Source organism: uncultured Microbulbifer sp. (assembly GCF_947504145.1).
In the GTDB taxonomy this organism is placed as follows: domain Bacteria; phylum Pseudomonadota; class Gammaproteobacteria; order Pseudomonadales; family Cellvibrionaceae; genus Microbulbifer.
The window spans coordinates 230,241-345,583 of the sequence record NZ_CANNGQ010000004.1 but is presented as its reverse complement, the minus strand read 5'-3'; the positions used below and the strand labels follow the sequence as shown (position 1 = coordinate 345,583).

Here is a 115,343-nt window from a genome sequence, read left to right as displayed (position 1 = left end):
GCTCGGCTATGGGTTGATCGGGGTCCGATTGTGGGCATGAGTTAGACGGGTATAAGGGTGGTGTCGGGAAGGCTGGAGGCTGGCCGTGGTACAGTTGTGGATATCCGGCCCAAGTGCTATGAAAGTACGGCCAAAACTTCACGGAGAGCTCCAGTATGCCCGGTACGGCCCTTCTACCACGCTTGAACGTACGAGCGTTTCTATTTCTCACTCTAATTTTTTTCGCGCAATTGGCCAGCGCGAACACTCCCACAGAGCAACTGCAGTCGGTAATTGACGATCACTGGGCGTTCAGCTTACGGGAGAACCCGATTACCGCCAGTCGTATGGGGGAAAAGGGCTACAGCAATCGGTTGCCTGGTGTGTCGGAAAAAGACCGGGCGCGGCGTCTCAAGGCGATGAAGACCTTTGTCGCGCGACTGGATAAAATCGATGTGTCAGCGCTGAGTGAATCCGATCAGGTCAACCGGGATCTGCTGATGTGGGTTTTGAAGAACGATATCGAGAGCAACGAACTGTTTCTCGACCGGATACCCGTAAATACCTTTTACAGTTTCTGGAATGCCGCCCTCAGCGCCAGCAAGGGGCTGAGTATGCCCAAGGTTTCCGATTACGAAGCCTATATCGCCCGCATCGAGGATATCGGTCGCTACTTTGACGAGAATATCGCCAATATGCGCGTCGGTATCAAAGACGGCTTTGTTTTGCCGAAAATCGTGGTTGAAGGCGTGGCGCCTACAGTGCGCGCGCAGGTGAAAACGGATCCGACCGAGAGCAGCCTGTACGAACCCTTTGAGAATTTCCCGGAAACTTTTTCAGCAGCGGAGCGCCTACGCCTGCAGGCGGCAGGCAAGGCGGCGATCCAGGACGATGCGATCCCCGCGTTCGACCGTGTTGCCACCTTCCTCGAAGAAGATTATCTGACTTCCGCGACCGATTCCCTGGCCGCGCAGGACCTGCCCGGTGGCGAGGCCTACTACCGTCACGGTATCCAGACCTATGTGACCATCGCAATGGACCCGGATGAGATCCACAAAATTGGCCTTGCCGAGGTGAAGCGCATTCGTGCGGAAATGGACGCGCTGATCGAAAAGACCGGATTCGACGGCAACTTTGAAGCGTTTACCGAATTCCTCCGCACCGATCCCCAGTTCTACGCAAAAACGCCAAAAGATCTGCTGAAAGAAGCCTCGTATATCGCCAAGCGTATCGATTATCGCCTGCCGGAATTCTTCGGCAAACTGCCGCGACTCCCCTACGGCGTGGTGCCTGTTCCGGATGAAATCGCCCCCAACTACACTACCGCGTCCTACAACCCCGCGGCCATCGGTGGTACCCGCGGCGGCGCCTACTGGCTGAACACCCACGCCTTGGATCAGCGCCCCCTGTACGAACTGGTGGCCCTGACCCTGCACGAAGCCGTGCCCGGGCATCACCTGCAGGGCGCCCTGTCTCTGGAGCTGGAAAACGTGCCCAAGTTTCGCCGCAACCTGTATCTCAGTGCCTACGGCGAAGGCTGGGCCCTGTACACCGAGCGTCTCGGTGAAGAAATGGGTGTGTATGAAACCGACTTCCAGCGCTTTGGTCGCCTGAGCTATGAAATGTGGCGTGCCGCTCGCCTGGTAATTGATACCGGCATCCACTCCCAGGGCTGGACGCGCCAGCAGGCACTGGATTTTCTCTCGGACAATACATCCCTGTCGGAAGGTAACGTCCGTGCCGAAGTGGACCGTTACATTTCCTGGCCCGGACAGGCACTGTCTTACAAAATGGGCGAAATCAAAATTCGTGAGCTGCGCAAAAAAGCCGAAGAAGAGCTGGGCGATCAGTTTGATCTGCGTGCATTCCACGATGCCGTGCTCGCAAACGGTGCGTTGCCGATGTTAATGCTGGAGCAGCAACTGAATCGTTTTATCCTCCAGTACAAAAAATAAAATGCTTTTCCCGGCGCCTTTTGAACTTAGCAGGCGCCGGGAAAATTCAGCCTATCGAACCCCGATCTCGCTTTACCGCACTCCCATCCACCATATTTGACGCCCGTCTGTCTTGTGGCATGCATGTTGCTTTTCTACTGATAGTCCCACTGCCGGGATCAATGCTGGTACAGATTGCCCCGCTTCCGGGATGCTGCGCATCGCCGCAGTCAACTGTTAAAAAAGGAAGGGCACATGGCGAGCAATACCAAATCAGTGGCATACCTGTTGGCAATTTCCGGGGCGTTTACCGCCTATCCTGCGATCGCAGCGGAAGAACAATCTCAGGCTGGCGAAATGGAAGAGGTGGTGGTGCAGGCCAAGCGCACTTCCCAGGCGGACCTCGCAATTGGCGAAGATCAGGTCAGTAATACCGTAGGCGTCACCAGGGATGAACTGTTGTCCGCACCAGCGGGCATCTCCGGATTGAAAATGCTCGAAAGTCTCCCGGGGTTTAATGTGCAGACCGATGGTGCCCTGGGTTTATATGAATTTGGCAACTCGGTACAGGTGCGGGCATTCAGCCTGGCGCAGGTTGGTTTTGTGCTGGATGGCGTGCCTATGGGGCGCTCAGATGCCTTCGGGGGCAGCCCGATTTTCCGCTATGTAGACAACGAAAATCTGGCTTCGGTACTGGCCTCGCCCGGTGCCGGCGACGTATCGATGCCCAGTTATTCTTCGCTCGGCCCCATCGTCGCATACAGCTCCATGGATCCGGCGGACGAGATGGGCGGTGCCATCTCGATGACCGCCGGCGATGACAATCTGCTGCGAAGTTTCGTGCGTTTGGAAACCGGAAAAATCGGCGGATTTTCTGCGTATGTCAGCCGCTCGAAAACCGACAGCGATCTCTGGCGGGGACCCGGTTCCATTGACCGCGAACATATCGAGGGGAAAGCAAAATACGATTTTGATGAAGACACCTATGTGAAGGCCAGCTTTATCAGCAACGATTTCTATGATTATGATTCCCCATCCGGCACTGAAAGCACCTTCGATGCCGACTACTACTACGCGTATCTGAATGCGACGCCGGAGGGGTGCGACAATCCCATGCCCGGAGTCTATGACTTCAACGGTGATGGCAATATTGATGATCAGGATTTTACGCCGGTGAACACCGGAAGTAACTGTACCCAGTACTACGAAGACCGTATCAATATTCGCGACGACAAACTCTACTCCGTCTCTTTCGGCTCTGACCTTGCGACAGATGTCTATCTGAACGCTACCTGGTATTACGAAGATAAAGCCGGGTATGGCGTGTCACCAGACAGCTACGGCAACTCGCTGTCCATCTACGAACGCCAGACCGCGGCTGGTTTGGATGTGGTGCATCCCCGCGGCGTTCAGTACGGCTATTCCGGGGTTGGTGGTGAGCGGCAGGGTCTGGTTAGCGGCATTGAGTGGCAACTGGGTCAGCACCTGCTGGAATTCGGCGGCTGGTTCGAGGATGAAACCTACAATCGAACTCAGCTGCGTTACAACAAAACCGGCGGCAGCGCCGATGGCTCAGTGATCAGGGATGAAGTGGCTTACTACCGCCGGGACTACACAAGTACCCGCGAAACCGTACAGCTCTATGTGAAAGACACCATTACCCTGATGGACGATCGACTGAACGTCGAGGTGGGCGCAAAAGCACTCACGATTGATTACACCCTGAAGGGGTATCGGGATTACGCCGACTATGAGATCGACAGCATGCCGGGGTTTGGCCCCCAAACGGTTGGTGCGAAATACTCGGACAACTTCATGCCCATGCTCGGGGCGGTATACAACCTGAATGATACCGATCAGCTGTTTGGCTCCGTATCGGAAAATTTTGCTCTGCCGAAAGGTGCCGATGATATTTTCTCTGTAGCCACCAGTTTCGATGCACCGGCTCCGGAAGGCGAGACCGCAGAAAATATTGAAATCGGTGTCCGCACCAGCCGCTCCCAGTACAATGGCGCCGTGTCCATGTATTACACCAGTTTCGACAATCGCCTGGTGGCGGGCAACGTGCTGAACCCGGCGACTGGTGAGCCGGAAGCCTTCTATGTCAATGCCGGTGAAACCACGGCCTGGGGTGTGGAGCTGTCCGGTGTTTATATGCCATCACTGTTTAACGATTCGCTCTACTTCAATGCTAATCTAAGTTACAACAATGCGGAGTTGAGCGATGGGTTTGGAAGCAACCCCGGGGGTAGCACGCTGGCGGATAGTCCGGAGTGGCTGGTGACCGGCGGTGTGACCTGGGAGCCTTCCGACTGGGTGGTTGCCAACTTTTCGGTCAAATACACTGGTAAGCGTTACGCGGATTACGCGGAAATGTTTGAGATGGAGGATTACACCACGGCGAGTGCCTATGTGGATATCAGCGGTGAATCCGTCGGTCTTGAAAATGCCAGTTTGCGCCTGAATCTCGACAATGTATTCAATACCGAAGTGATGTCATTTGTCTATGCGGGCTCGCCGTATTACCGCCCGCTGAGCCCGCGCACTTTCCAGGGCACCGTTTCGTACAATTTCTGACGAACGTCACAAACGGAAAAACAACGGAAACCTTATGTATAAAAAAATCAATCTTGCGTTGTGTATAGCCGGTGTATTGCTCGCCGGCTGTACGCCGGATAACGACACATCGAAAGCCAGTAAAGCCGTCGACCTTCAACCGGATCCGGTGGCAAGCGCGCCGTTGGATACCGCCGGGTCTGCCGAACCGTCGGTTGACGATCTACACGCACTACACCAGCGCCTGCTCACTATGGATACTCATGTGGACCTGGATGTGAGTAACTTTACTGCCGAGCGCAATTACACCCAGACACTGCAAACACAGGTAGACCTTGGAAAATTGGAAGAAGGTGGTCTCGATGCGATCTGGTTCAGTGTCTACACCGGACAGGGCGAACTGAACGAGGCCGGGTATGCCGCAGCGCTGGAAAATGCCATCGCCAAATTCGAGGCGGTCCATCGCCTCACGGAAGAAATTGCCCCGCAGCGTATCGGGTTTGCCACCACTCCGGAAGAGGTAAACACGCTGATTGATCAAGGCAAGCTGGTTGCATTAATCGGTGTTGAAAATGCTTACCCACTGGGTACCGACCTCAGCCTGGTGCAGGATTTCTATGATCGCGGCGCGCGCTACATGTCGCTGGCACACAATGGCCACAGCCAGTTTGCCGACTCCAATACCGGTGAACGTGATGGTGTCTGGCTGCACAACGGCCTCAGCGATCTCGGGCGGGAGCTGGTACAGGAAATGAACCGGGTCGGCATCATCATCGACCTGTCGCACCCGTCCAAAACCGCCAATATGCAGACCTTGGCTCTCACCAAGGCACCGGTCATTGCGTCGCACTCTTCCGCGCGTACCATCAGTGACCACAGCCGCAACCTTGACGACGAAGAGCTGATGGCGATCAAGAAGAATGGCGGCGTAGTGCAGACAGTTGCCTTTGGGGCCTACGTCAACGGCAAAAAATACGATGCCTGGAAAGACAAGGCCTTCGCGGTCATGGCCAGGGAAGCGCACAAGACCGGTTTCAACCTGCTGGAATGGAAGGAGGTCGCGCAGCTGGACCACGATGCCCGCCACGAATATATGCACGGTTTTATGAAGCTGCGCGCGCAGGTTGCGCCACTGGTCGAGGCGGAAGTAGATCCGATAACCCCGCCGGTGAATGTGCAGGACTTTGTCGACCATATTGATTATCTGGTGCAGAAGATCGGTATCGAACATGTGGGGATCAGTTCCGATTTCGACGGCGGCGGTGGTGTTGCCGGTTGGAACGATGCTTCCGAGACCGCGGCGGTGACAGAAGAGCTGATAAAGCGCGATTACAGCGAAGACGAAATCGGTCTGTTGTGGAGCGGAAACCTGATGCGGGTCATGGGCGAAGTTCAGACCGTGGCGGATGCTCTGAACTCTCTCCCACCGGGCTAAAAGTCCGGCCATGCAACTGGCGCGTGGGCACCGAAAAGTGCTGCTATTGGATGGCGGCCGGCGACGCAACCGCTTTGCTGCACATGCGAACCGTTCGCTTATGTTTGAAGGCCTTTGACGAAGCAGTTATTTTCACAGTGGAAAAAACTAGTGCCTTCTATACGGATTGGATAAGTGCGTGCCCCAGGGCGGAAAAATAGCGGTGAAAGGTCGCGTTGATCCGCTCCCGCTGTACGCCATTGGGGTAGAGCCCCATCTTAGCCTCTTCCGTTGCCTTGGTGCCGGCCACCAAAAAATTATTGGAAATCCCGGCGTCCTGTACAAAGGCTTCAAATGCTCGCGCGCACATTTCTGCCGGTTCTGCGTAGTAAACGCAGCCATTGGCTTTATCTGCGATTTTTGAAACCCGAAATAATTCGCTGGGATTTTCTCCGCTTTCATCCAGCATGACGGCACGGAAACAGGCGAACAGCAGATCGTTGATCGGGTGGGGAATCGGGGTGGCGTCACGCAGCCAGGCTTCGGAGGCGAACATTCGCTCCGGCGCATCACTGAAGGCTTTGTCGCCGAGGTAGTGATCCAGGGCGTGGAACCATTCGTGCGCAATGGAGCCCGGGCCGGCATTTTTGGCCAGGGCGAAGGTGCGGCTGCCCGGCTCGTAGTGGGCGGAGATACCCGGGCGACCGCCGGTGCCGTACTGGAAGGCCAGGGTGCCGCGCAGAGAGATCAGCAGCTCGGGGCCCTGCAGAATGGCCATCAGGTCTACCAGGGCATCGTAAAACAATCCCGCCGCACGGGCCTTTTCCGCCTCGGTCACCCAGCGCCCGATCTTGATACCGCGAAAGTCGAAACGTTTGCGCACATCATTAAAGCCCACGGCGCTCGGTGCGCGCTGGTGGGGGCTGCGGCGGTAGAATTTTCGGTCTAATACCACGGTGATCGGGGGTTCCTAGTTGCTATTCCAGAACTGGTCGAGGGCGCTACTCAGTGTGTCGCCATTGTCGCAGATCTGCGGCTGCCAGTGTTGTGGGTAGAGGTCGCGGTAAAACGGATCGGTAAAACGACAGTCCGCGAGAATCACCACACCACGGTCGGTCTCGGTGCGGATCACCCGTCCGGCGGTCTGCAACACCCGGGTCAGGCCCGGGTAGCGATAGGCCGTGTCGAAGCCATTTTCGCCCTGTCGCTCGCAGGCTTCGCGCAGCAGTTCCTGTTCCTGATTGACTTGCGGCAGGCCCACGCCTACCACAATGGTCCCCACCAGCTGCTCGCCTACATAATCCACGCCCTCACCGAAGATGCCGCCCATAATCGCAAAGCCCAGACTGCGCCGATTTTCGCGGAAATGTGCGAGGAATTCTGTCCGCTGCTGATCGCTACTGCCTGCCAGTTGCTGTACCAGCGCCAGCTCGGGAAACTGCGCGGCAAAGTGTTCCGCCACCTGCTGCAAAAAACGATAGGAGGGAAAGAACACCAGATAATTGCCCGGGCGGCTGTGAAAAGTGCGCGCGATCATGTCCACCAGCGTATCGGTTGCGCGGTGGCGGGCGTGGTAGCGGGTATCAACGTAGGGGCATAGAAATACGCCCTGTTGATCCCTGTGGAAAGGGGAGGGCAGAGCCACGTAGGGAGAGTCCAGCGGGAATCCCAGTTGCCGGTAGACGAAATTTTGCGGCCGCAGGGTGGCGGAAAAGGCGATCACCCCGTGGAACGATTGGTAGGCCTGTTGTAAGTATTCTGCCGCGTTCATGCATAGCAGCTCAACCTGCTGTTCCCGGATGCGGCCGTCGGGATCTGAGGCGGTGTGCGCGCGGGTAATGCAGCGGTGATGATCGGCGGCGAGCTGCTCAATAGCCTGGTAGCGAAACAGGGATCGGAGCCAGTCACTGATGGCCTCTGGTGGCGATTGCGATTGCTCCCACAATTGATTGACCACCGTCAGTACTTTTTGTACCGCGTTGCTGAGCGGCACGGGGGCAGTATTCTCGTGAGGTGCTATCCACAACTCGGTATTGCGCGTTTGCCCAAGATTCGGCTGCTCTGATGCGCGCTGTTGAGCCACCCATTTATCCAGGCCGCGCACCAGAGACTGGATTGCACGGCGCAGCGTTGGGTGGGCGCCCTTGCATGCCGCGGCGGCGCGCCGGGCGTCGCTGCGGGTGAGCTTCGCGCTGTGCATGGCGCGTGCGCGGTCGCTCAGGTTGTGAGCCTCGTCGATCAACAGGGCACGTTGCCGCGGTGCTTGCCGGAGACTGTGCATCTGCACCAGCGGATCGAATACGTAATTGAAGTCGCATACCACCAGGTCGGCCCAGGGCAGCATCTGTAGTGACAACTCGAACGGACACAGCTGCAACCGGTCTGCTTCCCTGGCAATGGTTTCTGGTGTCAGCAGCGGTTGACCGAGTAGTGCGCGGCGCGCTTCTGGCAGGCGGTCGAAAAAGCCCCGGGTGCGCGGGCAGATGCCCTCTTCATCGCGGCTGCACAGGCCGAGGCTACAGGCACAGGTTTTTTCCCGTGCCTGTAATTCCAGAAGTGAGAGGGTGAGCCCCTGTGACTGCAGCTTCGCAGTGGTCTCGCGTACCACCTGACGGCCGGAATTTTTTGCAGTGAGATATACCAGTTGATCGAGGGACGTTTCCCCCACTGCCTTGATCGCCGGGAACAGGGTACTGATGGTTTTGCCGATACCGGTGGGTGCCTCCACCACCAGCTCGCCACCATCGCGCAAGCAGCGATAGGCGGCAATGGCGAGATCGCGCTGCCCGGCACGGTATGTGGAAAATGGGAATGACAGCGCGCGGGCAGAATGGCGCACAGTATTCCGGTGTGCCTGCCAGTGGCGGTGCCATTGCAGGTATTCGCGGAGTGCGGTTCGGGCAAAAGTTTCCAGTTCCGCCCAGCGAAACTCCTGTAATTCCGGCGTGGTTTTCCGCTCTTTGATATTGTGCCAGAGCATCTGCAGAGCGAGAGAATCGTCCGCGTGATACTCGTGCTCGAGTCCATAGCAGAAGCCGTAGATTTTCAGTTGTGCCCAGTGCAACTCCCGTGTGGCCTCGGGCAGTTTTTGCGGTGATTGATAAGTGGTTTTGATCTCATCCAGCTGCACCGGGCTGTGCAGATCGGGTTGGGGGTGCAGGATATCAACGCGGCCGCGGAGGGTGACCAGATAACCCTCCTGCTCGATGATTACCTGCAGAGCGTATTCCGCTTCGCTGCCTTTGGGGCGCTTTTTTTGCAGTTTTTGATGCGCGCGAATACCTTCAAGCGCGGTGGGGCCACCGCCGCTGATGCCGGAAAGATCGCCACCGCGGCAGGCAAAATCCACCAGATCGCCGACGGAAACCTGTAGTGCCGGTCGCGAGGGCGTATCGCTCAAGGCTGGTTTTCCTCCGCTCAAGGCTGCCACTCCACATGCAGTACCCGGTGTGGGATCGTGTGCTCAGCGAAATAGGCCAGCCAGCGCTGTTGGTTTTGCTGCAGCCGATCGCCGGGACCTTTCACTTCCACCAGTTCAAAACCGCCGCCAGCCGGGAACAGAATCAGATCCGGTAGCCCGCTGCGGTGGTGGGCGATATCGCTCAACAGTCGGCGGAACAGGGCTCGCCAGTGATTCGTGGAAACGCGCTCCAGTGCCAGTGACAACAGCGGTTCCGGCAGGGCATCCCAATGGACCAGCGGATTGGCAATGCCCTGTTTATCCCGGTAGCACTGCCACACCCGGGTGTGGAACACGTCTGTGTCCATCGCTGCCAGCCGCCGCTCAAATGCCCCGCGGCGCTGGGAAAAGAAATCGGGTGTGCGGAAATCGCTCGGGGCCGTCTGAAACGGATTGAAGAAGGCGCCTGGAATCGGCGCAAACAAAATGTCCCAGACAAAAAGGCCGAGTACGCCATTGAACAGGCTGTTTTCCACATAAAAGCACTGATTACCCGGCGCCTGCTGGGCCAGATAGTGTGCCGCGATGGTTTCGACCCGCTCCGCAGCCTGGGTTAATGCCACCGTCTGGGTGGGTGGCTTGTGGCGGTCCGGTGCGGCCCAGCCCTCTGTAGTGCCGGCTTTTTTCGCGGTGCGGTAGCCAAAGCCCTCGGCGAACGAGCGTTCGGCCTCGTGGTGTGGCGCGGTGAGAATCTCTGAGCACAGTGCTAGCGCGGCTGTGGTATCCCCGTTTGCCACTGCAATCCGGGCTCGCCGTTCCCGCGCCGGCGGGCGGGTGCACCGAGCATAAAGCTGGTCGGCCTCCACCAGTGCGCCGAGCCGTTCCAGTTGTCGCGCCAGCGTCAGACGCAGGCGATCCAGGCGTCGGTGCAGGGTGTTGTCGCTGTCGATACCCGCGGGCAAGGCGCTGGCAAGGGCAACAATGTCGTCTGCGCTGGCCACCAGAGCGGACTCGGCCTCGCGCAAACATTCGTAGTAGCGCAGGTATTGCTCGATCTGCGCGCGGCTGTAGAAGGGCAGCTGATCCTGCTCCAGAGGGTATTGTTCATAGCGAAACAGCCCCAGATCCCGCAGGACAAAGTCGGTCAGATCCTGATTCAGGTTGCCAAAAAACAGTAGCTTGAAGGTCTCGAAGTGCTCCGCAGACTGCACCGCGAGCAGCGGTTCATCGCGTTCAAGGCTGCGGCGAATCTGGGTGCGGTCTTGCTCCAGCAGGGCCTGCTCCAGCGCGGGGCGATTCAGAGATCGGGGCTGTGGCTCGGGGCTGTTGGCGAAGAGTTCGCTTTTGGTAAACAGCGGCAGGATCTCTGGCAGTGGGAGGTCCGGGTTGCGCTGCAGCAAGCCGACCGTCACCAGCCGCTCCACCGCAAACGGCAGCTTTGCAATTTCTCCGTAGTCGAGTTTGTGCTGGCGAAACAGCGCACCACAAGACGATGGAACCCCCTTGCGGGATAGCAGTCGCACATACAGGCGCTGGCTGTCGGCATCGAGCCCGTGAAAGCGGTCGTAGAACAGCCGCTCCCCATCGGACAGCAGGTCAGCATAGCGGGCCACCACGAAGCCCAGCAGCGCGTGGAAGTTGCTGAGGTAGTAATCCGGAGCCAGTTCAATGGGGTCGGTCATGAAGGGATCAGGCGCTAGCGGGGAAGTTGCGATGGGCTGAAAAAATACTCGATGCTGTATGGTTATACAGCATCTGGCTCGCGCGAACAAACCGGTGTGCGACTGCAGAGCCACCGGAGCGGGTAAACGCTTGGACCTGTTGTGAAATGCCTGATAATGTCAAAACAACAATGTGAGAGAGGGATCTTCATGCCTATTCGGTTCACCAAGCCAATACTGGTTGCGAGCACCCTGGTGCTTGCGCTTGCCGCCTGTACCTCTACGGATACGGATGACTCTGCGAATCAGTCTGTGGTAGTCGCCAGCGGGTCAGTGGAAGAAGTGATGGTCACTAGCACGCGCATGCGACATGCTAAGTCGGCGGATTACGTGGTCCAACAGAGCCCTGTGCCGGCGATTGCTCCGGCCCCCCAAGAAGAAAAATACCAGAAACTGGAGCCGCGCCAGGTAAAGCTGGTCCGGGAAGAGCCAGTTTCCACGTTCGCGCTTGACGTGGACACCGGAGGTTACAGCAATGTACGGCGTTTCCTGACGGCCGGACAACTGCCGCCCAAAGATGCCGTTCGCCTGGAAGAGCTGATCAACTACTTCAACTACGATTTTGCCGGAAGCGATACGACACCGGCGAGCGACGACGATTTTGCTGTGCACTTCGATCTTTCTCGCGCTCCTTGGGATACCGGGCGCGCACTCTTCTCCATCGGTGTGAAAGCGCGTGAACTGCCGATGGAAGAAGTGCCGCCGGTCAACCTGGTTTTTCTGATCGACACCTCCGGCTCTATGGCCCAGCAGAATAAGTTGCCGCTGTTGCAGCAGGCCTACCGGCTCCTGGTGAAACAATTGCGTGCGGAGGACTCCGTTAGCATTGTCACTTATGCCGGCAGTGCCGGGCTGGTACTGGAGCCAACCTCTGGCGATCAGAAAACAAAAATTCTGCAGGCAATTGACCGTCTCCAGTCTGGCGGTTCCACCAACGGCGCTGGCGGGATTGAGTTAGCATATTCCGTGGCACAGCAGGCCCTCAAAAAAAATGGGGTTAACCGTATCCTCCTGGCTACCGACGGCGATTTCAATGTAGGGATCAGTGACGTGGATTTGCTCAAGCAGCGTATTGAACGTGGCCGCAAGAGCGGGGTGCAGTTCAGCGCGCTGGGCTTTGGTATGGGTAATTATCGGGAAGAGATGGTCGAGCAGCTCACTAATGTGGGCGACGGCAGTTACGCGTATATCGATACCATCTTTGAAGCCAACCGCGTACTGGTGGAGCAGCTATCCGGCACGCTTTTTACCGTCGCGAAAGATGCCAAAGTACAGGTTGAGTTTAACCCGGCGCGAGTAACCGAATATCGTCTGCTCGGTTATGAAAACCGTCGCCTCAATCGGGAAGACTTCAACAACGATGCCAAAGATTCCGGGGATATCGGAGCTGGTCACTCGGTAGTAGCCCTCTATGAACTAACCCTGGCAGGTGATACCCCGCAGGTGGATCCGCTGCGGTATGGGGCAGAGAACGAATCCAGTACATCAATCCTTAAAAGCAACGAGCTGGCCACGGTAAAAGTGCGCTATAAAAAACCGGGCGAAGTGGACAGCACCCTAAAACAATGGAATCTGGCCCCGCAGCTGAAGCCGCTGCAAGAGACCCAGAAAGATCTGCAGTTTGCCACCGCTGTTGCCGGGTTTGGTCTGTTACTACGCAGTGAGCCACTGAGTGAGTTTGACTACGACGATGTAGCCGCGTTGGCACAACTGGCCCGTGGCCAAGACCTGAGTGGCGATCGCGCCGAGTTTTTGCGCCTGGTAAAAACTGCCGGTGCGCTTGCCACTGCGCAACCCTCATCCACAACCGCACGGCCGGAATAGTCGATACTGGCCATCACCACTTCTTCCCGATAGGCTGCTCCTCTTTATCGACCGGATACCCTACGGTAGAGGGGAGCAGCATATGAAGGAAACCCGCAAAGTTTGGCGAACGGAAAAAGCCGGTTCGATCAGTAACCTGCAATTGCGGGAAGAACAACTGACGTCGCTCGCGGATGAACATATCCGTATCCAGGTCCGTTCCGTCGGCCTCAATTTTGCCGATATCTTCGCGCTCACGGGCCTCTACTCCGCAACGCCGCAGGGCAGCTTTATTCCCGGACTGGAATTTTCCGGTATTGTGACCCAGCTCGGCAAACGTATGCCGACGAACTTTCAGGTGGGGGATCGCGTCTATGGCTGCACCCGTTTTGGCGGTTATGCCACTACAGTGGATGTGCCACCGGCACATTGCCGAAAACTTCCTGAACAATGGCGTTTTGCCGAAGGCGCCGCCTTCCCCGCACAGAGCCTGACAGCGTACTACGCGCTCACCACCCTGGGTGCAATAAAGCCGGGGCAACTTGTACTGATTCAGAGCGCCGCAGGTGGTGTCGGTTTGCAGGCCATGCGGATGGCATCGCAAATGGGGGCAGTGCCGGTTGGTACCGTCAGCTCCGAGCGCAAGCGCCAGTTTCTTACCGACCAGGGGTTTGATGAAGTGATTGTCCGCGGAAAGAATTTTGCGGAACAGTTGCACGCCCAGTTAAACGACCGGCCACTACATCTGGTACTCGATGGCATTGGCGGCGAGATTCAAAAGCGCTCTTTTTCTGCGCTTGCTCCCACAGGTCGGCTGGTCGTTTTCGGTGCGGCGGAATTTACCCCCGGTGACAAACCGAACTGGCTCAAGGCGGCGTGGCTGTATTTAAAACGGCCGCGTTATGATGTGATGGATATGATCAGCAGCAATAAATCCCTGCTGGCATTCAACCTGATCTGGTTATGGCAGGAGCAGGCGTTGTTTGAAGAATTATTGGATGGCTGCGCTGCGTTGGCGTTACCCGCCCCCCATATCGACAGCGAATTTCCATTTGAGCAGGCGCATAAGGCCATTGAACTGCTGCGCAGTGGTCGCTCTATTGGCAAGGTGGTGCTCAACATCGAGGATTGAGTGTGCTGTCACCGTCGGCTGTTCTTGTTCTGTCATAAAACCACGATAGGCTGGCGGGCCAGATTCCAGAACAGGGCGCCGCCAGTATGACCAACCTCAATCGTCGCAACTTTTTAAAGGCGGCACTTGCCAGCACCGGCAGTATTGCCGTTTCTACTCCTCTGCAGGCCATGACCCGCCCGCAATTGCCGTCGGAGGTTGCGTTCGAATACGGCGTCGCCAGTGGCGATCCGCTGCAGGATGCCGTCATCCTGTGGACCCGTGCCACACCTGTGGACGCCAACCCCGCCGGGCCGGTGAATGTTACCTGGGAGCTGGCCGAAGACGGGAAGTTTGAAAAGATCGTGCGGCGCGGCAGTGTGGCAACCGATCTCGCACGGGACTACACCGCCAAAATTGATGTGCGTGGGCTGCAACCAGATACGCGCTATTACTACCGGTTTGCCGGCGCCAGTACGCTGAGCCCTGTCGGTCGTACTAAAACGCTGCCCGAAAAAGGCGTAGAACAAGTACAGCTCGCTATTTTCTCCTGCTCTAATTACCCGGCCGGATACTTCAATGCCTATCAGCTTGCGGCGCAAGCAGGGGATTGGGACGCGGTGCTGCATTTGGGCGATTACATCTACGAATACGGTGCCGGCGGATACGCCACGGAAACCTCTGCTCAGATCGGGCGCGCGCTGCCGGAAGATAACAGCGGCGAGATCCTGACACTCACCGACTACCGCAAACGCTACGCGCTCTATCGTACCGATGCTGGCTTGCAGGCGCTGCACGCCGCCGCCCCGTTTATTGCGGTGTGGGACGACCACGAAATTACCAACGACACCTGGACAGACGGTGCGGAAAATCACAGTGCCGATGAAGGGGATTTCTATTCTCGTCGGGCGGCTGCCGTGCAGGCGTATTACGAATGGCTGCCAATACGCCCACCTATGGGAGAGACCAATCCACAGATTTACCGCAGCTTCCAGTTTGGTGATCTGTTGGATCTGCATATGCTGGATACCCGGGTAATCGGCCGTGATCAGCAACTGCAGTTTGCCAATTATATGGACAAGGAAGGGAATTTCGATACGCGGGCATTCAGCCTGGACGTGGCGAGCCCGAGCCGTACTCTGCTGGGAGAAGACCAGCGCAAATGGTTGCGGAAGACGCTGGCCAAGTCCAAGGGGCATTGGCAGGTGCTCGGCCAGCAGGTATTGATGGGGCGTATGCATTTGCCGGTGGAGCTGATGACCAGTTTCTACCAGGGCGGTGACAACAAACTGACTGCGGAGCTTATTGGTCTGAAAGCGGCGAGCCTGCGCGGCGAACAACTCACCGAACAGCAGCAACAGCGGCTGCAGAACGCGGTACCTTACAATCTCGACGCCTGGGACGGTTACGCGGTGGAGCGGGAAACCCTGTATCAGCAAGTGCGCGAGCAGGGTAAAAATCTGGTGGTGGTAGCGGGTGATACCCACAACGCCTGGTTTAACCACCTGAAAGACAATGATGGCCGAATGGTGGGCCTCGAGTTCGGGACCCCCAGCGTGACCTCACCGGGGATGGAAAGCTACCTGAAACTGGATCACCAGTCTGCAATGGAGCTGGCGCGCGGCATGTCTGCACTGGTAGACGACCTGCAGTACTGTAACCTGCATCAGCGCGGGTTTATGGCGCTGACTTTCCGGCGCGATGGTATCGAGGCGGAGTGGAAATATATCGACAATATCGACAGCACGGAGTTTGCCGAAGTAGATAGTCACCGGGAGACACACCAACTGGTGTAGTTCCTCAATCGGCAATTTATTCTGTCGCAAACGAAAAAAGCCAGCACCGGGGTGCTGGCTTTTTTTGTGGTCTGGCGTTTGGACTCCGCCAGACAGGGAATCAGAATGCGCCGAAACGCTTGTTGAATTCCACACTGATCATACGCGGTGCACCCTCGATGTAGGTGGGGAAGCCGAAGGCGCCGCCGGTATTGCCCGCATCCATGATGTACTCCTCGTCCAGCAGATTGCTGGCCGCCAGGGTAAGCGCCCAGTTGTGATCACTGGCGGCAATGCCCGCGCGCAGGCTCAGCAGGTCCACCGCATCTTCTTCGTACTGATTGGCGATATCGAAGTACACGGAAGAGCGATAGCTCCAGTTGCCGCTGCTGGTAAAAATCAGTGCACCGTTGATCGGTGTTTCATACACGTAACCCAGTGCGGCTGTCAGCTCCGGCTGCAGGCGGAACTGGTTGCCGGCATAGCTGCCGTTGCCGGAATCGTCGTCAATGCCCGCATCAATCCAGGCGGCATTGGCCAGAACCTGCAGCTGGTCTGTGGGATACCAGCGCAGTTCCGCTTCCAGACCGGTGTTGGTCGCCGAGCCCGCATTTTCCGTGCGGCTCTGGCCGCTTTCCTGATCCACCACGTTGACCTGGAAGTTTTCGTAATTCTGGTAGAAAGCCGCCAGGGTGTAATCCAGTGGTGTATCGCCCAGGCGCCCCTTGATACCCAGCTCGTAGTTGTCGATTTCCTCTGAAGGCAGAATGCTTTCACTGCCGGAGGACATATCCACAATTTCAGAGCGCTCGCCGCGGGATACAGTAGCGTAAACATTCATGTTGTCGCTGACGCTGTAGAGCAGGTTGAAGCGCGGCAGCACGGCGGAGTTGTCGGTATCCCCCTGAATGAGGACGCCGCCGGTGTTGGGCAGCAGGCCGAAGAAAAGGTCGCTGTTGATACCCAGGGCTGCGAGCAGCATGGAATTGGGCAGGGTACTGACATAGCCGGACTCGCGTTCTTCCTGCACCAGGCGTACGCCGGCGGTGGCCTCGAGACGCGGGCTTATCTGATAGGCGACGTCCGCGAACAGGTTGAGGTTGCTGTTGTCGGCGGTATTGGTGAATTCGCTTTCATACAGCAGCTCAGACACTGCGCCACCAGTGAGCAGGGCGGTGGTATCGGCGTTACACCCGGCAATGCCCGCCGCGGCGAGACCGCCGGAGCAGCTCAGGAATGTACCTTCGTCGCTGGCGTAACCCACCGACTGCTGCGCGCTCTCTGCGAAATAGCTGGCGCCGACAAAACCATTGACCTTTTCACCGCTGAAATTCAGGCGCAGTTCGTGGCTGGCCTGGTCACCGCTGGCGTCTTCGGAGAAGTTCAGCATCTCAAACTCGGTGCCGTCAGCATCGAAGGCTTCCAGAGAGTCGTAGTCGCGCTGCGCGCCGATATAGGTGAGCGCGAGATGATCGTTCAGATCCCAGCTAACCGTCGCATTGAAATCACTTACGGTGCGGTCCACACCCACGTCGTTCATGCCCAGTACGTTATTGTCCGGAACACTGAGTGCCGCGTTGTCGGTGAACAGCAGCTCGCGGCTGACAAACGCCGTGCCGGGATCTGTGGCTTTATCTTGGTTGTACACCAGGTCAATGGTCAGATCATCGTTGGGGGTGATGCGCAGGCTCGGGCGAAATGCCTGGCGTTCGTACCCGTTCAGATCTGCCTCGTCGCTGGCATTTTCCACGTACCCGGCGCGTTCGCGGCTGGTAAAGGCTACGCGTCCCTGCACAGTGTCATTACCACCGGTCACCATACCCTCGACCTTTTGCATATCGAAGTTGCCCGCTGCCACCGTCAGGGACGAGGCAAATTCCTGTTGGGGTTTTGCGGTGATAAAGCTCATCGCGCCGATGGAGGCCGCGGTGCCAAACAGGGTAGCCTGGGGTCCCTTCACCACCTCGATACGCTCTAGGTCGTACACTTCGAAATAGGAGGCGCGGGAGCGCGAAACATCGGTGCCGTTCAGATAGACCGAAACCCGCGCGGCACCCGGCGCGCTGCCGTCGTCCGAGGTGAGACCGCGGATCACATAGCCGTTGTTGTTGACGCTCTGCTGCTGCACCACCAGGCCGGGCACCATATCCGACAGGGTGTCGAAACGATCAATACCCAGCGCTTCCAGGGTATCGCCATCCAGGCTGCTGATGGTTACCGGCACGTCCACAATGGACTGTGCACGTTTTTGCGCGGTAACGATCACTTCCTCGATGTCTTCCGGCGCGGTCTGCGCCACTGCAGGCGCGGCGGAGGCCGCGATCAGGGTAGCGAGGATGGAAACGGGAAATTTCCCCCGGAAAAGATGATTCATGGTAACTCCAGCGTTTATGGTCTGTGCAAAAAGCCGGATGTTAGAGAGCAAATGCGTCGAGGCTGTGACCGAACTATGACATTCGTTCGCAATAGTCTTGTGTCGGACGATAGTTGGCTGGCGTTATTTTGATCGCCGCGCCCATGGCGACGACCCCGTTGGGCTGGTGAGAGATATCCAGCAGATATTCACAGGTCTACCCCGGGAAACTGTGGGGAACTTCATTGTGGATAACCGTGTGCACAGACAGGGATATATTCACATCGCCTTTAAATAGCCTGTACCACCCAGCTGATTGACCTGGCGATTGATTGCGTGTGCCCGCCCCCGGACATACTCGGAAGGGTACCGCGCCGACATGCGCCTGGGGTTGGGCAGCACCGCCGCCAAAAGTCCCGATTGCCAGCGGTTTAACGACTGCGCCGGGACACCGAAATGATTGCGCGCGGCGGCCTCGGCACCATAAATACCCTCGCCAAACTCGGCGATATTAAGATATGCCTCCAGAATTCTTTCCTTGGGCCAAAGCAGCTCCATCAGTAGAGTGAACCAGGCCTCAAGCCCTTTGCGGACATAGCTGCGCCCATTCCACAAAAACAGGTTTTTCGCCGTCTGCTGGGTAATGGTGCTGGCTCCGCGAATGCGCTTGCGGTTTTCGTTGAGGGCTTTTTGCAGAGAGGAAAAATCAAAGCCGTGATGGTGTGAAAATTTCTGGTCTTCGGCGGCGATAACCGCCATCTGCAGGTTTGGCGAAATTCTGCTCAGGGGCTGCCAGGTCTGTACCGCTTTGCGATCGCTTTCGCGTTGCCACTGCTGGATTACCATGGAAGAGGGCGGATTTACCCAGCGGAGAGTGAGTACCAATACTGTGGTAATGGCAATGAAGCTCAGGCCGAGCCAGAGGCCCACCTTGGCGGTTCGCTGTAGTAGTTTGTTGGGGCGGGCCATGGGTTTTCGGGTTGGGGATTTGGTTGTTGAGAGGCAATATCTTGTGAAGAGTTCCCGTGCGGAGTTGCGCCCGGGAGGATCAGCCCCCTGCGGTCGCTGGTCTCAGACGCTTCGCGCCTGCAGCTCGAACCTGGGAATTGGGCAAATCCACTGGCGCGGGCCACATACAAAAAAGGCCACCCACATGGGTAGCCTTTTTATATATGGCCCGCCCCAGAGGATTCGAACCTCTGACCTTCGCCTCCGGAGGGCGACGCTCTATCCAGCTGAGCTAGGGGCGGAAAACGCGCCACTGGCGAGGCCAGTGGGACGCGGATTATACAGAAGCCCCCCTACGGGGCAAAGTGTGGATTCGGGTTTTGGGGGGTTACTGCCACTGGTACACCAACTTCAGCCAGACATATTCCCCTTCGGTGGTATTGCGGGTATCTGTCTGTGGCAGCCAGCTGAGTTCCAGCAGGAGATTATCTTTGCCCATGGGCAGCATATAACCGACCACTGGGCCAATGCCGGAAGAGCGCATCTTGAACTCGTCGACGAAGCGCCCGGGATTGCGGTCCGGGCTAAATTGCTGGCTCCAGAATCCATTCAGTCCCAGGGTGACGAAGCCCGCCCCAGCTTTGATCATCTGTTGGATGCTGGCGTCCAGGTGGAAGGTGCGGCCGCTGCGGTAATCGGTGTCCGAGTTCTCGTCATTGAACATCACACCGGTAAACACCGAGGCATTAAAGCCGGCCGGTTGATTGCTGTAGGCGAGGCCGACAACCGGGTTTACCGCCCAGTAGTTGAGCCCTTCATTGGCCAGGCGACCAACCTCGTAGTCACCGGTGGGGGCGTGTACGGCAAACATGAAGTTGTATTGCCAGCAGTCTTCCTGCCAGGCCATCAGGGCCGGGATCAGGGTGGTGTCACCGAGGCCGGACACCGAATCCCGCCGACTGATATTGGCGATATTGCTTTCAATGGTGCCTGTTACGGTCACGTCTACCCAGGAGGGGAAGGCCCCCACAGTGTATTTTGCGCCGAGGACGTCTTTCTCAAAGGTGTACAGCAGTCCTGGTGCCACCGCATCTATTTTCACATCGATCCCAGCGGCGACCAGGCCCGCTATCGGGGTGTCTGCGGAAGCACTGAAGTCGCCGCTATAGTGCATGTACTGGGGCTTGAACACCCAGCCGGTTTGAACTGGCGCGCGATCGATCAGTGTCGCCATCGTGCCGGGTACGTAGTATCCGATACCGCCCTCCGTGGCGCTTGAGCGGATCGGCAATAATAGCGAGCTGACCGCAAAGCACAGCGTAAACGCGATATAGAGCTGCGAGTTTTGAGAAGGGGGCCTGCGGATCATGGAAGGTACCTGTGCCGTTCCTTTGACTATTCCGTAATCGTTCGAAGTCAGTCTAGTTTCCCTTCACAATATGCGTTGAATATTACCCGCTGAGTCGTGGATTTGGGGCCTTGTGCACCACAAGTGGACCGCATTCGGTGTCGAGGCCTTCGCAGGGGGCGGCGCTATGCTTATAATGCGCCGCTGTTTGGTAGAGGTTTGTGGCGAATTCGCCGGAATCTACAGGCCGGCTTGGGCCTTTAGGGGGAATGGATGAAAGGTGTAGTAAGTTTTATCGCGGCGCTGGCCGTAGCGGCGGGTGCGGCGATGGCTGTGGCCCAGTCGGTGGACGAAGAGATTGCGGAGCGCATCGCGCCGGCGGGTCAGATCTGTATGAAGGGCGACGAGTGTGCGGCGGCAGCGCCGGCGGCCAGCGCCTCTTCCGGTGGTGCACGCAGCGGTAGCGATGTGTACGGTGCGCACTGCGCAGCCTGTCACGCGACTGGTGCGGCTGGCGCGCCGAAGATGGGTGATGCTGGTGCCTGGGGCCCGCGCGTAGCCAAGGGTATCGACACCCTCTACACCCACGCCATCAGCGGTTTCAACGCGATGCCGGCAAAAGGTCTGTGTATGACCTGTTCCGACGATGAAGTGAAGGCCGCCGTTGACCATATGGTGGAAGGCAGCAAGTAAGCGACTGCTTACGCGGTAATAAAAAAGCCGCTCATTGAGCGGCTTTTTTGTGTCTGGATGCGGGGCCGAATCTGGTATGGGTGGGCCCCGGAGTGGTTTGCCGTCGGGCCTTAATCAAACATGCTGAGCAACGACCCCAGTGTCTCCTCTCCCTTCGCCTGATTCTGTTCCGGCGAGGCCTTGCCGAATCCTTCAAAAATACAATCTTCCTCCGGCAGTTCTTCAAGAAAACGGCTGGGAGTGGTGTCCTGGTTTTCGCCGAACATCTTGCGCTTGCCGGCCAGGGTCATGGTTAGGGTGCGCTGGGCGCGGGTGATGCCTACATAGGTGAGGCGGCGCTCTTCCTGGATGTTGTCGTCTTCAATGCTGTTGCGGTGGGGCAGCAGGTTTTCTTCCATGCCGATCATGAATACGTGGGGGTACTCGAGACCCTTGGACGCGTGCAGGGTCATCAGGCTGACCTTGTCGGTGGCCTCTTCCTCTTCCTGGCGGTCGAGCATGTCGCGCAGGATCAGTTTGGAGATGGCCTGCTCCAGGCGCACATCCTGCTCCAGTTCGTCGTCGGTGCCTTCCATGGTTTTCATCAGGCTATCCAGCAGCCAGTAGACGTTCTCCATACGTTTCTCGGCGACCTTTTCGCTACTGGCGTTTTGCGACAGCCAGCCGGGGTAGTCGATATCGTCGAGCATTTCCCGCAGGGCGCTTTCCGGGCTGTTGTCCCGGCAGTTGCGGGCCACGCCTTCGAGCCAGTGGGCGAAACGGTTGAGGCGTTCGTAGCCGGCCTCGGTGATGTGCTCCTTGAAGCCGATCTCGGTACAGGCGCTGAGCATCGATACCTCGCGGCCCTTGGCGTAGTTGCCCAGGGCTTCCAGTGTGCTGGTGCCGATCTGGCGGCGCGGGGTGTTGATGATGCGCAGGAAGGCGTTGTCGTCGTCCGGGTTTACCAGCAGGCGCAGGTAGGCCATCACGTCCTTGATTTCCGCGCGCGCGAAGAAACTGGTGCCGCCTGACATCTGGTAGGGAATCTGGTTTTCCTGCAGCTTCATTTCGATAAGGCGCGCCTGGTGGTTGCCCCGGTAGAGCACGGCGAAGTCCATGAAATTGCATCCGCGGCGGGATTTCTGCAGGAAGATCTCGTTGGCGACCCGCTCGGCTTCCTCATTCTCGTTGGCCACCTTGAGAATACGGATCTCGTCGCCGAGGCCCTTGTCAGACCACAGGGCCTTGTCGAATTCGTGCGGGTTGTGGGCGATCAGGTGGTTGGCCACCTTGAGGATGCGGCTGGTGGAGCGGTAGTTCTGCTCCAGTTTGATCAGGCGCAGGTTGGGGTAGTCCTGCTTCAGCTGGCTCATGTTTTCCGGGCGCGCGCCGCGCCAGGCATAGATGGACTGGTCGTCGTCGCCCACCACGGTGAGGCCGCCGCGGCTGCCCACCAGCATTTTGACCATCAGGTACTGGGAGCTGTTGGTGTCCTGGTACTCGTCCACCAGCAGGTAGCGGATCTTGCGCTGCCAGCGGTGCAGCAGCTCCGGGTCGCTGTCGAACAGCTGCACCGGGATCATGATCAGGTCGTCGAAGTCGACGGAGTTGTAGGCTTTTAGGGCGTCGCAGTAGCGGCCGTAGGCCACCGCCATGGCCTGCTCGCCGGGGCTCTGGGCGCTTTCCAGCGCCTGCTTTGGCGCCAGCATGTCGTTTTTCCAGTTGGAAATCTGGTTCTGCACCCGGTCCAGCAGGTCGGTGTCCAGGTCGCCATCGCGCAGCATCAGTTCCTTGATCAGGCTGCGCGCGTCTTCCGAGTCGAAAATCGAGAAGCCGGGTTTGAAGCCGGCGGCGCGGTATTCCTTGCGCAGGATATTCAGCCCCAGGTTGTGAAACGTGGACACGGTGAGGCCGTGGGAGGCTTTGGATTTCTTGCCATCGGGGCCGGTAATCAGCTTGCCCACTCGCTCCTTCATCTCGCGCGCGGCCTTGTTGGTAAACGTCAGGGCGGCGATATTTCGCGCCTGATAGCCGCATTTCTCTACCAAATAGGCGATTTTACGTGTGATTACGCTGGTCTTGCCGGAGCCGGCGCCGGCCAGCACCAGGCAGGGGCCGTCGATGTATTTGACTGCTTCCGCCTGGCGCGGATTGAGTTTGGTCATGGGGTACAGCTGTAGTGGAGAAGTCGGAGACTGACACAAGGGGGGAGATTCTATCAGTCGCGTCGCGGGTTGGCTGCGTCTGTCGATTGGATTTATATTGACCAGCGCGACGACGAGAATCCTCCCGTACAGAGGAGGCAATATAAGAACAATCGATAACGCAGGTCCGCATCATGAAGACCAACACACCGCTCAGCCTGGTGGATCAATCCCGCAGTGAGAGTGCCTTCGGGCGCCTGATGCATTTCTGGCGCAAGACTCTCGGCCTTTCCCAGGAGCAGTTGTCGGAAGATCTCGGCGTCTCCACCCGCCATATCAGTTTCCTGGAGACCGGGCGCTCCCAGCCATCGCGGCTGGTGGCGGGGGCATTGGCGGATTGTTTTGGCCTCAGTGCCCGCGATCGTGCCTATCTGCTCACCGCAGCGGGCTTCTCTGCCGACCAGTCGGTGTTCGAGACACCGGAACTGGCGGTGTGGATGAACAAGTCCCTGCAGAATGCGATGGCCCGCGCGGAGCCGGAGCCCGCGTTTGCACTGGATAACTTCGGCCGCGTGGTCTCGGTGAATCGGGCCTGGCTGGCATTTTTCCTGCCTCGGGTGGACCCGGCGCTGCTGGAAGACCCGAATATGTACGAACTGGTGATGAACCCCACCGGCCTGCGCTCGCATTTACACAACGGTATGGCGCTGTCCTGCGGCCTGGCCCTGTACCTGACCATGGAGACCCTGCAGAGCGACAACCCCAACGGCTGGGCCATGCTGGAGCGACTGCAGGCCGCCGGCGCGCTGCCGGAGAATTGGCAGCAGCTGGGGCGGCGCCTGATTCACACCAGCGACTACCCGCTGGCACTGAATACGGACCAGGGTGTGGTCAATCTCACCGTGTACAACGATACCCTGTCGTCCACCTCGCAGCTGGTGCAGCCGCGCCTGCTGATCGGGCGCATTTACCGGGATGATGGTGAGCGGGTGGTGAGCGATGAGGAGCTGGCGGTGGTGCCGGAAGACCATCCGCTTCTGTATCGCCAACTGCTGAGTGCGCAGGGCGTGGGTCAGAGTATTACCTGACAAATAATGGTGGCCCAGTCTGGCCCCACCTAAGCTCGAAGGCGTCAAAACGATAACGAGCGCAAGGCGATGGACCAGACCAATTCCCCGGGCAGCCGCCTGGAATCTTCACCCCGCAAACCCAGCGGCTGGCGCTGGGGGCTCTTTACCTTGCGTGTGCCGTTCCTGCACCTGAAATTCGTGCCCTCCCAGTTTGTGCAGGGACTGGTGGTGGCCAGTGGCACCAGCCTGATCATGGCGCCGGTGATGATGGGGTTCTTCGGGTTGTCCTTCGAAGAGTCCCTGGCGCTGTTGTTGCTGGCAAACACCGTGCTGTGCGCCTCGTTTCTGTTGTTTGGCGAGCCGTTTGCGCCGGGTATGCTGACCCCCGCTTTCCCGCTGGTGCTCACGTTTATTGTCAGCGGTTATCCCGAAGGGCCTGAGCGCTTTCAGGTGATGACTGCACTGTCACTGACGTTCGCTGCCATCGCGCTATTTTTCAGCCTGTCAGGGCTGTCGCGGCGGATGATGGGCGCGCTGCCGCAGGCGTTGAAAGCGGGCATCATTTTCGGCGCCGCCATTTCGGCGCTGGACCGGGTGTTTGTCAAAGACATCGCCCTGTTCGAGAGCCACCCGTACAGCGCCATTTCCGCACTGCTGGTGGCTCTGCTGTTTACCTTCTCCGCGCCCATGCAGGCGCTGCGGGCCAAGTCCAAATGGCTCGACAGCCTTTCCAGCCTGGGGCTGTTGCCGGGTTTTGTGGCCGCCGCCGCGGTGGGAGTTGTGGTTGGGGAAATCCAGTTCGATATCCGCTGGGGGCTGTTCCTGCCGCCGGTGGTGGAAACCCTGGCCAAGGTCTCGCCATTCAGCATCGGCTGGCCGCCCCTGTCCATGTATCTGGAGGTGTTGCCGCTGGCATTCGTGGCGTACGTGATCCTGTTTGGCGATTTTGTCACGGGTTCGGAGATGATTCGCAGCGCGCAGGCGGCGCGGCAAGACGATCCGGTGAAGCCGGACTTCGAGCGCAGTCAGGTTGCCGTCGCTCTGCGCAATGGTGTGTCGGCACTGTTCGCGCCGCTGTTCCCTTATCAGGGCCTGCTGTGGACCGGGGTGCACGCGGTGATCATCCAGACCTGGAGTGCCGGTCGCAGCAAGATGGCAGATTTGCACAGCGGGATCGGTTCCTACTACGGTTTTGGCCTGCCACTGATTTACCTGTGCTGGCCGTGGATCAGCCTCATCAAACCGATCATGGCCATCGCCCTGATGCTTACCCTCGCACTCACCGCCTTTGCCTGCATCCTGGTGGCCGCACCGCTGGTTAAGAAGCCGCTGGAAATGGTTTGTGCCCTGGTGATCGGCTATATGCTGGCCATGTTTGATGTGTGGACCGCGCTTGCCGCTGCGGTGTTCCTGCTGATTTTCATCAATGGCAATCTGCCGCGCTGGCAGAAAAAGCCCGATGCTTCCGAGCAATCCTCACAGGTGGCCTCTGCGGGAGATTAGCTTTTACCTCCCGCGTTTATTTGTCTATAAAGGCACCTCTTTAAGGTGCCTTTTTTATGAGTGTTTCGCAGCCACCGCTTATGCTTCAACCGATCACCGGCTACCACCGCGACGAAGAAAACCACTATGTGGCGCAGCTGGCCTGCGGCCACAATCAGCATGTGCGCCACGATCCCCCCTGGCAGAATCGGCCCTGGGTGGTGACCCGCGAGGGGCGCCAGCAGATGCTCGGTCTGGAACTTCAGTGCAAGAAGTGCGATGAAGGCGCGCCGCCGGATAAACAACCGCGAGAAGCTGATTAATGCCGAAAATCTGGGTAGATGCCGACGCCTGTCCTACGGTCATCAAAGACATCCTGTTCCGCGCCGCCGAGCGCACGGAAACGGACATGACCCTGGTGGCCAACCAATATGTGCGGGTGCCACCATCAAAATTTATCCGCGCCGTGCAGGTTGCCTCCGGCTTCGATGTGGCGGATAACGAAATTGTCCGCCAGTGTGAGGCCGGCGACTTGGTAATTACCGCGGATATTCCCCTGGCATCAGAAGTGATCGACAAGGATGCCACCGCACTGAATCCGCGCGGCGAGAAATATTCCAAAGCGAATATCCGCGCGCGTCTGAATATGCGCGACTTTATGGAAACACTGCGCTCCAGCGGCGTGCACACCGGCGGTCCACCGCCGCTTGGGCAGCAGGAGCGCAAGGCGTTTGCGGATCAGTTGGATCGCTGGCTGGTGCAGGCGAGAAGAGGTGGCCGGTGAAACTCGTAGAGCCAAAAACGGAGCGGCTCCAGCTTCGCCAGTGGCAGGAGAAAGACCGTGTGCCTTTTGCGGCAATGAATGCCGATCCCGCGGTAATGGAATTTTTCCCTGCACTGTTGAGCCGTGCCGAAAGTGATGCGGGTATCGATCGCCAGATTGCCCATATCCATCAATATGGCTGGGGCTTCTGGGCGGTGGAGACGCTTGTCGATCAGCAATTTATCGGCTTCGTCGGCATCAAACAGGTTACCGACGATATGCCGTTCGCACCGGCGGTGGAAATTGGTTGGCGATTGGCTGCTCATGCCTGGGGAAAGGGATATGCCACTGAAGCGGCAAGAGCGAGCCTGCAGGTCGGGTTTGAGCAGGTGGGGCTGAAGGAAATCGTTTCATTTACCGTGCCCGGCAATTTTCGTTCGCGCGCGGTGATGGAAAAGCTGGGGATGAGCCGGGCTGAAAATTTTCTGCATCCCGGGCTGCCGCAGGGGCACCCGATGCAGGAGCACCTGCTCTATCGCCTGAAAAATCCTCAATAGCCTGTAGGTTTCAGCAACATTTTATGCGGGCGTGACCGTTTTTCGATCCAGATTGCGATACGCCAGAGCCTCCGCAATTTGCCCGGTGCCGATATTTTCCTGCCCGGATAAATCCGCCAGCGTGCGCGCGACTTTCAATACCCGGTGGTAACTGCGCGCCGACAATCCGAGTTTTTCCACCGAGGTGCGCAACAGGGCACTTTCCGCTTTGCCCAGCCGGCAGTGTTCATCCAGTTCGCCGCCCTGTAACTCGCCATTGATCTTGCCCTGTCTGTTCAACTGGATATCCCGCGCACGCCGGACGCGTTCGCGCACGGTTTCTGAACTTTCGCCGTGGGGCGCATCCTGCAGCTGGCTGGCGCTCATGCTGGCGACTTCTACCTGCATGTCGATACGGTCCAGCAGTGGGCCAGAGAGTTTGCTGCGGTAGCGGTCGATCTGGTCCGGGGTGCAGCGGCAGCGGGGTTCGCCCAGATAACCGCACGGGCATGGATTCATCGCGGCGACCAGCTGGAAATCCGCGGGGAAAGTGACCTGGGCGCGGGCGCGGGAGATGCGCACTTCGCCGTTCTCCAGAGGCTCGCGCAGTATCTCCAGTGCGGCGCGGGGGAATTCCGGCATTTCGTCCAGAAACAGTACACCGCGGTGGGCCAGGCTGATTTCACCGGGACGTGGGTTGCTGCCGCCACCCACCAGAGCCGTGGGAGAGGCGGAGTGGTGCGGAGCGCGGAAGGGTCGTTGGCGTACGCGGTCCAGGCCGGCACTCGAGTAGAGCGCGGCTACTTCGATCAGCTCATCCTCTGCCAGCGGCGGCAGTATGCCGGGCAGGCGGCTGGCCAGCATGGTCTTTCCCGTTCCGGGAGGCCCGTAAAAAAGCAAGTTGTGAGATCCCGCGGCTGCCACTTCCAGCGCGCGGCGCGCTTTCAGCTGCCCGCGCACATCCGCCAGGTCTGCACAGATCGCCGCTTTCTGTTCGGTGTCCTGCACTGCATCCGGCAGTGGTTCGCGGCCGTGCAGTTGCGCGCACACCTGCAACAGGGTGGACGCGGACTTGATGGGGGTGGCGATCAGTGCGGCTTCGCGGGCCGATTCGGTGTCGGTCACCAGGATGCGGCCGCTGTCCCGACAGGCCATAGCCGCGGGCAGGGCACCGGGGATGGTGCGCAGGCTGCCGGAGAGTGCCAGTTCGCCGATAAATTCAAACTGTTCCAGAGTCTCGCCAGGGACCTGGCCGGAGGCGGCGAGGATGCCGAGGGCGATGGCGAGGTCGTAGCGCCCGCCGGCTTTGGGCAGATCCGCCGGGGCCAGGTTGACGGTGATGCGCCGCTGAGGGAATTCAAAGTGGCTGTTGACGATGGCGCTGCGCACCCGGTCGCGGCTCTCGCGCACGGCCGCCTCAGGCAGGCCGACGATGTTGAATGCGGGCAGGCCATTGGCGAGGTGGGTTTCCACCGTCACCAGTGGCGCCTGTATGCCCAGCTGAGCGCGGGCGTAGGTTATGGATAGGCTCATTCTCTTCCTTGAAAAATGGTCTTCCGTGAACAAGGTTCGGCGGGTGTCTGTGCCGCAAAGACGGACTCGTTTCAGTCTTCGAGTCTGCTCTCCAGCGCGCGAACCTGTTCTTCCAGCTGCGCGAGCTTTTCCTCCGCTCGCGCCAATTTTGCCGCCTGAAGGTCAAACTCCCGCTGGCTCACCAGGGGGAGTTTTCCCATTGCGACCTCCAGTGCATCGCGCAGGTCACTGCTGATTACTGCCCCCTGTTGTTGCAGTTCATTTAACAACTGTTGCAATTTGTCCCGGGCCACGCGCAATTCTCCACTAAGAAACCGCTGTAAAACGAAGGGAAATAGTACCGCAGCGAGGTTTTACCACCAAGCTACGATTGCCGTGCGCTGCAATGGGTCGCGCTGCAGAATCTGCACAAAAGAAATGCCCGCTGGTGGTGCGGGTTCCATTTTGGTGCGCACTGTTTTTGCGCAAATTTTCTGACCGGCCCGTTCCCTGTGTCGGTATATCCCCCGCAAATCCACCTAAGCCGCTGATTTCAAAGCGGGTTCTCAAAGTTGGCACTAACTCTGCAAGTACCCCTGTGCGAATCGCCCTGGTAATGAAGGCAGGGGATAGGTCTTCAAGTGAAGTGCCTGGGCGAGTGCGGCGTGTGCTGTCTCCCCGGCGAAGTCAAAGTCGCAGATAAAAAAGCAGACATAAAAGCAAGACGAGCATTTCACACAGAGATCAAGGAGAACCAAACAGTGGGAATCAAATTCAATAACAAAGTTGCCGCCCTCGTATCCGGAAGCGTTTTGGCCATGGCCATCAGCAGTGCGGCAACCGCCGCCGACGGTCCGAGTTTCAGCGCAAATGTCGGCGTGGTGAGCGACTACCGTTTCCGTGGTATTTCCCAAAGCGATACTGGCCTCGCGGTACAGGGCGGTGTAGACCTGGACATGGGTAACGGCGTTTACCTGGGCACCTGGGCCTCCCAGGTGGACTTCAACTGGGGCGCTGACGAGACTAAATATGAGCAGGATTTCTATGGCGGCTACGCCGGTGAAACTGCCGGCGGTGTCAGCTACGACGTTGGTTACATCTACTACGCCTACCACGGCAGCGACTGGGACGAAGATTACCAGGAAGTGTACGGCAGCCTCGGCTTTGGCGATGCGTCGGTAGGCTTTGCCTATTCCGATGACTATTGGGCCTCAACCGGTGCCTTTTACTACCTGAGCGCCGGTTATTCCTTCAGCCTGGCCAATGATATTGCCCTGGACCTGGGCGCTGGCCTGAACCTGTTTGCAGAAGACGACATGTTTTTTGCGGATACCGATAGCTACATCGATTACACGGTGTCTGTGAGTAAGGAATTCGGTGGCCTGGGTCTCTCGGCTTCCCTGATCGGTACCGATCTGAGCGAGAGCGAGTGTTGGGCTACCGATTGGTGTGAGCCGACGGTTGTCGCCGGTGCATCTTACAGCTGGTAATAACCAAAACGACATGAGCCTGCTCTTTGAGCGGGCTCTCATCATAGGGGGAGACCATGAAACTGGTAACCGCAATCATTAAACCTTTCAAGCTCGACGCAGTGCGCGATGCATTGGCAGAGGCCGGTGTGAGTGGCATTACCGTGAGTGAAGTCAAAGGTTTTGGGCGGCAGAAAGGGCATACCGAACTCTATCGCGGAGCCGAGTATGTGGTGGATTTTCTGCCCAAAACCATGTTGCAGATCGCCGTGGAAGACAGCCAGGTAGACGCTGTGCTGGAAGCCATCGGTACTGCGGCGCAAAGCGGCAAGATCGGCGACGGCAAGATTTTTGTTGCAAACCTTGAGCAGGCAATCCGTATTCGCACCGGGGAAACCGGCGCGGAAGCGATCTAATTAGTAGAACAGATTGCCAGAACGATTCTTTGATCAATAGACAATAACTACCGGGGCAACTCGGGCAAGTTTGGGTTAAACGGAGCGAAAAATGGAAAATCAAATTTTTCAGTTGCAGTACGCAATTGATACATTTTATTTCCTCGTGTGTGGTGCACTGGTCATGTGGATGGCAGCGGGCTTTGCCATGCTGGAAGCAGGCCTGGTGCGTTCTAAAAACACCACCGAGATTCTTACTAAAAACGTGGCGCTGTTCGCGATTGCGAGCACCATGTACCTGGTTAGCGGCTACGCCATCATGTACGACGGCGGCTGGCTGTTGAACGGTATCGGAGACTTCGACCTCGGTGGCGTACTCGCGGCATCTGCCGAAAACGGTTTCGAAGGTGATTCCGTGTACTCCGGCGCTTCCGACTTCTTCTTCCAGGTTGTGTTCGTTGCTACCGCAATGTCCATCGTATCTGGTGCGGTTGCCGAGCGCATGAAGCTGTGGAGCTTCCTGGTATTCGCCGTGGCCCTGACCGGCTTCATCTACCCGCTGGAAGGTAACTGGACCTGGGGCGGTGGCGATGTGTTCGGCCTGTACAACCTGGGCGACCTGGGCTTCTCCGACTTCGCCGGTTCCGGCATCGTACACATGGCCGGTGCTGCTGCAGCCCTGGCTGGCGTACTGCTGCTGGGCGCGCGTAAAGGCAAATACGGCCCGAATGGCGAAATCTACGCCATCCCCGGTGCCAACCTGCCACTGGCGACTCTGGGTACCTTCATCCTGTGGATGGGCTGGTTCGGCTTCAACGGCGGTTCCGTGCTGAAACTGGGCGATGCTGCCAGTGCACACTCCGTGGCCCTGGTATTCCTGAACACCAACGCAGCCGCCGCTGGTGGTGCAGTAGCCGCGTTGATTACCGGCCGCATTCTGTTCGGCAAAGCCGACCTGACCATGCTGCTGAACGGCGCACTGGCCGGCCTGGTAGCGATCACCGCTGAGCCTTCTACCCCGACTCCGCTGCAGGCAACCCTGTTCGGCGCCCTGGGTGGCATCCTGGTGGTCTTCTCCATCATCACCCTGGACAAGCTGCGCATCGACGATCCTGTTGGCGCCATCTCTGTGCACGGTGTGGTTGGTCTGCTGGGTCTGCTGCTGGTACCGGTTACCAACGACGGTTCCTCCTTCAGCGGCCAGCTGATCGGCGCTGCAACCATCTTTGCTTGGGTATTCTCCGCCTCCTTCGCAGTCTGGTTCGCCCTCAAGCTCATCACCGGTATCCGTGTTACCGAAGAAGAAGAGCAACAGGGTGTTGACTTGGCCGAGTGCGGAATGGAAGCTTATCCGGAATTTATGAGCAAGTAAGCGCTCATAAGATGGCCGCCGGTGCCAGGGAACAGTCCCCGCCGGCGGCAACATAATCTTCCGGCACCGGTTTTCGGGCCGGTGCCCGCAAGAAACATAATCAGGGGATAAGCGAATGAAATTGATTACGGCTGTAGTTAAGCCATTCAAACTGGACGACGTGCGCACCGCGCTGTCAGAGGTTGGCGTTCAGGGTATGACCGTTACTGAAGTAAAAGGCTTCGGTCGCCAGAAAGGTCACACCGAGCTGTACCGCGGCGCCGAATACGTGGTGGACTTTCTGCCCAAGGTAAAACTGGAACTGGCGGTGGACGACAGCATGGTCGACGGCGCCGTTGAAGCCATCACCAAAGCCGCGCAGACCGGCAAAATCGGTGACGGCAAAATCTTTATCACTGCGCTCGAAGAAGTCATCCGTATCCGCACCGGGGAAACCGGCAGCGAAGCGGTCTGATCAAAGAATCCGACACAGTGTTTTATGAGCCTCGCATTGCGGGGCTTTTTTGTGGCTGAAATTTGTGCAAATCGAGCAAGCTTTTCGAGTGGCGCGGAAAGTGTCTCGATGTTGTTAACGCCATCACAACACCGCCCAGAGTGCGTCGCTAAAAATTGCATAACCAAGCGCAATATATCGAGCAAAAATCGAACAAAAAAACTCTACCGAATTGGGGAACCTTTGCTGGCAGGCTCGTCAGACACTGCCTATAAATATTTCGCCGCAGGAAAGTTTCCGGCCGGCGGATCCGGTTTGCCGTTTTGCTTTGGCGCTACTGCCAAAATGAGTCTGCGATACAGATCTGCACAGCCCGCGCGGAGTAATCCGGGAAAAACTTCGCGGCAGCAGGGGTATTCCCTCTGTAACAAGGGGTATCAAGTTACAGGGTAAATTGACATGAAAGACGACCAGTCCAGCGCTCGTACGAAAGACACTGAGGATTTCGCAGAAGAGCGTACACTCTCCTCCCGCCATCGGGCCCGCAGCCAACTGACCGCCGAAGTCGAGGCTTTCCTCGCACGCGGTGGTGCCATCGATGAGGTGGCACCGGATGTCAGTGCGGATCCGCCGCGTAAGCCGCAGCCGAAGTACGGCAGTCGGCCCATCTGAGCGATTCAGACGGCAGGAATCTCTGGATACCGGTCCTAGGCCGGTATGGCGACAGTTTCGACGTCACCCCGGCCCAGGCCGGGGTCCAGTTCTCCCTTCTCTCCTTTTTCTACCCACTATCCCCAACCTCTCCTCCGGTCCCTACCGGCAGAATCAATCGTCGTCGGTTTTGTTCGCCCGCGGGTGGGCCTTGTCGTAGACCCGCGCCAGGTGCTGGAAATCGAGATGGGTGTAAATCTGTGTGGTGCTGATATCTGCGTGCCCGAGTAACTCCTGCACAGCGCGCAGATCGCCACTGGATTCGAGCATATGGCTGGCGAAGGAGTGGCGCAGCATGTGCGGGTGCACCCGCTGATCGGCACCGCCAGCGCGCGCCCAGTGGGCCAGGCGCTGTTGTACCGCGCGGTTGCCGAGGCGTCGGCCTTTGGCGCTGGTAAAGACCGGGTCTGCTCCCTGATCATCGGCGATGGTGGCAGGCGCCTGGTGGCGCCAGTCCTCCAGTGCGCGGCGGGCCTGTCGGCCTACCGGCAGCAGGCGGGTTTTGTTGCCCTTGCCGGTTACCCGGACTTCGCCACCGCGCAGATCCAGGTCTTCCCAGTTCAGTCCGGTCAGCTCCGACAGGCGCAGACCGCTGCTGTAAAAAAGTTCGAGAATGGCGGCGTCGCGCAGGGTGAGCAGGTCATTGCTGTCGCCAGTGTCTGTTTCTGATGCGCGCGGGCTTTCCACATATTGTGCCGCGGCATCCACATCCAGCAGCCTGGGCAGGGTTTTGGCGGCTTTTGGGGCGCGCAGCCCCTCCGCCACATTGGCTTTCAGCCATCCCTCGCGCACGCAGAAGCGCAGCAGAGTGCGCACGGCGGAGAGCCAGCGTTGCAGGCTTTTGGGGGAGAGGCCGCCGCGGTGCAGCTGGGCTAGCCAGCTGCGCAGGCGCATTTCGTCGAGCCGCTGCAGATCTGTCAGCTGCTCCCCATCTGCCAGGAGCTGCAGCTTGTCGAGATCGCGACGATAGGCGGCGAGGGTGTGCGGAGAGAGGTGTTTCTGCTGCAGGTGCAGCAGGAAGGCATCCGTTGCTGCGGCAAGCTGCACGGGGCTCAGCTCCGCGCCAGCAGGTCGGGCAACAGCCGCTCGAGGATTTCACCGATATAGGACAGGAACAGGGTGCCGAGGCTGGAGCGGTAGTGGTTGGGATCGCTGGAGCCGACCGCAAGGATACCCAGCTGGCCGGCCAGTGGTACCACCGCGGCGGAGGCGACCTTGTCTGCGTCTTTGCCGAACAGGTATGCGGTTTCCGTGGGGCGCAGGGTGCCACAAACGGTGCGCCCATTGCGCAGGATGGAGCCGATGGCGGTCTCGGCGCTGGTGCGGGCGCTGCTGCGCACGTCGCCCAGGTGTTTGCCCGAGCCGGGCAGGGGACCGAACAGAGTCAGTGCGGTGACATCTACGTTGAAATCGTCTTTGAAGCTTTTCAGCAGCGCCGCGCCGGCTTCGGCAACGGTGCGCGCTTCCAGCAGCGCCAGCACCAGACGGCGGCTGTGCATAAACAGCTGGTCGTTTTCACGCGCATTCTGCAGCAGCTGGTCGAGCCGCTGACGCATCTCGATATTGCGCTCGCGTAGCAGGTTGGTCTGGTGTGTCATCAGCGACACGGTCTTGCCAGATTCGCGGGGCAGCTGGATGCTTTCCAGCAGCTCCATGTTGTCGGCAAAAAAATTGGGGTTCTGGACCAGGTAGCGGGCCACCTGTCGCGACAGTAGTTTCTTGTTGCGCTGGTTTTCGCTGTCGGCGGCTTCCTGTCGGTCCAGGTTGGCCTCGACGTTGCTATCGAGCAGGGGGGCGTCGCTGTGATCGGTCATTGTTCTTTTCGGCTGCTTCCAGAATTGGTGCTCAGAGTGCTATCTGTCCGTGATATACCGCGGTGGCGGATCCAGTCATGGTAACCGGCTCTCCGGGCCCCGGCCAGTGGATTGTCAGGGTGCCTCCGGGCAGGGTGATCTGCAGTTCCTCGTCCACCAGCCCGCGCAGGCGCGCGGAAACCATGGCGGCACAGGCGCCGGTACCGCAGGCGCGGGTCTCGCCCACGCCCCGTTCCCACACCCGCAAACGGGCTTTGCCGCGGTCTTCAATCTGCAAAAAGCCCACATTCACCTTGGCGGGGAAGCGCGGGTGGCATTCGATTGCCGGGCCGAGGCTGTCGACGGGCGCGTTGAAGACATCTTCCACCAGCAGGACTGCGTGGGGATTGCCCATGGATACGGCGCCAATGTTGTAGGTTTCCCCGTCGACCACCAGCGGATAAGTCTCCGCTTGAATATCTGCTTCAAACGGAATCTGTGCGGGCTCCAGCACCGGTGCGCCCATCTCCACGCTGACCTGGTCCGCGCCCTGGACATTCAGCGCCAGGGTGCCAGCGGCGGTTTCCACCAGGATTTTTTCCTTGCTGGTCAGGCGGCGCTCGCGCACGAAGCGGGCGAAACAGCGCGCGCCGTTACCGCAGTTTTCCACTTCGCTGCCGTCGGCATTGTAGATGCGGTAGCGGAAATCCAGGTCCGGGTTGCGCGGCGCTTCTACCAGCAACAGCTGGTCGCAGCCGATACCGGTGTGGCGATCGGCGATCTGGCGGACTTTTTCCGGCGACAGCTTCACCCGTTGGGTGATGCCATCGACCATGACAAAGTCGTTGCCGAGGCCGTGCATTTTGGTGAATTTAAGCCGCATGAGTCGGTTCCGTTAATCGTTCGCGGGCACGGTGGATTCGCCGCGCACCAGGTCTGCGAGGCTTTCCCGTTCGCGTACGAGATAGGTTTTGTCGCCGTCCACCAGCACTTCCGCCGCGCGGGTACGCGAGTTGTAGTTGGAGCTCATGGTAAAACCATACGCGCCGGCAGACAGCATCGCCAGCAATTGGCCCTGTTCGAGTACCAGTGGGCGGTGCTTGCCGAGGAAGTCACCGGTTTCGCAGACGGGGCCGACGATATCCCAGCTCTCGGTGGTGCCATTGGATGGAGTGACGGCAACGATATCCTGCCACGCCTGGTACAACGCCGGGCGCAGGTTGTCATTCATGGCTGCGTCAACGATGGCAAAGTTATGCTCTTCGGTGCGCTTCAGATATTCCACGCGGGTCAGCAGTGCGCCGCCGTTGGCGGAAATCGAGCGGCCCGGCTCCAGCACCAGCGCCAACTCGCGCCCGGCCAGCTTTTCCTTTACCGCACCCAAATAGTCACTCACCTCGGGGGGCTCTTCACCGCGGTAGCGCACGCCCAGGCCGCCGCCCAGATCTAGATGTTTCAACGTGGTGCCATCTTCGGCGAGCTGATCGATCAGCGCCAGCAGTCGGTCCAGTGCATCGAGGAACGGATTGATCTCGGTCAGCTGAGAGCCGATATGGCAGTCCACGCCTACCGCGTCGAGGTGATTGGACGCGGCAATTTTGTGATACACCTCGGGGGCGCGCTCGATGGCGATCCCAAATTTGTTTTCCTTGAGCCCGGTCGAAATATACGGATGGGTATTGGCGTCCACGTCCGGGTTTACCCGCAGGGAGACCGGGGCCACTGTGCCGATCTCCGCCGCGACGGCTTCCAGCCGATCCAGCTCGGACTCGGATTCGACGTTGAAGCAGTGCACTCCGACTTCCAGCGCACGCCGCATTTCCTCTGCGGTTTTACCCACGCCAGAGAAAACCACTTTGGCGGGATCGCCGCCCGCAAGTAACACCCGCTCCAGTTCACCGGCAGAGACAATATCAAAGCCCGCGCCCAGTTGTGCCAACACAGACAGAATGCCCAGATTGCTGTTGGCTTTAATGGCGTAACAGATCAGGCCGGGGTGATCCCCCAGTGCATCCGCATAGGCTTGGTACTGACGTTCAAAGTGTGCCCGGCTGTACACATAAGTGGGGGTGCCGAACTGTTTGGCAATCTGCTCGAGGTTCACGCCCTCGGCCCACAGGCTTCCCTGCTGGTAGTGGAAATCGTTCATTTGGAGACTGCTTCTGCTTCCGTGTGTTGCTGTGATGAATTCTTCTCGTCGCTGTTGCTGTGCGGCTCGGTGGTCGCACCCGGTTGCGGGGCGGTGGGCGTGCGGGGTGCAGAACTGCTGCTGGAGGGTGCCGGAGCGGCCGGATCCTGTGGCAGATACAGCGGACCTTTTTGACCGCAGCCGGCCAGAGCGCCGGTGAGGGCGATTGACAGGGCAGCGGACCAGGCCAGGGAAGTCGTTGGGTTGCGCATCGGTTTTCCTGCCGCAAAGTGCGGTACGAGAAGACTGGAAAAGCCTGCTAGTATAGCGACCCGAGCCTTTTAGCAACACAGTAACAGACGAAACCAGAATATGACCCAGGCCGCCTCTCAAACCGCCTACAACGCCGCCATCGAAGAAACGCTGATCGCCATCGAGGACGCCCTCGACAACTGCGAGGTGGATATGGATTACGAGCGCGCGGATGCAGTGTTGACGATTACTCTGGAAGACAAGGGTACCCAGGTGATTCTGTCGCGCCAGAGCGCTGTGCAGGAGCTGTGGGTGGCTGCCCGTTCTGGCGGCTATCACCTGAGCTTTGACGATTCCGGAAACAAAGTCGGCTGGAAATGCACCACCACTGGCGAAGATCTGCCGACCTTGCTGGACCGGGTACTGACCGAGCAGCAGGGCGCCCCGGTTACTCTCGACTTTTAATCCCGCTACCTCGGATTCCAGTACCTTTGTAGGAGCCTGCCTGCAGGCAGATTCCTACAGGGTTATCCCTCCCAGCTCTCCCTGCTTTTTCGCGCTGCAGATGGTCTCGTGACCAGCTGCGTAGCTCCGTGTCTCAAAAACCATTGGCAACCAGCGAGTATGGTGCTAATTTGATATCAAATTGATGTCATTATTGGTGTGGGAGGAGGAGTTCTGATGATCAAGGAAAAACGCGCCTTTACGGTGAGTGGATACGCCATGCTGGTTGTGCTGCTGGCACTGCAATTGCTGACCATCGCAATGCTGGTGTGGAGCCTGAAAGCGCAGCAATTTGGCGCCGCGGCGGGGTGCGGGGTAGCGATATTCATCGTCGCTTTCTGTTGGCACGGGCTGTTTATGGTGGCCCCGAATCAGGGAAAAATTCTGCAGCTGTTCGGCAAGTATGTAGGCACAGAACACACCACTGGCTTGCGCTGGACCAACCCGCTGATTTTCAAGCGCACGCCTATTTCCCTGCGGGTGCGCAATTTCGAGAGTGGCAAGCTGAAGGTGAATGACGCCAATGGCAACCCGGTCGAGATCGCCACGGTGGTGGTATGGAGAGTGGTGGATTCTGCGGAAGCCTATTTCGAAGTGGACGACTACGAGAGCTTTGTCACCATCCAGAGTGAGGCGGCACTGCGCAACGTGGCCAACGAATATCCCTACGACAACCACAGCGACGAGGCCATCTCCCTGCGCGGGGACCCGGTAAGCATCGCGGAAAAAATACGCGATCAAGTGCAGGAGCGCCTGGGGCGTGCGGGTATTCAGGTGATTGAAGCGCGCATCAGCCACCTGGCGTACGCACCGGAAATCGCTCAGGCGATGTTGCGCAAACAGCAGGCCGGTGCAGTACTCGCTGCACGCAAGCTGATTGTGCAGGGTGCGGTGGAAATGGTGACCGATGCCATTTCGACGCTGGCAGATTCTCACCAGCTGGAGTTGGATGAAGAGCGCAAGGCGAATATGGTGAACAACCTGATGGTTGTCATCTGCGGCGAGCAGCAGGCACAACCCGTCATCAACAGTGGCAGTCTTTACTGATTTGTTTTAATCAACATGGCAAAAAAGAAAGCGTTCCCCCTGCGTATCAACGAGCAGGTACTGGCCGCAATGCAACGCTGGGCGGACGACGACCTGCGCAGTGTGAACGCGCAGATCGAATATGTATTGCGGGATGCGCTGGTGCAGTCCGGGCGGGTGAAGCTGGTACAAAAGGTGGTGACTGAGGTTCAGGACAAGGATGCTGATTCCAAGGAAACCTGATGTGGCCGAAAAATGTCAGCGGGCTCTGCGGCCCGCTGACAGCAGCGTCTATCGGGCTTCGATCAACGTGCGCGCACGCGCACTGGCGGCGCGCACCTGATTCGGCGCGGTACCGCCAATATGATCGCGGGCGGCGACGGAGCCTTCCAGGGTGAGCACATCGAACACATCGTCGCCAATCACATCGGAAAATTTCTGTAATTCTTCCAGGCTCAGATCGGACAGGTCGCAATCCTTTTCAATCGCGAACGCCACGGACTGGCCGACAATTTCGTGGGCATCGCGGAAGGCCACGCCTTTGCGCACCAGGTAATCGGCGAGGTCGGTGGCGGTGGAGAATCCTTTGCCGGCAGCGGCGAGCATGTTTTCTTTCTTCGGCTTCAGCGCCGGGGCCATATCGGCGAAGGCGCGCAGGCAGTCGAGTACGGTGTCGGCGGCGTCGTAAAGCGGTTCTTTGTCTTCCTGGTTGTCCTTGTTGTAGGCCAGCGGCTGGCTCTTCATCAGGGTCAGCAGGGCGATCAGGTGGCCGTTGACGCGACCGGTCTTGCCGCGCACCAGCTCCGGCACGTCCGGGTTTTTCTTCTGTGGCATGATTGAGGAGCCGGTGCAGAAACGGTCTGGCAGGTCAATAAAGTCGAACTGGCTGGAGGTCCACAGTACCAGCTCCTCACTGGCGCGGCTGAGATGGGTCAGCAGCAGCGCGGAGAAGGCGCAGAATTCGATGGCGAAATCGCGGTCGCTCACGGAATCCAGGGAATTCTCGGTGGGGGCGTCAAAGCCCAGCAGCTCGGCGGTGCGCGCGCGATTGATCGGGTAGCTGGTGCCAGCCAGCGCCGCGGCACCCAGCGGGGAGCGGTTGACGCGTTTGCGGCAGTCCATCAGGCGCTCGTAATCCCGGGTCAGCATCTCGTTCCAGGCCAGCAGGTGATGGCCGAAGGTGACCGGCTGGGCGCTCTGCAGGTGGGTAAAGCCGGGCATGATCGTATCGGCTTGTTGCTCTGCCAGGTCCACCAGGCCGGTCTGCAGGCGAGTCAGCTCACCGGCAATCAGGTCGATACGGTTGCGCAGCCACAGGCGGATGTCGGTAGCGACCTGGTCGTTGCGCGAGCGGCCGGTGTGCAGCTTCTTGCCGGTGGCGCCGATGCGATCGGTCAGGCGCGCCTCGATATTCATGTGCACGTCTTCCAGCGCTACAGACCAGGGGAATTCCCCGGCTTGGATCTCTTCGGCGATATCCTTGAGTCCGCCCTCTATCTGGCTGAACTCGTCACCCGTCAGTACACCCACTTCCGACAGCATCTGTGCGTGGGCCAGTGAGCCCTGGATGTCCTCCAGCGCCATACGCTGGTCGAACATGACCGAGGCGGTAAAGCGCTCCACGAACGCATCGGTGGCTTCGCTGAAGCGGCCGCCCCAGAGTTTTGCGGCGGGATTTTGTGCATTATCGGTGGAGGAGTTGTCGTTGCTCATGCTGCCTCGGGTCTGAATGGGAAACGGGTCATGTTTGTCGCTGGAACTGGACCGGGGATGGCGGTATCTTTTGATGCCAAGCACTATCTCCGGACATCAAGGTATCCGGGCTATGTCTCGAGAATAAAGATAACGTGGTATGACATCTTCCCGGCCCGCGCAAGCGGCGGGCATTATAGCGCAGCAAATTCGCGAAATTGCCCCCGATGGCAAAGATTCTGCGCGCCTGCCCGATAGTGCCGGCGACATCACTCCCGCACCTTTCCTCCCCGACCTGTGTAGCGTGACTGGCGTGGCCGCCCTGGTTCTTATGGGGGAGCTGCTGGCGCTGGTGCTGGTACTCGCTACCGATGGTTTGAACCCCTTCAACTGGCAGCGCCTGGGACTGGTGTCGCTCACGGTGCAGTGGGTGATCCTGCCGTCCGCCGCTCTCCTGTGCCGCCTGCGCCCCTTTCTCGCGCGACTCTCCCACAAAATCGCGGCGGCGCTGAGTTTTGCCACGGTACTGGCGGTGCTGGCGACGGTACTGTCTGCCCAGCACTGGTGGGCGGCGGATATGGCGGGCACCGCCATCGACTACTGGGCGCTGTTGGCGAATCTGCTGGTAGGTGCCATCTGTGCAGGGGTAGTGCTGCGCTACGCCTATGTGCAGCAGCAGTTGCACAACCAGCAGCAGGCGGAGCTGGGTGCGCGGATCGAGGCATTACAATCGCGCATTCGCCCACATTTTCTTTTTAACAGCATGAACAGTCTCGCCAGCCTGATTGCGGTGGACGCCGAGCGTGCGGAAAAACTGGTAGAAGATCTGTCGGCTTTGTTTCGCGCATCACTGGCGGACTCGAAAATGGTGCCGCTGGAGCAGGAAGTTGCGCTGGCAAAACGTTATATGGAAATTGAATCTCTGCGTCTCGGGGATCGGTTGCAACAAGTGTGGCATCTGGACGAGTTTCCCGCGCAGGCGCAACTGCCTTCGATGCTACTGCAACCGCTGCTGGAAAATGCCGTACTGCACGGCGTAGCCCGGTTGCGTGCCGGTGGCAAAATTGAAATTTCGATTCGCGAAGTCCCAGCGCAAAATAAATTAAAACGTCGTCAAAATGTCATTGGCGGCAGCGCGCGTGAACTGCTATTGTCGATTCATAACCCTGTTAAAGATTCTGCAGCAAACCCTGAGACAGACGAGTACCGCAATGCCCATGTGGACCGTGTTCATACGGGCCATGGTATGGCGATGGAAAATATTCGCCAGCGTCTCAGCGCGTTCTACGGTGACCGCTTCCGTTTTACCGCGGAGCAACACGGTAACGAGTACCGTGTGGAATTGCGGCTACCCATGAGCGCCCATGCGCAAACCAGAACAACTGAGCCAGTAGCAACCCCAGTTGCCGCGGTAAAAAACGCCGTAAAAACAGAGGTGGCCCAATGAGTGCTGCCGAACGCCCACTGGGGGTGTTGATCGTCGATGACGAACCACTGGCGCGGGCCAGATTGGCCCGACAGTTGCAGTCTATTGATGGTTGCCAACTGCTGGGAGAAGCTGCCGATGGGGAAAGCGCGTTACAACAGCTGGATTCACTCGACCCGGACCTGCTGTTACTGGATATCGAAATGCCCGGAGAAAACGGGCTCCAACTCGCCACCCAAATCACCAACCGACCCAACCCGCCTGCGATCATATTCTGCACCGCCCACGACGAGTTTGCGCTCCCTGCCTTTGCGGTTGCTCCATCGGGTTACCTGCTCAAGCCCGTCAATGTGGAACAACTGGCACAGGCGATTGCCCAGGCGCGAAGACTGAGCAAACCGCAACTACTGCAAACCGAATCAAACAGTCCAACCGCCAGCAGCGGCCGCCGCCAGATCAAAGCGGTGAGCCGCCGCGGTGTACAGCTGATTGATGTGGATGATATCCGCTGCTTTATCGCCGAAGACAAATACGTCATCGCCCACCACAGTGGGGGTGAGACGGTGCTGGATGAATCCCTGAAAGAACTGGAGGCGGAGTTCGGTGAACGCTTTGTGCGGGTTCATCGCAGCGCGATTGTGGCCCGCGAATACATCACCGCGCTGGTGCGCAACGGTTCCGGCCGCCACTACATACATTTGCGCGGGGTGACGGCAGCACCAGAGGTGAGCCGCCGGCTGCTATCCCGGGTAAAATCCCTGTTACAGCAGGTGGAAACCGTTTAAGAATTCGCACATAAGCAATATAAGGATTTTGTTATAGCTTGACCCTGTTAAGTTATTTTTAGGCTATGCCTGAGGTGCTTACAATCGATGGTCATCAGGGGTCGGGAAGACCCTGAAACCAACGAATAAAGGCTGGTAGAAAAATAACGGGTACCGACTATGGCGAAATTCACGCGCAGTGCGCGCAACCTGAGCTGGCTGATTGTGGCTGGTGGCCTGGCGTTGTCTGGCATCGGTTGCGCGGAGTCTAAAGAAACCGGAAGTGATGACGGCCACAGTGGTCACGACGCACCGCTGGCCATCGATGATAAATGGGTGGCACGGCTTAACGGCCTGAACCCCGATCGCACCCCGCCGGATCCCTCCCCTGCAGACTACGGGTTGGACACCCAGACCGGTGTCTTCACCCATCCCGTCGCCACGCGCGATTCCCACGACCGCAAACCCTTCGATGGCATTCTCGATTACTGGGATACCAATCAGTACATCAAGAATATGAAGGTCGAGGCGTACTATCCCATCACCGTCGAGCCCTTCCACACCTGGCAGAACATCGTCGACTTCGATGGCCGCCGCTACCTGTATCAGTACGTGCGTCGGGATCTCAAAATCTTCGATATTACCAACCCCAAAGACGTACAGCTGCTGCTGACCCGCGGCCACACCTGGGGTGCCAATGGCCCGGATGAAAAAGCGCAGAACCCCATGGAAGAGGGGGAGATGTTCGGTGCTGCCAGCATCCAGTGGAACAGCGAGTTGGGCAAATACATCATGGTGCAGGGCTATGAGATCCGCCGTTTCGGCCTGCTGAAAGACAAGCGCCGCCAGCCGGACAAGGTCGCCGCCATTCGCAACGCCAATCACCTAAAAGGCTTTAAGGTCTACGAGATGAACGGCCCCATGCCGGAAGACTGGAAGCTGATTGCCGAGCGCACCACCGGTATCAACAATCCCGACGCCCCCATCGGCCAGCAGCAGGGTTCCGGCGTGCGCGACCTGCCGGCCTATTTTGGCGGTGACTTTATGTTTGTGGCGGCGGCGCCGGATGCCAGCTATGCGCTGACGGAATACCCCAACGACCTGTATTCCGCGGGCTACCAGTCCTGGGATATGTCCGATCCATCGAATCCGAAATTCCTGCAGCAGTTGACGGTGCCGGGGCAGATTGCGTTCGACCCGGAACACGAAGCGGCGTACAAGCAAAACCCCCGTGCCGGTAACCGCACTTCCTGGATGGGTGCGCGTATGTCCCTGTTTATCCCCACACCGCCGGAAGAGGGCGGCAAATACGGCTACGCCGCCATGGGCGGGTTGGGCTTTTACGTGGTGGATATTTCCGATCCCGCACAGATGAAAATCGTCAGCCACCTCAATTTCGAGCCCAGTGTGGCCGGCACCGAGGGCGACTTTATCGATGTCTCCCAGGTGGAGAAAACCGGCATTGTTTACTTCAGTGGCTATCCGCTGAATGAGGATTGCTGGGAACCCTACAAAGACGTGCACATGATTGACGTGAGTGATCCTACCGCACCGAAAAAAATCGGCGTGCTGCCGCGCCCGCCCGCGCCGGAAAACGCACCGTTTAGTGATTTCTGTCAGCGCCGCGGCAGTTTTGGGCCAAAGCGTACCGGCTATTACACCCAGCCCGGGGAGCCCCGCGACGGTATTCTGCCGTTCAACTTTTACAACGCCGGTCTGCAGATTTTTGACGTGAGTGATGTGGAAAATCCGGAAATCGTTGCCTACTTTGTGCCGCCGTTTAATACCGAGCGCGTGGCGAGCTATGCCCGCGGCAATCTCTCCCACAGCGTGTATGTGGAATACGATCGCAATATTTTCTGGCTGTTCACCAACCACGGTTTCTATGCGCTCTCGAGCCCGGTACTGGGCGAACCGAGCTTTGCCGCACCGGAAAAACCCTGGCCGCCACGGGATTAACGAGGTACATGAAATGACTGTTGCAACCGCACAGAACATCACTACAGAAATAACATTTGCCGATTGCGAGCAAATGGATGCGCGGGATCCCCTGCGCCACTTTCGCGCGGAATTTGAATTGCCGGAAGATACCATCTACCTGAATGGCAATTCCCTCGGCGCCATGCCGGCCCGCGCGCTGGCCCAGGCGCGCAACACCGTGATCGATCAATGGGGAAAGGATCTGATTCGCAGCTGGAATACCCACGGCTGGTTCCAGATGGCGGAGACCCTGGGAGACCGCCTGGCGCCCCTGATCGGCGCCGACGCCGGCGAAGTGGTGTTGACCGACTCCACCGGCATCAACCTGTTCAAGGTGCTGGCCGCGGCGCTGAAACTACAGGCTGAGCGCGCGCCGGAGAAAACGCGGATTGTGATGGAAGGCAGCAACTTTCCCACGGACAACTACACCGCCCAGGGGCTGGTGGAACTGCTCGGTAGCAAGCACGAAATAGTCTTTGCCGAAGAAGAGGAAATCGCCCGCGCTATCGACGAGCGGGTGGCCGTGGTGTGCCTGACCCAGGTGCATTACAAATCCGGCCGGGTACTGGATATGCAGGCAATTACCGAGAAGGCGCACAACTGTGGCGCGCTTGCCATCTGGGATCTGTGCCACAGTGCCGGTGCCATGCCGGTGGCGCTGAACGATTGCGCAGCGGATTTTGCGGTGGGCTGCACTTACAAATACCTGAACTGCGGCCCTGGTAGCCCCGGTTTTATTTTTGCTGCCAAGCGCCATCAGGGGCAAACGCAGCAGCCGCTTACCGGCTGGTGGGGTCACGCCGCACCCTTTGCGTTTGAGCGGGATTACCGCCCGGCTGCGGACATTCGCCAGATGCTGAGCGGCACCCAGCCGATTGTCAGCCTTGGCCTGTGTGAGGTCGGTCTGGATATTGCCACCCGCGCCGATCTGCAACAGGTGCAGCAAAAATCCCGCGCCCTCGGCGACCTGTTTATCCGCTTGCTGGACGAGCAGTGTGCAGAGTTTGGTTTTGAGGTCATCAGCCCGCGGGATGCCAGTCGCCGCGGCAGCCAGGTGGCGGTCGCGCACCCTGAAGGCTACGCCATCATGCAGGCGCTGATTGCGCGCAATATTGTTGGCGATTTTCGTGCGCCGGACGTGATGCGTTTTGGTTTCAGTGCGCTCTACGTCAGCTACCTCGACGTGTGGAATACCGTGCAGGCCCTGCGCCATATCATGCGCGACGAGCTCTGGCAGAACCCGGTGTATCAGCAGCGCCATGCGGTGACCTGATGCGCCCGGTAACCCGAACGTAACCCGATACGCAGAAAAATAAATACAACAATAACGCAAAGAGTACGAGCCCATGTCCATCACTTCGACGGCAAGTAACACCGCTGCGGTTTCCACCGGGCAAACGGCAGGCAGAGACCAGTGGGGCTCACGCATGGGCTTTCTGCTCGCCGCTGTGGGGTCCGCCGTAGGGTTGGCGAATATCTGGCGCTTCCCCTACGCGGCCGGTAGCGGCGGCGGTGGTGCCTTTGTGTTTGTGTATCTTGTGGCCACCTTTTCCATCGTACTGCCGGTTTTGATTGCCGAACTGTTGGTGGGCAGGCGCGGACAGTTGAGTCCACCCAATGCCATCGCTCGGGTCGCGAAAGAGGCGGGGGTTTCCAGTCGCTGGCGCTGGATGGGCCTTGCCGGTGTTGTCGCGGCGATTTTGATTTTTTCCTTCTATATCGTGGTGGGCGGTTGGACCCTGAGTTACGTCGCCAAGTCCGCCAGTGGCAGCCTGCATGGGCTGGATGCTACAGGCATTGCCGCCACCTTTGATGGGCTCAATGCCAATGCCTGGGAACTGTTTGCCTGGGCCAGTGCGTTTCTGTTGCTGACCGTGTCGGTATCCGCCCGGGGTGTTTCCGGCGGTATTGAAAAACTGGTGCGGCTGTTGATGCCGCTGTTGTTTCTGATGTTACTGGGTATGGTGATCTACGCCGGTGTTACCGGAGATTTCCGCAGTGCCTGGACATTTCTGTTTACCGTGGACTTTTCCAAGCTCAACAGCCAGGTGGTGATGGATGCGATCGGGCAGGCGTTTTTCTCTATCGGGGTTGGCATTACCAACCTGATGGCTTACGGCTCCTACCTGAATCGCAAGGCTTCCATTCCCCGCTCGTCGGTGGCCATCGTCAGTGCGGATACCGCTGTGGCACTGCTCGCCGGTATGGCGATATTCCCGATTATTTTTGCCAGTGGTATGAGCCCGAGCGGAGGCCCAGGGCTGGTATTTATGGCATTGCCTCAGGCGTTCGGGCAGATGCCGGCAGGCGCACTGGTCGGAGGCCTGTTTTTCCTGCTGCTGTTTTTTGCCGCACTGACCTCGGCGGTTTCGATGATGGAGTGCTCGGTGGCCTGGCTTGGGGAAAAGCTGAAGATCACCCGTGCCAAGGCCGCGCTGGTCTCAGGCGGATTGAGCTGGGGGCTGGGAGTCCTGTCGGTGCTTTCGTTCAATGGGCTGGCTGATTTCCATCCCCTCGGGTTTATTCCCGCTCTGGAAGGAAAAACTTTCTTCGATCTGTTCGATTATTTTGTTTCGAACCTGATCATGCCCCTGTGTGCCGTGCTCGTTGCGTTGTTTGTTGGCTGGCGTCTGCCGGTGTGGTTGACCCGGGATGAATTTTCCGGCGACGAAAAGCACAGTGAGGCCGGGTTCCGCTACTGGCACTTCCTATTGCGCTATGTGACACCGATCGGATTATTGGCAGTATTTGTGGTTGCCATCTCTTCCTGAATTGAAAAGCCGCTGTTGCCAGCGGCTTTCGTGTTTTTCTCAAGGCAAATTGTAGCTGGAAATGAATGCGTGAGATTTCGCAGAAAATTCAGCTATAACAATAAAACAATAATAAGACCGGAAAATATTATTTTTATCGGATAGAAGCCTGCCCTAAGGTGAAAACATCAGTTGCGACTCAACCGTTGCGACCGATAGTTTCGGGCCAGGAGTTAGGGCCCCAAGAGATAAAAATAAACCCGACGAGGGCAATCTCCATGAAGGAAGTTCTATCTATCCGACCGCTTGCACTGGCAATGGCTGCAGTCAGCGGCAGTCTGGCGCCGACAGTCTTTGCGCAGGCGGAAAATCCGCAGAGCTACGGCATTGAGGAAGTTACGGTAACCGCACGGAAACGGGAAGAATCCCTGCAGGACATCCCGGTGGCGGTCTCCGCCATGGGTGCGGACGATATGCGCGAAAAAGGTGTCCAGTCCATCGAGGATATGGCCGGCCGTGTACCCGGTTTCCAGATCAATATGTTCAGCAATTCCGAGCCGGATATTTTTATGCGCGGCATCGGTACCGATATTGAAAGTGCCGGCGCCGCCGGTGCCATCGGTGTGTTCGTAGACGAGGTGTATATTTCCCGCGGCGCCGGTGTGACCGCAGATTTGTTTGACCTGCAGCGGGTGGAAATCCTGCGCGGCCCTCAGGGCACGCTTTACGGCAAGAACGTAGTGGGTGGGGCCATCAGCTACGTCACCGCGCGTCCACAGCAGGAATTTTCCGCCCTGGCGGAAACCACCCTCGGCACCTACGGCCAGACCGAGCTGCGCGGGTACGTTACCGGCGGCCTGAGTGACAACCTAGCGGCGCGCGTCTCCGTCAGCGGCCGCAAGCGCGATGGCTACGCGGAAAATACCTATACCGGAAACGATATTGAAACCCTGGATAACAGCTCCATTCGCGCACAGCTGAGTTGGGATCTGAGCGATAGCGTCAACGCACTGCTGAGCCTCGACCAGTACCGCAGTGAATCCACCGCGCGCTGGCGCCATATGAGCATCGTCTCCGAGTGGAATGCGCCCTTCCAGAATGACGACCCGCGCAAGGGTCCCAACAACGAGGACGGTGTCGAGAAGGGCGATGGCAAGGGTGCTTCCCTGCGGGTGGAATGGCAGGGGGATAACCTGACGCTTACCTCGCTCACCGCCTACCGGGAAAACGATTCCTACTTCAAGGAAAACTCCGCGGGCACCTTCTACGATTTTTCCAAATCCGAATTTGAAAACCCGGACGATTACTACGTGCAAACCAAGCACGAGGTCAACGATCAGTTCTCCCAAGAGCTGCGCCTGTCCGGTAGCAGCGACAAGCTCAACTGGGTGGCCGGACTCTACTATTTACAGGAATCCATCGAGCGCAATGAACTGGCGGATTTCGTGTTCTATTTCCCCGAGTGGTACTGGGTGATGGAAGGGGAAGACGGCAACCGTTCCGCCAGCGACAATGTGAGCACCGCAGCCTTCTCACAGGTAACCTACGACTTCAATGACCAGTGGAGTCTCACCGGTGGCCTGCGCTGGAGCCAGGACGAAAAAGATTTTTCCGCTTCCCACTGGGGTATCCCACTAAATGGCGAACCCTTCCAGGACCCCTGGCAGAACCCGGGTAACGTGGAAACCAATGCGGGCAGCGCCGAGGATAGCTTCGGTGCGGTCACCAAAATGGCCACGGTGAATTACCGCCCGGCCGAAGACGTATTACTGTATGGCACCTATTCCGAGGGCTATAAGAGTGGTGGCTGGAACGGTGAAAATGCGCTGTCACCGGCGGACGTGGCCATTGGCTTTGATGAAGAGTTTGCCGATAACCACGAACTGGGCATCAAGTCCCGCTGGCTCGACAACCGCCTGCAGTTAAACGGCGCGCTGTTTGTTGCCCTGTACGACGATCAGCAGATCCAGCAGCTGGTGCGCGAGGGCAATGCGCCCCCCAGTTATCAGATCGCCAATGCCGACGCCCGTGCACGCGGCCTGGAGCTGGAATTCGTGTATATGCCGCTGGAGGCGCTGACCCTGTCCGGCAGCTACGGCTACCTGGATTCCGAGTTCACCTCCAATCTGGATATCGATGGTGAAAACCTCAAGGGCAACAAGACCGCGCGCTCACCGGAGCACAGCTATAACCTGAGCGCGGTTTACGCCTGGGATCTGGCGAATATCGGTGAACTGAATGCGCGACTGGATTACCGCTGGCAGGATGAGTTCTTCTTCGACAACGATAACAACCCGCTCACCCATGTCGATGCGCAATACACGCTGGATGGCAGTATTGCGCTGTTCAGTGCGGACGGGCGTTGGGACGCGAAGCTGTGGGGAAAGAATCTCACTGATGAACTGAATGTGGCCTCGGTGTCGGAAATTTTTGGCACCGTGTTTGCGGGCTATCAGGCGCCGCGCACCGTGGGCGTTACTGGGGCCTGGCACTTCTGATGGTAAAAATTATTGTTTGTCTGTTCTCTTAACTTGAAGAAAGTTTTAGGCGGTCACTGACCGCCTCTTTTCTTTCACCAATTCGATTTCAATCATGTTCAGCGGCCACCTCGCGCAGTTTGTCCAGCAGGTAATTTGCCGCCGGCGACAGGGTGCGCCCCTCGCACAGGCTGATGCCGATCGGCCCCGGGCTGATATTCAGGGTTACCGGCAGTCGCTGCAGCAGTCCGTCTTTTTCATAGAAACGCACCACCTGGTCCGGCATCACCGAAATCATGTCGGTTTCTTCCAGCAGGGTGCGGTTGGCGAGAATGGATACCGACTCCACCGCGCGCACCGGTGATTCGATGCCGGCCTCGCGCAGTGCCTCGTCCACTTCCTGACGCAGGTGGGTGGTTTGCGGTGGCAGTATCCACTCGTAGTCCAGCAGGTCCTGCAGGGTAATTTTCTTATTCTTCGACAGCGGATGGCCGTTGCGCGCGGCGAAGACCACCGGCTCGTGATACAGCACCTCACTGTTTAACCCGTCTCCCTGTGCTCCGCGGGGAAGCCGGCCGACGACAAAATCAATATCGCCGATACGCAAACCAGAAGACAGGCTGTCAAAGGTGCGCTCCAGAATATGGATGGAGACGTTCGGGCACTCTTTTTTCAGACGGGCGATGGCGATGGGCAGCAGAGTGGCGCTGGCGGCGAGCAGGGTGCCCACAGTTACGCGGCCCACGAGCCCGCCGTGCAGGGAGGCGAGCTCTTCGCTGGCACCTTTTACCTGGGCCAGAATCAATTTGGCGTGACGGATCAGGATGTCGCCATACAGGGTGGGGGTAACACCGCGGGAGGAGCGTTCAAATAGCTCTACTTCCAGATCTTTTTCCAGCTCGCGGATGGTTTTAGTGGCCGCGGGCTGGGCCATGTTCAGTGCCTGTGCGGCCTTGAAAATATTGCGCTGCTCGTTGACCGTCACCAGCAACTTCAGGTGTCTGAATTTGAGCCGCGCCATCAGTGTGCGTTCGAATTTTTCCGGCGTCATGGTGGGCTGGGCCTCTTTGTTTTCGGAGGACGACGGTGTCGCCAACGGTGAAGTCGGGTAAAAATTTACTATATCGTTTTTTATATATCCAGACACAAAAACATTATTTTTCTATTATGTCTGGCCCTCGTAAAGTGGTCCCATCGAATAACAAATTGCAGCCACCGGCAGACGCCCGGACCGGCAGCGGGATCAGTGTCAGAGGGGGTAGCGATGACCCAGGCCATACCACATGCCGGCGGACGGCTGCGCAATTTTATCGGCGGTGCCTTCCGCGATAGCGAGCACACCTTTGCCAACATCAACCCGGTGGATGGCAGCGAAATCAATCGCGTATGCCGCGCCAGCCGCAGTGACGTGGACGGCGCGGTCGACGCCGCGCGCCAGGCGCTGCAAGGCGATTGGGGCACTATGTCTGCTGCTCAGCGCGCGGTCGTCCTGCACCGGGTCGCCGATGGCATCGAGGCGCGTTTTGATGAGTTTGTCGCGGCGGAAATGGCCGATACCGGCAAATCCCTGCAGCAGGCGAGCAGCATCGATATCCCCCGCGGTGCAGCCAATTTCCGCATCTTTGCCGATTTGCAGAAGTCCCGCGCCACCGAGTGTTTTCACACCGCCACCGACGACGGGCGCGGTGCGCTCAACTACGCGGTAGACAAACCCCTGGGCGTGGTGGCGGTGATCGCCCCCTGGAACCTGCCACTGCTCCTGCTGACCTGGAAGCTGGCCCCGGCCATGGCCGCGGGTAACGCGGTGATTGCCAAGCCCTCGGAAGAAACGCCGGCCACTGCCACCTTGCTCGCGGAGGTGATGCGCGATGCCGGTGTGCCGGCGGGTGCCTTCAACCTGGTACACGGCTTCGGACCCGGCTGCACCGGCGAGTGGATTACCAGCCACAGCGGTGTGGATGCCATCACCTTTACCGGCGAATCCAAAACCGGCTCGGCGATCATGCGCGCCGCCGCCGACGGAGTGAAACCCATTTCCTTTGAACTGGGTGGCAAAAACGCGGCGCTGATCTTTGCCGACTGCGATTTTGACGCAGCGGTTGAGGGCACCGCGCGCTCGGTATTTACCAATGGCGGCCAGGTGTGCCTGTGTACCGAACGGGTGTACGTTGAGCGCAAAATATTTCCGCAGTTTGTGGCCGCACTGAAACAGAAAGCCGAGGCACTGAACATTGGCTGGCCGCAAGATGCGGACACGGACATGGGGCCGCTGATTTCCCACAAGCACCGCGACAAGGTGCTGTCGTTTTTTTCCAGTGCCCGCGCCGACGGCGCCGAGGTGATCACCGGTGGCGATATTCCAAAGTTTAACGATACCCGTGATAGCGGCGCGTTTGTGCAACCGACGATTTTCACCGGCTTGCCGGAAACGGCCGACATAGTGCGCAAGGAAGTCTTCGGCCCGGTGTGCCACATCGCACCGTTTGACAGCGAAGAAGAGGCAATTCAACTCGCGAATAATACTGACTACGGTCTCGCCGCCACCGTGTGGACCGACAACCTGCAGCGCGCGCACCGGGTGGCCGGCGTCATGGATGTGGGGATTGCCTGGGTCAACACCTGGTACCTGCGCGATCTGCGCACGCCGTTTGGCGGCGTAAAGCTGTCGGGCATCGGCCGCGAGGGCGGCGCCCACTCACTGAGCTTTTATTCAGAACCGATGAATATCTGTATCAAGTTGTAATTCAGAGGATCGGATTGGGAGATCGGACATGATGTTGAAGACCGACAAAATCGAAATCGTGGCAAAACAGCTGCGCCAAGCCGCTGCCAGCGGCAAACCCTGCGCACCGGTGCGCAGCCTGTTGCCAGACGGCGATATCGAAATGGCCTACAAGGTACAGGCGATCAACGCCCAGCACGGACGCGACAGTGGCCGCCGGGTATGCGGCTACAAGATCGGTCTGACGTCGCCAGTGGTGCAACAGCAACTGGGCGTGAATCAGCCGGATTTCGGCGTGTTGTTTGCGGATATGTGCGTAGCGGATTCCGGTGAGATTCCGCTAAATGCGGTACTGCAACCCAAAGTAGAAGTGGAAGTGGCGCTGGTACTGGAGCGCGATCTGGACATGGAAATGCCCACGGTGACCGATCTGATTCGCGCGACGGCCTTTGTGCTGCCGGCGATCGAAGTGGTGGGCAGCCGGGTACAGAACTGGGATATCAGCATCGTCGATACCATTGCGGATAACGCATCGTCGGGCCTGTATGTGCTGGGTAACTCGCCGAAAAAACTCGACGGCCTGGATCTTTCCCTGTGTGGCATGACCTTGCGCCGGGCCGGTGAGCCGGTGTCCACCGGTGTGGGTCGCGCGTGCCTCGGCCACCCGCTGAGTGCTGCCGCCTGGCTGGCGCGCACCCTGGTCAAACTGGGGGAACCGCTGCTGGCCGGCGACGTACTGTTAACCGGCGCACTGGGGCCCATGGTCAACGTCAACCCCGGCGACCGTTTCGAGGCGCGAGTATCCGGCCTCGGCAGCGTCAGTGTGGGCTTCGCCGCGGCCTGATGGCCCGCGGTAGTAAAAAGGGGAATAACATGAATGCCTCAGCAAATACCGACCGAGAAAACATCGAACCCGGCACGCGGATAGCCGTCGCCATTATCGGCTCCGGCAATATCGGCACCGATCTGATGATCAAGATATTGCGCACTTCACAGGTGCTGGAGATGGCCGCGTTGGTGGGTATCGACCCGGACTCCGATGGTCTCGCCCGCGCCCGCCGCCTCGGTGTTGCCACCACCAGTGACGGCATCGACGGGCTGGTAAACATGCCGGAATTTTCCCGTGTAAAAATCGTGTTCGATGCCACTTCCGCCGGCGCGCACAAAAAACACAACGAAATACTCACGGCCCACGGCAAACGGGTGGTCGACCTTACCCCCGCGGCCGTCGGCCCCTATACCGTGCCGGTGGTGAATATGCAGGAAAACCTGCAGGCCCCCAATGTGAATATGGTGACCTGCGGCGGCCAGGCGACCATTCCGGTGGTGGCGGCAATCGCCAGCCAGGTACCGGTGCACTATGCGGAAATCGTCGCGTCCATTTCCTCGCGTTCTGCGGGCCAGGGTACCCGCGCGAATATCGATGAATTTACCGAGACTACCTCGCGGGCCATTGAGCAACTGGGTGGCGCGCGCCGCGGCAAGGCGATCATCATTCTCAATCCGGCAGAGCCGCCCATGTTGATGCGCGATACGGTGCTGGTGCTGAGCGAATCCGGCGAGCGCGAAAAGATTGCTGCTGCGGTGGAAGATATGGTCGCGCGGGTGAGCACCTATGTACCCGGCTACCGCCTCAAGCAGGCGGTGCAGTTCGAAGAAATTCCTGCGGAGGCGCCGGTCAATATTCCCGGGCTGGGTGCCGTGAGTGGTCTGAAAACCACGGTGTTTTTGCAGGTGGAGGGCGCTGCCCACTATCTGCCGGCCTACGCGGGCAATCTCGACATCATGACATCCGCGGCGCTGGCCACGGCGGAACAGATGGCACTGCACGGGGTGGCGACACAATCCCTGCAGCCGCAACCGGTGTGAGGCGAATATGACAAGCACAGTGAACAGCAATCAGAACGATCGGGACCTGCAGCCTCAGCTGTATATTCAGGACGTCACCCTGCGCGACGGCATGCATGCGATCCGCCACCAGTACAGCACTGCACAGGTACAGCAGATCGCCCGCGCCCTCGACCGCGCCGGTGTCGATGCCATCGAGGTGGCCCACGGTGATGGCCTCAACGGCTCCAGTTTCAATTACGGGTTTGGTGCCCACAGCGATCGCGAGTGGATCGCCGCGGCCGCAGAAGTGATTGAAAACGCGGTGCTCACCACACTGATTCTGCCCGGCATCGCCACCAAGGAAGACCTGCACTGGGCCTGGGACGCGGGCGTGCGCTCCGTGCGTGTGGCCACCCATTGCACCGAGGCGGATATCTCCCGCCAGCATATCGAATACGCCCGCGCACTGGGCATGGACACCATCGGCTTTCTGATGATGTCGCATATGAACAGCCCGCAGGGTCTCGCCGAGCAGGCGCGGCTGATGGAGTCCTACGGCGCCGGCTGTGTGTACGTAGTGGACTCCGGCGGCGCAATGAATATGCGCGATGTCAGTGCGCGGGTGCGCGCCCTGCGTGAACAACTGCGACCGGAAACCGAAATCGGTATTCACGCCCATCACAACCTGTCCCTGGGTGTGGCGAACTCCGTCGCCGCGGTGGAGCAGGGGGTGCGCCGGGTGGATGCATCCCTCGCCGGCATGGGCGCAGGCGCCGGCAATGCGCCGCTGGAAGTGTTTATTGCCGCGGCCAACCGCATCGGTTTCCGCCATGGCAGTGATGTGCTGCAACTGATGGATGCCGCCGATGACCTGGTGCGCCCGCTGCAGGACCGCCCGGTACAGGTGGATCGGGAGACATTGTCGCTGGGTTACGCCGGGGTCTATTCCAGCTTCCTGCGCCACGCGGAAGTCGCCGCGGCGCGCTACGGGCTGGATACCCGGGAAATTTTACTGGAGCTGGGGCGGCGCAAAATGGTCGGTGGTCAGGAAGACATGATCGTCGACGTGGCGCTGGACCTGCTGAACGCGACTGCCACGACAAGCGGAGTACAGTGATGACAGTACAGACACACACACAACACACAGAAAAAAGCGCGGGGGATATCGACACTTTGGATATGGTCGCCCAACGCCTGGATCAGGCCGCCCATACGGCCAGCGCGATGACCCAGCTGTCCACCCAAGGTGTTACTTTGTCTCTCGACGGCGCCTATCAGGTACAGGACGCCTCCGTAGCGCGTCGCTTCGCGCGCGGTGAGCATCAGCTGGGCATCAAAATGGGATTTACCAGCCGCGCCAAGATGCAGCAGATGGGCGTGAACGAAATGATCTGGGGCCCGCTCACCAGCGGCATGCAAATCGAAGAGGGCGGTACGCTGGATCTGGCAAACTTTATTCACCCGCGGGTGGAACCGGAAATTGCCTTCCTGCTGAAAAAAGACCTGTGCGGGCCGGTGTCGTTCACCGAGGCCATGGACGCGGTGGAAGCGGTGGCGCCGGCACTGGAAATCATCGACTCACGCTACCGCGACTTTCGCTTTTCCCTGCACGATGTGATTGCCGACAACTGCTCCTCCTCGGGGTTTGTGGTTGGCCAGTGGCGGCGGGATCTGACGCAACTGGATAACTTGGGTATGGTACTGGAAATGGACGGTGCCGCGGTGGAGTTCGGCTCCAGTGCCGCGATTCTCGGCAACCCCTGGCGCTCACTGGTGGCGGCGGCGCGGCTGGCCTCGGAGCGGGGCCGGGTATTGAAAGCCGGTTGGACAGTGCTCGCCGGCGCCGCTACCGCCGCGCGACCACTGACTGCCGGCAATTATATTCGCCTGCAGTGCGAGGCCCTGGGAGATGTGGAATTCCGTGTGCGGGATTCACGCGCGGCCGCAACTGCGGCGTAAGCCCGACGCGTCAATCAAACCATTCACGGTAAAACCAGCCTGCAACAATAAAATCGGGTACGAATATGACCAATACACACACGGCTGCGGCGGCCAGTTCCGCCCAGGTCATCGAAGGCCTCGCGGTACCCCGCGGGCGCTTCCCCCACTACCGCCGCGCGGGTGACTTTATTTATGTATCGGGCACCAGCTCGCGCCGTGCGGACAACAGTTTTGTTGGTGTGGAAGTCGACGGCTTCGGCACCACCGCACTGGATATCGAAGCGCAGACCCGCGCGGTGATCGAAAACATGCGCGCGATACTGCAGCAGGCGGGTGCGGATCTGAGCGATGTGGTGGAAATCAGCAGCTTTCTGGTCAATATGAATGACTTCGGTGGCTACAACCGGGTGTATGCGGAGTACTTTGATGAGCAGGGCCCCGCGCGCACCACGGTCGCGGTACACCAGCTGCCACATCCGCATCTGCTGATCGAGATCAAGGCGGTTGCCTACAAACCTCAGGCACAGAAATCGGAACTGGAAAAAGGAGCGTCCCGGTGAAACCAACATCCTTACCGTCTGTGGGCAAGCTGCGCGCGTTCGATTTCCAGAAGTGGATTGCCGAACACGAACACCTGCTGAAGCCGCCGGTGAACAACAAACTGATCTGGGAAGATTCCGATCTCATGGTCACGGTGGTGGGCGGACCCAACACCCGTTACGACTACCACGACGACCCGGTAGAAGAGTTCTTCTACCAGATGAAGGGCAACTGCTTCCTGCGCATCATGACCGACGATGGCCCTGAGGAATTGCACATTCGCGAGGGGGAAATATTCCTGTTGCCCGCCCATGTGCGCCATTCTCCCCAGCGCCCGGAAGAGGGCAGCATCTGCCTGGTGATCGAGCCCAAGCGCCCGCCCGGCGAAAAAGATGCCTTCGAGTGGTATTGCCAGGACTGCAATCGGCTTCTGCACCGCACCGAGGTGTTGTTGCAGAACATCGCCCGTGACCTGCCGCCGCTGTTCGACGCTTTCTATAGTGACGAATCGCTGCGCCAGTGCGATCACTGCGGCGCCGTGCACCCGTTGCCGAACCGCTGACCCGGAGCCGCTGGCTCCGCACACAATAAATAAAAAATGCTGGATTTTCCGGTGCACCGAAAGTGCGCCGCGGCTTCCTGCGGCCCAAAGATGAGGGGATGATATGACCGTCGTTGATATGCACACTCACTTCCTGCCGGAGACCTGGCCGGATCTGTCGCAAAAAATAGGTGGCGCCGACTGGCCGTGGATGCGCCACGACGGCGCCGGCCGCGCCATGCTGATGCTGGGAGACAAAGAGTTTCGTCCAGTGCAGGAAGCCTGCTGGAATTCCGCCAGGCGCCTGGAAGATATGGACCGCGACGGTGTGGATATCCAGATCATGTGTGCAACGCCCCTGCTGTTCGGTTACCAGCGGCCATTGCAACACGCGATACAGAATGCACAGCTGTTCAATGACCTGGCCCTGGAAATCTGTGCACAAGATCCCGCGCGCCTGAAAACCCTGTGCCAGGTACCGCTACAGGATATCGATGCGGCTTGTGCGGAAGCCAGCCGCGCATTCAACAATGGCCATGTGGGCGTGCAGATCGGCAATCACGTGGAAGAAAAAAATCTCGACGACGAGGGCCTGGTGACTTTCCTCCAGCATTGCGCCGGGGAAAAAATCCCGGTGCTGGTGCACCCCTGGGATATGCTCGGGCGCGAGCGCATGCCCAAGTACATGTTGCAGTGGCTGGTGGCCATGCCCGCAGAAACTCAGCTGTCGATTTTGTCGCTGATCCTGTCCGGTGCCTTCGAGCGCATTTCCCGCGACCTGAAAATCTGCTTCGCCCACGGTGGTGGCAGTTTTGCGTTTCAGCTGGGCCGGGTCGACAACGCCTGGCGCCATCGGGATATCGTGCGCCAGGACTGCCCGAATCTGCCCTCGTCCTATACCGATCGTTTTTATGTGGATTCCGCGGTATTCAGCCACGATGCGCTGGCGTTACTGGTGAAAACCATGGGGGAGGAGCGAGTGCTGCTGGGTTCGGATTATCCCTTCCCTCTGGGAGAGCAGACTGTGGGTGAACTGGTGCGCAGCCAGCCGGGATTTTCCAGTCGCGCCAAGCGCGGCATCCTCGGCGAAAATGCCATGCGCTTTTTTGATCTGGAGGCGGTTTCATCGAAGAGTGAGGCGATGTTGGCTTGAATTACCGATCAAAACGGTGTGATTGTGTTTTACCCGCGATGTAGGTCCCTAGAACGTTTATTTCGCGCCAGTATTCTGTCGCGGTATCAAGAGGGTTGCGATCGACAATCACAAAGTCAGCCCATTTCCCAACTTCCAGGCTACCTATTTTATTCTCCATGCCTAGCTGCCGGGCGCCATTGATGGTCATGGCGCGCAGGGCTTGAAGCGGTGTGATAGCTTCATTGTTGCCGAGCACGGTGCCGGACCGCGATACGCGAGTGATGGCGGTCTGCATAAGGCTGAAAGGTTCAGCCGGGAACATCGGGCTGTCCGCATGAAGTGTCGGGTGCATATCCAGGGAAAATGCGGTGCGCACTGGCAGTAATTTTTTTGCTCGCTCCGGCCCGATCAGCTGATCTTTCAGTGCGTCACCGTAGTAGTAAAGGTGATTGATATGGAAACTGGGTGTGACGCCCAGTTTGGCCAGTGGAGCTAACACAGTCCCGTTCAGCATCAGCCCGTGTTCAAGCCGATGGCGCCTGTGGATAAATGCCTGTTGTTCTGCCTCGGGTAGGGAATCAAATTCCTGTTGCAGGATTTGCAGAAATTCCTGCGCCGCGCGATCGCCCTGGACATGGGTAGCGGTTTGCCAGCCGCGCCCGTTGAAATCGTGCAGTTGCGCCTGAAATTCTTCCGCGCTGATAACCGGCTCACCGTGGCTGTCGTGGGCAATGCCCAGTTGTTCGCTGAGTGCGCTCTCGGCGTAGGGCTCTTCCACTACCATGCTGCCGCTATAGGGCGAGCCGTCGTACCAGAACTTTGCGCCCAGTATCCTGAAATAATCACTGCCGGTTTCTGGATTACCGTTCAGCTTGTCGAGGTTTTCACCGCGGTAATAAAAAAACTGACGAATACGCGGTTGGAAATTATCGCTGGAAGCCCACTTGGCCAGCCACGCCGGCACATTGAACCCCAGTGATGCCACCGTGGTATATCCCGCACTGCGCAGGTCATCGAGCTCGGCTTCGTAAGCGGCAGCTACTTTCAATGGGTTTTTGTGGGGCGCGATAAACGGCTCCAGCGCGGCCTTTTCCACCAGCATGCCATTCAGGCGCCCATTTTCATCCCGCCCGTAATAGGAGCCTTCGCCGGGTACCGGCGAATTCTCATTGATGTCCATGGCGGCAAGCGCCGCGGAATTTACCCAGGCGGTATGCATGCTCTGGGCGAGAATGAACAGTGGATTGCCTGGCGCTATCTGATCGAGCTGGTCGCGGGTCGGAGTATCCAGTCCCTCCAGTAAAATCGGATCGAGTCCCTTGGCATAGATCCAGTCGTTGGCCGGAGTTCCGGCCACCTCTGTCTCCAATGCCCGCCACGCCTCGCTGGCACTGTCATGAGTAAAGCCGCTCATATCGAGGAAGTTGCGGAATACCGCGCTGATTGCCGGGTGTTCGTGGACGGCGACGAAGCCCGGCAACAGGGTTTTGCCATTGAGATCGACCACTTCGGTGTCATCGTCAGCAAGCGCTTCGGCGTCGCTGCCTACTGCCAGAATTTTTCCGTCGGAAATCGCGAGTGTATTCGCGGTGGTATTTGCACTGTCTAGCGTCAGGATGGTGCCGTTTATAAAAATACGCGCGGCGTGGAGCGGCGCTGCATGTCTTTCGGAATCACAGGCGGCAAGTAGCGCGCAAAGGGAGGCGAGAAAGAGTGGTCGTGAATAAAGCGTCATAGTAAAAACTCTCGCGCTCACATTCCGCGCATCGCCATCCAGAGGCCGCTGGCCACCAGTAGAGCACCGCCGACCTTACTCAAAACTTGATTGCCTGTGCGATGCTGCAGGCGAGATTGCGCGTGAACCGTAATCCAGGCGTAAATCAGCATTACACCAACCACGCTGACCGTGGTGATGGCGAAAATGATCAGCATATCGGTGAGTGTGATTTCCGCCAGTGGCAGAAAAGCGGGAAAAAAGCTGACATAGAACAGAATTGCTTTGGGGTTTCCGAGCGTAATAGTCAGCCCGATCAGTACACTGGACGTCAGTGATTTGGTGGATGTGGGGGCCACCTGTGCGGTAACTGCCCGTGTGCGCAACAGGCTGATACCCAGCCAAAGTAAATAGGCGGCACCGAGATACTTAATCCACACAAACACGCTGCCCATCATATCCGCGACATAGGCGAGGCCAGACAGGCACAGCGCGATAAAAATATAATCACCGAAAACGATGCCGATCGATGTCGCCACACCATGTGCCATGCCGCCACTGGCCGATCGCGCCATCACCGCAAAAATTCCCGGGCCGGGAATAGCCGCCAGAACGACCATGGCTCCGAATAGTGCGAAAGTGCTGATTAGTGTCACGGGGATACTTCCATCTTAGAGTCCACCGGTCACATCGATAAAAGTGCCTGTGGAAAAAGAGGCCTTGTCACTGATCAGCCAAGCAATCGCTTCCGCGACCTCTCGATCATGACCGCCGCGCCCGAGAGGGATTGCGGATTTTAGACGATCAACTCGATGGGGCTCGCCGCCATCTGCGTGCATTCCCGTGTGAATCAACCCTGGACGCACAGCGTTTACCCGGATGCCTTCCCGCGCGACCTCCTTGCTGAGCCCGATAGTCAACGAATCGACCGCGCCCTTGCTGGCTGCGTAATCCACGTACTCGTTGGGCGAGCCGCTGCGGGCTGCACCGGAAGACACATTGACGATGGCACCGCCATTTCCATCGCGCGCGATGGACATACGTTTGATGGCTTCGCGACAGCAGAGCAGGGTGCCAGTGACGTTGGTTTGCAGGATTTTGTTGATGCGTTTGGCGGAAAGGTTTTCTACGCGGGTTTGCTGCATCAGCATGCCTGCATTATTGACGAGTGCGTTCAGCCGGCCCAAGCGGTTGTCGAGCTCTCTGAAAAGTCGTTCGACGTCTTCTTCACGCGAAATGTCGGCCTGCAACGCGATCGCTTTTACTCCCAAGGCTTCACATGCCTCAACGATCTTACCCGCCTCGGCGGGTCTTTCGCGGTAGCTGATGCAGAGATCGTAACCCTGTTCTGCGAGCAAAAGTGCTGTGGCGGCACCAATACCGCGACTGCCGCCAGTGATCAAAGCAATAGGTCGCAAAGGCATTTCCTGATGGGAGGGTGACCGCTGTTGGAGCCCGCCAGCCGGCAGGCTCCAGTGGGGGGATTAATAAATCTGCGGGCCGCTGTTGTCAGTATCGCTGGCGAGGCTCAGTTCGTCGGCGGCGCTGTTGAGGTACTCTGCGTCGGATTCCGACTTGAGCTTGATCATCAGGCGCAGGTCATTCGCGGAATCCGCGTGGGCGAGGGCGTCTTCGTAGGTGATTTCGCCGCGGTCGTAGAGTTCGTACAGGGCCTGGTCGAAGGTCTGCATACCCTGCTCAATGGAGCGCTTCATCAGCTCCTTCATTTTGTGCACCTCGCCTTTGCGGATCAGGTCTGACATCAGCGGGGTGTTGATCATGATCTCGAGACACGCGCGGCGGCCGTCGCCATCCGGCGTCGGCACCAGCTGCTGGGCGACCATGGCCTGCAGGTTCAGGGACAGGTCCATCCACAACTGCTGGTGACGATCCGCCGGGAAGAAGTGAATGATCCGGTCCAACGCCTGGTTGGCGTTGTTGGCGTGCAGGGTACACAGACAAAGGTGGCCGGTCTCGGCGAAGGCGATGGCGTGGTCCATGGTTTCCCGCGAACGCACCTCACCAATCAGGATCACGTCCGGCGCCTGACGCAGGGTGTTTTTCAGGGCGGTTTCGAAGGAGTCGGTATCCAGGCCTACTTCCCGCTGGGTGACGATACAGCCGCGGTGTTGGTGGATAAATTCGATCGGGTCTTCGATGGAGATGATGTGGCCCTTCGAGTTTTCGTTGCGGTGGCCGATCATCGAAGCGAGGGATGTGGATTTACCGGTACCGGTGGCGCCCACAAAAATGATCAGGCCGCGCTTGGTCATCGCCAGCTCTTTGAGCTGCTCGGGTAGCCCGAGGCCGTCAATCGTCGGGATTTTGGTTTCGATGCGACGCAGCACCATGCCGACGAGGTTGCGCTGGAAGAAGGCGGATACCCGGAAGCGGCCGACGTTGCGCAGCGAGATGGCGAAGTTGAGTTCTTTGGTCTCTGCGAACTCTTTTTTCTGCCGGTCGTTCATGATGCCGACGACCATTTCCCGGGCTTTTTCCGGGGTCAGCGGAGAGGTGCTGACGGGGACGATTTTGCCGTGCAGCTTGATCGAGGCGGGTACGCCGGCGGTGATGAACAGGTCGGACGCGCCTTTTTCCTGAACCAGCTGTAACAGTCGTTCGATTTCCATCTTAGAAATTCTCCGGCATTTTCGCTTTTTCGCGCGCGACTTCGCGGCTGATGATGCGCTTCTCGACCAGCTCTTCCAGGCACTGATCCATAGTCTGCATGCCCACGTTGGCGCCGGTCTGGATGGCGGAGTACATCTGGGCGATTTTGTCTTCGCGGATGAGGTTACGGATAGCGGGGGTGCCGCGCATGATTTCGTGGGCAGCGACACGGCCGCCGCCGTTGCGCTTGAGCAGGGTCTGGGAGATGACCGCTTGCAGGGATTCCGAGAGCATGGAGCGCACCATGGCTTTTTCCTGCGCCGGGAACACGTCGACAACACGGTCGATGGTTTTGGCGGCGGAGGTAGTGTGCAGGGTGCCGAATACGAGGTGGCCGGTTTCCGCGGCGGTGAGTGCCAGGCGGATGGTCTCGAGGTCCCGCATCTCACCCACGAGGATGATATCCGGGTCTTCCCGCAGCGCGGAGCGCAGGGCTTCGGCGAAGCCGTGGGTGTCGCGGTGGACTTCCCGCTGGTTGACCAGGCACTTCTTGGATTCGTGTACGAATTCGATCGGGTCCTCCACGGTGAGGATGTGCTCGTACTTGTTGTCGTTGATGTAGTCGATCATCGCTGCCAGCGAGGTGGATTTACCAGAGCCGGTGGGGCCGGTGACCAGTACCAGGCCGCGCGGGGTATCGGAGATCTGTTTGAACACCTGGCCCATCCCCAGGTCTTCCATGGTCAGTACCTTGGAGGGAATGGTCCGGAATACGGCGCCGGCACCGCGGTTGTGGTTGAACGCGTTTACACGGAAGCGGGCCACACCGGGCACTTCAAAGGAGAAGTCGGTCTCGAGGAACTCTTCGTAGTCCTTGCGCTGCTTATCGTTCATGATCTCGTAGATCAGGCCGTGTACCTGTTTATGCTCCATGGGCGGCAGGTTGATACGGCGCACGTCGCCGTCCACCCGGATCATCGGGGGCAGGCCAGCGGAGAGGTGCAAGTCCGAGGCGTTCTGCTTGGCGCTGAAGGCGAGGAGTTCTGTAATGTCCATACTGCTAACCTTTATTCTTCTCGATTCTTCTCATATATGACGCGGCGGCAATGAGCGCATAGAATGCCCGCCGAGCAAAAGTTGGGTCCCAGTATATGCGCAAAGGGTCTATCCCCGAAAACCTCAATTCTGTCGCTGAGCGGATCGTCACAGCCTGCCGTAGTTGTGACCGGCAGTCCGATGCGGTCACCCTGCTGGCAGTGTCCAAAACCCGCCCGGCGCAAGACCTGCGGGCGGCCTATGATGTGGGGCAGCGCCACTTTGGCGAGAATTATCTGCAGGAGGCGTTGGATAAGCAGGAAGCGCTGAGTGACTGCGATATCACCTGGCACTTCATCGGCCCCCTGCAGTCCAACAAGACACGCGATGTGGCGGAGCATTTTCACTGGATGCACTCTCTGGAGCGGTTAAAAATTGCACGGCGCCTTTCCGAGCAGCGCCCGGAGGGTATGGCCCCGCTGAATGTGTGTTTGCAGGTGAATATCGATGGTGAGGACAGCAAGTCTGGCGTCAGCCCGGAGGCGCTCCCGGCACTGGCGGCCAAAGTGGCGACGCTGCCGAACCTGCGGCTGCGCGGGTTGATGGCAATTCCGGCACCCCGCGGGGCAGCGGAGGACCAGCGCACACCATTTAAACAGCTGGCTGGATTGCTGGAGGCGCTCAAGGACCAGCTGCCGGATCAGCCGCTGGATACTCTGTCGATGGGCATGTCCGGGGATATGGAAGCGGCGATTTTCAGTGGCTCGACCATCGTCCGGATAGGGACCGATATCTTCGGTGCGCGCAAATAACAGTTTCGGAGGAAGCAATGTCTGATCAAAAAATGGTCTTTATCGGCGGCGCCGGCAATATGGCGGGCGCGGTGATTGGCGGAATGGTGGCCAGTGGTTATCCCGCCGACAAGATTGTCGCCACGGGCCGCGACGAACAGAAGCTTAAGGCGTTTTGTGATCGCACTGGTGTGCACGGCAGTACCGACAACCTTGTGGCAATCCGGGATGCGGATGTGATCGTGCTGTCGGTCAAGCCGCAAGTGATGAAAGCGCTGTGTGAGACCATTGCCACGGAAGTGAGCGCCCGCAAACCCCTGGTGATTACCCTGGCCGCTGGAATCCCGCTCGCGGCCTATCAGCGGTGGCTGGGGGCGGGGGTGCCGATTGTGCGTGCGATGCCGAATACGCCCGCGCTGGTAGGCACCGGCGTTACCGGCCTGTATGCGGGCGACGGCGTTACCGGTGAACACAAGTCCGTGGCCACACAGATGGCGGATGCGGTGGGCATCGCCCAGTGGGTCGAGCAGGAATCCGGGATCGATCAGGTGATCGCGGTGTCCGGTTCCGGCCCCGCCTACTATTTTCAGTTTATGGAATCCATGATTGACGCGGCGGAGAAGGCCGGCATGAATCGCGCAGACGCCGAGCGACTAACCTTGCAAACCGCACTGGGCGCGGCGAAACTTGCGGTGGCCGCGGATGTAGATGTGGCGCAGCTCAAGCGCAATGTCATGTCTCCCAATGGCACCACCGAGCGGGCAATCAAATGCTTTCAGGAGGGTGGCCTGCCGCAACTGGTGGAGCAGGCTATGAACGATTGCGCTGCGCGTGCCGCAGAAATGGCTAACGAACTCGATAAATAAAAGGACTTTTGATGGTCAACACCTTCAGTAATATTGGCGTTTTTTTACTCGCCACCATCGGGATTCTGTTCCTGTTCGCGGTGCTGCTGCGCTTTATGCTGCAGGTGGGTCGGGCGGATTTCTATAATCCGATCTCCCAGGGCATCGTCAAGGTGACCAACCCCTTTCTGCGCCCGCTGCGCAAGATTGTGCCTGGGCTGTTCGGTATCGACATGGCTTCACTGCTGCTCGCCCTGCTGGTGGGGTGGGTAATGATCATGGGCGCGGGCTTTCTCGCCGGCGCAGGTATGTTGAACCCCTTGAGTGCGCTGCTTTGGTCCCTGCTCGGCGTGTTGATGACGCTGATCGCGATCCTGTTTGTGGGGATGCTGGTTTCCATTGTGGTGAGCTGGGTTGCGCCGCAGAGCTCGCACCCCGCACTGATGCTGCTGCGCCAGGTGCTAGAGCCGGTTTACGCCCCAGTGCGCAAAATAATCCCGCCGCTGGGGGTGATCGATATCAGCCCGATCTTTGTATTTATCCTGCTTACTGTGGCCGACAAGTTGCTGGTCGGCTTTGCGCAAAGCGTTCATATGCCTCAGCTGGTATACAACCTGTTCTGGCATATCCCCTTCTGATTCTTACCGGCTTGATCTTATTGGCTTTGGGGCCGGCATGGCCGGCTCCAAAGCTGACTTAGCTGTCAGCTCCTCCCCAATCGCCATTCCAGGCTCTACCCAGTTCGCGAAACCTGATGTGCGGGCTTTATATTGCCGGCTGCATGCAGGAAAATGGGCGGCAAATCCGTAAGTAACTCTGTGCCCGCAGTGTCAGTACAGCTATCAGGGCGGTTACTTTCTAGCCAGCAGTAACAATAAGAACACCTAAACATGGAAGATGTGACCTTGCGCCAGCATATCGCCGATTATGACCGTTGGAAAAAGGGGCTCGATGGCCAGTTAAATTACTTTAACGGATGGCTGGAAGAGCATTTTCCCAACTCCGCCGGCGCCCGCCAGGTGGTACAGCAGGCGCGTCAGTTGCTGGTGGAAGACCAGTTCACGGTGGCGCTGGTAGGCGAGTTCTCCCGCGGCAAAACCGAGTTGATCAACGCACTGCTGTCACATACCTACGGCAAGCGCCTGTTGCCGTCGCGCCCGGGCCGCACCACCATGTGCCCCACCGAGATCTTCAGTGACGGCAGTGCCCAGGCCTCGGTACGCCTGCTGCCCATCGAGACTCTGGCGACCAACACCAGCCTGGAAAGCTTCCGCCGCATCCCGCAGAAGTGGGTGAACTTTGATTTTGATCCGGACGATGCCGAAGCAACCCGCAACGCATTGATGAAAGTGGCCGCCAGTAAGGCCGTGACCCCGGAGGAGGCCGCCCGCTACGGCTTCGACCGCCGTCATCTCGATGGCAATGGCAATCTGGTGCAGATCCCGGCCTGGCGCTACGCACTGATCTCGCTGCCGCATCCGCTGCTCGCTCAGGGGCTGCGCATTATCGATACGCCCGGGCTGAATGCTCTGGGCAACGAGCCCGAGTTAACCCTCTCCACCCTGCCCAGTGCCCAGGCCGTGGCCTTCCTGCTTTCTGCGGACGCCGGCGTCAGCGGCACTGACCTGAACATGTGGGAAACCCACCTGGTGCCGCTGAAAGAGCACCGCGGCACCTCCGTCATGGCACTGCTGAACAAGATCGACGTTTTGTGGGACGACCCTGACGAAGACGCCGACCAGATGCTGCGCAAGATGCGTGCAGAGGTGAGCAAGTTGCTGGATCTGCCGCAGGAAAATGTGGTGGGCGTGTCCGCGAAAAAAGCCCTGCTGGCCCGCGCCGAGCGCGACCCGGTACTGCTGCAGCAGAGCTGCTTCGGCGAATTTGAAAAACTGCTGGTGCAGCGTCTGATGGAGCATCGCGACAAGGTCGCCAACCACCGCTCCCTGCATCAGGCGCTGACCCTGATGGCCGACACCCGCGACCTGCTGAAGCGCCGCCTGAACAGCGGCCGCGCCACCCTGGAGCACCTGAAGCGTCACGGCGCCACCAGCCCGGAGCAGATCGAAGAACTGAAGCAGCTGCACGCCACCGCCAAGGAGCAGCACAAATTCTGTCATCAGGAACTGCTGACCCTGAAATCCAGTCAGCGCATGCTCGCCCGTCAGCGCGCCTCGTTGCTCGCCCCGGTTTCCAGCCAGCAGTTGCAGCAACTGATTGATGAAACGCGTTATGCACTCAATGAGCGCTGGTCTCCCCTGGGGCTGGCCCGTGCCATCGATGGATTTATGGGTGGTGTTGAGCACCAGCTCAGCAATCTCGAGCGCGAAGTGGATCAGGCCAATCGCCTGGTCGACGCGGTTTATGACCGCTCCACCCTGAACAACATCATTTCCGCTGAACAACACTTCGATATCGCCGGCTTCCGCGCGGCCCTGCGCGGTCTGCACCGTCAGGCCGCACAGCTGCGCCGTTCACCCCAGCTGCTATTGGCCCGCCGGAATCGCTTGACCGAGCGCTTTGTGGCGACTCTGGCAAATGAGGTGGGGCGCATGTACAGCCAGATGATCTCTGCTGTGGACGGTTGGCTCGACAGCGTGCTGGAGCCGTTGCGTCAGCACGTGCAGTACCAGAAGCACTTGCTCAACCGCCACCTGATCAAGCTCACGGAGTTGAAGCAGAAAACCCAGAGCAAACGCACCGACCTGCGTGCGCTGGAAGAAGAGCTGGTGCGGAACCACAATGCGCTGGGTGGGCTGGAAGACCTGCTCAAACAGACCCAGGCTGCACCCCAGCCGATTCCGCCGGCGCCGGTTGCCAATAACGTCACGCCATTAAAGGCTCCAGCGACTTCCTGAGAAGATGCGAAGTGATGGGGCGGTGAAACACCACTGACGCTACAGGTGTACTCCCGCCCCCACCTTTCGTAAACTGGCGCCCCGCCCAGCAACCACATGCGAAAGATTTTGACCACGGAAGCGCACACTCCCAATTCAGGAAAGTCGGCAGGGCTGCCCGCCAATTCTGTCGGCATCGTCGAGCCGCAAAGCCATACCTTTCCCGGCCCCTTCAAGCTGGCCTGCGGTCGTGTGCTGGACGAATACACCCTGGTGTATGAAACCTACGGCACTCTCAATGCCGATAAAAGCAACGGCGTACTCATCTGCCACGCGCTCTCCGGGCACCATCACGCGGCAGGTTTCCACAGCGAAAACGACAAGCGCCCCGGCTGGTGGGATCACTATATCGGCCCGGGCAAACCCATCGATACCAACAAATTCTTCGTGGTCTCCCTGAACAATCTGGGTGGCTGCCACGGTTCAACCGGCCCCACTTCCATCAATCCCGAGACCGGCAAACCCTGGGGCCCGGATTTCCCGCCCCTGCGCGCGCGGGACTGGGTACACAGCCAGGCGCAGCTGGCAGATCATCTCAGCATCGGGCAGTGGGCTGCCGTGGTGGGTGGCAGTCTCGGTGGTATGCAGGCCATGCGCTGGGCACTGGAATATCCCGACCGCCTGCGCCACTGTGTGGTGATCGCCTCGGCCATGAAGCTGTCCGCGCAGAATATCGCATTCAATGAAACCGCCCGGCAGGCGATTACTTCCGATCCGGATTTTCGCGACGGACGTTATCTGGAGGCGGAAACGCTGCCTCGTCACGGCCTTGCGGTAGCGCGGATGATCGGGCATATCACCTATCTCTCGGACGATGGCCTCGGCAAAAAATTTGGCCGCGAATTGCGCTCCGGTACTTTTCAGCAGGGCGTGGAGGAACTGGTGGAATTCCAGGTGCAGAGTTACCTGCGCTACCAGGGGGACACCTTTTCCAGCAGTTTTGACCCGAATACCTATATCCTGATGACTCGCGCGCTGGACTATTTCGATCTTGCGCGAGAATACGACGATGACCCGGTAAAGGCCTTCTCCCACGCCCGCTGCAAGTTTTTGTTGGTATCGTTCACTTCTGACTGGCGCTTTGCGCCGGATCGCTCCCGGGAAATTGCCGACGCGCTGATGCACGCCAATATTCCGGTGAGCTACGCCGAAGTGGCGTCGCCCATGGGTCACGATGCATTCCTGCTGCCCAACCCGCGTTACGAAAATCTTTTTGCGGCCTACATGAATAATGTGGCGGGCGAGCAAGATGCCGAGCAACGTAACGAAATGAGCGATGGAAAGAACAGCGAGGTGTCGTCATGATGCGCAAGGACCTCGATATTATTCACAACTGGATCGCGCCCGAAACGCGGGTGTTGGATCTCGGTTGTGGCGACGGCGCTTTGCTGGCGCGGCTGGAGAAAGAAAAAAAGGTCGGTGGCTACGGTCTCGAAATTGACCCGGGCCAGATCCAGAAATGTATTGAGCGCGGAGTGAGCGTAGTCGAGCAGAACCTGGACAACGGCCTAAAGAATTTCGCCGACCAGAGTTTTGATACGGTGGTGATGACCCAGGCTCTGCAGACCCTGCGCTTCCCGCACCTGGTGGTAGAGGAAATGCTGCGCGTCGGGCGCGAGTGCATCATCACCTTTCCCAACTTCGGTCAGTGGAAGGCGCGCTGGCACCTGGCGGTCTCGGGGCGTATGCCGGTATCCGACTTATTGCCTTTTGAATGGTACAACACGCCCAATATTCACTTTTGTACTTTCAAGGATTTTGAGGTGCTCTGTCGCGAGCACAGCTGGCAGATTTTGCACCGGCAGGTAGTCTCGGAATCCCCGGTATCCGGAGTTTTGAAGGATTTTTTGCCGAATCTTTTCGGAGAAACGGCGATTTACCATCTGACTCGCTAATATAAAGAGTAGATTGTTGTTAAGCGCGCCACCTTCAGTGGAGGGGCGATAGCAGGACACTGTTAAAGAATACAAAGGAGGACGCCGTGAAACGTCTGTTTGCAGCATTTATCTCTGTGGCCCTGCTGTTGTGGGCGGCCGCGGCGGCCGCACAGGGTGCGAAGACCATTGAGAATCATCAGAATTTTGGTGACTACCGAGTGACGTACTCGGTGTTCAACAGCGATTTTATTTCTCCGGAAATTGCCCGCCACTATAATCTGGTGCGCGCGGCGGACCGCGCCTTTGTAAATATTTCCGTGAGTAAAAAAGACGGCACCGAGGGCGTGAGCGCCGGTGTGTCTGGCAACGCCACCAACCTGATCCAGCAGTCGCGGAACCTGGACTTCCAGGAAGTGCGTGACAACAAAGCGGTCTATTATCTGGCGCCCTTCCGTTTTAACGATGAAGAAAACCTCACCTTCAATATTGATCTGGTTCTGCCCGATGGCAGTACCCAGCAGCTCACCTTCCGCCGGCAGCTGCACAAGAACTGATTTTCTCAGCAGTATTGTGCTACAGCGGGCCGAATGAGCCCGCTGTTTCTGTTTATGGAACCTGAAAAGCGGAGCCGAAAACCCCATGGATAAAATCGTCCTCGCCAGCGGCAATGCCGGCAAGCTCAAGGAATTCTCACAGCTGTTTTCCGGCTGGCAGATTGCCGTATTGCCGCAATCGGACTTTCTGGAACAGGAAGCGGAGGAAACCGGCCTCAGCTTTATTGAGAATGCTCTAATCAAGGCGCGGCACGCCAGCCGTGTCAGTGGCTTGCCGGCGCTGGCAGACGATTCTGGCTTGGCAGTGGACGCGCTCGATGGCGCTCCGGGAATTTACTCCGCACGCTTTGCCGGTGTGGGCGCCAGCGATGAGGACAATAACCGCAAGCTGTTGGAATCGCTGGAGGATGTACCCACGGAAAAGCGCACCGCCGCCTTTCATTGTGCATTGGCTTTTGTCCGCAGCGCAGACGACCCGGTGCCGCTGGTGTGCACCGCGTACTGGCCCGGGCAGATTCTTAGCCGGGCTGCTGGCGATCAGGGGTTTGGTTATGACCCCCTGTTTTACGTGCCCTCGGAAAAGCTCTCCTCGGCGCAGCTGCCTCGGGAGGTGAAAAACCGGTTGAGCCACCGTGCCCAGGCGGTAAAAAAGTTCGAGCAGTTGTGGCATGAAGAAATGGTGGTGCCCGACAATTTGCGCCATGCCAATACGGGCAAAAAGCTGATTTGAGTCGAATACGTTGAGCCCAGAAATTCTTCCCTCTACTCCCCCTCTCGCGCTGCCGCCGCTGAGCCTGTATGTGCATATCCCCTGGTGTGTGCGCAAATGTCCATATTGCGATTTTAATTCTCACCAAGTAGCTGCCGGCGCTCACGAAGTCGCCACGGGTGCGCATGTGGATATTCGCCACGGCGCAAACAGCGTGCCGGCGGCAAGCCATCTGCCCGAAGCCGAATATGTCGATCAGCTGGAGCGGGATCTGCGCAGCCAGCTGGCCTGGGTGCAGGGTCGCACGCTGGGGTCCATCTTTTTTGGTGGTGGCACGCCCAGCCTGTTTTCGCCCCTGGCCATTGAGCGGATTCTGAATCTGGCGGAATCCCTGGTGGGCTTTACACCGGATATCGAAATCACCCTCGAGGCCAATCCGGGCACCTTCGAGCAGGCGAAATTTGCTGGCTATCACGCGGCCGGGGTTAATCGCCTGTCCATCGGTGTGCAGAGCTTTGACCCGCTGCAACTGCAAAATCTTGGCCGTATCCACTCGGGCCCGGAAGCGGAGACGGCGGCTACCCAGGCGCGAGCAGCGGGCTTCGACAATATCAATATCGACCTGATGCACGGCCTGCCGGGGCAGGGCGAGGTGGATGCACTGCGGGACCTCAAGCGGGCGGTCGAGCTTGAGGCGGAGCATATCTCCTGGTATCAGCTCACCATCGAGCCCAATACCGCCTTTTACTCCGCGCCCCCGGTGACCCCCGGTTCCGAGCAGATAGCGGCAATCCAGCGGGCCGGCCGCGCCTATCTGGCTGGGGAGGGCTACGGGCGTTACGAGGTATCCGCCTACGCGCGCGAGGGCCTCGCTTCCCGCCACAATCTCAATTACTGGTCGTTTGCCGATTACATCGGCATCGGTGCGGGCGCCCACGGTAAGTTCACCCTGCCGGAAAGCGGACGCATCATTCGCACTCAGCGCACGCGCACCCCGCGGGATTACCTTGCACTGGGTTGTGCCATTGGGGAGGGCGGGCAGGTGTTCCCGTTGCCGAAAACCACCGATGTGGCCGTGGAGGAGCGGCCGCTGGAGTTTCTGATGAACACCCTGCGCCTGTCTTCTGGTGTGCCTGTGGCGAGTTTTTCCGCCTATACCGGGCTTCCCCTGTCGGCCATCAAGGGAGAGTGGGCCCGCCTGCAGACGATGGAGCTGGTGGCGCCATTGGGGCCAAAGATTGGCGCCACAGAATTTGGTTATGACTATGTGGACGAGATTCTTCAGCGCTTCCTGCGCGAAGACTGATCCAGCCCTTGAAAAGGCGACTGGCGCCCACATATAGCCCCAAACGCCCGCTATTGCGACGAATCGTCAATGGTGGCGAGACCATTTGCCTTGCGGGGCTTGCTGGCCGTACTTATCATGTTTGCCGGCGCGGCCGCTTCATGTCTGCCGGCGCAGCCGTTAGGCCTTAAGAAACAGAACCACAGGAAAGCACTATGAGCGCGAACATCGTCAACGTCACCGACGCAGAATTTGAAGCCGAAGTACTCAAAGCCGATGGCCCGGTACTGGTAGACTTCTGGGCCCAATGGTGCGGTCCCTGCAAGATGATCGCCCCGGTCCTGGAAGACCTGTCCGGCCACTACGGCGATCAGCTGAAAATCGTCAAAGTCGACGTAGATGCCAACAAGGAAGCTGCGGCCAAGTACAACGTGCGTGGTATTCCCACCCTGCTGCTGTTCAAAGGCGGTAACGTGGAAGGCACCAAAGTGGGTGCTCTGTCCCGCGCACAGCTGACCGAGTTTATCGACAGCCAGATCTGATCTGCCTGAGCGGGGTGCTGCCTGCCAATCGCAGGGCACCCCGTATCGTTTTGGTCGCTGCCGGGTAAGGGCTCGATTGCCCGAGAAATAGACCTTGCAGGATGCCGAACTGCCGTTATACTGCCTAGTAATCAAAGTAACTGTTCAGTACAGACCTGAGCCAAGTCGCCAACCCCGCTGTCGTCACAGCCTCTCCGGCGCAAACTCCTCAATTTGAGCGATCCCCTTCCGGCACCTCTGCCAAGACCTGTGTGCCAATGTGAGTGGTCATCTGTGTTCAAATTGTATTTAAGTGAGTAGCGTGCGGGCAGCTAATCCGTCGACCAGTCGATACGGGCATTATCAACATCGAACTTTCAAATCCCCCCGCAAACACTTCCGGTGCGTCCGCGCCAAATGACAGAAGAAACCTAAATAAAGCAATTGGTATGAACCTTTCTGAATTAAAAACCAAACCTATTGAAGAGCTGATTGAAATTGCCAAGGGCATGGGGCTCGAAAACCTCGCCCGCTCGCGCAAACAGGACATCATTTTCAATATCCTCAAGCGCCACGCCAAAAGCGGTGAAGACATCTACGGCGAGGGGGTGTTGGAAATTCTTCAGGACGGGTTCGGCTTTTTGCGGTCTGCCGACTCTTCCTACCTCGCAGGCCCCGATGATATCTATGTTTCTCCCAGTCAGATCCGCCGCTTCAACCTCCGCACCGGCGACTCCATTTCCGGCAAAATCCGTCCCCCCAAAGAAGGTGAACGCTACTTCGCACTGCTGAAGGTCAGCGAGATCAACTTCGACAAGCCGGAAAATGCGCGCAGCAAGATTCTGTTTGAAAACCTCACGCCGCTGTTCCCCAACGATCGTCTTGGGCTCGAGTGCGGCAACGGCTCTTCTGAAGACCTGATCGGTCGTATCATCGACCTGGTCGCACCCATCGGCAAAGGTCAGCGTGGCCTGATTGTTGCACCGCCTAAAGCGGGCAAGACCATCATGCTGCAGAACATCGCCCAGGCCATCACCCGTAACAATCCAGAGTGCCACCTGATCGTACTGTTGATCGATGAGCGCCCGGAAGAAGTTACCGAGATGCAGCGCTCCGTGCGCGGTGAAGTGGTTGCCTCCACCTTCGACGAGCCGCCGGCCCGTCACGTGCAGGTGGCTGAGATGGTGATCGAAAAGGCCAAGCGCCTGGTCGAGCACAAGAAAGACGTAGTGATTCTGCTGGACTCCATTACCCGCCTGGCACGTGCGTACAACACTACTGTGCCCAGCTCCGGTAAAGTCCTCACTGGCGGTGTGGATGCGCACGCCCTGGAGCGTCCCAAGCGCTTCTTTGGTGCCGCTCGGAATATCGAAGAAGGCGGCAGCCTGTCCATCATCGCCACCGCGCTGGTAGACACCGGCTCGAAGATGGATGAAGTGATTTTCGAAGAGTTCAAAGGCACCGGTAACATGGAGCTGCAGCTGGACCGCAAGATCGCCGAGAAGCGCGTTTACCCGGCCATCAACGTGCGCCGCTCAGGTACCCGCCGCGAAGAGCTGCTGATGCCGGAAGGCGAGCTGCAGCGGGTGTGGATCCTGCGCAAATTGCTGCACGATATGGAAGACCTGGCCGCCACTGAATTCCTGATCGACAAGCTGAAGGACTTCAAGACCAACGACGAGTTCTTCCTGTCCATGAAACGGAAATAATTCCGATACAGAATAAAGGCCTGCGCAATCTGCAGGCCTTTTTTCCATGGAACGGACAATTTTTGCAATGCGATAAAACAGGCGTGAAATTACGCCGAATTCAGTTGAAAAGGCATTGCGATAGGCATATAAAGGCCAACATTGTTGTGTTGAACAGTATTTCAGCACTACCCGAATTGGTCTCGCGCGGCTGGGAAGTCGAGCGATTCTGGACCAATCTCAAATGGTGAACTCGGTGGAGCTGGTTACCATTTGTGAATTGCTCGACAGCCCACTGACTCTAGTGAGACTTTTTTGTGAATATCTATATCGGAAATCTGGCCTACGGCGTAACCTCTGACGAACTGCACGAAGCTTTTGGTGCATTCGGTGAAATCTCCCGGGCTACTGTAATCACTGACCGGGAAACTGGCCGTTCTAAAGGTTTTGGTTTCGTAGAAATGCCGAACGACGACGAAGCGCGTAAGGCTATCGAAGAAATGAATGATCAGCCGCTGTCTGGCCGTAACATCCGTGTTAACGAAGCCAAGCCGCGCGAAGACCGTCCGCGTCGTCCTCGCTTCTAAGACACGCATTAGCGTCTAGAAGCTCGGCAGCCCGCAGTATTCTGCGGGCTGTTCAAAACTCTCTCCCCGCATTTCGCCATACCGCCTGGTACGGTGCCAATTCCCTTTTTTTTCCCGACTGTTTTACACTGGCGTTCGAATTTCTCGTCGACCGGTAAAACATGAAATACAAAGACCTGCGCGACTTCATCCGATTACTGGAAAAGCGCGGCCTCCTGAAACGCATCAAACACCCCGTCAGCCCCTACCTGGAAATGACAGAAATTGCCGACCGCGTATTGCGCGCCGGTGGCCCCGCACTGCTGTTTGAAAACCCCGTGGGCTACGACACACCGGTACTCGCCAACCTGTTTGGTACCCCCGAACGTGTCGCTTTGGGTATGGGGCGCGAATCCGTCAGCGAACTGCGGGAAGTGGGCGAACTGCTCGCATTCCTGAAAGAACCGCAGCCGCCAGAGGGTATCCGCGACGCCTGGGACAAGCTGCCCATCTTTAAACAGGTCATGAACATGGGCCCGAAGGTGGTGAGCAAGGCCGATTGTCAGCAGTATGAAATCAGCGCCGAAGACGTCGATCTCACAGCCCTGCCGATTCAGACCTGCTGGCCGGGCGATGCCGCACCTCTGGTCACCTGGCCGCTGGTCATCACTCGCGGCCCGGAAAAGAAACGTCAGAACCTCGGCATTTACCGCATGCAGCTTATCGGTAAAAACCGCCTGATTATGCGCTGGCTGTCCCACCGCGGCGGCGCTCTGGATTTCCGCGACTGGCAACAGCAATTCCCGGGGGAGCCCTTCCCCATTGCTGTGGCACTCGGCGCCGACCCCGCGACCATTCTTGGCGCAGTAACCCCAGTTCCCGATACGCTATCTGAGTACGCCTTCGCAGGTCTATTGCGCGGCGGCAAAACCGAAGTGGCAGAAGCCAGGCTCAGCAACCTGCAAGTGCCTGCCAGCGCTGAATACGTGCTGGAAGGATACATCTACCCGGAAGATATGGCGGACGAGGGCCCATATGGCGACCACACCGGCTATTACAACGAAGTCGACAGCTTTCCGGTATTCACCGTAGAAAAAATCACCCACCGTAAAGATCCCATCTACCACAGCACCTATACCGGCCGCCCACCCGATGAGCCCGCCGTGTTGGGTGAAGCGTTGAACGAAGTCTTCGTACCGATTCTGCGCAAGCAGTTTCCAGAAATCGTCGATTTCTATCTGCCACCCGAGGGCTGCTCCTATCGCCTGGCCGTTGTCACCATGAAGAAGCAATACCCGGGTCATGCGAAGCGCGTAATGATGGGCGTGTGGTCCTTTCTGCGCCAATTCATGTACACCAAGTTCGTGATTGTTACCGACGATGACGTCAACGCGAGGGACTGGAATGATGTGATCTGGGCCATGACCACAAGAATGGACCCGGCGCGGGACACTGTCATGGTGGAAAACACCCCAATCGACTACCTCGACTTCGCCTCACCGGTCTCCGGCCTGGGATCAAAAATTGGATTTGATGCCACCAATAAATGGGAAGGGGAAACAGCACGGGAATGGGGGCGCCCGATTGTAAAAGATCCAGAAGTAACGCAAAAAGTGGATGAGATCTGGGACAAACTCGGGCTTTAAAAAAACAACATGGATAGATGCTAGGACAGCGGAGGAAACATGGACGTTATAAAAACCTTTAAACCCGGAGATGACGGCACCAAGCGGTACTCCGAAAAGTACGGACAGCAGCTCTGTGCCGTTCGCTACAGAAGGTCGCCCTGCAAAAAAACCGTCTACACCACGGTAGAAATCATCGTATCCGCGCGCGATGCCTATAAAAGGCAAGAGAGAGCTCTCCCTCGGCACACGCCGGACAAAAAATGGGTGGCGTTGAAAATCGGATTCGAAGAAACACATTTACGCAACGAAGTTCGTCGTATCGGCGGTCGGTGGAGCCAATCAGCCCAGGCATGGGCGGCGAATAGAAGGCTGGCGGAAAGCGCGAACCTGGGACACAGGATCGTCGAAGGACTTGTTGAGCAATGCCTAGATGTGGAAATTTAGGCTCCACCCATATATCCAGATATAGGCATTTTGCCTAATACTGGAAATGTCCTTCCAGATCTAGGCAGTCTGCCTAGATCTGGGGCTTTTGAATAAAACTGTTATGCATCTCTAGGAGTTGAGAGTCATTGAAGAAGAATACAGCGCTCATAATGCTGTTGGTTTTGAGTAATATCGGTTGGTTTGTTGCATATGCATTCGCAAAATTGGATCACGGGATTACCTTGACGTACCAGGCCGCAAGTGATGACACGTCTCAAAAGATGCTGGATCAAGCGATTATCGTTGCTAATAAAAATTTAGTTGGTGTTCCGTTATCTGAGGCTATAGAAAAAATTGGCCAAGATACTTACGGTTCACAACCTTTTGTGAAAGATGGTTGCCTTTATGCTGGCGGCTTGTGTCTTGAGATAAGTAGTGCCGAGGTAATCGGCAAAGTCCGTGCCGAGTAATGCATAACAAGGCCGGGCAATTTGCTACGGGCCTTCGGCCCTCCGCGGGACAGCTTACCTCGTGCACGTTTTGCGCAGGTCGCTGCGCTCCCATTTTTGCGCAAAACGCGCACAAGGTAAGCTGCCCCTGCCGGCGGCGTTAAAACTAATGAGGCCAGAAAATGAGTCGAAAATTTGAGAAGGCTTCAGGTCAATGTTTATGTGGAGCCGTCAAATATGAAATAGATGGAGAAATCTCTTCATTTCATATCTGTTATTGTTCTAGATGTAGGCACGCTACAGGTTCTGCCCATGCTTCGAGCATTTTTACCCAACCCGAAAATATTTCTTGGCGTTCGGGAAAAGAGCTAATCCAGCGCTTCGAGCTGGAGTCCGCTAAAAGCTGGGCAAAACAGTTTTGTAAAGTATGTGGTTCTAGCGTGCCATATGTAAACCGGTTAGGTACATTTTTAGTCGTACCGGCCGGAAGTCTCAATGAAGATGTACACATTACGCCAGATGATAGAATTTTTTGTGAAGATAGATGTACTTGGGTTGATGGCATCCAGGGTAGCCCGGAGTTTCCGGCGCTGCCAGGGAAGTTTTAACAAAGCGAGGCAGTTCGTTCCGGCCCTGCGGGCCTCCACCGGACAGCTTACTTTGTGCACTTTATGCGCAGGTCGCTTCGCTCCCATTTTTGCGCATAAAGCGCCCAAAGTAAGCTGCCGCTGCTCGCGGCGTTAGAGCTATGAAAGTCGCAACTACTTTATTTATTCTCTTTACGCTATCCGGTCACGCTTACGCGGAGAAAATTCGCGGGATTGACCTGGGAGATAAGTGTTCATACGTCAAAGAAGTGGAGCGCTCTCTGGGCTCCAAAGAGATTGATAAATCAATTATTGTGAATCTTAGAAAAGGAGATACGCTGGCTTTTAACGGAGTCCATGATGGATATCCTGTATTAATTATGTATTCCTGCATTAACTCGATTGTAACGAGCCAACTTCTTAATCTGAAATATCCAGATTCAGAGTCTGCATCTTTCAGCTTTCAAAAGTATCAAAGATACTTGGAGCCTGAAGGAGAGATTGTTAGTGTTTCAGAGAATAAAGGCGAGTATCCAAGAATTGCTTGGAAGCTAAAAAGCGGAGCTACTTTAAGCATCAATACAACACCGCTTAGTAGTTCGGTGAGTTTAAGTATCATTAAGCAAGACCTTGAGGGGCAGCTCTAACAATGCAATGCAGCCGACGTCTTACTTTGTGCACTTTTCGCACGGTCGCTGCGCTCCTATTTTCGTGCAAAAAGCACACAAAGTAAGCCGCGGCTGATCGCGGCGTTAAGCACATTCAGGTAAGTAGTATGAGTGAAGATAAAGCCATCTTAGTAAGAAATCAGTGGGAAAAAAGTGGCACCAAGATGCTCAAAATGAGCAAGCGACCTTCCTGTGATTCTTCGAGTGAAGGAGAAATTTCAGAGTCGCAAGTTGTTGCTAATATCCAAAAAAGAATGCTCCATCTTGCTGAAGTTCTCGAGCTTCTTCACAAAATATATTGTAACAATAAGGACTTATATGGAGATCGTTTCCTTGCATTTGTCGGTAACGAAGTGGTTCGTGAATGGCCGTGGAAAGATTTTCCGTTTATCTCAAAAAAAGCATTGGATCTCTTGGAGAAGAAAGAAAGCTACGAGGATATAACTGGGAAATTACCCTTCGAAGTGAAGGATAAAAGTACAAGAGAAGTATTCAAAAATCTAAGGTATGAGCATTGGACGCCAATTTCATTCTTTAGAGATGTATTCCATCAGCATGATCCTATCGACAAGGAAACCTACTATCACATACTTATAAAGTATTACCGGGTGGTTTGGATTACGCGAGAGGAAGATGATCTTTTAAATAAAAAACATCGTAGCTGGCGCCCTACCGAGGTCTATGATGATCTAGGTATCGACATAATCCCACACGATGCCTGGTCGAATATCAGTGATCCAAGTGCTTAACAATAAGACAATAAGCGGCAGAGCGACAGCCAACGCTACGCACCTTTTGTGTTACTCGCTGGCGCTCAAACATTAACACAAAAAGTGCTCCGCGCTGGCTGCGCCTGCGCTGGGCGTTATGTGAAGATCGAGAAGCGGAGTTCTAAATGAAAAGAGTATTATTGGCTGTAATTCTATTATTGATTTCTAGTCAACTCTATGCCTCTGATACAGGAAAAGATCTGAAGGCTTTCGCGCACAACTATTTTGAAAAAATGGTGGCCACACAATCTCCCGATGCTACCAATGAAGATCTGGAAAGCTATCTTAAGCTCCTAACCGATGATATAGGTCATACCCATTTACCTTGGGAAACAGATGGTACTCGCAAGCCTGGGGGTAAAGAGTCCATGCGCAAGGGTATGATCTTCTATCTGGGTTCTCATACGGAATATAGCGCTGAACTTCTTGAAGTTTTTATATTCAATGACTCGGCAATTGCCCTAAGGTACAAGGATCAGGCAAAGGGTATCCATCCTCAAAGCAATCAAAAAGTCGAGTATAGTCAAACCATGATGGAAATCTTGGAAATGGATCAGGGCAAGGTCGCAGTAATCCGGAAGTACCACGAGTAAGTCCCACATAACAATCAGCGACAGAGCGACAGAGCGACAGCCAACGCTACGCATCTTTTATGTTACTCGCTGTCGCTCAAACATTAACACAAAATGCGCTCCGCGCTGGCTGCGCCTGCGCTGGGCGTTACGTTTCCTAGTGAGAAAATACGATGTTTGGAATTTTGAAGTACATTGGGTTAGTTGTAATTTTTGGCTTGGGTTTTGCTCAAACCTTTGTCTATTCACGAGTAAATAAGAGATGGAACTCGTTACCTTTAGTTGATGCAAAAATTACCACATCAAAGCTGAAAAATTTTACGAATACTGAAGGGCAGAGAGTATACGAGGCTCAGATTGAGTTTGAGTATGAATACAGTGGAGCGAAGTACCGCTCTGACACACCATTACTTCGTTCGCCTCAGCTGTTTAAAGATAATAATATCGAGCATGATCTACTGAGTCGGTATAAAGAAGGCGAAAAGCTGAAAGTACGCGTGATTCCGGGATCCCCTAAAGATGCATACATCGAGATGGAGCGTTTTAGTAGGCTGTCCGCCGTGGTGATACCGGTACTGTTCATCATTTATAGCATTGCGGTATTTGGCTACGGATGGTTTTTAACTTCGGTATTGGCCCGTTAATCGATCAAAATAGGAACCCCAAACGTAACAAGGTGCTGCAGGGGAAGGCGTTAACCATAGGTAAGTAATGAAACTGAAAATAATTGCATTTCTATCTACTATTTTTACAGTGGTAAACGCGCATTCATACGATAGGCTCGAGGGTTTCTATAGTGCAGCGCTTGAACGGGATCCCAGTGATAGAGCGTGGCAATGTTATATAAATTCAAAATACCAAGAGTACATATTCTCAACCGTGTTCGAAAGAACTGGAGAGTTGGAAAAGTTGCGGCAGCATAAAGCTGATATTGAATTTCGCAATGATCTTAGGGATGAGCTCGTAAATACTTTAGAGTCGGAAACGATTAATAATCATGTTCATGCTAAATCCATAATGCTTTCAAATTGCCTTGATAAAGTTGGCCTTGAATACTCGGAAAAAATTTATACATGCAGTTATTACGATTCTGCACTTTACAATTTAAATACGCTCAAAAAGAAAGGGGTTTCTAGCGTTACGGCCACATCAAAAATTCTGGAAAAATGGCCACATTTGCAAAGAGTATACTTTGTGAAGCTGGTAGATCGAGTATACCGTTCGGAACGGCCAATTGACGAAGAAACATTTTTTGTTCTTCGACAGTGCCTGGGCAATGGTTAACAATGCGCTGCAGGCCGACGCCTAACTTTACGCACTTTACGCACTTTACGTGCAGTCGCTTCGCTACCATTAGTGCGCAAGGTTAGCCGCGGCTGATCGCGGCGTTAGCACTTAGTTTTGCCCCAAATATATTAGCCAAAACGTAGATGTAATATATGATTAGTAAAATTCTACATTTGATCACTCTCGCTTCTATTGCGGGTCTACTGTTCGCATGTGGCGGCGGCAACAGCAGTAACGACAATAACGGTCCTGATCCAGTAGATAAGCTCCCTGAAGTAGAAAGCTTTACCTCCTCCGAAATACTTTCAAGTGACCCCCCTTCATTTGAGGTCGTTGTGCGATTTGCAAATAACGTGTCACGAGAAGACGCCCACAATATCCGAATAAAAGTTGTGGTGGCTACAGATGGAAGTGGTGATGTTATGGGGCAGGACTTTGCGCTCGTTTATAGTACGGGCTGTCGGAGTGTAAACGACTCTGAAATTTGCGGCCAAACAGAGTACTCCTTTACGTATAGCTATGGGGATGCTGTAGGTTGGTGTTGCACTATTGAAGGACGCGATCTTTCGTATGAGTTCACCAATGTGGACGGGTATTTACAGTTGACTATGCTTTATCATGGAAGTTTCACTAAGAGTACATATGATAATTTGGTGCGCGGCAACGTCTTAACAAATGTAGAGGCGGTTCTTTTTTCTGGGCGCGATAAAGAAACTGTTTTATCAAGCGATTACTACCCACAGCTGAATGAGTTTACTGATCAACTTGGGGAGCTGAATGATAATCTCCGTGACTATGATGGTTCTTCAGATTTGGTTGATATTCAAAGTATTACTATCACAAATTATTTGGCCCCTTAGCTCGTCAAAGGTGCTAACAATCAGCGGCAGAGCGACAGCCAACGCTACGCACCTTTTATGTTACCCGCTGGCGTTCAAACATTAACACAAAATGCGCTCCGCGCTGGCTGCGCCTGCGCTGGGCGTTATACGGGTAAAATAGTGAAAGCAATTCATCTTTTACCTCTAATATTATTCGCCGCAGTTACTTGTTCTGCGAATGAATTGATCATCTCATACGCTCCATCGGCTACGGTTAAAGCTGATGCGGATGAGTACGAAGTCAACGGCAACCGATATTCGAAGTTAAGCCTCGATTCTAACGCTGCGAAAGGCCTGCGCTGGGTGCCTTTCTCCAAGCCATATTACGTTGATATTACCTTGCTTGATCCGGACGGGAGTTCTCAAATTGAGAGTGTCCATGATTATAAATCAATATCGGCTGGGGTTAGCTTTGTCCAAGAGTACACTATAGATGATGACCTAAATGCATATTTAGGTTGCACAGCTGGAGTTGGGGCAGCTGAATTCGGCATTGAAAAAAATAAAATTCGGTCTATGGCTGAGGCATCTTTTAAAGGCGGATTGATTTTCAGAAATAATATTACACTGGGACCTGAAGTGAAATTTCAATTTGTCGGTAGTCCTGGTGAAACGGTAGCCCGTGTCCTGTTATTTAATCTCAATGCGGGAATCAGGTTCTGACTTATAACAGTGTTCTTGAAGTTGGCCGTATTCTATCGCTTTTCGCGAGATGGCCTGCCGGGTGAGCGATTTACCGAAAAGGAATCGAATATTGAGCAAAGTAATTTTAGAGGGGTATTTACTGGTTTCCGAGCTTGATCTTGAAGCAGTTCTAAATGAGTTACCTATTCATATCAATCTCACAAGAAAAGAGAGCGGCTGTCTGAGATTCATTGTAGAGCAAGATGCGGTGAATAATAATCGGTTTAATGTGTATGAAGAATTTTCGAGCCGGGAAACCTTTAACGAGCATCAGGATAGAGTGAGGGGCTCTAAATGGGGGCAGGTTTCCAGCGGAGCGGAGCGTTATTACCAAATCTTTGAAACGAATTGATTTTTTATGGTGCATTCGGCATGCGCGAGTAGATCCTTCCACTTCCAAAATGGAAGAGTCAGTCAGGAACGAAAAAGTCAACCAGAAGCGATTTGTATTGTCGGTGCCTCGCTCTATCGGGCGGTGGAAGCTATGTCTGTATTTGATGTCGGGTTATGTAAATGAAAAAATTTTTTGTGTTTTTATTGTTTAGCGCTATTTTGTCGATGGATGCCATGGCGTCCGATGTTGAAGGTGTGTGGGAGCTGGTGGCTGGGGAATACCGTAATGAGCATGGTGAGATGATTGCCTATGAATCGCTCGGCCTCAAGTCATTGAAGATTATTTCCGGCTCTTACTTCAGTTTTACTTCGATGAAGGCGGATGCTTTTTGGGCATCTGGATCGGGTACCTACACTTTTTCTGGGGGGCAATACGTTGAGGAATTAACGTTTAACTCATTCGGTGAGAAGCCCGGGGCGCGTTTTACATTTGTGGCGGAAATTGATGAGGGCGTTTGGCGCAATTCCCGCTGGGAGGATGATGTTCGGGTTGAATATGAGGTCTGGCAACGGGTGGAGTGAATAGCGCTCCACCTATACTCACTGCTTGTCTTATAGGGCGCTCAAAAGGAGTGATTTATGGAAGGTTTGCTTGGCTTACTGATTCTTATTGTAGATATCTACGCCATCATCAAGATCGTGCAGAGTTCGGCGAGCGGTCTTAAAAAGCTGGTGTGGGTGTTGATTGTTTTGGTCTTTCCGATCATCGGTGTTGTTGCGTGGTTTTTCCTCGGCCCAGGTGGTCGGGCCGGCTGAAGTTGTAGCCGCTAGGCCCGGTGTGCCGGCTGGTTGATTTGGCCGGCAAGCCTTGGGCCTTGCCTTTCAGGTTCCTGCTAGTGCTTGCCAGCCGGGAGCCCGGGCGGAGAGTATTTTTCTGATCTCCTGGGTGTGGGTTCAGGACGCTTTGGTGCTGAGCATGCCGGTGCTCTGATCGGGCAGGGGTAGCTTCGGCAGATTGGATACGGCCTGCAGCAGGCCCTGTTCGTAGAGGCGTGCGGCCTGTTCTTTCTCTCCCAGGGCAAACAGTAAGCGGGCAAGCTCTGCAGAGGTAACCGGGTCAGAACGCAGCAGCAGGCTTTTCTCAAAATACTGCCGCGCCTTGCCCCAGATTTCGTTGCGCAGGCACAGGCGGCCGAGGCAGGTGAGGAGGTCGGCGTTCTCTCCGTACTCCTTTTGCCAGCCGTCGGCTACCGACAGTTGCTGGTTGGCGTCGGCCTCGGTGAGGTGGCCGTAGAGGCGTACGGTATCCCCACGCCATTCCCGGTTCAGAATCCAGCGCAGATGCTTTTCTGCTTCTACGTCGTCACCTATCTTATGCAGCATTTCCCCATAGAGATTGCGCAGTTCGATATTGCGCTGCCAGCGGCCGTTGAGGCTTTGCCAGATCTCACGGAGTTTTTCTTTATCTTTGCGATTTGCGGCTTCGCGCAGCAGGTTCTGGTAGACCTCGAGCTCCAGTTGCTGAAGCTGGGATTCGGGCATGGTGCCGTGTTTTTCCAGCCGTGGCAGCAATTCCCTGAGGCCGTTCCACTCGCCGATGTGGTAATAGGCCTGGCGCAATAACTGCAGTAGCGCCGGATGGTTGGGTTCTTCCTGCATGGCGCGTTGCAGACTGGCAATGCACTGCTCGTAGTGCTTGTCGAGTAATTGCATGCGGGCCTGGCTGATGGCGACGGCGAGCTGGGTGTCGTCGCCGGTGGCTTCGGCTTTGGCGAGTAGTTCGTTGGCTTCGTCGCGGTAGCCCAGCTCAAATGCGCTGCGCGCGGCGGCCAGGTAATTGATGATGGGTGCGTCGGAGCGTGCGGCGCTTTTCAGCAGAAGGCGGCGGGCACGTGCCCAGTTGCCTTCCATGTATTCCACCAGGCCGTTGGTGAGACGACGACGCGCCATACGACTGCGACCAAAGCGGATACGGCTGACGCTGCCCTCAATGGCGCGAGCGAGGCTGCGCAGCAGCCAGATGGCGAGGAACAGGGCGAGAACGCCCAGTACCAGCCCGCCTACCGCGACCCACAGATTCATCTCGATACGTTTGCCGGCGTCGCCACCGATAGTCAGTAGCACATAGCCGGGATAGGAGCGCATGGCTTCTGCGAGAAGTGCGCCACCGAGCAGTAGTACCAGCGCGAAAAAAAGGAAGCGTTTCACTGGTAGCTGCCTCCGTTACCGCTGTCGGCGGATTGCCCCGAGGATACTTTGTGCATTCTGTTGATGTAGTTGCGCAGGGCAGTCTGTGAGGCACTCAGGTTCGGCAGGTCGGTTTTGATGGTTTCCTGACTGAGCTCTTCCAGCTCGCGCAGGATCACTGCGCGCTGGGGGTTGTCCACCCCGTAATCGAGCAGCAATTGTCGCGCGTGGTTGAGTGCGTCCTTGAACACTGTGTCGTCGGCGCGCAGTACCGCCAGCTCAGCCTGTTCCATGTTTAGGCGCAGGCTCTGGCGGAATCGCGTTTCGCTCTGCGGAGACAGCAGTACCGGGTCCACTTCGCCATCGCGAATACGTACGGAGCCTTTGAGGAAGTTGAGGAAGTTGTCCCAGCTGGAGCGGACATGGTCCTCGCCCACTGCTTTATTGTCGGCTTGGGTCTGAGCTGCTGCGGCATCCCGTTTGGCGAGGTCGAACTGGGGTTGGATATTCAGTTTGACCATCTGCTCTTCCAGCGCGCGCAGGCGCAGGTAAAGTCCCTCGCGATCGACATTCTCCACCAGTTTGAGCGCAGTAATATCCCGCGCCAGTTGCTGGCGCACACCGTACAGGTCGGGCAGGTCCACCTGGCGCACGATGGTATCCACTTCGTTTAGCAGGCCCAGCGCGGCGCGGCTGTCCTGTTCGAGCATGAGGCGCTGGTTGGCCAGGCGCAGCAGGTAGTCTGCCTCCGCCAGTTGCCAGTCTTCCCGACTGGCGTTCCCCAGTTGACTGAGGCGCGCACCCTGGGCGGTGACATTGCGCTGCAGGCCGGCCAGCTGCTGCTGCAACTGCTGGATGGTCTGGCTCTGCGCGGACAGCTGCTGGTTCTGCTGGGTAAGCTGCTGGCGCAATTCGCCGATCAGTTGCGCGCTCTGGTCCTGTGGCGGTACCGGTGACGTATTCGCTGGTAACTCCGGCGAGGAGGGTGATGTGGCGGAGGGTGGCGGGGTCGGGCGCGACTCTTCAGGCTGCAGCATCGGCTGCTCGGGTTGTGGCGGTTGCTGCTGTGTGGTGGCTGCAGAGCCGGTGTCGGCATCCACTGTAGCGCTGCTGGACGGTGCGCTGTCTGAATCGCTTGCCGTATTGGTGCTGGTTGCGGTGTTTTGCTGAGACGGTGTGGGGCTAGTGGCGCTGCGGGAATCACTGGCAAAGTGTTTGCCGACGACCGGTAACGCCTGCAAGTGTTGGCCTACTTCCTGACGGACGCCGGGCACCAGATACCAGGCGGCCACGGCGGCGGCGATCAGTGCCAGTAACAAAAGCCAGAACCAGGTCCACCCGCGGCCTTTTTTTGCGGTGCGCGCGCGCGGCGGTTTATTGCCGGCTCCCGCAGTGGATTTGCCGTCGGTTTTTCCTCTGGTCTGGGAGGTGCCTTTTGCCGCCTTGGCAAAATTGCTCTTGGTCTCGGCTTTGCGAGTCACTACTGGCACATCCTTGGGCAGATCTTTGTCCGTGGCTTTCTTGTCGCCACTGTTTTCCGGAGTAGAGGACGGCGGGGCTTTTTTATCGCTCATGGACTCGCTTGCTCAGAGTGGATGCCAGAGGTGCGCGTGGCACCTGAGTTTCTAACGGTTGCGCAGCCGGTTGTGCAGTGAAGCGGGACGGATTGCCGCAAACGCTGGAAGAAATTTTGTCGCCAAATTATAGCGACTGAAGCGGTTCTTTATACGGACTCTGGCGCGGAAATGAAATTTTTTACCGACAATGGCGTGTATTCAGGAATGGTCGGCGGCCAGTGCGTCTTTCAGTGCTGCCAGCATGGCGCCGTCGCCGGCATTGACGGCCGCGTGTACACGGGGGAAGCCCAGTGCGCGTGCGTGGCTGGCGACGCGTTCGCTGGGGCAGATTAAAACGGCGTGGCGCAGAGAGTCGCGCGCGCTGGTTTCGATCACCCGGTGCAGGTTGTCGAGGGTTTCACCGCTGTGCACGGTGATGGCATCGGGGGTATGCCCGTAGGTGCGCACTTGTTCGGTGGCATCGCCTGGCAGGGTGCGCTGGTAGAGTTCGCAGTAGTCCACTCGGGCGCCGCGCTCCTCAAGTGCGCTGCCGATGAGTGGGCGGCCGCCCTGTCCGCGGAACAGGATGACGCGCTCACCTTGTGGCTGCAGAAGCGATGGCAGGGCCAGCAGGGCTTCGGAATCCATGGTGCTCTTGCCCGTTTCACCCTCTTCGCCGGTATTGCCAGCCTCGGGTACCGCGCCCCGCGCCCGGAGAGCGCGCGCGGTGGCGGCGCCGATGGCGTAGTAGCGCGGGCCCTGGGGCAATTGTGGCCAGTAGTTATCCAGCCAGTCGAAGCCGTGTTGAACTGCATTCTGCGAGACAAAAATGGCGTGGTCGAACTGATCGAAATCCAGAATCAGGCTCTTGATGGCCTGGGCGCGATCGCCCTGATCAATAGGTTCGATATCCAGTAGCGGGATGGTGTCTGCAAGCGCCCCTTCGGCTACCAGCAGGTCGCGCCAGCCGCCGCTCTGGTGAGCGGGGCGGGTGATCAGGATGCGTATTCCGCTGAGGTCCATGTTCGCGGTGGCCATAGGTGTGGATAACCCGAGTCAGATGGCGGCGAGGATTTTGTCGGCGCCGGCTTCGAGCAGTTGTTCGGCGAGGCGGGTGCCAAGGGCTTCGGCATCGGCCACATCGCCGTGTACGGCATCGCTGAGCATGGTGATACCGTCGGGGCTGCCCACCAGGCCGCGGACATACAGTCTGCTGCTGTCGCTTTCATCGAAGATGGCGTAGCAACCGATAGGCACCTGGCAGCTGCCGTTGAGGCGGCGCACCATGGCGCGTTCGGCGATCAGGTGGTGGCTGGTGTCGATGTGATGCAGGGGGGCGAGGAGTGCTTCCAGCGCCGGGTCGCGACGGCACTCGATGCCCACGGCGCCCTGGCCACCGGCGGGCAGTAGCACTTCCGGCTCGATAAAGGCGGCGATGCGGTCGCGCATTTCCAGGCGCAGCAGGCCGGCGGCGGCGAGGATGATGGCGTCGTAATTACCGGCGTCCAGTTTGGCGAGGCGAGTATTGACGTTGCCGCGCAGGAATTTCACTTCCAGATCCGGGCGCAGGGCGAGTACCTGACACTGGCGGCGCAGACTGGAGGTGCCCACCACGGCGCCTTTGGGCAGGTCGTCGAGGGAGCGGTAGTGATTGCTCACAAAAGCGTCGCGGGGGTCTTCGCGCTCGCAGATCACCGGCAAGTGCAGGCCTTCCGGGAATTCCATCGGTACGTCTTTCATGGAGTGCACGGCGATATCCGCGCGGCCTTCCAGCATGGCTTTTTCCAGCTCTTTCACGAACAGGCCCTTGCCGCCGACTTTGCTCAGCGGGATGTCCAGCAGCTGGTCGCCGCGGCTGGTCAGCGGCAGCAGTTCCACGTTGAGGTCCGGGTGGTGCAGTTCCAGCTGTTGCTTGACGTAGTTGGCCTGCCACAGGGCGAGGGCACTTTCACGGGTAGCGATGCGGACGGTGTTGTTGGGGGCGGATAGGGAGTCGGACATGCGCGGCAATCGGATCTGTTGGAAATTTGCGCGCAAGTCTACCAGTTTGATGCGCGGTTGGGGCGGCCGCTAGCGGTCGGCCTGCTGGCGCAGCCAGTCTTCGAGAAAGATGCGCGCGGCAATGGAGTCTACCGGTTGGTTGGCGTAGTCCCCCCGGTGGCCGCGCTCGCGGGCTTCATCTTTGGCGGCACGGGTGCTGAGGCGCTCGTCGGCGTATTCCACTGGCAGCCCCAGGCGCCCGTGCAGGCGCTGACCGAATTTGCGTGCTCTTGCGCCGAACTCGCTTTCGCTGCCGTCCATATTGAGCGGCAGTCCCACCAGCAGCACTTGCGGTTGCCACTCTTTGACGATGCGCTGCACCCGATCCCAGTCGGGTTTGCCGTCTTTGGCGGGCAGTGGCTCCAGTTCGCGGGCGCTCCCGGTGAGGCTCTGGCCATAGGCGAGACCGATGGAGCGGGTGCCGAAGTCGAAGGCGAGGGCAGTGATGGTCTTCATTATGCGTGGCCGGATTGGGTGCCTATCCCCGTCAGGTCGATGCCGTGGCGGGCTGCGGCGGTCTGCCAGCGCTTGTCCCAGGGGGTGGCGAAAAGGATTTCCGGTTCGGCGGGCAGGGTCAGCCAGGCGTTCTCGGCGATTTCCTCCTCCAGTTGCCCCGGCCCCCAGCCGGCGTAGCCAAGGGCGAGCAGGACGTCGTCGGGGCCGCGGCCGCAGGCAAGGGATTCGATGATGTCTTTGGATGCGGTCAGGCTGATGTCGTCGGAGACTTCGGCGGTGGAGGCGAACTGCATGCCGCGCCCGTGCAGTACAAAGCCTTGTTCCTGAGCGACCGGGCCACCCACCAGAACCGGCTCGTCGCCGCGCAGGCTGGTGTCGTCCAGGGATAATTGTCCGAACACCTCTTTCCAGGTCACATTGCTGGGCGCGTTGATCACGATGCCCATGGTGCCTTCGCTGCCGTGCTCACAGATGAAGGCAACGGACTGGTGAAAGCGCGGGTCCTGCATGCCGGGCATGGCGATCAGAAACTGGCCGCGCAGGCTGTTGTGGGTGAGGTCGCTGTCGATACTGGATGGCTGCATGGGCGCGGGGTGCTTTGTGTTATATGGCCAAAAAAGATGCGCGGATAAACATCAAGTCTAGTGGTTCTGAGTCGCGCGTGTTCAGCCGCGGCTGGGTGGCTTGTCGGCGGCAGTAGAAAAGCCGGTCATCTCAAAGCGCCAGGTGCGGATGATCTCCAGGCGGTCGGCCTCTTTGCGGATCTCCGCCGGGAAGGGGGCGAAGGGTGCGGCCAGGCGCACGATCTGCTGGGCAGCGTCGTCCAGAACACGTTCGCCGGAGGATTCCAGAATCACCACTTCTTCCACCGCGCCGGTGGGCAGCAGCCGCACCATCATGCGCAGGTCGCCGGTAATCTGGCGGGCCAGGGCCTCTTCGGGGAAATTGTCGTTGCCGATGGCTTCCACTTTCTGGCGCCAGTCGTGCAGGTAGGCGGCATCGGAGGAGGCTTTGGTGGCCACGGAGGTGAGGCGTCGTACCCGCGGGCGCTGGGCGATGGTCTGGCGGATCTTGTCGAGGCGCGCCTGCAGGCTGGCAATTTCCGGGTTGCTGGGAGGTAGATCTGTAGGTGCGTCGCCGCGCTTTTCTTCCGAGCGCTTGTCTTCCGCGGGCAGCTCCGGTGCTTGCTGCGGGCTGTCGCCGATGGTGGTGATCAGCTGGCGCAGTTGATCTGCCGGGCGTGCGGCCTGTTGCTGGGGCAGCGGGTTGACCTGGCGAATACTGGTGTCGGCCATTTCCGCCTGGCGGTCGGTGGAGAGTTCTTTTGGGGTTTCCGCGGTGCCGCTGGCCTGCTGGTTGTGCTGGGCCAGGTAGTCGGCGTCTTCCGGAGCGTCCATCGAGCGGTGCTGTGCCAAGGTCACCTCGAGGGTGGGCGGTGCCTCTTTGGCTTCAGGGGCGGTAAACGCCACGCCAAAAATGAGCAGCGCGTGCAGGGCGCAGGCCAGAAATAGGGCAAAGGTAAAGCGGTCACCCTGGGTGGCGGGTGATGCCTTGATTGGGGTCGGCGCTGGCGTGGAGACCTGTGCGCGGGAATGGCTGGCTGCTGCGGTCATTGGGTGTTATTGCTTTACTTCTTGCCGTTACTTCTGCCGTGTAACCGCCGGCGCCCTCGCTGGGTGCCGGCAGGAATCGGGTAGTTTACCCTTTTTGCGCCAATCGGTCTGTGATCGAGCGCATCAATAGCCCGCCGATGTCGGTGCCGTAGGCGGTGTCTATTTCGCGTACACAGGTGGGGCTGGTGACATTGACTTCGGTGAGGTAGTCACCAATCACATCCAGGCCGACGAACAGCAGGCCTTTTTCCCTGAGGGTGGGGCCGACCTGCCGGGCAATCCACAGGTCGCGCTCGGACAGCGGGCGGGCCTCGCCGCGGCCACCGGCGGCGAGGTTGCCGCGGGTCTCGCCGGCCTGGGGGATGCGGGCCAGGCAATAGGGCACCGGTTCTCCGTCCACCATCAGGATGCGCTTGTCGCCCTCCTTGATCTCGGGGAGGTAGCGCTGGCCCATGATCTGACGTTTGCCATTGTCGGTGAGGGTTTCCAGGATGGCGCCGATGTTGCCGCCGTCCGGCTTCACATGAAAGATGCCAGTGCCGCCCATGCCGTCGAGGGGCTTGAAGATCACATTGGTATGTTCGCTGTGGAAAGCGCGCAGTTGCGCCATATCGCGGCTGACGATCAGTGGCGGGCAGCAGCCGGCGAAGTGGGTGGCGAAGATTTTTTCATTGCAGTCGCGCAGCGACTGCGGCTTGTTGGCCACCAGGGTGCCGGCGCGCTCGGCCGCTTCGAGAATGTAGGTGGAGTAGATGTATTCGTTGTCGAAGGGCGGGTCCACACGCATCAGTATTACATCGAGATCACCCAGGTGCATGGGTTTGCGCTCGCCGAGAGAAAACCAGTCCTGCGGGTTTTCAAACACCTCAAGCCGTGCGCCATTGCCCATGGGGGTGCTGCCATCGAGGTATAGATCTGACTGCAGAAAATAATGCAGTTCAAACCCGGCGCGCTGGGCGGCAAGTAACAGGGCGAGAGAGGTGTCTTTTTTGTAGGAGATGTTGGCGATGGGGTCCATGACCACGCCGAGCGTGTGGCTCATACCGGTTTCCATGTTTTGAATAGCTGGGGTGGGGTGAAGGTGTTTCGCCTGCGGGGTAGAGCAGCGGGCGAGCGCGACCGTCAATCCGGGAAAGATATGCCGGTAAGGTAAGAGTAGTGGGTGTTTCGTGCAACCCGGTTTCGCCGTGACGGGTGCGCCAGAATTGCGGCATCGCTCACAAACTGATCATCCCTGCACGGCCGCTTCCGTCGTCGCTAGATTCACTCTGGTATCTGTGATAAAAGTTTCCTCCTGATCTGCGTCTGCTGGCGAGTGACCAGCGGCTGCGACGATCGGACCCCGTAATGAGGTTGCACATAAGGGCGCCGCCGCGGTTACACAACAATATCCAATGGCGCTCGAAAATAAGTAAAGGGGACTTGGGAACACACTATGGAGCTCAACTGGGAAAGTCTCACCGTGATGGTGATTGACGACAGTAAAACCATTCGTCGCACCGCGGAAACGCTGCTGCAGAAAGCTGGCTGCGCGGTTGTCACCGCCACTGATGGCTTTGATGCACTGGCCAAGATCGCCGATTCGCGTCCGGATATCATTTTTGTGGACATTATGATGCCGCGTCTCGACGGCTATCAGACCTGTGCGCTGATCAAGAACAACAGTGAATTTCGCAGTACACCGGTGGTGATGCTGTCCAGTAAGGACGGCCTGTTCGACAAGGCCAAGGGCCGTGTTGTGGGCTGTGATCAATATCTCACCAAGCCGTTCAGCAAGAGCGAATTGCTGGGTGCAATTTCTGCACACGCCAAGCCGCATCACGCCGCTTGAGAAAAGGATCTCGCTGAAGGCGTGAAACCTTTGGCAAAAATGGCGTAGACTATGGCGTCTGGCTGGCGCCGAATCGGTCTGCGTTCTTGAAGTGCACGAGTTTCACGAAAGTCAGCAACATATAACAAAGCGTGTGGCCGCATGCCCGGGGGGCGGTGCGGCCGGTACCAACAACAATCCGCCTGACCGTGACCGAAGGTCGGGACGGAAACACTATCCCGGGGGAAAAGATGGCCAGAGTGCTTATCGTCGATGACTCGCCAACTGAAACTCACAAATTGACCACCATTCTGGAAAAGAATGGTCATGCCGTGCTCACCGCCACCAATGGCGAAAACGGTGTGGACGTGGCGCGCGAGCAGCGTCCCGATGTCATCCTGATGGATATCGTGATGCCGGGCCTGAATGGTTTCCAGGCTACCCGCCAGCTCAGCAAGGGTGACCAGACTGCGGGTATCCCCGTGGTAATCGTCACCACCAAAGACCAGGACACCGACCGTGTCTGGGGCATGCGCCAGGGTGCGCGCGCCTACCTGACCAAGCCGGTCGATGAGGGCAAGTTGCTGGGTACTATCGAGGAGGTGTTGGCCTGAGGCCGACGTTGATTCTCCGTGCAATCATCTCTTACCCCTTATCTTGCGCTGGTTGATATCGCCAATCGCGCAAAAGCGCAGGCGCAGGGGCTGCCTGCCCGTCAGGAGGTCAAGCCTTACTGGACGGGCATCGGATTTTCCCTGCTGGGGCACCGCTTTGTTGCCGCCATGGAAGAGGTGGTGGAACTGCTGGAGGTCCCGCAGTACACCTTCATTCCCGGGGCGCAACCTTGGGTGCGCGGGGTGGCCAATGTGCGTGGCCGCCTGCTGCCGCTGTTTGATATGGCCGCTTTTTTTGGTGGCCACCTCACCAGTCCTCGCCAGCGCCGCCGTGTGCTGGTGTTGGAACATGACAAGATTTACGCCGGCCTGATCGTCGACGAACTCCACGGGATGCAACACTTGGCTCTGGAATATGGAAAGCTGCCGCCTTCCGATCTGGTTGAGCCGTTCGCACCCATGGTCAACGGCCAGTTCCAGTTGCAGCAGGATCGCTGGCTGGTGTTTGACCTGCAGGCTCTATTGAATGATTTTCAGTTTGCAGATGCCGCAGCTCACTGAGCCGCGGCTTTCTGTTTTCTGACACCCGGGGATTCGGGTGTGCCATTCGCATTGGATGGCAACTGAGGTGAGGCGCGCGCTGTGCGTCAAACCTGTACAGCTGGGGTTTTCCACAGCTGGGACAAACCGTAGTCGGCAATAGCCGGTTGTGTTGGGGGTGCCCACTTCGTTGGGCAGTACGGGATGTGAAGCCATAAGGCTTCAAACAAGTGGTAATAACAAGAATTGGCCTGAGGTACACGCAGGTCCGCCAGGAGTAAATTATGAAAACAGGCTCCCAGAGTTCATTCTCCGCGTTGCGCAGTAACCCTGCCGCGCTGTTTATGGGTTTGCTGGTACTCGCCACACTGGCGGGGCTGATCGTCAGCATCTACTTGGTGCAGAGCCATGCCGATCGGGACCAGGAATACCTCGAAGACGTCGCGGAACTGCGCGCACTGTCTTATCAGGTGGTGTCTTACGCACCGGCTGCTACCGCTGGTGACGAGCAGGCGTTTGCGGACCTCGAGCGCACCATCAACCAGATGTCTGCTACCTGGAACGAGCTTCAGGGAATGGACGGCGGCAGTAAAAGTGCGCTGAACGCCGAACTGGCCAACTACGGCCAGGTGTGGCGTCAGATGCGCGAGCAGGCCGACACCATTCTCGGCAACAAAGATTCCATCATCTTCCTGAACGACGTGGCGAGTACCCTGAACGACTCGCTGCCGGAACTGCAGGCAGAGCACAACAACATTGTGGAAATCCTGCTGGCCAACAACGCCCCGGCCAACCAGGTAGAGCAAGCCCAGCTGCAAGTATGGCGCGCCGAGCGTATCGGCCGGAACATCGACAAGATGCTGCAGGGTGGTGACGACGCGGAATCCGCTGCAGACCAGTTCAATACCGATGCGAGCCTGTTCGGTAAAGTGGTTGAAGGCATGAAGGGCGGCGACGTGGTGATGGGTATCTCCCGCGTAACCGACACCGAGGCCCGCGAGTCTCTGGAAGAAATTACCGAGCTGTTCGAATTCGTGAGCTCCTCCGTACGTGAGATCTTCGAGGCGACCCCGGCTCTGTTTGCCACCCGTCAGGCCGCGGACGGCATCTCCGCTTCCTCGCCTCAGCTGCTGGAAGCCCTGTCGACCCTGAACGACCGAATCGTAAGCCTCTCTGGTGAGCGTCAGCCGAACAACCAGACCATCGCCATTATTGCCGGTGTGTTTGTACTGTTGATCTTCGGCATGATGGTTACCGCCTTCTCCGGTACCCGCCGTACCCTGAAAGAAGAGACCGAAACCAACGAGCGTAACCAGCAGGCGATTATGCAGCTGCTGGACGAGCTGGCCGACCTCGCCGATGGTGACTTGACCACTACCGCGACGGTAACCGAGGCCTTCACCGGTGCGATCGCAGACTCCATCAACTACACCATTGACCAGCTGCGGGTTCTGGTTTCCCGAATCAATGGCGCGGCACAGGAAGTATCTTCCCTGTCCCAGGAAACCCAGCAGACCGCCCTGCACCTGGCCGAGGCCTCCGAGCACCAGGCTCAGGAAATTGCTGGTGCATCTGCGGCCGTTAACGAAATGGCCGTAACCATTGACCAGGTATCTGCCAACGCCGCTGAATCGGCCCAGGTAGCCGAGCGCTCGGTACAGATCGCGAGCAATGGCTCCAAGGTGGTACAGAACACCATCAAGGGCATGGATACCATCCGCGAGCAGATTCAGGACACGTCCAAGCGAATCAAACGACTGGGTGAATCTTCCCAGGAGATTGGCGACATCGTAAGCCTGATTAACGACATTGCCGACCAGACCAACATCCTGGCATTGAACGCGGCGATCCAGGCCTCTATGGCCGGTGACGCAGGCCGAGGCTTCGCGGTGGTTGCGGACGAGGTTCAGCGCCTTGCAGAACGTTCCGCAGCGGCCACCAAGCAGATTGAAGGCCTGGTAAAAGCGATTCAGTCGGACACCAACGAAGCGGTTGTTTCGATGGAATCCACCACCACCGAGGTGGTGCGCGGTGCCCGCCTGGCGCAGGACGCCGGTGTTGCCCTGGAGGAGATCGAAACGGTATCCACCAACCTCGCCTCCTTGATTCAGAACATCTCCAACGCGGCGCGCCAGCAGGCGTCGTCCGCGGGTCACATCTCCAACACGATGAACGTGATTCAGGAAATTACCTCGCAGACTTCCGCCGGTACCCAGGCTACGGCACAGTCCATTGGTAACCTGGCTCAGACCGCCTCCGCCCTGCGCGACTCCGTTGCCGGCTTCAAACTGCCCAACGCAGACGAAGTGGAAGGCGAGAGCGATCTGTATGATGGCGACCTGGCGGAACTCTCCGAAGAGTTCCCGATGCTGGAAGAAGAGACCGTTGAAGGCGTTGCCGCCGAAGAAGACAGTCTCGCGGCGCTCTCCGCAGAAGAGCGCGATGAGCGGGCCATGGCCTGATCCTCCGCAGATACTGATAACGACAACAATGCGGACACTGCCGGGGCTCGCGGCCCCGGGGTGTAAAGCAGCAGATGGGTGGCGTCCGCGGTTGACTGCCGCCTGTCAGCGAGCAACCTGAATTACCGAGGACTTGGCGTGAGTCGCGACAATCCCAATTTTGTAGCCCTGGATTGGCTGATAGGCGAAATCAACGAGACGCTGGCGCAGGCGCGACAGCAGCTGGAAACCTTTGCCTCGGACTCTTCCTCTGCGGACTCTTCTTTCGCAGACAGTGCCGGTGATCCTTCCGGCCTGCTGAAAAGCTGTCTCGACCTGATCCACCAGGTGCACGGTAGCCTGCACATGGCAGAGCTGACCGGCGCCGCCATGCTCGCCGAAGAGATGGAGCAGCTGGTGCACGCCCTGGCCAGTGGCGAAGTGGAAAACAGCGATGAAACTCGCGAATTCCTCATGCGTGCGCTACTGGAACTCCCGCTGTACCTGGAAAAAATTGCCTTCCAGCGCCGCGATAATCCGGTACTGCTACTTCCCCTTCTGAACGATCTGCGCGCGGTGCGCCGCGAGCGCCTGATCACCGAGGGGGCGTTGTTTGCTCCAGACCTCAGCGCACTGGATTACGCGACGGGCAATCGCCAACCGCTGCTTTCCAATAATGCCAAGCTGCAGGAGCTGGTGCTCAAGCTGCGCAAGATGTACCACGTCGCTGCAGCGTCACTGATCCGCGATGTAAACAGCGGCGAAAGCCTTGCCTACCTGAATAAAGTCAGTGAAAAGATGTCGCTGTTGTACAGCGGCAGCCAGCGCCAGCACCTGTGGGAAATTCTTCAGGGGCTGCTCGAAGGCATCGCCGATCACCGCGTCAATGTGCTGCCGGCCCTGCGTCAGTTGCTTCGTCGTATCGATGTGGAATTCCGTCTGCTGCAGGGGCAGGGCGCGCGCGTCCTGGATTTGCGTCCGGATCGCGATCTGAGCCGCAACCTGCTGTTCTACGTTTACCTGTGCGGCCCCAATGGTCCGCGTACGCAGGCCCTCTACCAGAAATACGCACTCGACCAGGCCGTTCCCGGCACGCCGCGTCCGGATACCGAAGACGCGCTGGCCATGGGGCCGGAAGCGATGGGAACCGCTGTCGCCGCATTGCGTGAAGAGCTCGCCAGTGTGCGTGAAGCACTGGATCCGAGCATCGCCAACAGCGAACGCCCGCCGCTTGCGGACACGGCGATTGTGGCGAAGCGTATTGCCGATACTCTGGGTGTGCTGGGGCTGGAAAACCAGCGCACCCGCGCGCGCAGTATTTACGAATACCTGCGCGACGCTTCGCGTAGCCAGGCTCCCGACGACCTGCTGATGCAGGCGGCCTCGGAACTGGTGCAGCTGGACAGTGGCCTGGCGGCCGCTGCCGAGCGCGATAAGAAAATTGACAGTGACTCGCCATTGATGGGCGAGGCCACCGAGCAGGTGCTGCGCGAAGCGCGCATCGGCCTGGAAACCGTCAAAGAGGCGGTGGTGGAGTACATCGCCAGCCATTGGGATGCCGGTCACCTGTCCCAGGTACCCAAGCGCCTGCAGGAAGTCTGCGGCGGCCTGGATATGGTGGGTTACCAGCGTGCGGCAGAGATCGTCGGCGCCTGCAAAAGCTATATCGAAGAGCGCCTGATCAATGCCGGCGATCAGCCGGACTGGAAATTGCTGGATACCCTCGCGGACGCGGTGACCAGTGTTGAATACTACCTCGAGCGTCGTGCCGACGGCATTGAAGACGCGGATATGCTGTTGGCCCTGGCGGAAGACAGTGTTGCCACCCTTGGCTATGCAGTCGCCGATGGCGAAGGTGCGGTAGCCAAAGCAGCTGCAACTGACGAGCAGGTACAGCCGTTTGCGGATGCGCCGGAAGCTCAGTCAGCACCGGCGGTTGAGTCCGAAGAGCAGAGTGCTCTCGACAGCTTTGAATATACCCTCGATCTGGACGAAGTCGGTGTTGAGGCAGGCGTTGAAGCCACCGCTGAAGACGCAGTGGCAGAGGCAGCACCCGAAGCCCCTGTGAGTGATGACGCGCTGGCGGCCCTGTCGGAGCCGGTATTCGACGCGTCTGGCGAAGAATCCGTGCAACCGGAAACCGCAAGCGAAGGTGCCGACGAGCCATCGCTGATCGAAGAAAGCTGGTTCGCCGGTGACAGTGAAGCCGACACCGCGTCTGACTTCGATTTTGCCGAAACAACAGGTGTTGCCGAGTCCAATGAGGAACCATCCACTGCACCCGCGCCGCAAGCGCCGGTTCTGGAGGAGGATGATGACACCAGCATTATCGACGATGAAATTGTCGAAATCTTCCTCGAGGAAGCCGGTGAGGTGCTGGAGACCATCGAGCACTACTTCCCCCAGTGGGCCGCCAATTTTGATAACCGCGATGCGCTGGTGGAATTTCGTCGTGGCTTCCACACCCTGAAAGGCTCCGGCCGTATGGTGGAAGCGCTGGAAGTGGGCGAGCTGTCTTGGGCGGTCGAGAACATGCTGAACCGGGTGATCGACGAAACCGTCGCCCCGGGCCGTGGACACGCGCTGTTGATTGAGCAGGTGGTGGCCAAGTTGCCCTCCATGATCGACGGCTTTCGCACCCGCACCGGCGACCCGGATCCGGCCCGCACTGCCGAGCTTGAGGCCTGGGCCAAGCAGCTCTCACACGGCGAAGTGCCGGAGGCTCTGCTGCAATCCGCCAGCGTCGCTGACGCCGCGGGCTCTGCGCAATCCAATACCTCACTCGAAGATTCTGCCGAGGCAGATGTCGACGCCGATGAAAACGCCCAGTTGTGGGAAATTTTCGCTCAAGAGGCGGAAACCCACCTAGCCACGGTGGAAGAATTCCTCAGCGAAATGGAGCGCGCCGCGCCACTCTACGGAGTGCCATCGGATCCATTGCACCGCGCCCTGCACACCCTGAAAGGCTCCGCGCATATGGCGGAGGTCACCCAGGTGGCCGAGCTGATGGCGCCACTGGAGCGTTTCGCCAAGGAGCTGCGCACCTATCAGGTTGCCATCGACAGCGATATTTTCGAGCTGATCAGCGACGCGCGCCGCTATGTACAGGCGGTACTTCAGCAGATCTATAACAGTGAACCGTTGCATGTGGCGCGCAGCGAGCAATTCCTTGCCCGTGTTGCCGAGCTGCAGGAGCGCGCGGTCGGTCACCTGATTCGCGAACGCGAAGCGAACGAGCCAAAAGCCGTGGATCCGCAATTGCTGGCGGTGATCATGGCCGACGGCATGAAAGTACTGCTGGATGCCGACCAGATGCTGAACCAGTGGCGCCAGCATCCGGGTGACAGATCCATCCTGTTGCCAGTGGCGGAAGAGCTGGACGTGTTGCAACAGGCCGCCGGTCAGGCACAGCTCCCTGCTCTGCAGGAGCTATCCCTGTTGCTGCTGGCTGTTTACCGCCAGGTCATTGATGGGCACCTGGAAGAGGAGCCTGCACTCTGGGCGGCGCTGGAGCAGGGCCACAACGAACTATTGGATCTGGTGGATGCAGTTGCCGCTTCCACCGATCTGCCACCGGTCAGCGAGGCAGTGGGGGAAGCTCTGCGCTATCTGGCTCAGGGAGATGACGGTGCGGAAGAGGAAGACATCGATCTTTCCGAGTACGGCATCGACAGCAGCGAATTCAGTTTTGCCGATGAAGCCTCCACTGGCGAAGCCGCCGAGCATGAAGTTGTCGGGGTCGACGTTTCCGAAGAGGAGACCGAAAGCGACGAGGTGAGCTTCAGCTTTGACGACCTGGTGGCTGCCGAGAGTGCAGCAGATGCTAGCGAGTCCGGGTCCGAGTCGCAGGCTGCGGTTCCGGCAGCCGAGAGCGAAGAACCGGAGCTGACAGTAGAGTGGCTTGAATCCGAGCTTGCCACTGAGGATGTCTCGGTTGAGGAGTCTGCACCCGTTGTGGAGCCGGTTGAGCCCGAGCACAGCGTGTTTGCGGAAGATATTCCAGCTTCTGTGTCCGAGCCCGTAGTTTCCGAATCGGTTATTTCTGAGCCGGTCACCGATAGCGTTGAATCCGGACCAGCCGTCGCCGCATCAGCGGGCGGTATCAGTGAAGGCCAGCGCGCACTGCTGGCCGATATCGACCCGGATGTGGTCGAGGTCTTCCTAGAGGAGGCCGGCGAACTGGTTGACGAGCTCGAAGAGCTGATCCAGAACTGGGAGCAGTCTCCGGACGACGCTGAGGCACCGGAAGCACTCAAGCGCGTACTGCACACCTTCAAGGGCGGTGCACGCATGGCGGCCCTGATGGGGCTGGGTGAAGTGGCGCACCGCTTCGAAACGGTGATCGAAAACATGCAGCGCGGCAGCTCGCCGTCTGCGGAATTCTTTGCCGATGCCCACAGTATCTACGACCGCCTGGCGGCGGGTGTGGAAACTGTGCGGGCCTGGATGGGTGGCGACGAGCTGGAGCCTTTCTGTGCGCTGCTCGAAACCCAGTGGGCCGATGAACAGGTCGCTGAAGACGCAAGCCCGGTAGATTACGGCATGGAGTCCGACGAGGAACTGCCGGTGGCTACACACGCTGTCGAAGAGCCAGTTGCGCCGCCGGAGGACCCCGCTCCCGAAGTTGAAGTTATCGAGAAGGGCAATGCCCTGCAGCCTCACGCACCGGCTGCTGCCGGCAATGTGCTGCCGTTTGTACGCAAATCGAAAGAAGTTGGCGACCGCGACGGTGGCCAGTCACGCAACCAGCCGCAGGAAATGGTGCGGGTTGCCTCGGAGCTGCTCGAAGAGTTGGTAAACCTTGCCGGTGAGACCTCCATCTCCCGCGGCCGGCTGGAAGAACAGGTGGGCGAGTTCGGCACGGCGCTGGACGAGATGGACTCCACCCTGTCGCGCCTGAACGAACAGCTGCGCCGCCTGGATAAAGAAACCGAAGCCCAGATTCTGTTCCGTCAGGAGCAGCTGGCGGAACAGGATGGCGACTTCGACCCGTTGGAAATGGACCGTTACTCGTCCATTCAGCAGCTGTCCCGATCTCTGCTGGAGTCCACCTCGGATTTGCTGGAACTGAAGCAGACTCTGGGGCACAAGGCTCGGGATACCGAGACCCTGCTGCTGCAGCAGTCGCGGGTCAATACAGAATTGCAGGAAGGCCTGATGCGCAGCCGCATGGTGCCTTTCTCCCGCCTGGTGCCGCGCCTGCGCCGGATCGTGCGTCAGGTTAGCGCGGAACTGAGCAAGCAGGTGGACCTGGTGTTCTCCAACGTTGAGGGCGAACTGGACCGCTCCATGCTCGAGCGCATGGTTGCACCGCTGGAGCATATGCTGCGCAACGCGGTTGACCACGGCATCGAATCCCCGGCGGAGCGTCGCGATGCCGGCAAGGCTGAGCGCGGGCGTATCTCGGTAGCACTGGCTCGCGAGGGCAGTGAGGTGGTGATCACCATCAGTGACGACGGTGCTGGTATCAACCTGATGCGGGTGCGCGAAAAGGCCATCGAAAGCGGCTTGATGCGAGCGGATGCGGAGCTGTCGAACAACGAAATCATGCAGTTTATTCTGCAGGCGGGCTTCAGTACCGCCGATAAGGTCACTCAGATTTCTGGTCGCGGCGTCGGTATGGACGTGGTGTCTGCAGAGATCAAACAGATTGGTGGTAGTGTCACCATCGGTTCGCAGATCGGTCAGGGCACCGAGTTTGTGGTGCGTCTGCCGTTCACCGTATCCGTGAACCGCGCACTGATGGTGAAGGTGGGTGACGATCTGTTCGCACTGCCGCTGAATACCATCGAAGGTATCGTGCGCCTGAGCCCGTTTGAACTGGAGCACTATTACCGCACGCCGGAAGCGCGTTTTGAATACGCCGGCGAGCCCTATCAGGTGAACTATTTCGGCAGCCTTCTACAGTCCAGTGCGCAACCGCGGCTGGCGGTCGAAGACATGCAGATGCCGGTGCTACTGGTGCGCTCGGAAAATACCGCTATGGCCCTGCAGGTGGATGCCATTATGGGCAGCCGCGAAATTGTGGTGAAGAGCCTGGGGCCCCAGTTTGCCAGTGTGCAGGGCGTATCCGGTGCAACCGTAACCGGTGACGGTACCGTGGTAGTGATTCTCGATGCCCATGCGCTGCTGCGTAAGCACTCCGCGCTGCTGGCGCGCCCCGAGGCACCATTGCTTAAGGAGCTTCCCGAGGTCAGCGGGCGCGAGGAGCCGGTCACCCAGAAGCTGGTCATGGTGGTGGACGACTCGGTAACCGTGCGCAAGGTGACCACGCGCTTCCTCGAGCGGGAGGGCTTCCGCGTGATCACCGCCAAAGATGGCCAGGATGCGATTATCCAGTTGCAGGATGTGATTCCGGACGTGATGCTGCTGGATATCGAGATGCCGCGTATGGATGGTTTTGAAGTGGCGCGCAACATCCGCTCCAGTAGTCGTTTGCGGGATATCCCGATCATCATGATCACCTCCCGTACCGGTAAAAAACACCGCGATCACGCGCTGTCATTGGGGGTCAACCACTACCTGGGCAAGCCCTACCAGGAAGAGGTTCTGCTGAGTGCGATTCACGACTTCACCGAAGCCGAGGCGGAAGTTTGATGCGGCCGAGCAACCAATGTATTGAAGCCCGAGCGGGCGGCGGAGAGGTCAGAACATGAGTGGAACCAGCGTAGACGCCATGTCGACTACCGAAATGCCTCAGGAGCTCAGCAGCTTGCTGTTGCCCCTGGCGGACGGTCAGTTACTGGTGCCGGTGGATACCCTGTCCGAGATCATCGCACTGCAGAGCCCAGTGTCGGCGTTTGATGCGCCGGACTGGTATATGGGTGAGCTGCACTGGCGCGAGTTGCGCCTGCCATTGATCTCTTTCGAGGTGATGCGTGGCAATCCCATGCCCGTGCTGCGCAGTAATTGCCGGATTGCCGTATTGAGCAGTGGCAATAGCGAAGGTGATCTGCCGTTTTTTGCGGTGGTTCTGCAGGGCACGCCGCGGCTGGTGCGGGTCACCCCGCAGGAGCTGGCGGGCCGTGAGGGCGAATGTGCCATCGGTGAGCTGATGCACGTGGCACTTTCCGGCGAAGCAGCGGTGATCCCGAACCTGTCCGAACTGGAGGAGGCCTGCCTGGCGTATCGCAGCCGGCGCTGATGGGGCCTTGAGTGGGGTCAGAGAATTGACCTGAACAGACACAAAAAAGCCGCTCACTGAGCGGCTTTTTTGTGTCTGTCGGTGCACTACAGGGGGGATTAGAACAGCTCTTCCGGCAGTGCTTCTTGCGCCTGTTCTTCGCTGCTGTTCGGCGAGCCAGGGCTTTCATCGGAGTAGATCGATGGATAATTGCCGTAAGTCTCGCGCCCGGGCACTCGTTCCGCGCGGAAAATTTCGAAGATGCCCCCGCGCGAGGTGCGCAGGCCAGTGCGCGGGTTGATTCGCATGGTGACGATATCGTCCGGTTGCGCCAAGTGGCGTTCCGGCAGACCATCCAGCGCGGTCGACATATAGTCGATCCAGATGGGCAGGGCGGCGGAACCACCGTATTCGTTGCGACCAATGGGCGTGTTGTCGTCGAAGCCCACCCAGGCGCTGGTGGCGAGATAGGGGCTGTAGCCGGAGAACCACGCGTCCCGGGGGCCGTTGGTGGTGCCGGTTTTACCGGCGATATCACCGCGTTTCATGACCAGGGCTTTGCGACCGGTACCGCGCTTGATCACGTCCTTCAGCATGGAATCCATGATGTAAGCGGTTTCCGCCGACATGGCGCGCGGGGCGCGCGGGCGGGCTTGCTCGTCGGCGTGCAGCGGTGCCACCGGCAGGGTGCGCAGTTCCAGGGGTTCGTTCTCGTCCGGCTCGAGCGCGGCTTCTTTCTGTACCGCAAGCAGGTCCATGGGCTCGGCCTCCAGCCCGCGTTCCTCACCGGGTGCGGGGCAGTCGTGGCACACGGTGAGCGGCAGTGCCTGATAGACGGTGTCGCCGTGAACATCCAGCACCTGGTCCACGAGATAGGGTTCCACGCGATAGCCACCGTTGGCGAAGGCGGCGTAACCGCGCACCATTTCCAGTGGTGTGAGCGCGGAGCTGCCCAGGGCAATGGACAGGTTGCGGGCCAGTTTGCTGCGCTCGAAGCCGAAGCCTTCGGCGAAGGTTAGTGCGCGATCCAGTCCCAGAGCCTGCAGCAGGCGGATGGACACCATGTTGCGGGACATGTACAAGGCCTTGCGCAGGCGGGTCGGGCCGAGGAAGGTGCCGCCGTCGTTTTCGGGGCGCCACACGTCTTCCAGATTGGTCTGCTCGAAGATGATTGGTGCATCGTTGATGATGCTGGCGGCGGTGTAGCCATTCTCCAGCGCTGCAGAATAGATAAACGGTTTGAAGCTGGAGCCCGGCTGGCGCGCAGCCTGGGTTACCCGGTTAAAGTGGCTCTGGCGGAAATCATAGCCACCTACCAGCGCACGAATGGCGCCATCTTCGGGCTCCAGGGACACCAGTGCGCCCTGGGCTTCGGGGATCTGGGTCAGGTGCCATTCTTCCCGGGCCTGGGGTAGCTCGTCTTCGCGCTGCTCCCCCAGTCCATCCGGGGTGGCAAATGGGTCGTCGGTAATATCGGTATCTGCCAGCGCTTCGGCGGCGGATTCTTTTGCCTCCTGCTGCGCTTCCCGCTGTTCGCGAGCAACGTCTTCCGCGGAAATGACAACCCGGCGCAGACGAACAACGTCGCCCGGTGCGAACATTTCTTCGGCGGATTTGAGGCGGGCACCGCGGGCGTTTTCCGAGATGTAGGGGCGGATATCGCTGAGGCCGTGCTCCCAGGGAATCTCAATCACCCGGCGGTCGCGTAATTGTACGCTCAGGCTCTGTGGCGCTACGGCGGTGACCACTGCAGGCTCGAGACCGCCCAGAATCGGAATTTCTTTCAGCAGGTCCACCAGCTGGTCATTGTCCGCCAGCAGCTCAGCGTCGAGGCGTTGCTCGGGCCCACGGTAGCCGTGGCGGCCGTCGTAAGTCTCAAGGCCATGTTGCAGGGCGTTGCGTGCGGCGTCCTGCAGGCGGCTGTCGACGGTGGTGATCACCTGGTAGCCATCGGTATACGCGGCGTCACCAAACAGGTCCACGGCCTCCTTGCGGGCCATTTCAGCAACATAAGGTGCGCTCAGGTCCAGATCGCGGCCGTGATAGCGGGCGCTGACTGGTGCGGTAATGGAATTCTTGTACTCGTCCTGGCCGATGTAGCCGAGATCCAGCATGCGCTTGAGGATCCAGTTGCGGCGCACCAGGGCCCGCGAGGGGTTGGCGATGGGGTTGTAGGTGGAGGGGGCTTTTGGCAGGCCCGCCATCATCGCCCACTGGGCCAGGTTGAGTTCGTTGATGTCCTGCCCGTAGTACACGTGCGCGGCCGCCTGGAAGCCATAGGCGCGGTTACCGAGGAAAATCTTGTTGATGTAAAGGGCGAGAATTTCGTCTTTGCTGAGTTCCTGCTCGATTTGCAGGGACAGCAGGATCTCGTTGAATTTGCGGATAAAGCGCTGTTCGCGGCTCAGGAAGAAGTTCCGCGCCACCTGCATGGTCAGCGTGCTGCCGCCGGACTGGATGGAGCCGCTGGCCACCAACTGGCGCACAGCGCGCATCAGGCCTTTGATGGAAACCCCGCTGTGCGAGTAAAAACCGTCATCCTCCGCGGCGAGAATGGCCTTGATGAACATCTCCGGCGTCTGTTCGATGGTAATGGGGCTGCGGCGTTTCTCGCCGAACTCTCCGATCAGCTTCATATCCCGGGAGTAGATGCGCAGGGGTGTCTGCAGGCGGATGTCGCGCAGGCTCTCTACCGACGGCAGACCCGGCTTGAGGTAGAGATAAATGCTGGAGAATGCCATGGCGCCAGCGGCGGCCCCGGCCAGAATCAGCCACAGCAGGGAGAGCAGTCGGTTGCGGGCTTTTTCGGTCATGGAAATGCTTCTGTGTACGTCTTTGGTCAAGTTATCGGCACTGTTCGACAATTATACGAAGAATGTGCGCTGTTACCTATGCAAAAGGCGGTTGCGGCGGTAATTTAAAGTGCTATACCATCAAACTTCCATAACCCACGGAAAAGATAAGAAAAATGGGGATGCTCCCTTTTCTCAATAAGGGCCCGAAAGCAATGCTTGGGCTCGATATTAGCTCCACCTCGGTCAAGTTGCTCGAACTGAGTCGCAGTGGCGATAAATACCGCGTGGAAAGCTATGCAACCGAGCCTCTGCCTCCGAATGCGGTAGTGGATAAGAATATCAATGATGTGACTGCAATTGCGGAAGCCATTCGCAAAGTGGTGCGGCGGTCTAAAACCCGCCTGCGCCAGGCGGCGGTGGCTGTTTCCGGGTCTGCGGTGATCACCAAGTCCCTGGATATGCCCGCAGATCTCTCCGAAGATGCGCTGGAAGCCCAGATTGCGCTCGAGGCTGATCAGTACATCCCCTATCCCCTGGACGAGGTAAACCTGGACTTTGAGGTGCAGGGCCCGTCGGACAAGGGGGAGGGGCAGGTCGAGGTGTTGCTGGCGGCATGCCGCAGTGAGAACGTCGAACAGCGTATTTCTGCGCTGGGTGAGGCGGATCTCCAGCCCGGGGTTGTGGATGTGGAGGCCTACGCCATTGAGCGCGCCTACACCCTGATGGACAACCAGTTCCCCGCGCAGGAGCAACTGGTGGTTGCGGTGATCGATATCGGCGCCACCATGAGTGCGCTGTCGGTGATGGTAGACGGTCGCACGGTGTATACCCGGGAGCAGCTATTCGGCGGTCGTCAGTTGACTGATGAAATTCAGCGCCGCTACGGCCTGTCTTCTGAAGAGGCCACGCTGGCCAAGCGGCAGGGCGGCAGCGGGCTTCCGGACGATTATTACCCGGAAGTGCTGGAGCCGTTCCGCGATGCGGTGGTGCAACAGGTGACCCGGTCGCTGCAGTTCTTCTACTCCTCCACTTCCTACAGCGATGTGGATTACATTCTCCTCGGCGGCGGTGTCGCCGCCATGGACGGTCTCGCCGAGCTGGTGGGCCAGAAACTGAACAAGCCCACCATGGTGGCCAATCCTTTCCGGGATATGAGCGTTGCATCCCGTGTCAATCGCCAGGCTCTGGCCAGCGAGGCTCCGTCACTGATGATTGCCGCTGGCCTGGCTATGCGCGAGCGGGAGTTCTAAGACATGGCAAAGATCAACCTATTACCCTGGCGTCAGGAATATCGGGCGCAGAAACAGAAAGAATTCCAGCAGGTCGCAGTGCTGGTGGTGATCGCCGCCGGCTTCTCCGTGTTCATGTGGATGAAGACGGTCGATTCGCAGATTGCCAACCAGAATGAGCGCAATCAGCTGCTGAACACCGAAATCACCGCGCTGAACAAGCAGGTCAAGGAGATCAAGGATCTCAAAAAGCGCCGTCAGGAGCTGATTGACCGCATGCGGGTTATTCAGGAGCTGCAGGGCAACCGTCCGCTGGCAGTGCGCTACTTCGATGATATGGTTCGCGCGGCGCCAGAAGGCCTGTGGCTGACCCATCTCAAGCGCTCTGGAAAGACGCTGCAGGTTTCCGGGGTAGCCGAGTCTAACAATCGAGTTTCATCTTTCATGCGTAGCCTGGATCAGTCGGAGTGGTTTGAATCTCCCAACCTGACCGGCGTAACTGCCAAGCCGGAATTCGGTGAGCAGGCCAGCGCTTTTGAGATGACGGTCAGTGTCAGCGGCCGCAAAAAAGAAGAAGAGGGCGCTGACCGCGCCAACAATGGAGCGTAACCGTGGCGCTTGAAGATACTCTCAAACAGCTTAATCAGCTGGATATCAATGATATCGATTTCTCCCGCGTCGGTGTCTGGCCCCTGGCTGGACGCGTGGTGCTGCTTATTGTGATTGCTGCGGTACTGGCCGGTGGTGGTTACTTTTTCATGATCAAGGATCGCTACAGCCAGCTGGAATTTGCAGCGAACAAGGAGCGCGAGCTGTTTACCCAGTTTGAGCGCAAGTCCTTTGAAGCAGCCAACCTGGATGCTTATCGCGAGCAGCTGGTGGAAATGGAGGAGACTTTCGGTGCGCTGCTGAAGCAGCTGCCGAAAGATACCGAAGTCCCCGGTCTCCTGGAAGATATCGACGAATTTGGCCGCGGTAGTGGCCTGACGATTCAGAAGGTTGCGCTGGAAGGTGAGCAGGTGGGAGAGTTCTACGTCGAGCTGCCCATCCGTATCGAGGTGCAGGGCGGCTATCACGAGTTCGGTGCCTTTATCAGCGGTATCGCCGGCATGCCCCGTATCGTTACCCTGCACGATTTTGATATCCAGACCAGTAGAGACGGTGCGGCACTGCTGAATATGGTGGTAAACGCGAAAACCTACCGTTACAAGGATCAGGGGGAAGAAGGATGAAAAAGTACTTCGCTCTGAGCGCAGCCCTGCTGGCGCTGGCCGGTTGTAGCCTGGACGGCAGTCACAGCGACTTGCGTCAGAAGATGGCTGCAGTGAAACACAAGCCTAAAGGCCAGATCGAGCCTATCCCGACGTTTACTCCCTACAGCCCTTATGTATACAGTGCGGCGGCCATGCGCAGCCCGTTCCTGCGTCCAGTGCTGGAGGCGGATCAGCGTCTTGTGGGCCGCAAGCTGGATGTGGCGCCGGATCAGAATCGGCAGAAAGAACTGCTTGAGCGCTTTCCCTTTGATGCCCTTGCGATGGTGGGCACCTTGTCCCGTGGCGGTCAGCTGTGGGCGCTCGTAAACGATGGTGACGGGGGGATCCATCGGATCACCATCGGCAATTATATGGGTAAAAACCACGGGCGTGTGGTCAACGCCTCATCGTCGCAACTCGATGTACTGGAAATTGTGCCGGATGGCACTGGCGGCTGGATCGAACGGCCGCGGGCTCTGACTTTGGAAGATAAGGACAACTAAAAATGATCACCAAGCAACTCGCCAGAGTATTGGCGCGGGTCGCCAACGTATTTGTGCGCGTGAAAACGCCACTGTTGGCCCTGCTGTTACTGCCGTTGGCGATGCCGTCTCTGGCAAGCCAGTTGAACGATATTCAGTTCTCCGAACTGCCGGGCAGCCGCCTGCAGCTGCGCTTGACGTTCAGCGACGTGCCGCCGGAGCCCACCGGTTACACCATTGAGCAGCCCGCGCGCATCGTTATGGACTTTGCCGGTGTCGAGAGCGTGCTTCCCGAGAAAAAATACTCCCTGGATATCGGCTCGGCGCGCAGCGCAGTGATCGTTTCCAGTGACGACCGGACCCGCCTCATCCTGAACCTCGACGAGCTGCCGGTTTACACCAGCGAGCGTGTGGGGAACCAGGTGGTGCTCGAGGTCGGTGCGGATGCAGCTACTACCGCAGCGGTTGCCGCTGCACCGGTGCATACCAGCACGAATGTTGGCGGAAGCGCCCAGTTCAAGCCGGCTGGCAATGTGGGAATCGACAATGTGGATTTCCGTCGCGGTGAAGGTGGGGAGGGCAAGGTGATTGTCAGCCTGACGGATCCGGCGGTGAATATCGATGTAGAGCGCACCCGCGGCAAGATCGTGCTGACTTTCCTCGGTGCTGAGCTTCCTTCGGAGCTGCGTCAACGCCTTGACGTTACCGATTTCGCCACGCCAGTGAGCAGCATCAGTGTAGACTACGACGGCCGCAATACAGTCATTTCCGTGGATCCCCACGATGGTGAGTACGATTATCTGGCGTATCAGGCGGACACAGAATACGTACTGAGTGTGAAACCGCTGACGGTTGCTCAGGTGCGTGAGAAAGAGAAAGAGTTCCAGTTCACCGGTGAAAAACTGTCGCTGAACTTCCAGGACATCGAAGTGCGTTCCGTGCTTCAGTTGATCGCTGACTTTACCGACTTGAATCTGGTTGCCAGTGATACCGTGGCGGGTCGTATTACCCTGCGTCTCGACGGTGTGCCCTGGGATCAGGCGCTGGAGTTGATTCTCAAGGCCAAAGGCCTCGACAAGCGTCAGGAAGGCAACGTGATCATGGTGGCGCCGGCGGCTGAAATTGCCGAGCGTGAGCGCCGCGAACTGGAAACCCGCAAGCAACTCGAAGAGCTGGCGCCGCTGCGCACCGAGTATATTCAGATCCGCTACGCGGATGCCGGTGAGCTGTTTGGTTTGTTCGCTGGGAATCAAGGTGGTCAGGGCGGAGGCTTCGGTCAAGGCAACTTCGCCGGCGGTCGTGAAGATCAGGAAAGCCGCAGCATGCTGTCTTCCCGTGGCAGTGCGATCGTGGATGAGCGTACCAATACGATTATCCTGACCGATACCGAAGAGAAAATTGCTCAGTTCCGCGACTTGATCAATGCCATCGATATCCCCATTCGGCAGGTGATGATCGAAGCGCGCATTGTGACTGCCAACGCTGATTTTGAGAAAAACCTGGGTGTTCGCTGGAGCTACCTCGAAGATCACAATATCAGCGATGACTCCATTGGTATCGGTTCCGGCTCTCAGTTCCCGGGCATTTCAGATGGTGACGGCAATGGTCCTGATCTGTCTGCGCCGGAAACCCTACACGACCCGATGCTGGTGGATCTGGGGCTGTCTGAGAGCGCTGGCAGCGTGGCTTATGCCATCTTGAAAGAAGATTTCCTGCTGGGCCTGGAGCTGTCTGCACTGGAAGACGTGGGCAAGGCCGAGATTGTTTCCCAGCCCAAAGTGGTTACCGGGGATAAGCAGGAAGCGAGCATCCGCTCAGGTGTGGAAGTTCCCTACCTGGAGGCAACTTCTTCCGGTGCGGCATCCGTAACCTTTAAAGAGGCCGTTCTGTTGTTGAATGTCACTCCGCAAATCACGCCGGATGACAACATCATCATGAACCTGAACATTGACCAGAACAGTGTCGGTGAGTTGTTTACCAACGTGATTACCGGCTCTCAGATTCCCGCGATCAATGTGAACTCACTGCAAACCAAGGTGCTAGTAGCCAACGGTGAAACCATTGTGCTGGGCGGTATCTTTGAGGCGCAGACTCTGGAAGGAGAGACTAAGGTTCCATTCCTGGGCGATATTCCATATCTGGGGCACCTGTTCAAGCGAACCACCAAGCAGGAAGACAAGCGCGAACTGCTGATCTTCATCACGCCGCGCATCATGCAAGACGAGTTCATGTCGTTCAGCAAGTGATCACGCAACCTATCTTTCTTGTCGGTCCCATGGGGGCCGGCAAGTCCACTATCGGTAAATTACTGGCAGCTCAACTCGGGCTGCCTTTTGCCGATTCGGATAAAGTGCTTGAAGACCGTACCGGTGCCGATATTCCCTGGATCTTTGATGTGGAAGGGGAGGCCGGTTTTCGCCGCCGTGAAAGTGAGGTGCTGGCAGATCTCTGTACCGGTGAGCCACAGGTGATTGCCACCGGCGGTGGTATTGTCTTGTTGCCGGAGAACCGCGCGCTGCTTAAAGCGCACGGGTTTGTGGTGTATCTGCGGGCGAGCCTCGATCAGCTCGTGGAGCGCACCGCCAAAAATAATAACCGCCCACTGCTTCAGGTGGCGGACCCCAGAGGCAAGCTGCGAGAAATCCTTCTCCAGCGTGAGCCTTTCTACAGTGAAGTGGCCGACCTTGTGTGCGATACCAACGATTGCACACCGAAGCAGGCCTCGACCATGGTTTCGGATCGATTGCTCTCCAGCGTCGATTGCTGAGTTGGCTGTGCGCGTCTGTTCCGCCGGGCGAGCACGCAACCGATTGTGCTAAAGTAGCGGCCTTTCCGAGTATATTCCGCCAGATGTGTGCGAAAGGGAGTAGCCATGCACAGTCTCCATGTCGATCTGGGTGATCGCAGCTATCCGATTCTGATCGGTTCCGGCCTGTTGAAAGACCCAGGGTATTTTGAGGAATCCGTTCGCGGCAAGCAGGTGCTTGTGGTCACCAATGAGACCATTGCGCCCCTGTATCTCGAAATGGTTCTTGCCGCACTGAATGGTTTTGCCAAGGTCGACACCGTTTTACTTCCGGATGGCGAAGCGTTTAAAACGCTGGATACCGTCAATCGCGTCTTCGACACCTTGCTGGAAAAACGACACGACCGCAGCACCACGATTATCGCCCTCGGTGGCGGTGTGATCGGTGACATGAGCGGCTTTGCGGCCGCCTGCTACCAGCGCGGCGTCGATTTTGTACAGGTGCCCACTACCCTTCTTTCCCAGGTGGATTCTTCCGTAGGCGGCAAGACCGGCGTGAATCACCCGCTCGGCAAAAACATGATCGGCGCCTTCTACCAGCCGCAGCTGGTGTTGATCGATATCGATACCCTGACGACGCTCCCCGACCGGGAGCTATCCGCTGGCATTGCGGAAGTCATCAAGTACGGGATGATCTGCGACGCGCCATTTTTCGAGTGGCTCGAAAGCAATATGGATGCGCTGCTGGCGAGGGACCCCGAGGCACTGGCCTATGCGATCCAGCGCAGTTGTGCGGATAAAGCCGCGGTGGTGGCGGAAGACGAGCGCGAATCCGGTCGTCGCGCCATCCTCAACTTTGGTCATACCTTCGGTCACGCTATTGAAGCGGTGCAGGGCTACGGCAATTGGCTGCACGGAGAGGCGGTGGCGGCAGGTATGGTGATGGCGGCGGAGCTTTCGAAGCTGCGCGGATGGATTTCAGCGCAGGATGTTGATCGCTTGCGGGCGCTGCTAAGTAAGGCGGAATTGCCGCAACAATCTCCCGCGGACATGGCAGTAGACGATTATTTGCAGGCAATGTCGGTGGATAAAAAGGTGCAGGATGGCAAATTGCGGCTTGTACTGTTACATGCCCTGGGGAGTGCGCAGATTGTCGCGGATACGCCCAAAGAGCAGCTGATAGAGGTGTTGCGCACCTGCGGCGCGCGATGACAGTTTTGTAGTTATTTTACCGCACGGAGGATTCTTTGACCGAAAGTGGCGGCAAAAGAAGATAAATCGGTCAAAGTTGTTGCGAACAGCGAAAAAAACTGGCGAATCTTGCAATCACAGGGGGGCACGAGTAATATTGCGCGCCCCCTCGGTGAAAGCCGGGGTAATGAGCTGACAATTGTGCTGATAAGAAGAAATGCAGGCTCGCATATAGCGAGCACCACCAAGCCCCTCACGTGGGCTTTTTTTGTCATTGGGGTTTCAAAAAGTTAGTGGAATCTGCGGCACCTTTGGCTCGAGAGTAGATAAATATACCCCCAACAGCAGTCTCCCGACTGTGAACTGATTGTCACCGCTAGTGAAGAAGAGCAACAGTAGCGGTTTGGCAGTGAGGGCGTACGGGGTAGCGATAACACTTTGAGGAATTCTATGGGTAGCGGTCTGTATCGATTGGATGAGTTCAAAGACAACTGTGGCTTTGGACTGATCGCCCACCTGAAGGGCCAAACCAGCCACAAGTTGTTGCAGACAGCGATTGAGTCGCTGACCTGCATGACTCACCGCGGTGGTATTGCCGCCGATGGCAAAACCGGCGATGGCTGCGGTCTGTTGCTGCAGAAGCCAGACGGCTTTCTGCGCACTGTGGCAAAAGAGCAGTTTGGCCAGGATCTGAGCGACCTGTATGCGGTCGGCTCCATTATGTTGCCGCTGGACGAAGCGGAAGCCGCCAGTGCTCGCGCCATTCTCGAGCGCGCTGTGGAAGCGCAGGGCCTGAAAGTGGCCGGCTGGCGCGTGGTGCCCACCAACGAAGATTGTCTGGGCCCCATCGCCAAAGAATCCCTGCCGCGTTTTGAACACCTGCTGATTAACAACGCGGAATCGCCGCTGGAGCAGCAGCAGTTCAATGCACGCCTGTTCGTCGCCCGCCGCAAGGCCGAGCAGCAGCTGACGGACGCTACCTATATAGGCAGCCTGTCCACTTCCGTGCTGTCTTATAAAGGCCTGATGATGCCGGCGGATCTGCCGGCGTTCTTCCCGGATCTGGCGGATCCGCGCCTGGAAACCGCCATTTGCGTATTCCACCAGCGCTTCTCCACCAACACCATGCCGCGCTGGCCCCTGGCGCAACCGTTCCGTATGGTCGCGCACAACGGTGAGATCAACACCATCACCGGTAACCGCAACTGGTCTGTGGCGCGCACCAACAAGTTCATCACCGATCTTTTGCCAGAGCTGTCCGAACTGACGCCGCTGGTGAACCGTGTGGGCTCTGACTCCTCCAGCCTGGATAATATGCTGGAGCTGCTCACCGTGGGTGGCATCGACATGCACCGCGCCATTCGCATGCTGGTACCGCCGGCGTGGCAGAACGTGGACACCATGGATTCGGATCTGCGCGCCTTCTACGAATACAACTCCATGCACATGGAGCCCTGGGATGGCCCCGCCGGTCTGGTACTGACCGAT

At 58.0% G+C, this 115,343-nt stretch carries 105 protein-coding genes and 1 tRNA gene (2 of these 106 cut by a window edge); 75 read left to right on the top strand and 31 right to left on the bottom strand.

Features of this window, described 5'->3' with window-relative positions:
• The 4 genes from Q1A74_RS14760 to Q1A74_RS14745 form a co-directional block, all read left to right on the top strand.
• Nucleotides 1–40, top strand: partial view of a serine hydrolase gene (locus Q1A74_RS14760; protein ID WP_299597829.1) — the 3' end only. Its footprint begins 1,823 nt before the window's first position; 40 of the gene's 1,863 nt are visible here — the last part of the coding sequence; its start codon lies off the left edge, out of view; the stop codon is at nt 38–40.
• 115 nt (nt 41–155) lie between these two features.
• On the top strand, nt 156–1,934 hold the full coding sequence (locus Q1A74_RS14755; RefSeq protein ID WP_299597826.1) for a DUF885 family protein: 1,779 nt from the start codon (nt 156–158) through the stop codon (nt 1,932–1,934).
• Nucleotides 1,935–2,168: 234 nt separating this feature from the next.
• Nucleotides 2,169–4,490 carry a TonB-dependent receptor gene (locus tag Q1A74_RS14750; RefSeq protein WP_299597823.1) on the top strand — a complete coding sequence of 774 codons (2,322 nt, stop codon included), beginning with the start codon at nt 2,169–2,171 and terminating at the stop codon, nt 4,488–4,490.
• A gap of 34 nt (nt 4,491–4,524) precedes the next feature.
• Entirely contained in the window at nt 4,525–5,904 is a 1,380-nt protein-coding gene (locus Q1A74_RS14745; RefSeq protein ID WP_299597820.1) for a membrane dipeptidase, read from the top strand.
• A gap of 157 nt (nt 5,905–6,061) precedes the next feature.
• Here the strand turns inward: Q1A74_RS14745 and Q1A74_RS14740 are convergent, their stop codons facing one another.
• Genes Q1A74_RS14740 through Q1A74_RS14730 form a run of 3 tightly spaced genes read right to left on the bottom strand, consistent with a single transcriptional unit; the run spans nt 6,062 to nt 10,965 of the window.
• Nucleotides 6,062–6,838: a CLCA_X family protein gene (locus Q1A74_RS14740; protein ID WP_299597817.1), complete on the bottom strand. Its 777-nt coding sequence runs from the start codon at nt 6,836–6,838 to the stop codon at nt 6,062–6,064.
• 15 nt (nt 6,839–6,853) lie between these two features.
• Nucleotides 6,854–9,283 (bottom strand): ATP-dependent DNA helicase, encoded by a 2,430-nt coding sequence (locus Q1A74_RS14735; RefSeq protein ID WP_299597814.1) that lies wholly within the window; start codon nt 9,281–9,283, stop codon nt 6,854–6,856.
• 17 nt (nt 9,284–9,300) lie between these two features.
• Complete coding sequence (locus tag Q1A74_RS14730; RefSeq protein WP_299597810.1) at nt 9,301–10,965, bottom strand: VRR-NUC domain-containing protein; 1,665 nt, start codon at nt 10,963–10,965, stop codon at nt 9,301–9,303.
• Nucleotides 10,966–11,154: 189 nt separating this feature from the next.
• Between Q1A74_RS14730 and Q1A74_RS14725 the strand changes: the two genes are divergently transcribed.
• From Q1A74_RS14725 to Q1A74_RS14715, 3 genes are all read left to right on the top strand, one after another.
• The gene (locus Q1A74_RS14725) at nt 11,155–12,828 is read left to right on the top strand and encodes a VWA domain-containing protein (protein WP_299597807.1); all 1,674 of its coding nucleotides are present in this window, start codon (nt 11,155–11,157) and stop codon (nt 12,826–12,828) included.
• Between the two features lie 82 nt (nt 12,829–12,910).
• The gene (locus Q1A74_RS14720) at nt 12,911–13,939 is read left to right on the top strand and encodes a zinc-binding dehydrogenase (protein ID WP_299597804.1); all 1,029 of its coding nucleotides are present in this window, start codon (nt 12,911–12,913) and stop codon (nt 13,937–13,939) included.
• Nucleotides 13,940–14,025: 86 nt separating this feature from the next.
• Nucleotides 14,026–15,714 carry an alkaline phosphatase D family protein gene (locus tag Q1A74_RS14715; RefSeq protein WP_299597801.1) on the top strand — a complete coding sequence of 563 codons (1,689 nt, stop codon included), beginning with the start codon at nt 14,026–14,028 and terminating at the stop codon, nt 15,712–15,714.
• 100 nt (nt 15,715–15,814) lie between these two features.
• On the opposite strand, the gene Q1A74_RS14710 is transcribed toward Q1A74_RS14715, so the two are convergent.
• The 4 genes from Q1A74_RS14710 to Q1A74_RS14695 form a co-directional block, all read right to left on the bottom strand.
• Nucleotides 15,815–18,067: a TonB-dependent receptor gene (locus Q1A74_RS14710; RefSeq protein WP_299597798.1), complete on the bottom strand. Its 2,253-nt coding sequence runs from the start codon at nt 18,065–18,067 to the stop codon at nt 15,815–15,817.
• Nucleotides 18,068–18,325: 258 nt separating this feature from the next.
• Nucleotides 18,326–19,015 (bottom strand): monofunctional biosynthetic peptidoglycan transglycosylase, encoded by a 690-nt coding sequence (mtgA, locus tag Q1A74_RS14705; protein WP_299597795.1) that lies wholly within the window; start codon nt 19,013–19,015, stop codon nt 18,326–18,328.
• 204 nt (nt 19,016–19,219) lie between these two features.
• A tRNA-Arg gene (locus Q1A74_RS14700) sits at nt 19,220–19,296 on the bottom strand.
• Between the two features lie 86 nt (nt 19,297–19,382).
• On the bottom strand, nt 19,383–20,363 hold the full coding sequence (locus tag Q1A74_RS14695; RefSeq protein ID WP_299597792.1) for a transporter: 981 nt from the start codon (nt 20,361–20,363) through the stop codon (nt 19,383–19,385).
• A gap of 252 nt (nt 20,364–20,615) precedes the next feature.
• Between Q1A74_RS14695 and Q1A74_RS14690 the strand changes: the two genes are divergently transcribed.
• Nucleotides 20,616–21,035, top strand: a complete 420-nt coding sequence (locus Q1A74_RS14690; protein ID WP_299597789.1) for a c-type cytochrome — start codon at nt 20,616–20,618, stop codon at nt 21,033–21,035.
• Nucleotides 21,036–21,145: 110 nt separating this feature from the next.
• On the opposite strand, the gene rep is transcribed toward Q1A74_RS14690, so the two are convergent.
• Complete coding sequence (gene rep / locus Q1A74_RS14685; protein WP_299597786.1) at nt 21,146–23,179, bottom strand: DNA helicase Rep; 2,034 nt, start codon at nt 23,177–23,179, stop codon at nt 21,146–21,148.
• 173 nt (nt 23,180–23,352) lie between these two features.
• Between rep and Q1A74_RS14680 the strand changes: the two genes are divergently transcribed.
• The 5 genes from Q1A74_RS14680 to Q1A74_RS14660 all read left to right on the top strand — a co-directional run bounded on the left by Q1A74_RS14680 (nt 23,353) and on the right by Q1A74_RS14660 (nt 27,030).
• Nucleotides 23,353–24,246, top strand: a complete 894-nt coding sequence (locus tag Q1A74_RS14680; RefSeq protein ID WP_299597783.1) for a helix-turn-helix domain-containing protein — start codon at nt 23,353–23,355, stop codon at nt 24,244–24,246.
• Nucleotides 24,247–24,315: 69 nt separating this feature from the next.
• Nucleotides 24,316–25,731, top strand: a complete 1,416-nt coding sequence (locus tag Q1A74_RS14675) for a hypothetical protein (RefSeq protein WP_299597780.1) — start codon at nt 24,316–24,318, stop codon at nt 25,729–25,731.
• 56 nt (nt 25,732–25,787) lie between these two features.
• Nucleotides 25,788–26,033 (top strand): DUF3565 domain-containing protein, encoded by a 246-nt coding sequence (locus Q1A74_RS14670; protein WP_299597777.1) that lies wholly within the window; start codon nt 25,788–25,790, stop codon nt 26,031–26,033.
• Nucleotides 26,033–26,494, top strand: a complete 462-nt coding sequence (locus tag Q1A74_RS14665) for a YaiI/YqxD family protein (protein ID WP_299597774.1) — start codon at nt 26,033–26,035, stop codon at nt 26,492–26,494. The genes Q1A74_RS14670 and Q1A74_RS14665 overlap by 1 nt, the downstream gene beginning before the upstream one ends.
• A complete protein-coding gene (locus Q1A74_RS14660; protein ID WP_299597772.1) occupies nt 26,491–27,030 on the top strand; it encodes a GNAT family N-acetyltransferase in 540 nt (179 codons plus the stop codon). Before Q1A74_RS14665 ends, Q1A74_RS14660 begins: the two co-directional genes overlap by 4 nt.
• 21 nt (nt 27,031–27,051) lie before the next feature.
• Here Q1A74_RS14660 and Q1A74_RS14655 read toward each other — a convergent pair whose 3' ends face one another.
• Both Q1A74_RS14655 and Q1A74_RS14650 read right to left on the bottom strand, forming a co-directional pair.
• Nucleotides 27,052–28,542, bottom strand: a complete 1,491-nt coding sequence (locus tag Q1A74_RS14655; RefSeq protein WP_299597769.1) for a YifB family Mg chelatase-like AAA ATPase — start codon at nt 28,540–28,542, stop codon at nt 27,052–27,054.
• Nucleotides 28,543–28,613: 71 nt separating this feature from the next.
• The gene (locus Q1A74_RS14650; RefSeq protein ID WP_299597766.1) at nt 28,614–28,835 is read right to left on the bottom strand and encodes an accessory factor UbiK family protein; all 222 of its coding nucleotides are present in this window, start codon (nt 28,833–28,835) and stop codon (nt 28,614–28,616) included.
• A 447-nt stretch (nt 28,836–29,282) separates the two neighbouring features.
• On the opposite strand from Q1A74_RS14650, the gene Q1A74_RS14645 reads away from it, so the two are divergent.
• The 5 genes from Q1A74_RS14645 (at nt 29,283) to Q1A74_RS14625 (ending at nt 32,862) form a co-directional block, all read left to right on the top strand.
• Nucleotides 29,283–30,011, top strand: coding sequence for a TorF family putative porin (locus Q1A74_RS14645; protein ID WP_299597764.1), 729 nt, complete (start codon nt 29,283–29,285; stop codon nt 30,009–30,011).
• Between the two features lie 56 nt (nt 30,012–30,067).
• Nucleotides 30,068–30,406, top strand: coding sequence for a P-II family nitrogen regulator (locus Q1A74_RS14640; protein WP_066959510.1), 339 nt, complete (start codon nt 30,068–30,070; stop codon nt 30,404–30,406).
• A gap of 91 nt (nt 30,407–30,497) precedes the next feature.
• Nucleotides 30,498–31,757: an ammonium transporter gene (locus Q1A74_RS14635; protein WP_299597755.1), complete on the top strand. Its 1,260-nt coding sequence runs from the start codon at nt 30,498–30,500 to the stop codon at nt 31,755–31,757.
• Nucleotides 31,758–31,872: 115 nt separating this feature from the next.
• Nucleotides 31,873–32,211: a P-II family nitrogen regulator gene (locus Q1A74_RS14630; RefSeq protein ID WP_067084464.1), complete on the top strand. Its 339-nt coding sequence runs from the start codon at nt 31,873–31,875 to the stop codon at nt 32,209–32,211.
• A gap of 438 nt (nt 32,212–32,649) precedes the next feature.
• Nucleotides 32,650–32,862, top strand: a complete 213-nt coding sequence (locus Q1A74_RS14625) for a hypothetical protein (protein WP_299597740.1) — start codon at nt 32,650–32,652, stop codon at nt 32,860–32,862.
• Between the two features lie 153 nt (nt 32,863–33,015).
• Here the strand turns inward: Q1A74_RS14625 and xerC are convergent, their stop codons facing one another.
• From xerC to Q1A74_RS14600, 5 genes are read right to left on the bottom strand one after another with little or no spacing between them, the layout of a single operon-like run.
• Nucleotides 33,016–33,948, bottom strand: a complete 933-nt coding sequence (gene xerC / locus Q1A74_RS14620) for a tyrosine recombinase XerC (protein WP_299597737.1) — start codon at nt 33,946–33,948, stop codon at nt 33,016–33,018.
• Nucleotides 33,949–33,953: 5 nt separating this feature from the next.
• Nucleotides 33,954–34,715, bottom strand: a complete 762-nt coding sequence (locus tag Q1A74_RS14615; RefSeq protein WP_299597734.1) for a DUF484 family protein — start codon at nt 34,713–34,715, stop codon at nt 33,954–33,956.
• Nucleotides 34,716–34,746: 31 nt separating this feature from the next.
• Nucleotides 34,747–35,577: a diaminopimelate epimerase gene (gene dapF / locus Q1A74_RS14610; RefSeq protein WP_299597731.1), complete on the bottom strand. Its 831-nt coding sequence runs from the start codon at nt 35,575–35,577 to the stop codon at nt 34,747–34,749.
• Between the two features lie 12 nt (nt 35,578–35,589).
• A complete protein-coding gene (gene lysA, locus Q1A74_RS14605) occupies nt 35,590–36,843 on the bottom strand; it encodes a diaminopimelate decarboxylase (RefSeq protein WP_299597728.1) in 1,254 nt (417 codons plus the stop codon).
• On the bottom strand, nt 36,840–37,094 hold the full coding sequence (locus Q1A74_RS14600; RefSeq protein ID WP_299597725.1) for a lipoprotein: 255 nt from the start codon (nt 37,092–37,094) through the stop codon (nt 36,840–36,842). Before Q1A74_RS14600 ends, lysA begins: the two co-directional genes overlap by 4 nt.
• 100 nt (nt 37,095–37,194) lie before the next feature.
• On the opposite strand from Q1A74_RS14600, the gene cyaY reads away from it, so the two are divergent.
• The 3 genes from cyaY (at nt 37,195) to Q1A74_RS14585 (ending at nt 38,847) form a co-directional block, all read left to right on the top strand.
• On the top strand, nt 37,195–37,539 hold the full coding sequence (gene cyaY, locus Q1A74_RS14595) for an iron donor protein CyaY (RefSeq protein WP_299597723.1): 345 nt from the start codon (nt 37,195–37,197) through the stop codon (nt 37,537–37,539).
• 216 nt (nt 37,540–37,755) lie between these two features.
• Complete coding sequence (locus Q1A74_RS14590) at nt 37,756–38,625, top strand: SPFH domain-containing protein (protein WP_299597721.1); 870 nt, start codon at nt 37,756–37,758, stop codon at nt 38,623–38,625.
• A gap of 15 nt (nt 38,626–38,640) precedes the next feature.
• A complete protein-coding gene (locus Q1A74_RS14585; RefSeq protein ID WP_299597719.1) occupies nt 38,641–38,847 on the top strand; it encodes an Arc family DNA-binding protein in 207 nt (68 codons plus the stop codon).
• Nucleotides 38,848–38,895: 48 nt separating this feature from the next.
• Here Q1A74_RS14585 and argH read toward each other — a convergent pair whose 3' ends face one another.
• Nucleotides 38,896–40,317 (bottom strand): argininosuccinate lyase, encoded by a 1,422-nt coding sequence (argH, locus tag Q1A74_RS14580; RefSeq protein WP_299597687.1) that lies wholly within the window; start codon nt 40,315–40,317, stop codon nt 38,896–38,898.
• Nucleotides 40,318–40,456: 139 nt separating this feature from the next.
• Between argH and Q1A74_RS14575 the strand changes: the two genes are divergently transcribed.
• The 6 genes from Q1A74_RS14575 (at nt 40,457) to Q1A74_RS14550 (ending at nt 49,714) form a co-directional block, all read left to right on the top strand.
• Nucleotides 40,457–41,743 carry a sensor histidine kinase gene (locus Q1A74_RS14575; protein ID WP_299597685.1) on the top strand — a complete coding sequence of 429 codons (1,287 nt, stop codon included), beginning with the start codon at nt 40,457–40,459 and terminating at the stop codon, nt 41,741–41,743.
• A 17-nt stretch (nt 41,744–41,760) separates the two neighbouring features.
• Complete coding sequence (locus Q1A74_RS14570; RefSeq protein ID WP_299598389.1) at nt 41,761–42,507, top strand: LytTR family DNA-binding domain-containing protein; 747 nt, start codon at nt 41,761–41,763, stop codon at nt 42,505–42,507.
• A gap of 159 nt (nt 42,508–42,666) precedes the next feature.
• Nucleotides 42,667–44,445 carry a hypothetical protein gene (locus Q1A74_RS14565; RefSeq protein WP_299597683.1) on the top strand — a complete coding sequence of 593 codons (1,779 nt, stop codon included), beginning with the start codon at nt 42,667–42,669 and terminating at the stop codon, nt 44,443–44,445.
• Nucleotides 44,446–44,458: 13 nt separating this feature from the next.
• Nucleotides 44,459–45,739, top strand: a complete 1,281-nt coding sequence (kynU, locus tag Q1A74_RS14560) for a kynureninase (protein WP_299597681.1) — start codon at nt 44,459–44,461, stop codon at nt 45,737–45,739.
• 73 nt (nt 45,740–45,812) lie between these two features.
• A complete protein-coding gene (locus Q1A74_RS14555) occupies nt 45,813–47,237 on the top strand; it encodes a sodium-dependent transporter (protein ID WP_299597679.1) in 1,425 nt (474 codons plus the stop codon).
• A gap of 257 nt (nt 47,238–47,494) precedes the next feature.
• Entirely contained in the window at nt 47,495–49,714 is a 2,220-nt protein-coding gene (locus tag Q1A74_RS14550; RefSeq protein ID WP_299597677.1) for a TonB-dependent receptor, read from the top strand.
• Between the two features lie 88 nt (nt 49,715–49,802).
• Here the strand turns inward: Q1A74_RS14550 and Q1A74_RS14545 are convergent, their stop codons facing one another.
• The gene (locus Q1A74_RS14545) at nt 49,803–50,744 is read right to left on the bottom strand and encodes a LysR substrate-binding domain-containing protein (RefSeq protein WP_299597675.1); all 942 of its coding nucleotides are present in this window, start codon (nt 50,742–50,744) and stop codon (nt 49,803–49,805) included.
• A gap of 213 nt (nt 50,745–50,957) precedes the next feature.
• Here Q1A74_RS14545 and Q1A74_RS14540 point away from each other — a divergent pair, with 213 nt between their 5' ends.
• The 8 genes from Q1A74_RS14540 (at nt 50,958) to Q1A74_RS14505 (ending at nt 58,420) form a co-directional block, all read left to right on the top strand.
• Complete coding sequence (locus Q1A74_RS14540) at nt 50,958–52,436, top strand: 2-hydroxymuconic semialdehyde dehydrogenase (protein ID WP_299597672.1); 1,479 nt, start codon at nt 50,958–50,960, stop codon at nt 52,434–52,436.
• Between the two features lie 28 nt (nt 52,437–52,464).
• Complete coding sequence (mhpD, locus tag Q1A74_RS14535) at nt 52,465–53,259, top strand: 2-keto-4-pentenoate hydratase (protein ID WP_299597669.1); 795 nt, start codon at nt 52,465–52,467, stop codon at nt 53,257–53,259.
• 29 nt (nt 53,260–53,288) lie between these two features.
• Complete coding sequence (locus Q1A74_RS14530) at nt 53,289–54,284, top strand: acetaldehyde dehydrogenase (acetylating) (RefSeq protein ID WP_299597666.1); 996 nt, start codon at nt 53,289–53,291, stop codon at nt 54,282–54,284.
• A 7-nt stretch (nt 54,285–54,291) separates the two neighbouring features.
• A complete protein-coding gene (gene dmpG, locus Q1A74_RS14525) occupies nt 54,292–55,362 on the top strand; it encodes a 4-hydroxy-2-oxovalerate aldolase (protein WP_299597663.1) in 1,071 nt (356 codons plus the stop codon).
• Nucleotides 55,362–56,204 (top strand): fumarylacetoacetate hydrolase family protein, encoded by an 843-nt coding sequence (locus tag Q1A74_RS14520; RefSeq protein WP_299597660.1) that lies wholly within the window; start codon nt 55,362–55,364, stop codon nt 56,202–56,204. Before dmpG ends, Q1A74_RS14520 begins: the two co-directional genes overlap by 1 nt.
• A gap of 65 nt (nt 56,205–56,269) precedes the next feature.
• On the top strand, nt 56,270–56,746 hold the full coding sequence (locus Q1A74_RS14515) for a RidA family protein (protein WP_299597657.1): 477 nt from the start codon (nt 56,270–56,272) through the stop codon (nt 56,744–56,746).
• On the top strand, nt 56,743–57,288 hold the full coding sequence (locus Q1A74_RS14510) for a 3-hydroxyanthranilate 3,4-dioxygenase (RefSeq protein ID WP_299597655.1): 546 nt from the start codon (nt 56,743–56,745) through the stop codon (nt 57,286–57,288). The genes Q1A74_RS14515 and Q1A74_RS14510 overlap by 4 nt, the downstream gene beginning before the upstream one ends.
• Before the next feature lie 103 nt (nt 57,289–57,391).
• Entirely contained in the window at nt 57,392–58,420 is a 1,029-nt protein-coding gene (locus Q1A74_RS14505) for an amidohydrolase family protein (protein WP_299597652.1), read from the top strand.
• Nucleotide 58,421: 1 nt separating this feature from the next.
• On the opposite strand, the gene Q1A74_RS14500 is transcribed toward Q1A74_RS14505, so the two are convergent.
• The 5 genes from Q1A74_RS14500 to Q1A74_RS14480 form a co-directional block, all read right to left on the bottom strand.
• Nucleotides 58,422–60,137, bottom strand: a complete 1,716-nt coding sequence (locus tag Q1A74_RS14500) for an amidohydrolase (protein WP_299597649.1) — start codon at nt 60,135–60,137, stop codon at nt 58,422–58,424.
• 17 nt (nt 60,138–60,154) lie between these two features.
• Nucleotides 60,155–60,772, bottom strand: coding sequence for a LysE family translocator (locus Q1A74_RS14495; RefSeq protein ID WP_299597646.1), 618 nt, complete (start codon nt 60,770–60,772; stop codon nt 60,155–60,157).
• Between the two features lie 15 nt (nt 60,773–60,787).
• Nucleotides 60,788–61,534 (bottom strand): SDR family oxidoreductase, encoded by a 747-nt coding sequence (locus Q1A74_RS14490; protein WP_299597643.1) that lies wholly within the window; start codon nt 61,532–61,534, stop codon nt 60,788–60,790.
• Between the two features lie 66 nt (nt 61,535–61,600).
• Nucleotides 61,601–62,746, bottom strand: coding sequence for a PilT/PilU family type 4a pilus ATPase (locus Q1A74_RS14485; RefSeq protein WP_299597640.1), 1,146 nt, complete (start codon nt 62,744–62,746; stop codon nt 61,601–61,603).
• 1 nt (nt 62,747) lies between these two features.
• Nucleotides 62,748–63,782 (bottom strand): type IV pilus twitching motility protein PilT, encoded by a 1,035-nt coding sequence (locus Q1A74_RS14480; RefSeq protein ID WP_299597638.1) that lies wholly within the window; start codon nt 63,780–63,782, stop codon nt 62,748–62,750.
• Between the two features lie 95 nt (nt 63,783–63,877).
• Here Q1A74_RS14480 and Q1A74_RS14475 point away from each other — a divergent pair, with 95 nt between their 5' ends.
• From Q1A74_RS14475 to Q1A74_RS14355, 26 genes are all read left to right on the top strand, one after another.
• Nucleotides 63,878–64,573, top strand: coding sequence for a YggS family pyridoxal phosphate-dependent enzyme (locus Q1A74_RS14475; protein ID WP_299597635.1), 696 nt, complete (start codon nt 63,878–63,880; stop codon nt 64,571–64,573).
• Between the two features lie 17 nt (nt 64,574–64,590).
• Nucleotides 64,591–65,418, top strand: a complete 828-nt coding sequence (proC, locus tag Q1A74_RS14470; protein ID WP_299597632.1) for a pyrroline-5-carboxylate reductase — start codon at nt 64,591–64,593, stop codon at nt 65,416–65,418.
• A gap of 11 nt (nt 65,419–65,429) precedes the next feature.
• Nucleotides 65,430–66,035, top strand: a complete 606-nt coding sequence (locus Q1A74_RS14465) for a YggT family protein (RefSeq protein ID WP_299597629.1) — start codon at nt 65,430–65,432, stop codon at nt 66,033–66,035.
• A gap of 252 nt (nt 66,036–66,287) precedes the next feature.
• Nucleotides 66,288–68,255, top strand: coding sequence for a dynamin family protein (locus Q1A74_RS14460; RefSeq protein WP_299597626.1), 1,968 nt, complete (start codon nt 66,288–66,290; stop codon nt 68,253–68,255).
• 96 nt (nt 68,256–68,351) lie between these two features.
• Nucleotides 68,352–69,599, top strand: a complete 1,248-nt coding sequence (locus Q1A74_RS14455; protein WP_299597623.1) for a homoserine O-acetyltransferase — start codon at nt 68,352–68,354, stop codon at nt 69,597–69,599.
• A complete protein-coding gene (metW, locus tag Q1A74_RS14450; RefSeq protein WP_299598386.1) occupies nt 69,599–70,189 on the top strand; it encodes a methionine biosynthesis protein MetW in 591 nt (196 codons plus the stop codon). Before Q1A74_RS14455 ends, metW begins: the two co-directional genes overlap by 1 nt.
• Before the next feature lie 86 nt (nt 70,190–70,275).
• The gene (locus Q1A74_RS14445) at nt 70,276–70,725 is read left to right on the top strand and encodes a DUF4426 domain-containing protein (RefSeq protein ID WP_299597620.1); all 450 of its coding nucleotides are present in this window, start codon (nt 70,276–70,278) and stop codon (nt 70,723–70,725) included.
• 85 nt (nt 70,726–70,810) lie between these two features.
• A complete protein-coding gene (gene rdgB, locus Q1A74_RS14440) occupies nt 70,811–71,455 on the top strand; it encodes an RdgB/HAM1 family non-canonical purine NTP pyrophosphatase (RefSeq protein ID WP_299597617.1) in 645 nt (214 codons plus the stop codon).
• A gap of 10 nt (nt 71,456–71,465) precedes the next feature.
• On the top strand, nt 71,466–72,740 hold the full coding sequence (gene hemW / locus Q1A74_RS14435; RefSeq protein WP_299597614.1) for a radical SAM family heme chaperone HemW: 1,275 nt from the start codon (nt 71,466–71,468) through the stop codon (nt 72,738–72,740).
• 194 nt (nt 72,741–72,934) lie between these two features.
• Nucleotides 72,935–73,261 (top strand): thioredoxin TrxA, encoded by a 327-nt coding sequence (trxA, locus tag Q1A74_RS14430; protein ID WP_299597612.1) that lies wholly within the window; start codon nt 72,935–72,937, stop codon nt 73,259–73,261.
• A 428-nt stretch (nt 73,262–73,689) separates the two neighbouring features.
• Nucleotides 73,690–74,949, top strand: coding sequence for a transcription termination factor Rho (gene rho / locus Q1A74_RS14425; RefSeq protein WP_161859767.1), 1,260 nt, complete (start codon nt 73,690–73,692; stop codon nt 74,947–74,949).
• A 296-nt stretch (nt 74,950–75,245) separates the two neighbouring features.
• Complete coding sequence (locus Q1A74_RS14420) at nt 75,246–75,515, top strand: RNA-binding protein (RefSeq protein ID WP_010133764.1); 270 nt, start codon at nt 75,246–75,248, stop codon at nt 75,513–75,515.
• Nucleotides 75,516–75,676: 161 nt separating this feature from the next.
• On the top strand, nt 75,677–77,140 hold the full coding sequence (gene ubiD, locus Q1A74_RS14415; RefSeq protein WP_299597603.1) for a 4-hydroxy-3-polyprenylbenzoate decarboxylase: 1,464 nt from the start codon (nt 75,677–75,679) through the stop codon (nt 77,138–77,140).
• A gap of 39 nt (nt 77,141–77,179) precedes the next feature.
• Entirely contained in the window at nt 77,180–77,566 is a 387-nt protein-coding gene (locus Q1A74_RS14410; RefSeq protein WP_299597600.1) for a hypothetical protein, read from the top strand.
• Between the two features lie 128 nt (nt 77,567–77,694).
• Nucleotides 77,695–78,018, top strand: a complete 324-nt coding sequence (locus Q1A74_RS14405) for a hypothetical protein (RefSeq protein WP_299597597.1) — start codon at nt 77,695–77,697, stop codon at nt 78,016–78,018.
• 161 nt (nt 78,019–78,179) lie between these two features.
• A complete protein-coding gene (locus tag Q1A74_RS18435) occupies nt 78,180–78,605 on the top strand; it encodes a GFA family protein (RefSeq protein WP_367275406.1) in 426 nt (141 codons plus the stop codon).
• A 140-nt stretch (nt 78,606–78,745) separates the two neighbouring features.
• A complete protein-coding gene (locus Q1A74_RS14400; RefSeq protein WP_299597595.1) occupies nt 78,746–79,231 on the top strand; it encodes a hypothetical protein in 486 nt (161 codons plus the stop codon).
• Between the two features lie 128 nt (nt 79,232–79,359).
• On the top strand, nt 79,360–80,001 hold the full coding sequence (locus tag Q1A74_RS14395; protein ID WP_299597592.1) for a hypothetical protein: 642 nt from the start codon (nt 79,360–79,362) through the stop codon (nt 79,999–80,001).
• Nucleotides 80,002–80,147: 146 nt separating this feature from the next.
• Complete coding sequence (locus Q1A74_RS14390; RefSeq protein WP_299597590.1) at nt 80,148–80,615, top strand: nuclear transport factor 2 family protein; 468 nt, start codon at nt 80,148–80,150, stop codon at nt 80,613–80,615.
• A gap of 152 nt (nt 80,616–80,767) precedes the next feature.
• Entirely contained in the window at nt 80,768–81,238 is a 471-nt protein-coding gene (locus Q1A74_RS14385) for a DUF3592 domain-containing protein (RefSeq protein WP_299597587.1), read from the top strand.
• A gap of 67 nt (nt 81,239–81,305) precedes the next feature.
• The gene (locus Q1A74_RS14380; RefSeq protein WP_299597584.1) at nt 81,306–81,878 is read left to right on the top strand and encodes a hypothetical protein; all 573 of its coding nucleotides are present in this window, start codon (nt 81,306–81,308) and stop codon (nt 81,876–81,878) included.
• A gap of 155 nt (nt 81,879–82,033) precedes the next feature.
• On the top strand, nt 82,034–82,741 hold the full coding sequence (locus Q1A74_RS14375; RefSeq protein WP_299597579.1) for a hypothetical protein: 708 nt from the start codon (nt 82,034–82,036) through the stop codon (nt 82,739–82,741).
• A 141-nt stretch (nt 82,742–82,882) separates the two neighbouring features.
• On the top strand, nt 82,883–83,425 hold the full coding sequence (locus Q1A74_RS14370) for a hypothetical protein (protein WP_299597576.1): 543 nt from the start codon (nt 82,883–82,885) through the stop codon (nt 83,423–83,425).
• Nucleotides 83,426–83,516: 91 nt separating this feature from the next.
• Nucleotides 83,517–83,798 carry an antibiotic biosynthesis monooxygenase gene (locus Q1A74_RS14365; protein WP_299597574.1) on the top strand — a complete coding sequence of 94 codons (282 nt, stop codon included), beginning with the start codon at nt 83,517–83,519 and terminating at the stop codon, nt 83,796–83,798.
• A gap of 161 nt (nt 83,799–83,959) precedes the next feature.
• The gene (locus tag Q1A74_RS14360) at nt 83,960–84,361 is read left to right on the top strand and encodes a hypothetical protein (RefSeq protein WP_299597571.1); all 402 of its coding nucleotides are present in this window, start codon (nt 83,960–83,962) and stop codon (nt 84,359–84,361) included.
• 57 nt (nt 84,362–84,418) lie between these two features.
• Nucleotides 84,419–84,595, top strand: a complete 177-nt coding sequence (locus Q1A74_RS14355) for a PLD nuclease N-terminal domain-containing protein (protein WP_299597568.1) — start codon at nt 84,419–84,421, stop codon at nt 84,593–84,595.
• Nucleotides 84,596–84,733: 138 nt separating this feature from the next.
• On the opposite strand, the gene Q1A74_RS14350 is transcribed toward Q1A74_RS14355, so the two are convergent.
• The 8 genes from Q1A74_RS14350 to gshB form a co-directional block, all read right to left on the bottom strand.
• On the bottom strand, nt 84,734–85,987 hold the full coding sequence (locus Q1A74_RS14350) for a heme biosynthesis HemY N-terminal domain-containing protein (RefSeq protein WP_299597565.1): 1,254 nt from the start codon (nt 85,985–85,987) through the stop codon (nt 84,734–84,736).
• Entirely contained in the window at nt 85,984–87,540 is a 1,557-nt protein-coding gene (locus tag Q1A74_RS14345; protein ID WP_299597562.1) for a uroporphyrinogen-III C-methyltransferase, read from the bottom strand. The genes Q1A74_RS14350 and Q1A74_RS14345 overlap by 4 nt, the downstream gene beginning before the upstream one ends.
• Before the next feature lie 201 nt (nt 87,541–87,741).
• Entirely contained in the window at nt 87,742–88,560 is an 819-nt protein-coding gene (locus Q1A74_RS14340) for a uroporphyrinogen-III synthase (RefSeq protein WP_299597559.1), read from the bottom strand.
• An 18-nt stretch (nt 88,561–88,578) separates the two neighbouring features.
• Entirely contained in the window at nt 88,579–89,523 is a 945-nt protein-coding gene (gene hemC, locus Q1A74_RS14335; RefSeq protein WP_299597556.1) for a hydroxymethylbilane synthase, read from the bottom strand.
• Between the two features lie 69 nt (nt 89,524–89,592).
• The gene (gene ruvX / locus Q1A74_RS14330) at nt 89,593–90,018 is read right to left on the bottom strand and encodes a Holliday junction resolvase RuvX (RefSeq protein ID WP_299597553.1); all 426 of its coding nucleotides are present in this window, start codon (nt 90,016–90,018) and stop codon (nt 89,593–89,595) included.
• A complete protein-coding gene (locus Q1A74_RS14325) occupies nt 90,018–90,602 on the bottom strand; it encodes a YqgE/AlgH family protein (protein WP_299597550.1) in 585 nt (194 codons plus the stop codon). The genes ruvX and Q1A74_RS14325 overlap by 1 nt, the downstream gene beginning before the upstream one ends.
• 81 nt (nt 90,603–90,683) lie before the next feature.
• The gene (locus tag Q1A74_RS14320; protein ID WP_299597546.1) at nt 90,684–91,631 is read right to left on the bottom strand and encodes an energy transducer TonB; all 948 of its coding nucleotides are present in this window, start codon (nt 91,629–91,631) and stop codon (nt 90,684–90,686) included.
• An 85-nt stretch (nt 91,632–91,716) separates the two neighbouring features.
• The gene (gshB, locus tag Q1A74_RS14315; RefSeq protein ID WP_299597543.1) at nt 91,717–92,673 is read right to left on the bottom strand and encodes a glutathione synthase; all 957 of its coding nucleotides are present in this window, start codon (nt 92,671–92,673) and stop codon (nt 91,717–91,719) included.
• Between the two features lie 393 nt (nt 92,674–93,066).
• Between gshB and pilG the strand changes: the two genes are divergently transcribed.
• From pilG to Q1A74_RS14285, 6 genes are all read left to right on the top strand, one after another.
• Nucleotides 93,067–93,462 (top strand): twitching motility response regulator PilG, encoded by a 396-nt coding sequence (gene pilG, locus Q1A74_RS14310; RefSeq protein ID WP_010132439.1) that lies wholly within the window; start codon nt 93,067–93,069, stop codon nt 93,460–93,462.
• 230 nt (nt 93,463–93,692) lie between these two features.
• A complete protein-coding gene (gene pilH / locus Q1A74_RS14305) occupies nt 93,693–94,055 on the top strand; it encodes a twitching motility response regulator PilH (RefSeq protein ID WP_299597535.1) in 363 nt (120 codons plus the stop codon).
• Nucleotides 94,056–94,073: 18 nt separating this feature from the next.
• On the top strand, nt 94,074–94,616 hold the full coding sequence (locus Q1A74_RS14300; RefSeq protein WP_299597532.1) for a chemotaxis protein CheW: 543 nt from the start codon (nt 94,074–94,076) through the stop codon (nt 94,614–94,616).
• Nucleotides 94,617–94,879: 263 nt separating this feature from the next.
• Nucleotides 94,880–97,057 carry a methyl-accepting chemotaxis protein gene (locus Q1A74_RS14295; protein WP_299597529.1) on the top strand — a complete coding sequence of 726 codons (2,178 nt, stop codon included), beginning with the start codon at nt 94,880–94,882 and terminating at the stop codon, nt 97,055–97,057.
• Between the two features lie 138 nt (nt 97,058–97,195).
• Nucleotides 97,196–103,633 (top strand): Hpt domain-containing protein, encoded by a 6,438-nt coding sequence (locus Q1A74_RS14290; protein WP_299597526.1) that lies wholly within the window; start codon nt 97,196–97,198, stop codon nt 103,631–103,633.
• Nucleotides 103,634–103,688: 55 nt separating this feature from the next.
• The gene (locus tag Q1A74_RS14285; RefSeq protein WP_299597522.1) at nt 103,689–104,180 is read left to right on the top strand and encodes a chemotaxis protein CheW; all 492 of its coding nucleotides are present in this window, start codon (nt 103,689–103,691) and stop codon (nt 104,178–104,180) included.
• Nucleotides 104,181–104,278: 98 nt separating this feature from the next.
• On the opposite strand, the gene Q1A74_RS14280 is transcribed toward Q1A74_RS14285, so the two are convergent.
• The gene (locus Q1A74_RS14280; RefSeq protein WP_299597519.1) at nt 104,279–106,972 is read right to left on the bottom strand and encodes a penicillin-binding protein 1A; all 2,694 of its coding nucleotides are present in this window, start codon (nt 106,970–106,972) and stop codon (nt 104,279–104,281) included.
• A 155-nt stretch (nt 106,973–107,127) separates the two neighbouring features.
• Here Q1A74_RS14280 and Q1A74_RS14275 point away from each other — a divergent pair, with 155 nt between their 5' ends.
• The 8 genes from Q1A74_RS14275 to gltB all read left to right on the top strand — a co-directional run.
• Nucleotides 107,128–108,204 carry a pilus assembly protein PilM gene (locus Q1A74_RS14275; protein WP_299597516.1) on the top strand — a complete coding sequence of 359 codons (1,077 nt, stop codon included), beginning with the start codon at nt 107,128–107,130 and terminating at the stop codon, nt 108,202–108,204.
• Between the two features lie 3 nt (nt 108,205–108,207).
• Nucleotides 108,208–108,792, top strand: a complete 585-nt coding sequence (locus Q1A74_RS14270; RefSeq protein ID WP_299597513.1) for a PilN domain-containing protein — start codon at nt 108,208–108,210, stop codon at nt 108,790–108,792.
• Between the two features lie 2 nt (nt 108,793–108,794).
• Nucleotides 108,795–109,415 carry a type 4a pilus biogenesis protein PilO gene (locus Q1A74_RS14265; RefSeq protein WP_299597510.1) on the top strand — a complete coding sequence of 207 codons (621 nt, stop codon included), beginning with the start codon at nt 108,795–108,797 and terminating at the stop codon, nt 109,413–109,415.
• On the top strand, nt 109,412–109,939 hold the full coding sequence (locus Q1A74_RS14260) for a pilus assembly protein PilP (RefSeq protein WP_299597507.1): 528 nt from the start codon (nt 109,412–109,414) through the stop codon (nt 109,937–109,939). Before Q1A74_RS14265 ends, Q1A74_RS14260 begins: the two co-directional genes overlap by 4 nt.
• A 2-nt stretch (nt 109,940–109,941) precedes the next feature.
• Entirely contained in the window at nt 109,942–112,164 is a 2,223-nt protein-coding gene (pilQ, locus tag Q1A74_RS14255) for a type IV pilus secretin PilQ (protein WP_299597504.1), read from the top strand.
• Entirely contained in the window at nt 112,164–112,685 is a 522-nt protein-coding gene (locus Q1A74_RS14250; protein ID WP_299598383.1) for a shikimate kinase, read from the top strand. Before pilQ ends, Q1A74_RS14250 begins: the two co-directional genes overlap by 1 nt.
• A gap of 105 nt (nt 112,686–112,790) precedes the next feature.
• A complete protein-coding gene (aroB, locus tag Q1A74_RS14245; RefSeq protein WP_299597501.1) occupies nt 112,791–113,876 on the top strand; it encodes a 3-dehydroquinate synthase in 1,086 nt (361 codons plus the stop codon).
• Nucleotides 113,877–114,305: 429 nt separating this feature from the next.
• Nucleotides 114,306–115,343 carry the beginning of a glutamate synthase large subunit gene (gene gltB / locus Q1A74_RS14240; RefSeq protein WP_299597498.1) on the top strand. 3,414 nt of this gene lie beyond the right edge of the window, so the window shows 1,038 of its 4,452 coding nt (coding positions 1–1,038); the start codon lies at nt 114,306–114,308; the stop codon falls past the right edge of the window.

Coding starts and splice junctions, on each gene's coding strand:
- Q1A74_RS14755 (WP_299597826.1), top strand. CDS start 156: ATGCCCGGTACGGCCCTTCTACCACGCTTGAACGTACGAGCGTTTCTA.
- Q1A74_RS14750 (WP_299597823.1), top strand. CDS start 2,169: ATGGCGAGCAATACCAAATCAGTGGCATACCTGTTGGCAATTTCCGGG.
- Q1A74_RS14745 (WP_299597820.1), top strand. CDS start 4,525: ATGTATAAAAAAATCAATCTTGCGTTGTGTATAGCCGGTGTATTGCTC.
- Q1A74_RS14730 (WP_299597810.1), bottom strand. CDS start 10,965: ATGACCGACCCCATTGAACTGGCTCCGGATTACTACCTCAGCAACTTC.
- Q1A74_RS14725 (WP_299597807.1), top strand. CDS start 11,155: ATGCCTATTCGGTTCACCAAGCCAATACTGGTTGCGAGCACCCTGGTG.
- Q1A74_RS14720 (WP_299597804.1), top strand. CDS start 12,911: ATGAAGGAAACCCGCAAAGTTTGGCGAACGGAAAAAGCCGGTTCGATC.
- Q1A74_RS14715 (WP_299597801.1), top strand. CDS start 14,026: ATGACCAACCTCAATCGTCGCAACTTTTTAAAGGCGGCACTTGCCAGC.
- Q1A74_RS14710 (WP_299597798.1), bottom strand. CDS start 18,067: ATGAATCATCTTTTCCGGGGGAAATTTCCCGTTTCCATCCTCGCTACC.
- mtgA (WP_299597795.1), bottom strand. CDS start 19,015: ATGGCCCGCCCCAACAAACTACTACAGCGAACCGCCAAGGTGGGCCTC.
- Q1A74_RS14695 (WP_299597792.1), bottom strand. CDS start 20,363: ATGATCCGCAGGCCCCCTTCTCAAAACTCGCAGCTCTATATCGCGTTT.
- Q1A74_RS14690 (WP_299597789.1), top strand. CDS start 20,616: ATGAAAGGTGTAGTAAGTTTTATCGCGGCGCTGGCCGTAGCGGCGGGT.
- rep (WP_299597786.1), bottom strand. CDS start 23,179: ATGACCAAACTCAATCCGCGCCAGGCGGAAGCAGTCAAATACATCGAC.
- Q1A74_RS14680 (WP_299597783.1), top strand. CDS start 23,353: ATGAAGACCAACACACCGCTCAGCCTGGTGGATCAATCCCGCAGTGAG.
- Q1A74_RS14675 (WP_299597780.1), top strand. CDS start 24,316: ATGGACCAGACCAATTCCCCGGGCAGCCGCCTGGAATCTTCACCCCGC.
- Q1A74_RS14670 (WP_299597777.1), top strand. CDS start 25,788: ATGAGTGTTTCGCAGCCACCGCTTATGCTTCAACCGATCACCGGCTAC.
- Q1A74_RS14665 (WP_299597774.1), top strand. CDS start 26,033: ATGCCGAAAATCTGGGTAGATGCCGACGCCTGTCCTACGGTCATCAAA.
- Q1A74_RS14655 (WP_299597769.1), bottom strand. CDS start 28,542: ATGAGCCTATCCATAACCTACGCCCGCGCTCAGCTGGGCATACAGGCG.
- Q1A74_RS14640 (WP_066959510.1), top strand. CDS start 30,068: ATGAAACTGGTAACCGCAATCATTAAACCTTTCAAGCTCGACGCAGTG.
- Q1A74_RS14635 (WP_299597755.1), top strand. CDS start 30,498: ATGGAAAATCAAATTTTTCAGTTGCAGTACGCAATTGATACATTTTAT.
- Q1A74_RS14630 (WP_067084464.1), top strand. CDS start 31,873: ATGAAATTGATTACGGCTGTAGTTAAGCCATTCAAACTGGACGACGTG.
- Q1A74_RS14625 (WP_299597740.1), top strand. CDS start 32,650: ATGAAAGACGACCAGTCCAGCGCTCGTACGAAAGACACTGAGGATTTC.
- Q1A74_RS14615 (WP_299597734.1), bottom strand. CDS start 34,715: ATGACCGATCACAGCGACGCCCCCCTGCTCGATAGCAACGTCGAGGCC.
- dapF (WP_299597731.1), bottom strand. CDS start 35,577: ATGCGGCTTAAATTCACCAAAATGCACGGCCTCGGCAACGACTTTGTC.
- lysA (WP_299597728.1), bottom strand. CDS start 36,843: ATGAACGATTTCCACTACCAGCAGGGAAGCCTGTGGGCCGAGGGCGTG.
- Q1A74_RS14600 (WP_299597725.1), bottom strand. CDS start 37,094: ATGCGCAACCCAACGACTTCCCTGGCCTGGTCCGCTGCCCTGTCAATC.
- cyaY (WP_299597723.1), top strand. CDS start 37,195: ATGACCCAGGCCGCCTCTCAAACCGCCTACAACGCCGCCATCGAAGAA.
- Q1A74_RS14590 (WP_299597721.1), top strand. CDS start 37,756: ATGATCAAGGAAAAACGCGCCTTTACGGTGAGTGGATACGCCATGCTG.
- Q1A74_RS14585 (WP_299597719.1), top strand. CDS start 38,641: ATGGCAAAAAAGAAAGCGTTCCCCCTGCGTATCAACGAGCAGGTACTG.
- argH (WP_299597687.1), bottom strand. CDS start 40,317: ATGAGCAACGACAACTCCTCCACCGATAATGCACAAAATCCCGCCGCA.
- Q1A74_RS14575 (WP_299597685.1), top strand. CDS start 40,457: ATGACATCTTCCCGGCCCGCGCAAGCGGCGGGCATTATAGCGCAGCAA.
- Q1A74_RS14565 (WP_299597683.1), top strand. CDS start 42,667: ATGGCGAAATTCACGCGCAGTGCGCGCAACCTGAGCTGGCTGATTGTG.
- kynU (WP_299597681.1), top strand. CDS start 44,459: ATGACTGTTGCAACCGCACAGAACATCACTACAGAAATAACATTTGCC.
- Q1A74_RS14555 (WP_299597679.1), top strand. CDS start 45,813: ATGTCCATCACTTCGACGGCAAGTAACACCGCTGCGGTTTCCACCGGG.
- Q1A74_RS14550 (WP_299597677.1), top strand. CDS start 47,495: ATGAAGGAAGTTCTATCTATCCGACCGCTTGCACTGGCAATGGCTGCA.
- Q1A74_RS14545 (WP_299597675.1), bottom strand. CDS start 50,744: ATGACGCCGGAAAAATTCGAACGCACACTGATGGCGCGGCTCAAATTC.
- Q1A74_RS14540 (WP_299597672.1), top strand. CDS start 50,958: ATGACCCAGGCCATACCACATGCCGGCGGACGGCTGCGCAATTTTATC.
- mhpD (WP_299597669.1), top strand. CDS start 52,465: ATGATGTTGAAGACCGACAAAATCGAAATCGTGGCAAAACAGCTGCGC.
- Q1A74_RS14530 (WP_299597666.1), top strand. CDS start 53,289: ATGAATGCCTCAGCAAATACCGACCGAGAAAACATCGAACCCGGCACG.
- dmpG (WP_299597663.1), top strand. CDS start 54,292: ATGACAAGCACAGTGAACAGCAATCAGAACGATCGGGACCTGCAGCCT.
- Q1A74_RS14520 (WP_299597660.1), top strand. CDS start 55,362: ATGACAGTACAGACACACACACAACACACAGAAAAAAGCGCGGGGGAT.
- Q1A74_RS14515 (WP_299597657.1), top strand. CDS start 56,270: ATGACCAATACACACACGGCTGCGGCGGCCAGTTCCGCCCAGGTCATC.
- Q1A74_RS14505 (WP_299597652.1), top strand. CDS start 57,392: ATGACCGTCGTTGATATGCACACTCACTTCCTGCCGGAGACCTGGCCG.
- Q1A74_RS14500 (WP_299597649.1), bottom strand. CDS start 60,137: ATGACGCTTTATTCACGACCACTCTTTCTCGCCTCCCTTTGCGCGCTA.
- Q1A74_RS14485 (WP_299597640.1), bottom strand. CDS start 62,746: ATGGAAATCGAACGACTGTTACAGCTGGTTCAGGAAAAAGGCGCGTCC.
- Q1A74_RS14480 (WP_299597638.1), bottom strand. CDS start 63,782: ATGGACATTACAGAACTCCTCGCCTTCAGCGCCAAGCAGAACGCCTCG.
- Q1A74_RS14475 (WP_299597635.1), top strand. CDS start 63,878: ATGCGCAAAGGGTCTATCCCCGAAAACCTCAATTCTGTCGCTGAGCGG.
- proC (WP_299597632.1), top strand. CDS start 64,591: ATGTCTGATCAAAAAATGGTCTTTATCGGCGGCGCCGGCAATATGGCG.
- Q1A74_RS14465 (WP_299597629.1), top strand. CDS start 65,430: ATGGTCAACACCTTCAGTAATATTGGCGTTTTTTTACTCGCCACCATC.
- Q1A74_RS14460 (WP_299597626.1), top strand. CDS start 66,288: ATGGAAGATGTGACCTTGCGCCAGCATATCGCCGATTATGACCGTTGG.
- Q1A74_RS14455 (WP_299597623.1), top strand. CDS start 68,352: ATGCGAAAGATTTTGACCACGGAAGCGCACACTCCCAATTCAGGAAAG.
- metW (WP_299598386.1), top strand. CDS start 69,599: ATGCGCAAGGACCTCGATATTATTCACAACTGGATCGCGCCCGAAACG.
- rdgB (WP_299597617.1), top strand. CDS start 70,811: ATGGATAAAATCGTCCTCGCCAGCGGCAATGCCGGCAAGCTCAAGGAA.
- trxA (WP_299597612.1), top strand. CDS start 72,935: ATGAGCGCGAACATCGTCAACGTCACCGACGCAGAATTTGAAGCCGAA.
- rho (WP_161859767.1), top strand. CDS start 73,690: ATGAACCTTTCTGAATTAAAAACCAAACCTATTGAAGAGCTGATTGAA.
- ubiD (WP_299597603.1), top strand. CDS start 75,677: ATGAAATACAAAGACCTGCGCGACTTCATCCGATTACTGGAAAAGCGC.
- Q1A74_RS14410 (WP_299597600.1), top strand. CDS start 77,180: ATGGACGTTATAAAAACCTTTAAACCCGGAGATGACGGCACCAAGCGG.
- Q1A74_RS18435 (WP_367275406.1), top strand. CDS start 78,180: ATGAGTCGAAAATTTGAGAAGGCTTCAGGTCAATGTTTATGTGGAGCC.
- Q1A74_RS14400 (WP_299597595.1), top strand. CDS start 78,746: ATGAAAGTCGCAACTACTTTATTTATTCTCTTTACGCTATCCGGTCAC.
- Q1A74_RS14395 (WP_299597592.1), top strand. CDS start 79,360: ATGAGTGAAGATAAAGCCATCTTAGTAAGAAATCAGTGGGAAAAAAGT.
- Q1A74_RS14390 (WP_299597590.1), top strand. CDS start 80,148: ATGAAAAGAGTATTATTGGCTGTAATTCTATTATTGATTTCTAGTCAA.
- Q1A74_RS14385 (WP_299597587.1), top strand. CDS start 80,768: ATGTTTGGAATTTTGAAGTACATTGGGTTAGTTGTAATTTTTGGCTTG.
- Q1A74_RS14380 (WP_299597584.1), top strand. CDS start 81,306: ATGAAACTGAAAATAATTGCATTTCTATCTACTATTTTTACAGTGGTA.
- Q1A74_RS14375 (WP_299597579.1), top strand. CDS start 82,034: ATGATTAGTAAAATTCTACATTTGATCACTCTCGCTTCTATTGCGGGT.
- Q1A74_RS14360 (WP_299597571.1), top strand. CDS start 83,960: ATGAAAAAATTTTTTGTGTTTTTATTGTTTAGCGCTATTTTGTCGATG.
- Q1A74_RS14355 (WP_299597568.1), top strand. CDS start 84,419: ATGGAAGGTTTGCTTGGCTTACTGATTCTTATTGTAGATATCTACGCC.
- Q1A74_RS14345 (WP_299597562.1), bottom strand. CDS start 87,540: ATGAGCGATAAAAAAGCCCCGCCGTCCTCTACTCCGGAAAACAGTGGC.
- Q1A74_RS14340 (WP_299597559.1), bottom strand. CDS start 88,560: ATGGCCACCGCGAACATGGACCTCAGCGGAATACGCATCCTGATCACC.
- hemC (WP_299597556.1), bottom strand. CDS start 89,523: ATGTCCGACTCCCTATCCGCCCCCAACAACACCGTCCGCATCGCTACC.
- ruvX (WP_299597553.1), bottom strand. CDS start 90,018: ATGAAGACCATCACTGCCCTCGCCTTCGACTTCGGCACCCGCTCCATC.
- Q1A74_RS14325 (WP_299597550.1), bottom strand. CDS start 90,602: ATGCAGCCATCCAGTATCGACAGCGACCTCACCCACAACAGCCTGCGC.
- Q1A74_RS14320 (WP_299597546.1), bottom strand. CDS start 91,631: ATGACCGCAGCAGCCAGCCATTCCCGCGCACAGGTCTCCACGCCAGCG.
- gshB (WP_299597543.1), bottom strand. CDS start 92,673: ATGAGCCACACGCTCGGCGTGGTCATGGACCCCATCGCCAACATCTCC.
- pilG (WP_010132439.1), top strand. CDS start 93,067: ATGGAGCTCAACTGGGAAAGTCTCACCGTGATGGTGATTGACGACAGT.
- pilH (WP_299597535.1), top strand. CDS start 93,693: ATGGCCAGAGTGCTTATCGTCGATGACTCGCCAACTGAAACTCACAAA.
- Q1A74_RS14295 (WP_299597529.1), top strand. CDS start 94,880: ATGAAAACAGGCTCCCAGAGTTCATTCTCCGCGTTGCGCAGTAACCCT.
- Q1A74_RS14285 (WP_299597522.1), top strand. CDS start 103,689: ATGAGTGGAACCAGCGTAGACGCCATGTCGACTACCGAAATGCCTCAG.
- Q1A74_RS14280 (WP_299597519.1), bottom strand. CDS start 106,972: ATGACCGAAAAAGCCCGCAACCGACTGCTCTCCCTGCTGTGGCTGATT.
- Q1A74_RS14275 (WP_299597516.1), top strand. CDS start 107,128: ATGGGGATGCTCCCTTTTCTCAATAAGGGCCCGAAAGCAATGCTTGGG.
- Q1A74_RS14270 (WP_299597513.1), top strand. CDS start 108,208: ATGGCAAAGATCAACCTATTACCCTGGCGTCAGGAATATCGGGCGCAG.
- Q1A74_RS14260 (WP_299597507.1), top strand. CDS start 109,412: ATGAAAAAGTACTTCGCTCTGAGCGCAGCCCTGCTGGCGCTGGCCGGT.
- pilQ (WP_299597504.1), top strand. CDS start 109,942: ATGATCACCAAGCAACTCGCCAGAGTATTGGCGCGGGTCGCCAACGTA.
- aroB (WP_299597501.1), top strand. CDS start 112,791: ATGCACAGTCTCCATGTCGATCTGGGTGATCGCAGCTATCCGATTCTG.